Here is a 113718-nt window from a genome sequence, read left to right on the forward strand (position 1 = left end):
GCCATTACCACGCGTGGATTCAAGGAAGCTGAGGCAACTGAGCTTGCAGGCTGGATCTGTGATATTCTTGATGACATCACTGACGAGCAGACGATTGCTGATGTGAAAGAAAAAGCCTTGAAATTGGCGGCTCGCTTTCCAGTCTATCGCAGTTAATTGATAAGAACGCTATTGGCAACATAAGGAGCTGTTATGCATTGCCCGTTTTGCGCCCATCCGGATACAAAGGTTATTGACTCGCGTTTAGTCGCTGACGGCAGTCAGGTTCGCCGTCGCCGAGAATGTCTTGCCTGTGGCGAGCGGTACACCACCTTCGAAAGCGCTGAGCTAGTGATGCCCAAGATTATTAAAACGGACGGAACGCGTGAGCCCTTTAACGAAGCCAAACTTAGAACAGGCTTAGCTAAAGCGGTGGAAAAGCGCCCGGTTAGCGTTGAAGATCTGGAAGCAGCTATCAATAAAATTCTTTCGCAAATTCGCGCTCTGGGTGAGCGCGAAGTTCCATCTACTGTAGTCGGCGAGCTGATCATTGAGGCGTTGCGCGGTTTGGATGAAGTTGCGTATGTTCGCTTTGCATCTGTCTATCGTCGATTCAAGGATGTTAATGCATTCCGCGAAGAAATTGATAAATTGCAAAGTGATAGTAAAGAGTGACACTAACTGATTGCCGTCGTTAAACTTCCAATTCTAAGGGTAATTCATACCTGATATGTCTTTTACAGCACAAGATTCCAGCTATATGGCACGAGCTATTCAATTAGCGCGTAGAGGCTGGTTTACGACCCGAACCAATCCGCGGGTGGGTTGTGTGCTGGTAAAAGATGAGCAAATCCTTAGTGAAGGATGGCATGAAAAGCGAGGCTTTGCTCATGCTGAAATCAATGCGCTGAACCTTGCTACTGAATCTGTAAAAGGTGCTACCGCTTATGTGACGCTAGAGCCTTGTGCCCATCACGGCAAAACGGGCCCTTGCGCCGAAGCATTAGTTAAAGCCGGAGTCGTGCGCGTAGTAGCGGCCATGTTGGATCCGAATCCATTGGTGGCGGGTAAAGGAATGCAGATCCTGGCTGATGCTGGAATCAAGGTTGAGCATGGCCTGATGCAAAGCGAAGCCGAGAAACTTAATCTTGGCTTTATTAAACGCATGAGCAAAGACCTGCCCAGAGTGGTCGCTAAAATTGCCATGAGTCTTGATGGTAGAACGGCAATGGCCAGTGGTGAAAGCCAATGGATTACCGGTTCTGCAGCTCGTCGTGATGTGCAGCGTTTGCGAGCTGAGTCCGGAGCCATTATTACCGGCTCAGGTACCGTGGTGATCGATAACCCTTCCATGAATGTTCGAGACCAGGCCTATACTTCAAATCCTCATTTTACCCAACCGTTAAGAGTCATTGTGGATTCTCAGCATTTGATTGAGCCTGATGCCAGTATTTTTAGCCGTGAAGGCGCCTGCTGGTTGGTCAGTGATCACTTATCCGCAAAAGACTACCCAGCCAATGTTGAGCAAAAGCTGGTTCCACTGTTGCAAGCTGGTGAGGATGTTAGCCATCATAAAATTGATTTAACGGCTCTGTTGCAAGAGTTGGCGAAGGCTGGCGTCAATGATGTGCTGGTTGAAGCGGGTAGCGGTCTTGTCGGTGCTTTTGTTGAGCAAGGCTTGATTGATGAACTGGTGGTGTTTGTGGCGCCAAAGCTGATGGGGAGTTCGGCAAGACCATTGATGACGCTGCCAATAGATACCATGCAACGTAACATTGAGCTCAAACTGGTAGATTCGCGCAGCGTCGGCGACGACCTGAAATTGACCTATCAAGTGATTAAATAACCTTTGGCAGCAGTTTTCAAAGACTGCTTATGAAAGGTGCTCGTATAGTAAAAGGGTTTAAAAATGTTTACTGGAATTATCGAAGCAACGGGTTACATCGCAGCCATAGAGCCAAAGGGCGAGGATGCACGTTACCGTTTTCAGACCGGCAAGCTGGATTTGTCTGATGTTGAGTTGGGCGACAGTATTGCCTGTAATGGTGTTTGCTTGACTGTGATTGAACAATATGACGATGGTTTTGCCGCTGATGTGTCAGTGGAAACCATTAAGGTTACCTGCTTTAAGCATTATCAGGAGCAGCAGCCAGTCAATTTTGAAAAAGCGATGCTTCCGACCACTCGATTTGGTGGTCATATGGTCAGCGGACATGTGGATGGCATTGGTGAAGTGATGGCTATCGAAGACGCCGGCCGATCAATTCAGTACACCATTCGAGCACCGCAGGACGTGTTACACTATATCGCCATTAAAGGCTCGATTACGGTTGATGGAACCAGCTTAACCGTCAACCAACTCAATGGGGATTGTTTTTTCCTCAATCTGGTCCCACATACACTGCAAGAAACTATCGCAGACAGTTATCAAGTGGGAACCAGGGTCAATTTGGAAATTGACCTCATTGCTCGTTATTTAGAGCGCTTGATGCAGACTGGAGCTGTAAAACCTCAATAAATGTGTGAGAACTATGCAATTAAATAGCATCGAAGAAATTATTGAAGATATCCGTCAGGGCAAAATGGTCATTCTGATGGATGATGAAGATCGCGAGAATGAAGGCGATCTAGTGATGGCCGCCAGTCAGGTGCGCCCAGAAGATATTAATTTTATGGCGCGTTATGGTCGCGGACTAATCTGTTTGCCAATGACGCGTGAGCGTTGTGAGCAGTTGAACCTGCCACTCATGTCGCAACAAAATGGCGCGCGTTTCAGCACCAATTTCACAGTGTCTATTGAGGCATCGGAAGGGGTGTCGACCGGCATTTCAGCAGCAGATCGGGCGCGTACCGTACAAATGGCGGTTGCGCCAAATGCAAAACCTTCGGACATCGTACAGCCTGGTCATATTTTCCCGATTATGGCGAAGCCGGGTGGTGTCTTGAATCGCGCAGGTCACACCGAGGCGAGTTGTGATTTAGCGCGTTTGGCTGGCTTTGAGCCAGCAGCGGTGATCGTTGAGATTTTAAATGAAGATGGGACTATGGCGCGTCGTCCTGATCTGGAAAAGTTTGCTCAGGAGCATGGTCTTAAAATGGGCACCATTGCCGATTTGATTGAGTATCGTTCCACTAAAGAGAAAACCGTAGAGAAAGTCAGTGAGTGTCATTGGCCGACTGAGCATGGTGAATTCCGTTTGCATACCTACCGTGACACCATTGATGGGCAAGTGCATTTCGCTTTAGTCAAAGGTAATCCAAAGAATGATACTTCGACGTTAGTACGTGTTCACTTAACCGATAGCTTAGGCGATTTGCTGGAAGCGCAGCGTGGCAGAAAGCCAGGCTGGGGCCTGAGTAAAGCGATTGAGCGCATCGGCAAAGAAGGTGAGGGCGTTGTGGTGGTGCTGGCCAATAAAGAATCCAGCGAAGAAGTTCTTAATCGGATCCGTCGCTTTGAGCAGGAAGATAAAGGCGAACCTTTGACTCAGGAACAAAAGCGTCAGAAAAAGCGTACTGTCGGTATTGGCTCGCAGATTCTGGCGGAATTAGGCGTGCATAAGATGCGCTTACTGAGTTCAGGTAGCCAATATACCGGCTTGGCGGGTTACGGTCTCGAAATTGTTGAGAATATAGCACCTGAACAATAGAGCATGACGAGAAACTTTTGTTGGCAGCTTCCTTTGCGGGAGCTCTGCATAAGATAGCCTTAACCAATAGTTTCGTATTACAATAGCAGCACTAAACGAAACGTGGCTTCTGCCACGTTTTGCATAAAGATTTAAGCCAAACTTCAGGTAATCCATACCAATGAGCGACTTCAAGTTAGACTTTTCTACAACAGAATATCAAGGTGGCCGCATTGCCATTGTCCATGCACGTTTCAATTTGCCGATAATCAATCAAATGATCACTGGCGCTCAGGAGCGTTTGCAGGAGCTTAAAGTTCCCGCCGAGAATATTGAGCTGTTTGATGTGGCAGGGGCATATGAATTACCCTACGCAGTACAGCAAGTTGCTAAAACCAAGTTGTTTGATGCAGTGATTGCGATTGGCGTGGTCATTCGAGGTGACACTCCGCATTTTGATTATGTGTGCGCTGAATCCAGCACTGGCTTGATGCGAACTTCTTTAGACAACGATATCCCTGTCATTTTTGGCATATTAACAGTGAACACCGAAGCGCAAGCTGAAGAGCGCGCCAACCCTGCCAAAATGAATAAAGGTGGCGAAGCCGCTGCAACTGCTGTTGAAATGATTAATTTAACTCGCGCACTACAAGAGAAACGCTCATGAGTACTACTTTTAAGCCCGCTACCCGTCGTCGTGCAAGAGAATATGCGATGCAGGCAATTTATCAGTGGCAAATGTCTGACAATCCGCTGAACGAAATCGAAGCTCAATATTTGACGACTATGAATCCTAAGAAAGTGGACGTTGTTTATTTTCAGGAGTTGTTCTCGGGTGTGTTAACCAGCCTGGATGAAATTGACGCTGCGTTGACCCCTGCTTTGGAAAGAGAGATTGAAGGTATCGATCCGATTGAGCGAGCCATTATTCGCTTATCTGCGTTTGAGTTACAAAAACGTATTGATGTGCCTAAGAAAGTGGTCATCAACGAAGGTATTGAGTTAGCGAAAACATTTGGTGCAACTGATGGCCATAAATTCGTTAATGGTGTGCTCGATAAAATCAGCAAAACTTTGCGCCCAAACGAATAACCCATTAGTTAGTTAATGATCTCATGAAAGAGTTTGAACTGATCAAGGAGTACTTCAGTTTTAGCCGATTGAAATCAGACACAGTGATCGAAGGGATAGGTGATGATTGTGCCGTGCTTTCGGTGCCTGCTAAACGCCAATTAGTTACTTCGGTTGATACACTGGTTGATGGCGTTCATTTTTTTTCAGACATTGATCCAGCCGATATTGCTTATAAATCATTAGCGGTTAACATTAGTGATCTGGCTGCTATGGGTGCCAAACCTTTAGGTTTCACGCTGGCACTGGCTTTGCCCAACGTTAGTGCAGACTGGCTCAAAGCCTTTAGCGCAGGTCTGCAACAAGCGAGCGAAGAATTTGATATTCCGCTGATTGGTGGTGACACTACACAGGGGCCATTAACTATTACGATCAATGTATTGGGTACGGTTAAATCTGATAAAGTTTTATTACGAAAGTCGGCACAACTTGATGATGATATCTGGGTCACCGGATATCTGGGCGATGCGGCAGCGGCTTTAGATTTGCATGATAAAGCACAGGCTCAACAGCTTAACGAAGCAGAAGACTATTTATGGCAACGCTTACTGCGACCAAGTCCTCCCATAACTTTTGCTAAAAAGTTAGCCAAGTTGGCGCATGCTGCCATTGATATTTCTGATGGTTTATTAGCAGACCTGGGGCATATCCTTGAGCAAAGTCATTGCTCAGCGAAAGTTAAAGTGTCGTCATTGCCGCTGTCTGAACAATTGATTCAATGCGTTGGCATCGAAGCAGCTCGTGATTTTGCATTGAATGGCGGTGATGACTATGAATTATGCTTTACCGCTAAGCCCAGTATGCGCAACAAGATCCTCAATCTGGCAGAAGACTTTAAGGTGAATGTTCATCGAATTGGCACAATAGTGGATGAGGCGAAGGGTGAGCTTCAGCTAGTATTGAATGGCAAACCTTATCAATCAAAGCGCCAAGGTTGGCAACACTTTTCAGAATAAACCAATATAAGAATCTATCAACTATGTCTTTGAGCCAAACCGTGTTTAAAAACCCTATCCACTTTCTCGCCTTTGGTTTTGGCTCAGGGCTACTGCCGAAAGCCCCGGGAACCTGGGGAACTCTGGTCGCCATTCCACTTTGGTATGGCTTATCTTTGCTAAGCCTTCCCTGGTATATCGCAACGACAGTGTTGCTAAGCATTGTCGGCATTGGCATATGTCATTACAGCGCTAAAAAACTTGGTGTCCACGATCATCCAGGCATTGTGTGGGACGAGTTCTGCGGCTATTTCGTCACCATGATTGCAGCTCCAGCGGGCTGGATTTGGCCGGTTGTAGGTTTCATCCTGTTCCGCATTTTCGACATCATTAAACCCTGGCCGATCAAATGGCTCGACAAAAAAGTCCACGGTGGCTTCGGTATTATGATCGATGATCTGCTGGCCGGTGTTTTTGCTTTATTGATCATGCAAACATCTTTGTATTGGCTGTAACCTGAAAGGATTATTTGTGAATAAGTTATTACTTTGTTTATTGGTTTTTACATTTCCTTGTTGGGGGAAAGAGGTTGATGATTCATCAAAGATAGCTGATAAACTTGATCAAATTAAGTCTTATGAATCTCTTGCAGGGGAGTGGCAGGGAGAGTTTACTATTAAGGCCTTTCCAGAAGACTTAAAACACTACTTTGACGAAACTGATATAGTCGGAACAGTTATAGAGATCAAGGTCATTGTATCTGAAAGTGAACCACCCAGGTTTTTTAAGAAGACTTCACCTGAAAACCAGTGGCATGAAACTGATGGTGAAGTTTCTATTAATCCTGATGTCCTTGGCTTCCATATTTTAGTTAAAAGACAAGGCGGAGTTTGGATTGAAAGAGAGCTTATGTCGTTTTCAAGACTATCCGAAAAGCAAGCTACATTGACCTACACTCGGACTGTTCATAACTGGTTTTATGAACCCAATGCTGAAGCACCTGAGTATTATTATATTTTTGGTTCAGGGAAAGTGGATAAACAATAATGACTCTTACTATTAGAGATGTAGGGTGCGTCACGACGCAGCTCCTGCCCTAAGGGTACCCTACAAGGGCTGCATATATAGTTGGGATTCACTTTGTTCATCACCAACCTACAAGAGCAGTATGTTTCTTATAGTTAACCTTGCTTCAAACTCTTAATAATATCGTTTGTAGTTAAACCAATTCTTTTCAATAATTCTTTGGTGTCGCCATGTTCAACTAGGTGATCAGGAATCCCTAAGTTCTTGACTTTGGTTTGAGTATGGCTATTCATCTCATAGAGTTAAACCAAAAGCACTGATTTATTGGTCATCAAAAAAGTTATTGTAGTTAGGTCTGTAAGTTCGATTGAAAATGCTCTGTAATCCCATCTTTAGTTTGTAAAATCAAAAGGTTAGGTCGTTCTTCTCCGACCTGTGTCAACTTTTTTTTCAGATTGAAAAATATATTTGCATATATTGCCATTTTGCCCTTTATTCCATACCTATTTTACTACCCATGCTATGTAATTTATGGTATTTCTATGGATGCTTTATTTGAGAAGCAGTTAACAAAAAAGGGGAATATTATGGATAGAGGAAAAATAATCAGCATTACCATTTTGGGTATATTAGCGTTATTTGTTGCTCAGAATGCGAATGCAAAGCAGCAGCTGCAAATTAGTGCCGACCAGCTGCATATCAAAGACTTGAGTTATAACCAGGAAGGACAACTCAAAGTTTCGGGTCCAAATGGTATCAGCCAAACTTATAAAGTAAGTAAAGGGCAGTCTTTAATACCAGTTTATGAGCTCCGTCTAAAAGAAGATGGACTTTATGAGTATGAGTTGACACTCGTTACTCAAGAAGGAGAAGAAGCTGTTACTGATCCAAGGAATGGCAGAGTTAACGCCAAACGAACCTTGGGTAGTGCAGAAAAATTATATGGTGCTTTTACAGTAGTCAATGGACGAATTGTAGAAGGTCAGTTAGAAAGCGATCAGAATAATGACGTTCAAAGATAGGAGAAGGGATATGTTTAAGAACAAAAGTGTAATGGGGTTAGCAGTTTTTGCAGCTGCAGTAGGTATGGATGCGAAAGCAGATATCGTCCATGCAGATGACGTTATTGTTCAAGGAAGTCACTGCGTAGGTATAGACTGTGTGGATGGTGAGGCTTTTAGTTTTGATACTGTCAGATTAAAAGAGAACAACTTGAGAATTCACTTTGAGGATACGAGTTCTTCTGGTTCTTTTCCTACTAATGATTGGCGAATCATTATTAATGATACAGGTAGCGGCGAAACAAGCCACTTCTCTGTTGAGGACTCTACAGGTGTGACAGTTCCATTTAGGATTGAAGCCACGGCACCTTCAAACTCATTAGTAGTTGATGCAACAGGTCGGATCGGTTTGGGAACTAACTCCCCAGTAACAGAAATTCACACAGTTGATAGTGATACGCCGACGTTAAGATTAGAGCAGGATAATTCGGGTGGTTGGACACCGCAAACTTGGGATATGGCGGGTAATGAAGCGAACTTTTTTATTCGTGATGTGACCAATGGTAGTACATTACCTTTTAGAATTAAGCCAGGCGCTCCAACAAGCTCAATACATATTGTTGATGGTGGTAATGTTGGAATGGGTACATCTTCGGCGGACTCGTCGTTACATGTTTTACGCTCGGACGGAACTGCTGCACTAAAAGTTGAAGAAACTAACGGCACAACTGCAAATCGAGTTATGTTGGAGCTGGAAAATAACGGCGCACCACAGTTGGCTCTTAAAAATAGCAGTAATGGCGCTGAATGGCGTTTTTCTATGAGTGCCAGCAATACATTCCAGTTCGACAACATCAATACACCCGGAGCTGAATGGTCAATGACTGAAGCTGGACAAGTAAAAATGGGTCCAGGGGGAAGCGGAGTGTTTGACTTAAGACCGAACGGTAATTTAATTCTTGCAGGAAGCTTGACTCAAATGTCGGATGTGAACAGCAAAACCAATATCAAGTCAGTAGACAGACAAGATGTTCTTAACAAAGTTGCTCAAATTCCAATTAACAAATGGACTTATAAAGATGATCTTGATAAAGAGCATTTAGGACCTATGGCTCAAGATTTCCATGCGGCATTTGGCCTTAATGGAGATGATAACCGCCATATTTCAACTCTTGATATGGCTGGCGTTTCGTTCGCAGCAATTCAAGCTTTGAATGATAAAGTTGAAAAGCAAGAGCAAGAAATTGCTGAGCTTAAGAGCTTACTAAAACAGGCTCTGGCAACAGAATAATCAAGTTGCTATGCTAATAAAAAAGCCTCTTAGGAGGCTTTTTTATTTTGTCAAAGAATTACACAATTACATGAGTAGAATTTGTTGTAGAGCAAGACTTAACCAGCTTGATAAAGCTATCAATTATGCCATCAGGTGAAAGACGTTTTTGTTTTTACTTAAGTGGTAAAGCAATGTGCTTCTTATATGTATAAATTTGTCTAGCAGATATAAAGCCGCCTAACTCTTCTTCGATTAAGTCCAAATCCAATGACAGTTATAAACTCTCAACAATATCTTCGGCAGTTAAGTCAATTCTTTTAAACAATTCTTTGGTATCGCCATGTTCAACAAAGCGATCGGGAATGCCTAAGTTTTTGACTTTGATTTGAATGTCGTTATTCAATAGGAATTCGTTGATGGCTGAACCTGCGCCGCCCATGATGGCGTTTTCTTCGATGGTCATAAATTGCTCGTGGGTTTCGGCTAATTGTCTGATTAACTCTTCATCCAATGGTTTAACGAAGCGCATGTCGGCGACGGTGGCATGGATTTTCTCGGCGGCTTCCATGGCGGTTTGTACCATTGAACCAAAGGCTAGAATGGCCACCTTTTCACCGCGACGTTTGATGCTGCCTTTACCGATTGGGAATGGAGTAAAGGTTTGTTCCGGCTCAATGCCGCTACCAACGCCACGCGGATAACGAACTGCTACTGGGCCTTCGTATAAATAGCCGGTGTACAGGCATTGGCGACATTCGTTTTCATCACTGGGAGTCATGATGACCATATTGGGAATGCAGCGCAGGTAGCTAAGATCAAAGACACCATTATGGGTGGCACCATCGCCACCAACCAAACCGCCACGATCTATGGCAAATAACACATCAAGATTCTGTAGTGCCACATCATGAATCAGTTGATCGTAACCACGTTGCAAAAAGGTCGAATAAATAGCGCAAACAGGTTTTAACCCTTCGCAAGCTAAACCAGCAGACACTGTGACTGCGTGTTGCTCGGCAATGCCGACATCATAATAACGTTCAGGAAATTCGCGCGAGAAACGAATCAAATCAGAGCCCTCACGCATGGCTGGCGTTATACCAATCACGCGTTCATCTTTGGCGGCAATATCACACAGAAAATCACCAAAGATATTGGAATAGGTTTTAGGCTTTTTACCTTTCGGCAGACTGCTGTCTTTTGGATCAAAAATCGGTACGCCGTGATAGGCAATCGGATCATTTTCCGCTGGCTCATAGCCTTTACCCTTGCGAGTAACTATGTGTAAAAACTGCGGGCCTTGCAGCTCTTTAATATTGTTCAGAGTATTTAATAGAGTAGGCAGATCATGGCCATCAATCGGACCATTATAATTAAAGCCCAATTCTTCAAACAAAGTGCCCGGTAGAACCATGCCTTTCATGTGTTCTTCGGCACGGCTGACAAAGTCGGACAGTGGCTTGATATTGTGTAATGCTTTTTTGCCGGTTTCGCGAACGCGCTGGTAAAAACGACCAGCCAGTAATTTGGCCAGATATTTATTCATACCGCCGACATTTTCTGAAATCGACATTTCATTATCGTTCAGAATAACCAATACGTTAGCATCAGTATCGGCTGCGTGATTCATGGCTTCGAAAGCCATGCCGCCGGTTAGAGCACCATCACCAATGACGGCCACACAATGGCGGTCTTCGCCTTGTTGTTTGGCTGCCAGCGCCATGCCCAGGGCCGCGCTGATGGAAGTGCTGGAGTGGCCGACTGCAAAGGTATCGTATTCAGACTCGGTACGCACCGGGAATGGGTGCAGGCCGTCAGTTTGACGAATGGTTTGTAACTGGTCGCGCCGACCTGTAAGGACTTTGTGTGGATAGGCTTGATGGCCCACGTCCCACACAATGCGATCCTCTGGGGTATTAAACATATAGTGCAAGGCTACAGTGAGCTCTACCGTGCCGAGACCAGCTGCAAAGTGCCCACCACATTGGCTGATAGTGTCTATGAGGTACTGACGTAGCTCATCCGCCACTTCAGTCAGCTGAGACTTCTCTAGCTGCCTGAGGTCATTGGGCGAGTCAATGTGCATTAATAAAGGGTATTTTTCAGAGCTCATAGGGTTTTGCGGCAATTAAGCGTTACGATTGACTATATAATTCGCCAACTCGGCGAGGGAGTCGGTATTGTACGGCAACTTAGACAGCGCTTGTAGGGATAAATCCAATAAATCGGCTAATTTTTGCTTAGAACCATCGAGGCCAAGTAAGGCCGGATAAGTGTTCTTATCCTTGGCCAAATCAGAGCCTTGCGGCTTGCCAAGGGTGCTGGTATCGGACTCAATATCGAGAATATCGTCTTTGACCTGAAAGGCCAGCCCAATCGCATCGGCATATTGCTCAAGCGAGTGTTGCTCCTGCTCATCCAGCTTGCCGGCGCACAAGGCGCCCAGAAGAACGCTGGCTTTGATTAATGCTCCGGTTTTCATGCGATGCATTTGTTCCAGCGTGGCTAAATCTATGACCTTAGAGGTTGATTCCAGATCAATGGCCTGACCGCCACCCATCCCCAATGAACCACTGGCGTGAGCCAGTAATTGGATCATTTGTAACTGTTGCGGTTGGGCCGTATCCGAAAAGGAATGGCTGGCCAGCTCTTCAAAGGCCTGTGTATGCAAAGCATCACCGGCCAATATCGCGGTGGCCTCACCGAACTGAATATGACAGGTCGGTTTACCACGACGTAAGTCATCATCATCCATTGCCGGTAAATCGTCATGCACCAGCGAATAGCAGTGAATTAGCTCAACCGCCAGAGCAGGACAATCTAAATCAGAAAGCTCAGCACCTAGGGCTTGTCCAGTCATATACACCAGCGTAGGGCGAATACGTTTGCCACCGTTAAGGGCACCGTAGCGCATGGCCTGATGCAAACTTTTTGGATTGCTGTCATCCCCGGGTAGGCGCGTCGTTAATAACTGGCAAATCCGGTCTTGCCAGTGTTCAAGTTGTTGGTGAGTAGTCATTGAGAGTTAGGCTTATTCGTCGTCGACTTCGAAAGCCTGTTCCTGATTGTCCATCAGTATGGTTACTTTCTGTTCCGCTTCTGAGAGCAGCTGTTGGCATTGGCGGGATAACTTGACGCCTTTCTCGAATACTTTGAGAGCTTCATCGAGAGGCAATTCTCCCCCTTCAAGCTGCTCAACAATAGTCTCCAGTTCCTGTAACTGGCTTTCAAAATTAACGCTGGTCGTTTTTTTTGCGGGGGCATTCTTTGCAGGCATAAGTATTGATCAAGGTTTGGATGTGATAATTGTCCTTATTGTCCTATATTGATAGTAAAAAGAAAAGGAGCGCGCGAACAAGTTGCCCTGCAGCTGCTTTTCATTGAAAAAGTTGCGTCTGGTACGGTTCAAGTGTCGCATTAGCTTGTAAATATCGCTAAAATCCCCACCTATCCTAGACATTTACTTAATTTGCGCATTATTGCGCCTAATGGCAGATTCATGAGTTCAGCGACTGACAAGACTACAGATAATGTTACGGCTAATGCCACGAGCGGTGCGGAAAAAGTCACTCCGACCAACTTTATTCGTAACAAGATTAACGAAGATATTGCCAATAATAAGAATGAAGGGCGAGTACACACTCGTTTCCCGCCAGAACCGAATGGCTATCTGCATGTAGGGCATGCTAAATCAATTTGCCTGAATTTCGGTATCGCGCGTGACTATGACGCGCCCTGTAATTTGCGTTTTGACGATACCAACCCTGAAAAAGAAAGTGAAGAATTTGCCAAAGCGATTCAGGAAGATGTGCACTGGCTTGGCTTTGAATGGAAAGGTGAAGTACATCATGCTTCAGATTACTTTGATCAGCTGTATGTCTTCGCTGAAGAACTCATTCAAAAGGGTAAGGCCTATGTGGACGAACAGCCTGCTGACAAAATTGCAGAAAACCGTGGTAATTTCCAGACACCTGGCACTGAAAGTCCATACCGTGACCGTCCATTTGAAGAGAGTTTAGCTCAGTTTCGTCGTATGAAAGCTGGTGATTTTGCCGATGGGCAAATGGTGTTACGTGCCAAGATTGATATGTCGCATCCGAACATGTTGATGCGCGATCCTGTTTTGTATCGAATTAAGCGTTTCCATCATATTCGTACCGGTGACAAGTGGTGCATTTATCCAATGTATGACTTCACTCACTGTATTTCCGATGCGTTGGAAGGTATCACGCATTCTTTATGTACACTTGAGTTTGAAGTTAACCGTCCGCTGTATGACTGGGTGCTGGATAACATCACGATTGACTGCCATCCGCAGCAAATCGAGTTTTCGCGTTTGAACCTTGCTTACACCATTACTTCCAAGCGTAAGCTAACTCAGCTGGTGGAAGAAAAGCGTGTGGACGGCTGGGATGATCCGCGTATGCCAACCATTTCAGGTATGCGTCGTCGCGGCTATACTCCGGCATCGATTCGTAACTTCTGCGATGCCGTTGGTATTAGCAAGGTCAATAGTGTCACCGACATGATTTTGCTGGAAGATAATGTGCGTGATGATCTGGATAAGTCTACTCAGCGTCGCATGGCGGTGCTAGATCCGATCAAGGTCATTATTACCAATTACCCGGAAGACAAAGAAGAAATTCTTACGGGTAACAACCACCCCAAGTTTGAAGAAATGGGCACGCGTGATCTACCTTTTAGTCGCGAAGTTTATATTGACCGTGCGGATTATCGTGAAAGTGCTAATAAAAAATACAAGCGTCTGGTCAAGGATGGCGAAGTGCGTTTGCGTAATGCTTATGTGATTAAAGCCAACGAAGCGATTCTGGACGAAAATGGTGAGATTAAGGAACTTCATTGTACTTATGACCCAGATACTTTAGGTAAGAACCCGGAGGGGCGTAAGGTGCGTGGTGTTATTCACTGGGTTTCTGCTAAACACGGAAAAACTGCCACGATTCGCTTATATGACCGTTTGTTCAATGTGCCTAATCCTGGTGCAATGGATAACTTTCTGGAGGCATTAAATCCAGATTCTTTTGCAGTGATTACCGCCATGGTTGAGCCGAGTTTGGTGCAGGCAAATCCTGAAGATCGCTTCCAGTTTGAACGTGAGGGATATTTTACTGCGGATCGCTATGAGTTCTCGGCGGATAATCTGGTCTTTAATCGTACTGTCACATTGCGTGATTCCTGGTCGGATAAAGACGCTAATTCTTAACGCTTACTGTGTCGATTAAAGCTTGAAAATAAAAAGGCCAATCTTTCGATTGGCCTTAACTCTTTTAGGGGGACTAGGTCTGAGGGTTCTGAGTTCTAAGATCTAGGTCTAAAAGCTTGTCTAAAAAGTAACTTTCCATGAACTAACAATGACAACTTATCTGTTAAGTTTGTCACTCATTCTTATAAAAAGTTCAAAGTTTTTGCCAAAAGATGCATGGAACTATCAAAAATTACTGTTAATCTAATGGTAACCGATTGATTTTTACAGGATTTAAAAATGAAAACTTTACTAAAATGGAGCCTCAGGCTAGTGATAGCAGTGGTTGCCCTGTTTATCGTGGCTGCCGTTGCTTTAATGATTTTCTTTAACAGTGATCAGGTTAAATCTACTCTTATTACTCAGGTTAAAGAAAGAACCGGCGCTGAGCTAGTGATTGAACAAGATTTAAGCCTATCATTTTTCCCATGGTTAGCGATTGAAACCGGTGGTGTCAGTTTATCGCAGCCCCCTGCATTTCCACAAAGAGACCCAGCTCTGACCATTGGCGCTGTGTCCGCCAGTATCAAGTTGATGCCTTTATTCAGTGGTGATATTGAAGTTGGCGCCGTGACAGTGAGCGATGCAACCTTAAATATGACCAGTGGCCCGCAAGGTAAGTCAAACCTACAAGCTTTTACTGAGGCGTTACAAAAAGCAGAGACTAAAGATACCGTTAAAGAAACCCCTGAGGCGGACGCTTTAGCTTTGAGTCTGCAGAAGCTAGAACTTAATAATTTTACCGTCAATCAGTTTGATGCCAATAACAAGCTGAGCCAAAGCTTTACTTTAGAGCAGCTAATGATTGAAGACTTCCGTCCAGGAGAGTTCAGGCCGGTTTCTGCAAACGGTAAAATTGCTGGTGAAGTTAATAAGCCGGTCATGTTATGGGCTTTGGCTGGTGATTTGAAAATCAGTCAGGACTTTAAGCAAATTAATGTACAAAAGATGGATGCCAGTGTCGATAATGTTTCAAGTACCATCCAGACTGTTGGCTTGGCTGGGACCTTATCGGTCATTATGGACAGTAAACGTACATTGATTGAGCATCAGGGTGCGGTGACACTTGATGACCAGTCGGTGACACTTAAAGCCTCGGCAGGTCTGGGGGATATTAATGATATTAAAGTTAGTATGAATGCGGACAGCTTAACTCTTGATCGGTTGATGGCAACAAGCGGCAAGAAAGAGTCCACAGCAAAAGCTGAAGCCGACTTTTCGCCAGTTGCCGACTTCCTTAAAAAATCCCGTATTCAAGGTGACCTGGCAGTTGGTAGCTTAAATTTAAAAAACACCAAGTTTACGCAGGTTACGGCCAAGGTATTTAATAAGGGAGCTACATTGCACCTCGATCCCTTTAAGGCTCAGGCTTTCCAGGGCGAGTTAGCAACTACTGCTAGCGTTAATTTTGCGAGCCAGCCATTGGCGCTTGCAGTACAACCAGATTTAAACAATATTCAGGTGGGTGATTTGCTCGCGGCTTTCTTTGGCTTTGAGCGCCTGTCAGGGCTGGGTGCTCTCGATCTTGATATGAAGACCAAAGGTGTAGACGTTAAGCAGATGCTGCAAAACCTAAATGGTACCGGCCATATCAATTTATCAGACGGTGCCTTGATGGGGATTGATATCGAAAAACTGATTGCATCTGGTTTAAGCCTACAGAGTCTGAATAAAGAAAGTTACAGCGGCAAAACGGTATTTGCCGGGTTAAAAGGTGACTTGAAAGCCGATAATGGTGTTATTAACTTGTCAAACTTTGCGATTAATTCTCCTCTGTTTGATTTGCTCGGCAGGGCAACTACCGATGCCAATAAGGAATCTATTGGCGGCAACTTTCAGCTGGTTCTAAAAGGTGCTTTAAAAGAGCAGGTGGAAGCTAAATATCCTAAGCTGGCTGGGAAGAAGCTTCCTTTTGAACTAAAAGGTACCTGGGCTGAGCCAAAAGCCAATATTGATTATGAAGCAATCCTCAAAGCCGAATACCAGGGAAAAATTGATGAGAAAAAACAGGAGTTAGAGGATGAAGCGAAAGAGAAAGTCGAAGATAAACTAAAAGACTTACTGCGACGCAAGAAAGAAGATGACCAGTAGTCCTTGTCGCAACAAAAAGTAATTGTTAGTTGGTCTACGCCCTCATTTGAGGGCGTTTTTTATATAAATAATTGATGCTCAACTAAACCCTTTGCCAAGAACGGGCATCCAATAGATGTATTAACAAAATGAGGGTTAACGATGAAAACATTAATTTACACAAGTGCCATAGTGGCTTTATCAGTTTTTGGTACAGCTAGTCAGGCGGAAGAAAGCAAAAGCTTTTCACAAACTTATGATTTCAGCGCTACTGGCTCTGTTTCCGTTGAAAATATTAACGGTAGTATTGAAGTTAGTGGCTGGGATAAAGATGAAATTGCTTTGGAATATGTGATTACTGCCGACAATCAGAAAGATCTAGAACGTATCGAAGTGATTATTGACCACACTGACAAGGACTTTGACGTTGAAGTGGATTTCAAAAGTTCTGGTATGTTTAGCTGGGGCGGTGGCTCTGGCGAAGTGGACTTTGTGTTGAAGGTACCTAATAAAGCCAAGCTTAATTCGATTGATTCGGTCAATGGAGCTATCACTATTGTGGGTATGCGTAGTGATGTCCAGGCTGATGCTGTTAATGGCAAGATTACCATTGAAGGCTCTTCTGGCGATGTGTCTGCCGATACTGTGAATGGCAAAATCGTTATTCGTATGGACCGTTTAGGCTCCTCACAAAGAGTTAAGGCGGATAGCGTTAATGGTGATATAGCAGTTTATGCCCCAGCCGATGCTTCGTTTAGATTGTCCTCAGAAACTTTAAATGGCGATCTCAGTAATGATTTTGGTATTGAAGTAGATGAAGGTGAGTATGTTGGCGCCGAGATGAATGGTTCCTATAACGGTGGTGGCGCCAGCTTGTCATTTGATACGGTTAATGGCGATATTGAAATTTTAAAGAACTGAGATTCTTTAAATTAAAGAGTTCAACACCCCTGAAGTATCCTCTGGGACTCTTTTCGCAACCTATTGGGCGGATTCTTAACGGACTCCGCCTTTTTTATGTTTTAAGAAGTAGTACAGTATCAGCCCCAATGAGCTTTAATTGTAAACCCCAGTGATCGGCTATCCACTGAAGGGTGTTATCCGAATAGAAGCAGACGTGAGTTTGGTCATTTTTGTAATGCCAGCGGGCAAAAGCATCCTGACTGATCCAGCGTTTAGTCATGATGCCGAGCACTCCTTGGGGTTTTAGCATCTTCACTAGTTGCGGAATTACTTCGGCAGGTTGATGTAAATGTTCAAAGACTTCGGTGCTGGTAATAAAGTCATATTGCCGCGACAGTAACTCGGGTCGGTTGGCATAAAAAGGATCATAGTTCTCCATGCTAAAGCCACGCTCTGCCATCATCACCGAAATGGTAGGGCCTGGGCCACAACCAAAATCGAGCCCTTGTGCGTTATCAGGCAGGCTTTCCGACAAGGGTATCAGCAAACGGTCAAGAAACTGGCGATAGCCTTGATCACCCGGTGAGTTCTGATGGAGGTCGTATAGCGACTTCTCGGCGGCGGCTGATAGCAGTTGATGTTTGGGCACAAAAACCAGATCGCAGACCTGACATTGCAGATAATCGCGCTGTTTGTCGGTGTGAAAGTGCAAAGTTTGGTGCTTCAAGCAAAGAGGGCAAGTCATCGGCAATCTTTTACGTTAAAATAGCGAAAACACGAAAAGTATCATTTTAATGGCATTAGTATCGTTACAACAAGTTGAAGTCAGTTATGGTGGCCCAGCTTTATTGAATAAAGTTGATTTCACCATGGAGCCTGGCGAGCGGGTTTGTCTTATTGGCCGTAACGGCGTTGGAAAATCGACCCTTCTGAAAGTTATCAATCGCGAAATTATCCCTGATGATGGTGATATTCGCTTTGTGCAGGGCATCAAAGTCGCCAAACTCACGCAAGAAGTGCCATCTGGCACCAGTGGCAGCGTTTTTGACGTTGTCGCTGAAGGTCTGGGCGAAGCTGGAGCCTTGATTCGAGAGTTTCATCACTTAATCCAATCCACTGACGACGCATCGATGCAGAAGTTGGCGCGAGTGCAGGAAAAGATCGAAGAGATTAACGGTTGGGCGATGGATCAGAAAGTCGAGACCGTGATTAATCGGTTGAGTCTCGATGCAGAAAAATCGTTCGATGAATTGTCCGGTGGTATGAAACGACGGGTTCTTTTAGCTAAAGCTTTGGTGGAACAACCGGATATTTTATTGCTGGATGAGCCAACTAACCACCTGGATGTCGAGTCTATCGAATGGTTGGAATATTTCCTTAAGGCCTACGAAGGCAGCTTATTGTTTATTACCCACGATCGTCGATTCCTGAAAAATCTGGCGACTCGAATAGTCGAAGTAGACCGGGGTAAATTAACCTCATGGCCGGGCGACTATGAAAACTTTCTGCGTCGAAAGGCAGAGCAGTTGGCAGCTGAAGAAAAACAAAACCAGGATTTCGATAAAAAGCTTGCTCAAGAAGAAGTCTGGATCCGTCAGGGTATTAAAGCACGCCGTACTCGTAATGAGGGGCGTGTCCGAAGATTAGAAGCTGCGCGACAAGAGCGTGCCGAGCGCCGTAATCTGATTGGCAATGTAAAGTTGCAAGCTCAAGATGTGGAAGCCTCTGGCAAGAAGGTTATCGAAGCAAAAAATATCCATCATGGATATGAAGGGCGAACCTTGGTCGATGATTTTTCGACCCTGATTATGCGTGGTGATAGGATCGGTATTATTGGTCCAAATGGTGTCGGTAAAACGACCCTGATAAACATTCTGCTTGGTGAATTAAAGCCAGACCAAGGTGAAGTGAAATTAGGTACCAAATTAGAGATAGCCTATTTCGACCAACATCGAGCCCAGTTGGATGAGAAGCAATCGGCGATGGATAATGTGTCTGGTGGCAAAGATTTGATGACCATTAATGGTCAGCCACGTCATGTCATCAGTTACCTGCAGGATTTTTTGTTTACTCCAGAACGTGCGCGTGCACCGATTACCGCTTTGTCGGGTGGCGAACGAAACCGTTTATTATTGGCCAAAATTATGGCTAAGCCATCTAATTTATTGATTCTGGATGAGCCAACCAACGATTTGGATATTGAAACCTTAGAGTTATTGGAAGAAATGCTGGATAACTATCCAGGCACTTTAATGTTGGTCTCACATGATCGGGATTTTCTGAATAATGTGGTGACTAGCACAATCGCGTTTGAGGGACATGGTATTGTTAAAGAGTACGTAGGTGGTTATGACGACTGGCTAAGACAAAAACCAGCTGATGCAGGGAGCACTTCGAGTACCAAGTTGGCTCAGGAAAAGCAAAAAGATTCTGAACCGAAAACTAAAGTGTCAAATAAGGGTCAAAAGAAGCTCAAAAAGTTGAGTTATAAAGATCAGCTTGAGCTTGATAAGTTACCTGAGTTGCTGGCAGAACTAGAAAACAAAATCGACGCGTTGCATAAGCAAATGAGCGATCCCGATTTCTACCAGCAGGATGGCGATAAAATTGCGGATACAAAGCAGGCGTTAGAACAGCTCGAAGCAGAGTTAGAACAAAAGTTCGAGCGCTGGGAAGCTTTGGAAGCAATGAGAAACAGTCTGTAAATACGATGTTAATTGAGGTGGTGTATGTCACAAGATGATTTTGATTTATTCAAAAAAGAGTTGTCCGATGTCCAACGCCTTAAAAATGATCGGGTGAATTTACATAAAGCGAATGAAGGGCCAAGCATTGCACAGCAAGCAAGACGCGAAGCAGCTTTAGGCCGTAAGCCTAATGTGGACCCCAATTATCTGACTACAGATTTTGTTGAGCCGGTATTACCGAATGATTGGCTTGAATATAAAAAAGACGGTGTGCAAGAGGGTGTCTATAAAAAATTACGTCTTGGAAAATATACCATTGATGCACATATAGATTTGCATCGACGTAGCGTTAATGAGGCGCGTGAAGATGTGTTTTATTTTCTTAGTGGTAGTTTTAAGCGTGGTAAACGTGTTGTATTAATTACGCATGGTAAAGGCGAGCGCAGTCATCCTCAGGCAGTTTTAAAAAGTCATGTCAATCATTGGCTGAAACAACATAGTGCTGTGCTAGCGTTTCATTCGACACAGAAACAACACGGCGGTTTAGGGTCGGTTTACGTTTTGCTTAAGAAAAATGATGAGGAAAAGCAAATCAACCGTGAATTATTTAACAAAGGTTTTGGAAAGAGACTGTAATAAAGTAAGGAAACCAAATTACAGCAAGGCGAGGATAATAAGATGGATAAAAATACTGATAATAAAGATTTGATTGAACTTGATGCTGAGCATGAAGAGCAGCAATCGAGTGAAAATAAAGATACCTGGGACAGAACCAGAGAGTTAATTCTTTTGCAAGTCAAATTAGGCATAGACGCTATTCGCGATTTCGTCTTAATGCCGGTAGCACTTTTTTGCTATATTTTAGACTTTGGAGAGCGTGATAAAGAGCGTCCAACCTATTGGGACCGACTAATGGCCTGGGGACGGCGCAGCGATCATCATATAAATTTGTTTAAACACCGTCGTTCTTATAAAAAAGGTTATATGACAATTGATGATGCTATGAACATTGTCGAAGAAACAATTCGCAAGGAAGTTAAAAATGGGGACTATTCTGAGCAAGTGGTTAATAAGGTTAAAGATAAGTTCAAAAACCGAGGTAAGCACTAAAGTTTGTTATCCCAACAGAAGGATTTAGTATGTCAGCTAACACAATGCAGACGGCAGTTGCTACTCTTGCGTTATGTTTTAGCCCGTTTTCTATAGCCGCCGATGAGATTCCTTTCGCAGAGCAGGAGTTGGTAGACCCTGATACCTTTGTAACCATTACCGTTGAGAATGATCTCTTCGCTGGCCACGATGGTGGCTATACCAATGGCATTGGCGTCAGTTGGGGCAGTGGCCCTTATAAGACATTGGATGCATTAAATAGCCCGGAGTGGTTACAATCAATGGCCAAAACTTTTGTTGTTCACGATGATGGCGAGCATTTCTATGGCGCCAGCTATAGTGTCTTCCAGGGCATACAGACTCCAGCCGATATCACCAATCCCAACTTTCAACCGGATGATTTACCTTATGCAGGTATTCTGGGCTGGCGTGGGAACGTGCATTCCTGGACGGAAAGGCGGGCTGAACAATTTAGCCTGATACTGGGCATAGTTGGCCCCGCATCGCTTGCAGAGCAATCTCAGAAGAGGGTGCATAAAATAACAGGTTCGGATAAACCTATGGGTTGGGATCACCAGCTGCATAATGAAGCTGTTATTGCTTTACAGGCGCGTCGCAGTTGGCGCCATGAAGTCAAAAACGGCGATGGGCATGGCGTTGACTTCATCGGTATCCTTGAAGCAAGTGGTGGTAACTTTTCCTCGTATGTTGCCGGAACTTACATGATACGTTGGGGCTTGAATCTCGAGCGCAGCCACGCCGCTATTAGTGTGTTGCCCGGACGTGGAATCAATCCGCTGGCAGGTACCAACTCTGAAGAATATTATGTTTTTCTAGGGGTACAGCCCAGATATGTTTTTAATGATATTTTTGTTAACGGTAACACTTTTCGTAATAGCCCATCGGTCACCTTAAAAAATGAGCAACTGATTTATTCCACCGGCTTTGTCTGGAACTGGAAAAATTGGGGATTGTTGTTTTCGTTGGCAGAAACTACCAGTACCTTTGAAGAGCGTAAAGGCAATACCCGTTTCGGCTCTTTAAGCATTAGTTATCGGTTGTAGCCTTGTGGGAAGAGTAATCAAACGGTTCTTTTGAGCTCTTTGCTGTTTTAATCTTCATGTGGAGAGGGGTAGTCAATATTGATTATCCAGAACAGCTTTTCACCGTCTGGTAGTTTTAACTTAACTTCATCATCAATCTGCTTTTTTAGCAGTGCTCGTGCCATTGGAGAGTCGATGCTGATGTAATGGGGTTTATGATCAAATTCATCGGAACCTACTAAACGATATACCAGATTTTTGCCATGCTCATCTTCTAGCGAAACTTGTGCGCCAAAAAAGACTTTGTCCCTCTCCTGTGGAATGTACTCAATGACACGCAACTCGGCTGTGCGTTTCTGCAGGTAACGGACGCGGCGATCAATTTCACGCAGTTGTTTTTTCCTATAAATGTACTCAGCATTTTCACTACGGTCACCTTCTGCTGCTGCGGCATTGATGGCTCGAGTGACTTCAGGCCGTAGTGTCTTCCACAAGTAGGCAAGTTCATTACGTAAGCGCACCGCACCTGCGGCGGTGATTAGATTGGATCGTTGCATCGTTAAATTACACAGTTAATTAGGTTGATCTTCTTCTTTGTTTTCAGTTGCTTCTTTTAACTGTTGATCGAGGTTATCAACACGGTTCTGCATTTCCTGCTCAACTTGTTTGGCTTTGTCGAGTTGTTGCTTTTTATAGTCTGATAATAGTTTATCGGACTCTTTTTCTTCGCTCGAGCAGGCTGTTAGCGTTATAGTGATCAGGATCAGTGAAAGCCATTTGTACATCGTAATACTCTTATAAGTAATTAAGTCTTCATGATAGCGCAGATACTGGTGACAAGTCCCGAGTCTAAGACCAATTATGCCCAATTAGGGTAATTCGGACTTTTACATTATAATTCGCTAATATAAATATTCAAAGACGTGCTTGATGATGTTGCATTTTAACCAACAGATTATGACGCCACTAAGTTGGGGGCGAGGCATTGCGCTTTTGCTCCAGGTATTTTACTTGTTTTGGCTGCAGCAGCTGCCTTCGCCTTTTGTCTGGGTCATTCTATCTGTGCAAACAGCCATATTGTTGCATACCGTCGTAATTAGCCGCGCAACCGTTAGCGAGCTGGGTATTTTTGTTGCTCTGTTACTTGATGCGCTGTTACTGATGGCATATGTCTATCTCACGGGCGGTATTGCCAACCCTCTGATTTCACTTTTGTTGTTACCGGTCGCTACCGCTTCATTGATGCTCAGACCCCACTATGCATTAAGCTTGTTATTGATTGCTATTGCTGGCTATAGCCTGCTGTTAAGTCTGGTATCGGAGTACCAGGCCCATCATGGTTTCACGTCTCACCTGATTGGCATGTGGCTGGTATTTATTGCCAGTGCGCTGTTGCTGTATTACCTGGTCAGTCGACTGGTGCGGGCAACCCGCATTCAGCAGCTTGAACTGGAGCAACAGAAGCAACGACAGCTTAGAGATGATTATTTGCTCGCGCTTGGTGTTTCCGCAGCTGATGCGGCTCATCAATTGAATACTCCCTTATCCAGCATGGCCGTGATAATTGATGATATGCCTGAGTCGGATGAAAAAAGCTTAATGGAGCAACAAATCAGTCGCTACCAGAAGATTACCCACAATATTCAGCTACAGTTTGAACAGTTAAAACAGCGTCAATATCAAACTATCTCGGTACATGATTTGTTAAGTCAGATTACTGTCAGTTTTAGATTGCTACATCCGGGGGTCAGTTTGGAGCTGGATGCTGGATCTGACTGCAACAGCAACCAGTATCAGCTGAACAGTCACCTTGGCTTTATCAGTGCCTTACTTAATATCATGGATAATGCGGCCAAGGCTTCGCAACTTAATCAACAGTCACGTATCAGGTTGTCTTGTGAGATTGACAGGAACGAGAGGCAGCAGCCATACCTTGATCTACGAATTTTTGATTTTGGTGAAGGTCTGGCTGAGCATCAGCTAGAGAATTATGGCTTCGTACCTAGCCTTAATTCACAGCAGGGTATGGGCACTGGTAGCCTGATATCCAGCGCCAGTATTGAATTGATGGATGGCACCATTGAGATTGCTAATCACTCCAAAGGCGCTGTGGTAACAGTAAGCATCCCCATTCTGTGGCAAGCATCAGCGGAGAACGGGCATTAGATTATGACTACTCATCTGCTATTGATTGAGGATGATGCTGCTTTTGCTCAGGTATTGCAGCACTCGTTACACAAGCGAGGAATAAGTTGCACCCATGTCAGTACGATTAAACAGGCCTCAGATCCTGAGCTGCAAAATAATTTCGACTCCATAGTGCTGGATTTATTTTTGGATGGTGAGTCAGGGTTAAGTATTTTATCGCAATTACGCCAGCGATATCCCAAAGCCAGCATTCTGATCCTGACCGGTTATGCCAGCATAGCGACTACGGTTCAGGCGATTAAACTGGGGGCCGATAATTACCTGCCCAAACCTGCCAATGCCACGCAGATACTGAATACCCTTTCTCAAGAGCCTGTTGAGCTACTCGAATCGGCTCAGCAGCGTTATGCAATCCAGGAGGGAGGTGGTAACGACACCCAAGCTCAAGATGTGCTGTCCGTTGAGCGCTTACAATGGGAGCATATTCAAGTAGTGTTAGCCCAAAACCAGGGTAATATTTCTGCTACTGCAAGGGCGTTAGGGATGCACAGGAGGACTTTACAACGTAAATTGTCAAAAAAACCTAAAAACAAATAAGAATGGTGTTGATAACTATTCTCATTTAGATCTATAATGCGCGCGTTGTTCACTTACAAACAAAATACAGGGTATGACAATGCAACCTCGTTTCTCTTTCAGCGCATTAACTGTTGCTATGACAGTGGCGCTTACAGCATCTCAAACAACGCTAGCTGACGACCTTAAAAAAGGCGATAAAGTCGAAACCATTCAAATCATTGGCGATAGCCAGGCCGCGCAAAAAGTGCCGGGTTCTGCGCACGTGGTTTCAGAGACTGAGCTAGAAGAATTCAAATATACTGACGTTAATCGTGCCTTACAGCAGGTACCTGGCGTTTATATCCAACTGGAAGATGGCTTGGGTTTACGTCCTAACATTGGTATTCGTGGAACGGGAACCGGTCGTTCGGGTCGCGTTACGTTAATGGAAGATGGTGTTTTAATCGCACCAGCGCCTTATTCAGCCTCATCAGCTTATTATTTCCCAACATTTGACCGTATTACTGGCATCGAAGTATTGAAAGGCTCAGCAGCCATTAAGCACGGCCCTTTCACCGTTGGTGGTGCAGTAAACCTGATTTCACGCCAAATTCCAGTTGATTCAGAGGGTCAATTGAAACTTGAGGTCGGCGAGAATAATGAGCGTCGCGCTTATGTCTATTACGGTGACAGCAGCGATAACTTTGGTTACTTGCTTGAAGCCAATCAGCACGTTACCGATGGCTTCAAAACGATTGACCGTCATGGCGATGAAACCGGTTTCGACAAAGATGACTATGTAGCTAAATTCCGTTTCAATTCAGATTATTCTGCGGATGTTTACCAGCAATTAGATATCAAAATTCAGCATTCCACTGAAGACTCTGATCAGTCTTACTTAGGTTTGACCGATGCTGATTTTGCCGCTAACCCTTATCGCATGTATGGCGTTTCAGCGCTGGATAATTTTGACGGCGAACATGACCAATATGTATTGAGCTACTATGCGGACTTAACGGATAGTTTTGACTTGCGGGTCACGGCGTATCGCAATGAAACTGCTCGTAACTGGTACAAAACCGGTGCATTCATTATGGATGACCCATTAAACCCAGGCTCTACAACTCGTTATAGCTGGTCGAGCGTCATCAATGAAATTAATTCTGGTGGTAGCAACGCGGCTTACTTCCAGTCTATTCTAGATGGTGCTGATGCGCCTAATGACCGTATTCAAATTACCGATAACAATCGTAACTATATAAGCGAAGGTATTCAGGCCAGCTTTGAGTGGGATTTCACGGTCGGTGAAGCACAACATGATTTGCAATTAGGTTTGCGAGTACATGAAGACGAAGAAGATCGCTTCCAGCGTCACAGCTACTTCATCCAGGAAAATGGTACATTAGTATTGGATCAAGCAGATGCTTGGGGCACAGCAGGTAACCGTATATCTTCTGCAGAAGCTAACTCTTACTACCTGATCGATACCATTACTTATGGTGACTGGATCTTCACGCCAGGTGTTCGCTACGAAGATGTTGATTTAAAGCGCGAAGACTGGGCTAATGCCACTGACCGCAGTGCGGCGCCAAGCGTTCGCACGAACAGTGCTTCAGAAGTACTGCCTGGCTTTGGTGCCTTGTGGTTATTAAGCGACAACACCAGTTTATTATTTGGTGTGAATAAAGGCTTTGCACCTCCTGGAAACAGCCCTACGGACAAACCAGAAGAAAGCTGGAACTATGAAATGGGTGTTCGTTTTGCCGGTGAAAGCTATAACAGTGAGTTAATTGCTTTCTACAGTGATTATGACAACTTGTTGGGCGAATGTACTATGGCCAACAGTGGCTGTAGCATTACCGAAATAGGCGATCGTTTTAACGGTGGTGAAGCAGAAGTGAAAGGTCTTGAGTTGCGTGTTGTGGGCAAGTTTGCTGAAAACTGGTTAGGCAGCTTCAGCTACACCTACACTGACACTGAATTTGCATCGACTTTTGACAGTAATGTCTGGGGCCCAGTAGAAAATGGTCAGCCAATTCCATACATTCCTGAGAACCAGATGCAACTGTCTGTTGGTTATGACAACTCAGAGTGGAATCTTTTTACTAACTTGAACTATGTTGACGGCACCTGTACCAAACCAGCATGTGGCGCCTTCCAGCAAACCGACGATCGCTTTATCGTTGATTTAGCATCTGAGTTTGATATCAACGACAGTACCAGCATCTACGCAACGATTGATAACTTGTTCGATGATGACTCGATTGTTGCACGTGAGCCTTATGGTGCACGTCCAGATAAACCAAGAACGGCACGTGTTGGTGTCAAGTTTAACTTCTAAGCGCTCACTGCTTTAGCTATAGGAAGTTATAATAACAATAACGATGTTAGTCTCTCCCTGGGCTCGTTGACTTGAGAGTAGTCAAATTGAGCCAATATGATACAAGCCCGCTTCGGCGGGCTTTTTTTATGTCCAGCTTTTTAAGTAAGAAGCAAACTGGGTTATGATAGTCGGGTGATGATAACTTTGAATGGCATAACAAATGGCACTATCAAAACCGCAACAGCGTAAACCAATTCATTACCGACATATTCAATGCAACGGCTATCTCAGAGAGGATGACTTGTGGGATATTGAGGCACATCTGACTGATGATAAAGGTTATCCTTTTCCGACCTTACAACGCGGTGTGCTGCAACCTGGTGAATTAGTCCATGAACTGTGGTTAAGATTAACTCTGGATAATGAGTTGGTGATTCAGGATGTTGAAGCGGCTATGGTGATAACGCCTTTTTCTATCTGCTCGCAGATTGAGGATAATTATAAGCGCTTGATTGGCTTGCAAATTGGACGTGGCTGGACGCAGAAAGCAAAAGAATTGGTGGGTGGTGTAGAAGGGTGCTCGCACCTGTTAGAACTATTAAGACCGATGGCGACCACTGCCATACAGACCATTTACCCCTATATTAACTTTTCTGATGATGGCCGCTTTCCCATCAGCGATAATGTGCTGAATTCATGCCATAGTTTTTCAGATAAGAATGGGATCATAAAAGAGTTCTGGCCGAGCAAATATCAAGGTGAGCAACTTGAGGTTGGAGAGGTTAACGATGAGTAGTATTGACTGGATTACAAAGTATATAGAAATATTTGATCGTATCGAAGAACATATGGTTGAGCTGGAGCTGTGGTCGGAGTCGCACCCTGGCCATCATAAATTGCAGAGCAGCATGCCGTTTTGTGTGGATACGTTGCAGTTAGAAGAGTGGTTGCAGTTTGTGTTTCTGCCCAAAATGCGTGAGTATGTAGAAGAAGAGCAGCTGCCACCAGGGCCTGCACAAATCACACCCATCGCAGAAGAGACTTATAAAGACCAACCAGAGTTGAGGTCTTTAATAGAACTGCTCAGAAAGTTTGATGAGATATCACATTTAAGCCATCTGCATTAACCAGAAGGTAAATCATGATCAGCGATAAAAAGATTCTTCATTTTAAAAGTGAACTGTTACAAATCGAAAAAGAGCTGATAGGAGCTTTAGGCCTGGCTGAAGAAGTCGGCGAAAAAGTCGAGCTCGATCAGGCGCGCTTTGGGCGTGTCTCGCGGGGTAGTGCGCTGATGGATCAGGCCATGTCAGAAGCAGGTGTGGAACGTGACAAGAAAAGGCTGATAGCTGTTAGAAAAGCACTTAAGCGAATTGAAGATAAGCAGTATGGGTTTTGTCTTGAATGTGATGAGCCGATCAGTGAAAAGCGCTTAGACGTTGCTCCTGAAACTGAGCTGTGTCTCGATTGTCAATCGTTTAAAGAAGAACACTTGCGTAATGTGGAGTGAGTGTCAGACTATTTAAAAAATTCTTCCGCAGAAATACTGCCATCTTGTATGGGGTGAGGAGACCAGAAACTATCTGCTGTGACCTTACCTTTAACAAATTGAATCCCTTCATTCTTCAGTAGTTTTTCTTGTTTGGAGTAGTAAGTACTATCAGGGTCAAAAGCAATGCGGCCATCCGAACCAATCACACGAAACCAGGGAAGTTTCAAATCGTTATGCGCCTGGCCAAGCGCCTTGCTGACATGCCTTGCATGGCGTGGAAAGCCCGCTAATTTAGCAATGCGGCCATAGCTACTGACTTTGCCATAAGGAATTTGCTTAACCCAATAATACACCTGTTGTCGGAAGTGCTGCATACGATCCGCACTTGATGGTGCCGGCTTTGACTTGTCTTGTGGTTTAGAATCATTCTTCATATCAATACTTTGATTTCAATCATAACCTGATTGCTAAGTAATAAAAGTGGTTTGATTATATCGATTTTCAAGAATATAGTGGAATGATTAACTCAAAGTTTAATCTTTTAGTTGGAAAAGGAGAGAGCGATGGCAACACTTATGGAACTGGTTCTGGGCAGTGAAGCAATGCCAATGGATGAAAGGCCATTGCAGGAAATTGGTGTTCACTTAAGTTTGCATAAAGAGCAACTGGAGCGTGTGGTCGAGCTGTATCTAGAGGCCTTGCGCAAAGGATTGCAGGAGAATGTGAGTTACGGTGGTCTGGATGCATTGATGGATGCGCTGGGTCGCAATAAAAGTGAAGAGTTTTTGAAGTATCCCCACCAGATCATTGAGTCAAAGGCTGTCGATAATGGAAATTATATTCTTGGTCATATCTTAAAAGAAAAAGATGTTAGCAGAGACTTGGCCATTAATGTTTCTCGGCGAACAGGAATCGAGCAAGACACCCTAGAAATTTTACTGCCGATAATTGCTACGTTAATGATGGGACGTTTAGGTCTGTATCTTGATGAAGTTACGCCGGGAGAAAAGCGTGATTCATTACTGGATATTTTACAAATTGAAGAAGGAACTCGTCTCAGAGAAATGGCTCTACAGAAAAGCAAACAGCTGTATGGTGAATGAGTAATAAAAAGGCTTCTATACGATAGAAGCCTTTTTATATAAAGATACTGCAACCTCTTGATGCAGTAGTATAAAATCAAATCAAATCATCCTTTTCAAAACATCAGTGTCAGAACTTTTATCAAACCAGCGATGTTTGATTGTTCCTGCCAAGTGTAAAATAATTAGTAATAATAGTGAGTATGCCAGTATCTCGTGAACCTCATGCATCAGATGTGCAGCATCTTCATTGTCAGCTACTAAGCCCGGAATCGGAATTCCAAACCACTCAACATCAAAGCCTTGATAATCGGAGGACAGATAACCCACTGTTGGTATGGCTAGCATTAGTGCATAGAACAAAAAGTGGGTAATTTTAGTCAGCCATTTTTCCCAGGTTGCAAGCCCAGCGGGCAGCGGTGGGTTCTTTGAAAAAAGTCTAATAATAATTCTAATAATAACTAAGCCAAGTATGGTGATGCCAACGGATTTATGTACCGGATAGATTTCGTACTTAAATTCACTCTCCATGGGCAGTCCTGCCATATACCAGCCAACACCGATCATAATCAGTATCAGCAAAGCAATCAGCCAATGTAATATTCGCAAGGTCAGTGAGTATTTTTCTTGCATAAGATTGTCCCCATTTTGTTATGAAGCAACAATATAAGATGCTTATTAGGGCAATAGCAAGGGGTGACAGATTTTATGGTATAGGTCAGAGCGTGATTCTATTATGGATTTGTAGGTTGGGTCTGCCCCTTGGGTGCATCACCAACCTACCTACTATAATATTATGGGTATATTATTTCTTGTAAGCTATCGGCTGACCCATAATGGTTCTGGCATAAGGCTTCATACCTTTTTCCCATTCAACGGTATCCTTTGGGAATAGCAACACAATTGTTGAGCCTAATTTAAAGCGACCCATCTCTTCGCCTTTCTTTAAGGTGACTTCACCTTTTTCATAATCCCAGCTTTTGACTTCCTTGCGGGTGGGTGGTGTTATGGTTCCATGCCATACGGTTTCAACGCTACCAACAATAGTGGCTCCGACCAATACCATGGCCATTGGGCCAAGCTCGGTGTTGAACATGGCCACCACGCGTTCATTGCGGGCAAAAAGATTGGGTACGTTACGTGCGGTTAGCGGGTTAACGCTGAATAAATTGCCCGGTACATGAATCATTTTGGTTAGTTCGCCATCAATTGGCATATGCAGACGATGATAATCTTTTGGGGCAAGATAGACGGTTGCAAACTCACCATCTTGAAAAGGTTTTGCTAATTCTGCATCACCGCCGAGCAGTGTTTTTGCTGAGTAGGTATGGCCTTTGGCCTGGAAAATGTAGCCTTTATCTATTGCACCTAATTGGCTAACCGCGCCATCGGCAGGGTGGACAATAGATTGTTCTTCGCTATCAATAGGCCGGGCATCAGATTTGAGTGAGCGGGTGAAAAAGTCATTAAAGGTTTTATAATCTTCGGGATTTTCGCGCTCAGCGAGGCTCATATCGACACCGTATTTCTTGATAAACCATTTGATGAAAGTATTTTTAATTGTCGCATTCTCGCTATCGGCAATTTTCCCCATCAGCAAAGAAATCCCATGCTGCGGGATCAGATATTGGCCTAAGACTTTTAATGTATCGAACATGAGTTTAATGATTCCGTTGAAATTGGCGATATTGTAGCCTAAATATAATCACTAGACTATTAGCGGCTTGGACACTCGTTTCATACGAACACTGAATACAAGCCTATATATAGGGCTGATCAAAGTGCTGGATCAGATGCTGATAATTCTTTAAACGGCTCGCGGCAATGGTGCCGTCTTTAGCAGCAGCAAGCACTGCACAGCCGGGCTCATTCAGGTGCTTACAGTCGCGGAATTTACATTGTTCACCAATGGTTGAGATTTCGATAAAGCCCTGCTTGATATCGTGATCTTCAAGATGCCATAAGCCAAACTCTCGAACGCCGGGTGAATCAACCAGATAGGTTTCTTCGTCGAGACGATAAAGTCTTGAGGCGGTGGTGGTGTGGGTGCCAAGACCAGATGTGCCTGAGACCTCACCGGTGGCAATTTCCATGTTGGGAAATAGGTAACCAATCAAGGTTGATTTACCGACGCCAGACTGGCCCGCTAGCAATAACTGTTTGCCGGTTAAGTCGTCGACTAATTGTTCAACGCCTTCGCCGGTATTGGCACTGATGTAATAAATGGGGTAGTCCAAATTTTGGTAAAGCTGCAGGCGGCTTTTGATGGAGTTTTTTTCTTCATCATCCACCGTGTCCCATTTATTCATAATAATCCACACTGGCAGCTCGCTGGACTGTGCAGCAACCAGATAACGGTCGAGCAAGACTTCTGAAAAAGCTGGTTCCGGTGCTAATAGCAATGCAATCAAATCAATGTTAGCTGCCACCGGTTTAACACCGTGATGAGGAGTGGGGCGCTTCAGTAGCGAGCGTCGTGGCTCAAGTTCAACCAGAACACCAGTGGGTAGTTCTTTCTGACGTCGAAACCAGGCGCGATCACCCACAACCGGTACTTCATTGGACTTACGCAAGAAGCAACGGATGGTCTCGAAATTCTCATCTGCAATATCAACCTGTTGACCGAAGCGACTGATGACAATGCCTTGCTCGGGATCGAGCAGGCTTTCTTCATCAATATTTCGGTCAACTGTTTGCTTTATATAGGTAGCTTGCTTGTCTGGCTTTTTACGCCAGCGTTTTGCGGATTTTTTTTCTGGTTTTGACAAGACAAGTTACCTTTTTTAAGTCATCTAACTATAAGTTTAAAGTGATAGTCCGCGTCGACTAGTCGTCTAAAAAGTTCGGACCGAAAGTGCCGTTGTTTTCCAGGGCATCAATGTGGGCTGCGCAAATAAGGTCATTCATGCAGACGCTGTTACCTGCATCATGAGTAGTGTAACGCACCAGACAATGTCCATAGCTTACTTCAAGATCAGGGTGGTGTGCTTGCTTATTCGCAATCCAGGCAACCGCATTTACAAATGCCATGGTGTGGTAATAGTTTTTGAACTTAAATTTGCGATAAATAGCACCCGTTTTATCGTCAAATTGCCAGCTGCTTAATTGATCATTCATGAGCTGTTGGCGTTTATCATTATCAATCGGGCTTTTTGCTTCATCATTGTGAACACATTGCTGTTGTGCAAGTTGCATAGTATCTCCTGTTAAATGGTTCAAACTGTGGTGTAAACAAGGCTTATTTATATAGAGAAATAAACAATAGCTCTTGCTTACGCGCTTCCATACGAGCGCAAAAACTGCGACTATAATAACTGAAAAACTCAGTAGTATGGAGTTAAGCTGAGTATAATGACTATTATTGTAACGATTCGGCGTAACGATTAGGAGCTGGTTTTGACAAAAAATGACGATAATTTGATTTGGGTTGACCTGGAAATGACTGGCCTCGACCCGGAAACGGATGTGGTGATCGAAATTGCCACCATTGTCACCGACAAGGATTTGAATATTCTCGCGGAAGGCCCTGTCATAGCCATTCATCAGCCAGATGAGGTGCTCGACAATATGAATGAGTGGTGTGTGGTGCAGCATGGCAAATCAGGTCTCACCGAGCGAGTCCGTAAAAGTACCATTAATGAGAATGAAGCCAGCGAACGAACCGTGCAATTTTTAAAGCAGTGGGTTGATGAAGGCAAGTCGCCGATGTGTGGCAACAGCATCTGTCAGGATCGTCGCTTTATGGTTAAACATATGCCAACACTGGAAGCCTATTTCCATTATCGTCATATTGATGTCAGCACCTTAAAAGAATTAGCTCGTCGCTGGAAACCAGCAATTCTCAGTGGATTAACCAAAGGTAGCGCACATTTGGCATTGGACGATATTCGCGAGTCGATCGAAGAGTGTCGTTACTATCGCGAGCATTTTATTGACCTGAATTAGATTTAATCGGCTAAGGATAGTTTATGCATCCCGTATTTAAAGCAGACAGTATTAAAGTGATTGAGCAGGCGGCTGCTAAAGCGCAAGGCTTTGCTCTGTTTGAGCTGATGCAAAGAGCGGGGCGTGCGGCTTTTGACTGTCTGGAAAGAGAGTGGCCGCTGGCTCACCGCATTGTGGTAGTGACTGGTTCTGGGAATAACGCGGGTGACGGATTAATCGTTGCTGGCCTGGCGCACAATGCTGGAATGCAGGTCACTTTGGTACCGATGAAGCCGCTTGACCAATTAAGCGGGGATGCAGCAAAAGCCTGGGAAGAGTTGGAAGCGAAAAAACTGCCCATCAGGGAACCCAGTCATGCTTTATTTGAGCAGGCAGATGTCATTGTTGATGCACTGCTCGGAACTGGTTTTAAAGGACAACTACGTGATCATTATGGGCAGGTGATAAATCTGATTAATCACTCGGGAATGCCAGTGCTGTCATTGGATGTGCCCAGTGGAACTTATGCGGACACTGGCTTGTGTGCGGAGTTTTGCATCAAGGCTGACCATACGGTGAGCTTTATATTCTACAAAGTATGCCAGGTCCTTAATGAAGGACTGGCTGCGCAGGGTGAACTGCATTTGGCCACTTTAGGGGTTAGTCAGTCACAGTTTCATCAGCAACATCCCGTGGCCTGGAAGCAGTCCTATTCTGATGTAGTTGACGAAATTCCCGAACGCAGTGCCACAACCTTTAAACACGCTTGTGGTCATTTACTTTGCGTGGGTGGTGATTTCACTATGGGCGGTGCCATGATGTTAGCGACCGAAACGGCGTTACGCAGTGGCGCAGGATTGGCCACTACTTTTTTACATTCAGATAACCGAAGTGCCGCACTGGGATTTTGCCCAGAGGCTATGTGGCATGGTGTGGCGTTTGAGGAACTGAGCTTTAATAGTTTGATTGACGCTAATCCTCAGCAGTTTAACGCTGTGGTATTAGGGCCAGGATTAGGGCGCAGCGAGTGGGGTCGAGAGGTTTTTGCACAGTCTTTTGCATTTGCCATACAGCAAAAACTGCCATGCTTGATTGATGGTGATGGTTTGTATTGGCTCCAGCAGGTTATAGAACAAGGCAATGACTTGCCTGAGTTGCTCATTGTGACGCCTCATGTTGGTGAGGCTGCTCGGCTGTTAAGCTGGGATACAGCCAAAGTCGGCGAGGATAGAATTAGTGCGGCTCAAGCTATTGCTGAGCGTTATCAATGCATTTGTTTGTTAAAAGGTGCTGGAACAATTTTAGCCGATGGTCAGCAGGTGCTAATTGCAGGTGGCGCTCACCCGGCAATGGCAACTGCGGGTTTAGGTGACGTGTTAAGCGGGTTGATTGGCTCATTATTAGTGCAGGGCATGTCGGCCTGGGATGCTACGCGAGTCGCGACATCCATTCATTTTGCGGCGGGAGTTGAAGCAGCCGGGGATAGGGTGCGAGGTATGCTGGCTTCAGAGTTAATTGAAAGTATTCATTACTTTGTTAATCGTTAAGTTACAGAGCTGGGGCTCAGGTTTTAATTGATGCAGAACATTACAGTAGATTTAGCAGATGAATCTAAAACGGTGCTGATGGGGCAGAAGTTGGCTGCTTGTATTAAGACACCGATGACAATTTATTTTAAAGGTGAGCTGGGTGCGGGCAAAACGACCCTCATACGCGGCATTTTGCGTGGTTTTGGTTATCAGGGTGCAACCAAGAGTCCAACCTATACTTTAGTTGAGCCTTACGAATTATTAGATATGACAATTTATCACTTTGATTTGTATCGGTTATCGGACCCTGAAGAACTGGAGTTTATCGGCATTCGCGAGTACCAACAGCCCGATTCGGTCATGCTGATTGAGTGGCCAGATAAGGGCAAGGGCATGATTCCAAAGCCAGATTTAGTGATTGAACTGGATTATAATGACGAAGGACGAAAAGCGAGCTTATCGTCCGAACATACAGAGTTGATGCAAAAACTGGCAAAAAGCTGTGATTTTATGCCAAAATTGGGCTAGCAAGGCTATAAACACTGATTATAGAGAAGTGACATAAAAGATAAGATGATGATGAGAAAGTGGCTGACAGCTTTAGCAAGTGTGTTTATGCTCGCGCTGAGTATATCGGTTGCTGAAGCATCGATTATAAAAAGTATGCGTTTCTGGCAGTCGCCGGAATCGACTCGTGTTGTGCTTGATTTATCGGCTCCCGTTACTCACCAGGTTAGTATCCTAGAGAATCCTCACCGTATTGTTATCGATATTCCCGAAGCTCATGTCAGTGTTGATCTGAACCAGTTAGATATTCAAAGTGACTTAGTCAAGCGAGTAAGAAAAAGCTCGCCGCCACGTGAAGGGGTTTTACGTTTGGTTTTAGATTTGAATAAATCTGCCCAACCAAAAAGCTTCGCTCTGAAGCCCTATCAAGAATATGGTGATCGTCTGGTGATTGATTTGTTTGATGAAAGTCGTAAGGAAATAACTCCACCAGCGGTTAACCGTTCAGGGGATCGCGATATTGTCATTGCTGTTGACGCTGGCCATGGCGGTGAAGATCCGGGCGCAATGGGATCGCGAGGCACAAAAGAAAAAGATATTGTATTGGCCCTATCTAAAGAATTAGTCAAAGAGCTTAATAAAACCGAAGGTATGAAGGCCTTTCTGACACGCACCGGGGATTATTACCTGCCCCATCGCAAGCGAACTGACTTAGCAAGAATGCAACGTGCCGACTTGTTTGTATCAGTACATGCTGATGGTTTTAAAAGCCCAAGAGCAAAAGGCGCGTCAGTTTGGGTCTTGAATTTGCATGGAGCTAAATCAGAAGTGGCACGCTGGATGCAGATGCAAGAAGAAAAGTCAGAACTGTTGGGTGGTGTGGATAGCTCGGTGGTTTTATCCAATTATGATAACTCAGTTAAATCGGTACTGCTGGACTTGCAGATGGAAAACTCGATCACAGAAAGTACCAAAGTGGCTAACATCGTACACGGCGCTATGAGTAAGGTGGTGCCGAAAATGCATAAAAAGCATGTTGAAGAAAACTCGTTGATTGTTCTTAAAAACCCAGACATCCCTTCAATCCTGGTTGAGCTAGGATTCATTACCAATCCTGAAGAAGAAGCGCTGATGAAAGCAGACTCCTATCGCAAAAAGTTAGCAAGGGGCGTTGGTGACGGCATCGTTAATTACTTTAAAAAACATGCGCCCGATGGCACTTTGTTTGCTGCCCGCTATCGTGAGAACATTTATCACGTGCAGCGAGGTGATAGCCTGATCAAAGTTGCCAGGAGATTTAATGTGTCTGTGCGTGACCTTAAAGATGCAAATAAACTTTCGACGAACGTTGTTAAAATTGGCCAGAAACTTGTTATCCCAACCGCTGAATAATTTGTTTATCGGCAAATTTATTTATCTATTCTAAATCGAACTGAAAACTCAATGCCTATTCATAAGCTCTCACCTTTAGTTGCTAACCAGATTGCTGCTGGCGAAGTCGTTGAGCGTCCCGCATCGGTTGTCAAAGAATTATTAGAAAATGCCATTGATGCCAAAGCTGATCGGATTCAAATTGATATTGAGCGGGGTGGTGCACGGTTAATTCGAGTAACCGACAATGGTGAAGGTATTAGTCGTGATGAGTTGGAGCTGGCTCTGGCGCGTCACGCGACCAGCAAAATTGAGCATTCCGATGATTTAAAAGCCATTTATACGTTGGGGTTTCGTGGTGAAGCACTGGCCAGTATCAGCTCAGTGGCAAAGCTTAAATTGAGTTCACGACCACAAGCGCAAGACATGGGCTGGTCAGCGATTGCTGAAGGGCTCGACATGCAGGTTAAATTACAGCCGCAATCGTTACCCGCCGGCACCATTGTTGAAGTGCGCGATCTGTTTTTTAATACTCCCGCTCGTCAAAAATTCTTGCGTGCCGAACGTACCGAGTTCGTGCATATAGAAGAAACGGTTAAACGAATTGCTTTAGGCTCCCCTCATGTCGCGATTACTTTAAGACATAACAGTAAGGTGGTGAAGCGAGTTCCCGCAGCTCATAATGCTGAGCAACATCAACAGCGCATTGGCTCGATTCTTGGTGCCTCTTTTTTGCGCGAAGCCATCAAGTTAGACAGCGCTATTGACGCCACTCGTCTATATGGTTGGTTGTCGCCCGTGGACTGGCATCAAAGTTCAAGTTTAGGACAGTATGTATTTGTGAATGGCCGCGCCGTGCGGGATCGTACTTTAAACCATGCGATTCGCCAGGCTTACCATGACCGCTTGCCAACAGGACGAATGCCAGCTTACGTTTTGTATCTCGAGCTAGAAGCGTCGCAAGTGGATGTGAATGTACATCCAACCAAGCATGAAGTACGCTTTTCCAATGGCCGTCAGGTGCATGACTTTATGAGCCGCGCGGTTGAAGAGGCATTGCTTGAGCAAAGTGAATTACTTGAGCAACATCATCGTGTGGTGCAAAGTAATGAGGCGCTGGTTTATATGAAGCCGTCGCTTTCAATTGTCCAACCCACCACTAAAGCTGATCCTTATTTTACACCGCGCCACCAGGCAGGAGTCTTCTCTCAACAGAGTGCCGATCAGGTTGCCGATAACAGCGCTGCTCCATACCGTCCGCAGGAAAGTCGACCACGGGAAAAACGTCACTGGCCACAGAAGCCGAAAGTGAGTTCTAAATTAGCATCAGGAGATTGCTGGGTATTGCATGATCGTCTACTGTTGCAACAAACAGACGAGGGTATTAAAGCTCTCGATTTAAAAGCGTATTTTTGTCAGCACATTAGTGAGTGCCTACAAAGTGAGTGGCAACAAGGTGAAGTAAAACAACGTCTTATGCTGTTTCCAATCCGGCTAGGCATTCCAGATGACAATGTTAATGATGATTTTATCAGTAGCTGGCAGAAAGCTGGTTTTGAAATGACATTAACAGGCCCCAAAACTTTGGTGGTTAGGAAAGTCCCAAGCTGTATTTCGCATATTGATTTGCAACAATGGTTGCAAGAAGCAGTCTATCAATCGGTTAGTAAAAAATTATCAGTAGCGAGCTGGCAAAAACAATTAATTGACAGTGTGTATCAATACTGGGCACCAGATACGCAGACTCATTGGCTTGAAGAGTTAGCTCATTTGCCTTGGGCGGAATCACGCTTTTGCAAACACTATACCGCTGGGCAGTTATTAGAGCTGTTAGTGAGTCCCGATTAACTATCCTCAATAATTATCCTCATTAACCAGGTAACTTAATGCAATCTTCTGGCGAATCAACACATAAACCTTTGGCCATTTTATTAATGGGACCGACTGCGTCAGGCAAAACTGATTTAGCAATTAAGTTGGTTGAGCAGCTTAATGCTGAAATCATCAGTGTTGATTCAGCCATGGTCTATAAAGGCATGAACATAGGTTCTGCTAAACCTTCTGAGCAAGAGTTGGTACGCGCCCCGCATCGTTTGATCGATATTTGTGATCCTGCTGAGCCTTATTCAGCGGCACGCTTTCGAGATGATGCCTTGCGTGAGATGGCTGATATTTCAGCCCACGGAAAAATTCCACTGCTGGTTGGCGGGACTATGCTGTATTACAAAACCTTGTTGGAAGGGATGCACAATTTACCGGACTCCGATTCGACAGTACGCGCTCGCTTACAGGAGAGGCTGGACAATGAAGGCTTGGCCAGGCTTCATCAGGAGTTAGCAGAGGTTGATCCGATTTCAGCCAATCGCATTCATGAGAACGATCCGCAGCGAACCCTGCGCGCGCTGGAGGTTTTCGCGATTACCGGTAAACCGCTCAGCCAACTCCACGCCGAGCAAGAAAGCAATGATTTTCCTTATCGAACCCTGCAAATCGCCATAGCACCACAGGATCGTGCCTACTTGCATCAACGAATCGAAAAGCGTTTTCATCAAATGATGGAGCAAGGCTTTTTGCAGGAAGTTCAGTCGCTGTACCAACGCGGAGACTTAAATTCTGACTTACCGTCGATTAAATCAGTAGGCTACCGTCAGATATGGCAACACCTTGAAGGCGAGCTGTCATTAGACGAAGCGGTTGAGCGAGGGATTATCGCGACACGTCAATTGGCCAAGCGTCAATTTACCTGGCTGAGAAGCTGGAAAGAGCTGCGTTGGATTGAGTCTAGACAGCCAATAGACACGCTATATAAAGAAACTGTCCAATTGTTAAATTCTATGTAATGTGAAGCTATCCTATTGATATATCTCGATCTGGCTGATTAATTCATGTACACTTTTAGCGAGCTTGAACTTTTTTAAAAGCTTGATTCATCCGATTTGATTTGTAGATATATAAATGAGTTATTGAACAAGGCCTGAGTTAGAAGTGGCCACAATAATGAAAACACATAAAACATACAGGAGAGAGCTATGTCAAAAGGGCAATCACTACAAGACCCTTTCTTGAACGCATTACGTCGTGAGAAAGTGCCTGTCTCAATTTACCTGGTTAATGGCATTAAACTTCAAGGTCAAATTGAATCATTCGATCAATTTGTTATCTTGCTGAAAAATACTGTTAGCCAAATGGTTTATAAGCACGCAGTTTCAACCGTTGTTCCGATTCGCAATGTTCGCGGCCATTATGGTCAGAACGGTGATAACGGCAATGGTGGTCCAGATAACGATCACAACATGGGTCCTCAGGGTGGCGGTATGGGCCCGGGTCCTATGACAGGTGGTTACGGTAGCGGACCAATGGGCGGGATGTAAGTTTTAATCTCACCACAGCCAAGACCAACAATCTTAGCGCAAAAGCCATCTTCCGATAGTTATCGGTAGGTGGCTTTGTTGTCTTAATTTCTTTATTATTTATAGAGTCCGTTACCTTTGTAATTTAACTTTTCTATCAATGCCACAGCGAACAGGTTCGCAGGTTGAGGTGATTTCTTGTTTGATCGACACAGTGGTGGTGAATCTGCCATCTTGGTACATATCGATTTTCAGCAGTCTGCTAGTCAAGACAAACATCAGGAAGATCTACAGGAGTTTGTAGAGTTAGTCCGCTCCGCTGGACTGGATGTGATGGATATCATCACCGCCAAGCGCTCCAGCCCTGACCCCAAGTTTTTTATTGGTAGCGGTAAGATTGATGAAATCAAAAGCGTGAAACAGGCAACTAACGCTAATGTCATTATTTTTAATCATAATTTGTCACCAGCTCAGGAACGTAATATTGAGCGGGCTGTTGAAGCACGAGTGATTGATCGTATCGGCTTAATTCTGGATATTTTTGCTCAACGAGCTTCGACCTTTGAGGGTAAGCTGCAGGTTGAGCTGGCCCAGCTACGCCATCTATCCACGCGCTTGATTCGAGGGTGGACCCACCTGGAGCGACAAAAAGGTGGTATTGGTTTGCGTGGTCCGGGTGAAACTCAGTTGGAAACTGACCGTCGTTTGCTGCGTGAGCGTTTAAAATATATTGATAAGCGGCTGGAAAAAGTTTCCAAGCAACGTGAGCAAGGCAGACGCTCAAGAAGACGGGCCAATATTAAAACGACCTCCATCGTTGGTTATACCAATGCTGGAAAATCAACATTATTCAACTACTTAACCACGGCCGGAGTGTTAGCCGAGGATAAGCTGTTCGCGACTCTTGATCCAACGCTGCGTCGCATCAGTTTGCCACAAGGCACGGATGTAATTATTGCTGATACGGTGGGTTTTATTCGTCATTTGCCCCACGAGTTGGTAGCGGCTTTTAGAGCTACCCTCGAAGAGTCCGTCGAAGCAGATGTGCTGTTGCATGTTATTGATGCTGCCAGCGACCGTCGTGATGAAAATATGGAGCAGGTGGAGGAAGTGCTGACTGAAATTGGTGCTGAGACTATTCCTCGACTTGAGATTTATAATAAAATTGATCTTATCGATGGTGCAGAACCGCATATTGATCGTGATGACAAAGGTCGTCCAATCAGGGTCTGGATTTCGGTGATTAAAGAACAAGGCATTGAGCTGTTACGGGAAGCGATTGAAGAGTTGGCACAGGAAGAGCAGTTTAATGCTGAGCTTCGAATTCCGCCACAGCAGGGACGGTTACGAGGCTTACTCTATGAATTACAGGCAGTTGAAGCTGAGAATGCTGGAGATAATGGCGATATTTTACTGACAGTCAGTCTGCCAAAATCAGACTGGATTCGCCTGGGGCGTCAGCTTGAGAAAGACCTTACGCCTTATGTGGTGAACTAGGCTGGACGAGGGGTTTCGCCCTTTACCCCCTTTATTTTGAATAAAAATAGAACCGCGAAGGTCAAGCGTCCTTTAAGATTTGTAACATAATGCCCGATTTGCCTTGAAAGGGTGCCAACAGCTCCCTACAATTCGGGATAGATTTTTTAATTGTGAAATGGAGATGACTATGGCCTGGAATGAACCGGGTAATAACAACGATCAAGACCCGTGGGGCAAAAAGCGCCCTAACAATCAAAACGACCTTGATAAGTTGCTGAAACAAGCCGGAGAAAAATTCGGTGGTATATTTGGTGGCGGTAAAGGCAGTGGCAAAGGTGGCTCTGGTAAAAACAGTAATGTCTCTTTTATCATTGGCTTTATGGTGCTGGTAGCGATCTATTTGTTCAAATCAGCCTATACCGTCGATGAAAAGCAAAATGCGATCGTTCTAACGTTAGGTAAGCACACTAGAACTGATACAGCAGGTTTACACTTTGCGTTCCCTCCCATCCAGCAAGTTTACTTGATTGATGTCGAGAGTATTAAAGATGTTGAAGTCGAAGGCATCATGTTGACCAAAGATGATAATGTTGCAACCGTTAAGGTAAAAGTTCAGTATCGAGTGAAGGATCCATTGAATTATAAATTTAACGTAGTGGATCCGGTTGAAACTCTCAAGCATGCGACTGAAGCAGCCCTACGTCAGGTTATCGGTCATACTCGTTTACAAGATGCACGTACTGACAAGAAAGAAGAGGTTCGTAAGAATGTTGAAACTGAGTTGAAATCAATTCTTAAGCCTTATAATGCCGGTATCGAAATTTTCCGCTTGAATTTGATAGGTAACGTGGATGTGCCTCCTTCTGTAAAGCCAGCTTTTGATGACGCCATTAAAGCAGAAGAAGATCAGCGTGCTTATATTGAGCAGGGTGAAGCCTATCGTAGTAAGCAAATTCCGCTTGCGGAAGGTCAGGCGCAGCAGCTCATTCAGCAAGCAAATTCTTACCGCGCTCGTATTATCGAAAAAGCGGCTGGTGAAGTAGCACGATTCGAGAAGCTATTGCCTGAATATATGGCAGCTCCTAGAGTGACGCGTCAGCGTTTGTATATTGAAACGATTGAAAGTGTGTTGAGTAAATCCAGCAAAATCATGTTGGATGTTGAGGGTAGCAATAATATGACTTATATACCGCTCGACAGTATCTTGAAGCGCAACAAGGCTTCAAGCTCTGATAACGATAGCCAGAAGCAGCAATAGGAGACGAACATGAATAAGCTAATTTCGTTAATTGTAGTACTTATCATTGCTGCTATCGTGATCATGACCTGCACTTTTAAGGTTAAAGAGTGGGAAACTTCGATTGTATTGCAGTTCGGTGATATCAAGAAGAATGAAGATGGCACTGCAAAACTGTATGAGCGAGGCTTCCACTTTAAATGGCCGGTGGCTGACAAAGTCATCACCATGGATAATCGTATTCAGACTTTTGATGGGGAATCAGATCGTATCGCAACTACTGAGCAAAAAGATTTGATTGTTGACAGCTACATCAAATGGCGCATTAAAGACTTTGATCACTTCTATCGCCGTACCGGTGCCAACTATCGGGTTGCTGAGCGATTGCTGGATAACACTGTTGAGAATGCTTTGCGTGAAGAGTTTGGTAAGCGTACTCGTACTCAGGTTGTTTCAGGTGAGCGTGAAGAAGTGATGGGATTAATGCTCACGGAAACGCAAAAAATCGCACCAGATTTAGGTATTGAAGTGGTCGATATTCGTGTGAAAACGATTAATTTACCATCAGAAGTCAGTGAATCGATTTACAACCGTATGCGTAATGAGCGTGTTAAAATCGCCAATGCACACCGTTCTGAAGGTGAGAAAGATCGTCAGATTATAATTGCCGAAACTGATGTTCAGATTCAGCGTATTCTAGCCGGGGCGGATCGTGAAGCTCGTGAAATTCGCGGTCAAGCTGATGCAGAGGCTGCTGAAGTTTACGCAAAAACTTATGGTAAAAATCCTGAGTTTTATTCCTTCTTGCGAAGCCTGGATGCTTATAAAGAGTCTTTCAAAAATGCAGATGATGTGATTGTCATCAAACCTGATAGCGAATTCTTTAAGTATTTCAAAAGTGCAGACGGCAAATAGCAGTAAGTATCAGTTTAAGGGCCAGCTTAGCTGGCCTTTTTTAATGGCTTGAGATTGAGTTCTGATCTTTGTTTAATGATCAGTGTTTAATGGTCTTTGTTTGATAGCCAGTTACCAACGAATAGAGCAGGTCAGCATATGACACAGGAAATTATGATAGCGCTGGGGCTGTTGCTGGTATTTGAAGGTTTTTTGCCCGCAGTGATGCCTAAAGCATGGAAACGAATGATGTGGGAAGTAATGAAACGACCTGATACCAGTGTTCGTATTGGTGGATTTCTAACCATGCTTGCCGGGCTACTCTGGATCTTGTGGGTTTTATAACCTGGCCAGTGATATTTATAAGCTAGAAATTATCGGACTTTTGAATCTAACCTATTGATATTCAAAGTCTCGAGAGCAGATCTAACCTGTGAGCTGGATTTTTTCAAAAAAAGGGGGATTTTCGCGTTTTTTGACGGTAAAATGCGCGGTTTCCTGTCCTTTTTCGTGGCAATAAACCGATCAATCTACTAAGTAGAGAAAGAGTTAAAAATGGCACAAAGCGTTGTGGTACTAGGCACCCAATGGGGTGACGAAGGTAAAGGTAAAATCGTTGACTTGTTGACTGAACAGGCGAGCGCAGTGGTGCGCTACCAGGGCGGTCATAATGCAGGTCATACATTGGTCATCAAAGGTGAGAAAACCGTGCTTCATTTGATTCCATCAGGAATCTTGAATGACGGTGTGATGTGTTACATCGGAAACGGTGTGGTGCTTGCTCCAGATGCCTTACGCAAGGAAATGGATATGTTGCTCGAGCGAAATGTGCCAGTTATGGAACGTTTGCGTGTCAGCCCAGCCTGTCCTTTAATTCTTCCTTACCACGTAGCCTTGGATAATGCGCGTGAAGCATCGCGCGATGCGCAAAAGAAAATCGGTACTACCGGTCGTGGTATCGGTCCAGCCTATGAAGATAAGGTGTCGCGTCGAGGCTTGCGAGTTGAAGATTTGTTTGACCTTCCTCGCCTGGAAGAAAAATTACGCGACATTATGAAGTTACATAACTTCGTTTTAACCGAATACTACAAAGCCGATGCTATCGACTTTGATGAAACATTAGCCTTGTGCAAAGAATACGCTGAATGGTTGAAGCCGATGGTTTCAGACGTACCAGCAATTCTTGCGGATATGCGTCGCGCAGGTAAAAAGTTAATGTTTGAAGGTGCGCAAGGTACTTTGCTGGATATTGACCACGGTACTTATCCTTTCGTAACTTCATCCAACACTACTGCTGGTGGTGTTGCTACCGGTGCTGGTGTTGGTCCTCGTCATATTGATTATGTGTTGGGTATCACCAAAGCCTACACCACGCGTGTTGGTGGCGGCCCATTTCCAACCGAATTGTTCGATGATACTGGCAAGCATTTAGCTAAAGTCGGTAATGAATTTGGTGCAACCACTGGACGTCCACGTCGCTGCGGTTGGTTAGATGCGGTAGCACTAAAGCGTGCGGTTGATATTAACAGTGTGTCCGGTCTTTGCATGACTAAGCTGGATGTACTGGATGGTCTTGAGACGGTTAAAATCGCAGTGGAATATAACTGCCCAGTTAATGGCATTATGTACAATACACCAAGCTGCGCTGAAGACTATGAGCGTTTAAAGCCGGTCTATATTGAGTTGCCAGGTTGGTCAGAAACAACCTTTGGCGCTAAGTCATTAGATGACTTACCGAAAAATGCCATCGACTTCATTGCTAAAGTAGAAGAATTAGTTGGCGTTCCTGTCGATATAATTTCAACCGGCCCAGACCGCGTTGAAACGATAATTAAGCGTCATCCTTTCGAAGCTTAATAAGAAAAAAACCTAAAGCGACCTGCGGGTCGCTTTTTTTATGAGCTAATAATTAATAAAAAGAAGGAATCATTATGTTTCTTACTAGCAATGGCAGAATTGCGAGTCTCGACTTAATGCGGGGTGTGGTTATTCTGATGATACTGGTCATCAACATTAACTATTTTTCTACCCCAAGTTTGTTGCGCTATAACCCATTGGCATTTGCAGAGTTTTCTAGTGTCGACAAATGGGTCTGGCTTTTTGAGTATGCATTCGTAAAGCAACGTTTTATGACTATGCTGGCGATTTTGTACGGTGCTGGTATTGTTCTGTTTACTAATAAATATATTAAACAGGGTGTCTCGCCGACTAAGCCATTTATTTTACGCTCACTGTTACTGGTCATATTTGGCTTGATTCATGCTTACCTTATCTGGGATGGCGATATCCTGGTGGCTTATGCTCTCAGTGGATTAATCGTATATTGGCTCCGTAACCTCAAGCCGGTGTTATTGATTAGTATGGGTTTTATTTTAGCCTTTGGCGCTACCGCTCCTGACATGTATGCGGCGGTGATGGCGATTGTTAACCCACCAGAAACAAGCCCTTATTGGTTTGCAGATGCCGAAACTCAAGAACAAATGCTCGCGGCTTATCAAGGCTCCTGGTGGCAGTTAACGCCTGAACGTGTTGAAAGGGCGATCAGCCGTCAGAGCTGGGACTTTCTATACTTTACGCTTTGGCGTTGTTCGGGCTTAATGATGATCGGTATGGGGCTGATTAAAACAGGATTTTTTAGCGGAGAGCGCAATCATAAGATGATTATGTGGTGGTGTTTGCTGATAGGTGTTCCTGTTTCGGCGATAACCGCATGGCTCTATATTGACTCAGGTTTTTCCTATCAATTCTTTATGAGTTACTTATCCGTAAGCTTTTATATCGGCGGGCTGGTGCTGGCCATGGCTTATCTGTGCTTATTTGTTGTTTGGTCGCAATCAAGTTTCGCTCAGGGCCTACAAAAATTGATGACACAAGTGGGGCGCATGGCTTTCACTCTGTACATTATGCAAAGCATTATTTGCAGTTTTATTTTTTATGGCTATGGGCTGGATATGTATGGCAAAGTATCGCGTAGCGAACTGGTTTTAGTGACATTAGCAATCTGGGCTGTGCAGATATTGTTTGTAAAGTTATGGTTTAACTATTTTAAGCAAGGCCCGCTGGAAACGCTATGGCGAAAGGGCTACAGCTGGGGGCAAAGTTAATGAGTAAAGATTTACTGAAAGGTACTTATAAGCATTACAAAGGCAAACTCTACGAAGTGTTGGATGTGGCGCGGCATTCAGAAACTCTGGAATACTTCGTAGTCTATAAAACCCTGTATGGTGATTTCGATACCTGGGTTCGCCCTTTGGAAATGTTTACTGAGACTGTCGAAGTTGATGGTGTTGAGGTTAAGCGTTTTAAGTTAGTTGAAGAAAGATAGGCAATTAAAACTGTCTTACTTAATCTGTAGGTAGGGCAATGGTAGGTTGGCGATGTACCCCTAGGGGTACATCGCCAACCTACGAGTTTACTTATGCGCTCCTCAAAGAATTATTTCTTATTCATCCCCTAAAGGGATTCCCTTTGGTCACACATTTTGATTGCTATATTTTATACGTGACTTAGCTCAATATAAGGGGGGATTGGTGCTATCTGTGACAATTGTTAAGACTGTTAATGTCAATAGTTTAAATTAGCTTTGAGCAGCTCTATATCATTGAAACCTAGCCCCAAACAAAACAACTGGCCAGTTTACCCATCACATCAAAGCTTAATCTCCTGTCAGCTGCTTTTTGGGCTAATCCATAACACACATGCAAAGGTATCAGGTGTTCTTCGCGAGGGTGGCAATAGAGGGCGCCGGGTGCATTTTGCCATTCCATCAATCGTTCAGCGCGTTCAAATTCATGCAATGAAGCACCCATACAAGTTTCGGTTAACCACGCATCGAAAGACTCATTCAATAGTCGAGATTGTTGATCGGAAGCACCAAAAAAGGCCTTTAAGTTGTGGAACGAGAAGCCGGAGCCAACGATTAATATATTCTCGGACAAAAGAGATCTGAGTGCGCGACCTAATTTTATGTGTTCCTCAGCATCCAGGCCATTGAGCAATGACACTTGCACGGTTGGAATATCGGCTTCGGGATACATGATCTTAAGGGGAACAAAAACCCCATGATCGAAGCCACGATTATCTTCCATGTGGCAGGCTATTTTCTTGGGAGCCAGCAGCGATTGAATTTTGGCAGCTAGTTCTGGGTTGCCAGCTACAGGATATTGAATCTGACAGGATTCTTCGGGAAACCCATAATAATCGTAGTAAAGCGAAGGTTTTGCACTGGAAATTATGCTGACTTCAGACTCTTCCCAGTGAGCACTGAAAACAATAATAGCTTCAGGTTTGGGTAACTCTTTGGCTAATGATTGCAGGCTCGCCACCATTTGCTGGTGTGCTGAGTCACCGAGCAGCGGTAAAGGGCCTCCGCCATGCGAAAGAAATACAATCGTTGCTTTCTGCTCAGCCATATTAAATCCGTTAATCAACTTACAATGTATGTTAAGTCCATGGTAGCTGATAAAAGAGAGGAGGGACTATAACCCAACGCACATAGTCACTGTGCGCTAATATTATAACTGAAGATATTTATGAATGAGTTGTGACATAGTTTCAGGTTGTGTTTGGAGAAGCATGTGGGTTGCCTCGACTACCTCAACCTGTAAATTTCTGCAGAGTTCTTCAAACGCTTTGACGTTATAAGCACTAACCAGATTATCCATCGTCCCCTGAATATAGACACAAGGTATATCAATAGGCTGAGTCGGTTTTGGATGAGTAGCAATAGTTTTAAGACGTTGTTTCAGGTTTGGAAAATTCACTGACTCAACCGCTTTGCGAAAAAGAGCAATTAACTCAGGCGATGACCAGCGGTTAAATAGAATGTGTGAAAGTAGCTTGTCCGGAATAATATTCAAGAGGCGAACCGGAAGAAAACGCCCAATCTTGCCAATCAAACTAGGCGGCTGCAGGAAGCAACCAAAGAAAAAGATTTGCTTAATGCTGACTTTATTGCGTCTCGCCAGTTCATAGGCCAGCAACCCCGAATAAGACTCAACAATTAAAACAACCTCTTCATCTCCCACCGCATCCTCAATAATCGAAACCTGATTCAAAATACTCTGATCAGAATCCTTGGTCAGCGGTATTACCTCGACCGGCACATCGGCTATGAAGATCTCAACAAAAGGCTCGAATAAAATGCCAGTGCCATCAACACCAGGAAGTAGAATGATTTTCATAACGCTTTCTCATTGGAAGAATCGCCGGTCATGTAGTGAAGAATTAAGATTAGCATAATTATGGGAAGATTTTTGCTTACTGGGCCAAAAGGGTGCAGCCAGTAGGAGGGCTCTATGATAGTCAGCAGGATGGTATAACTTGTTATAACCACAATTTGCATGACATAACATAGCTTCATTTGTTTATTACTCAGTAGCCAGAGCCCTAAGCCAATATCTAAAACGGCACCACTGTAAATTAAAGTGCGAGTGATAGAGTCACTAAAGCCAAAATTAATGAGAAGCTCATAACCCGTTTTATAATCAAAATAGATAGAAGTTAACCCTGTGAATATCCAGAGAAGGGCTAGCGAGTAACGCGCTAAAGTGAGTAATGTATGGTCCTTCATGTGCTTAATCATATGATTGGGAATGGCTTAAAGACCATAATATAAAGTAACGCTAAAATAGCAAGGAATGCTGGGATGCCAAGGCTGATCCACCAGTTCATATATTGATTGAACTTGGCGGTAAGCTTGCCTTGGGACATTGAGGTTTTTGCTTGCGCAAACAGTAAATATTGAATCCGGATGACAGGAACCCAACAAGCCCCGATAAAAGCAAACAGACCAATGACCCAATAGAACCAGGTCGATGTGTAAGAGTAATTGAGTTTTTCCATCAATAATAAACCGGTCACAAACTGAGTAATCACCGCCGGAAAGGTAAATAGCCAGTCTCCCAAGATAACATTCCTGGCTGTCACTGTTATCGCGCTAATATTTTTGGAGCGATAGGCCATGAACATAAAGAATGCAATTCCTGCGCCAATGCCCATGACCACTATTGCAGATAGTATGTGCAGTAATCTTAGTAGAAAGTAGCTATCCAATAGTCTGCTCCCTGATTTGAAGTTCTAGTAGATTTGCGTAGGGGTGAAATTCATCAAGAGTATAAAGCCCCAGGCAAGGCATGGCACCTCGAATATCCAGCTGATCGTTTACCAATTTTTTTGCAATGATAATAGCAGACAGAGTGGGTATATAAGGGCCAACACCTTTATCAGCAGTGAGAGTCCATTTAATTGTTCTCGGCTTGAGTCGTAGATCTTTCCCTTCAATGAGGACTCGCATATAACCTCGGTCGGTACCAAATGATTTTAATAAGTTGCTGGTTTTCATGATTGGCTTGGTCAGAGGCGCCCAGTTCTTGATGATCTTCTTTTTTACGAGCCATGCCATAAATACCATAGTTTGGTGTAGCAGCTTAAGCTCAAGGCCAGCCTGAAATTTTACTGTCTCGGTTACTGAATATCTTTTGGGGAAAAGTTCTAAATCGGGCACATCCACATTGGCCAGTGGGCGTATCTCATCGCCATCATTAAAGTTGATTTTGCGTGAGTCCATCCAGCCATAGGCATTTACCCATTGGCTATTTTTAAACACAGGGAAAGGGTGTCCGGTGTAGGAAAGAATGCCGCGAATAGTAGCTTCGCCTCTTTCGGCTTTGTTGCCAGGTGCAATGGATATATCAATAGTATCGATTTGCGAAAACTCGGAGCGATAATGGTCAAGAATAACCGATGACAAACCCGGTACAGAGCTGGCACCGCTAACAGCTAATACATGGTTATTATTTGCTTTGATATTGAGCTGTGTAATATCACACACGAATCGTCGGTCATCAGCCAGGTCAATGTAGTGCGCACCTATATCAATACAGACTTCTGGTACATGGTAATCTTGTCCTTGAAACGGCCCGCTGGTATGAATGACTAAGAATGGGGCTAATGCTTGTAGCTGTTTCTGGAAGTTGGTGCTGCTTATATCAATGGCTAAAGGCAATAACTCTGCATTTGACTGGCTCGAAAGCTGGTTTATAAGATGTCGGGCTTTTTGTATATTTCTTCCAGCAACGTAGATAACAATATCGGTTAGTTGAGAAAGCTCCTCAACGATACGCTTACCAAAATTACCATAGCCACCAAGAACAACAATTTTCTTCATTAGAAATCATGAGTATCAAATGTGTAGAGTCATCCTACACTAGTTAAAGCTGGAATAAAAAAGCGCGGAATTAATCCGCGCGGCTCATGAATTTCTTTTCTTCGACGTTGATTTTAACTTTCTCGCCATTGGCGATGTATTCTGGAACCTGAATGGTTAAACCGGTGGCGAAAGTGGCTGGTTTGGTGCGAGCAGTGGCTGAGGCACCTTTGATTGAAGGGTCGGTTTGCTCGATGACCATTTCAACTGACTGCGGAAGTTCTAGGCCAATCACTTTGTCGTTGACCTGTACGACACGCAAGTCTTCGATGTCTTCTGTGATGAAGAGTAACTCGTCTTCGATGTCTTCTTTGTTGAAGGTGTACTGACTGTAGTCTTCGCTATCCATAAAAATAACACTGTCGCCTTCGCTGTAGGAGAAAGTGGCAGCGCGTTTGGTTAGATCAACGGTAGTGATCTGGTCGTCACCTTTGAAACGTTCTTCGACCTTTAAGCCAGTTTGAACGTCGGTGAAACGCATTTTGTACAAGGTTGCAGCGCCGCGTGCGCTAGGGCTACTGACTTCAATATTTTTTACAACCAACAATTTACCATTGTATTCAACTGCCATGTTGCGTTTGATATCACTTGCTTTTGCCATGATGAACTCTCGATATATAGAGGTTAAAAATTGGGCATATTGTATGAGGATGAAGGTAAATTGGGAATAGGGTATAAGGAAATAAATGAGGATGGTAGGTTAAGACAGAGTTAGGGGCGACCCAAAGTGGTCGCCCAAGATCCTGAATAACTCGTGCGCTGGCCCATAGGCACTATTCCTACCAAGATAGGTTCGAAACAACACCGTTACACCGGGCGTTATAGGATGGGTTAGCTCTTTGTGCGTAGCCCATCGTTTGCTTGATTGATGGGTTACGGCTACCGCCTAACCCATCCTATAAATTCTAAACAGATAGGTAGGGGCTACCCAGTGTGGTCGCCCAAGATCCTGAATCTAGTTCAGGATGACAAATAGTTAGGTGGAGTGGTATAGGATGGGTTAGCTCTTTGAGCGTAACCCATCGCTTGCTTTGATTGATGGGTTACGGCTACCGCTACCGCCCATCCTATGAATCGGAAACGAATAGGCCAGGGTTTGGTAGGGGCAACCCAGTGGTATAGGATGGGTTAGCTCTTTGAGCGCAACCCATCGTTTGCTTGATTGATGGGTTACGGCTACCGCCTAACCCATCCTATAAATTCTAAACAGATAGGTAGGGGCGACCCAGTGTGGTTACCCAAGATCCTGAGCCACTCGCGCGCTGGCACATAGGCACTACCCCTACCAAGATAGGTTCGAAACAACACCATTACATCGGGCGTTATAGGATGGGTTAGCTCTTTGAGCGTAACCCATCGTTTGCTTGATTGATGGGTTACGGCTGATTCTGGGTCTGCCCCATTGGGTAAACCCATCCTATGAGCTATGGAGATTTCCGCTAACCAAATTTCAGGATGACAGCTTGTTAGGTAGGGGCGGACCTGTGTGTCCGCCCGATTGTTACCCTTAAAGGATAAGCGGCTTACAGCGACTTTTTAAAGAACTCGGTCAAATCTTTCTTTAACTTGATCAAATCATGCTCACGGATATACATCATATGGCCTGATTCGTAGTAGTACATGTGCACATTGTCTTTGAGCTGTTTGGGTAAGCCCATGTGCGAGAAGGTGTACTCGGTGGCGAAGAAAGGTGTCGCAAAATCATAGTAACCATTACCCACATAAACCTGCATGTCCGGGTTTCGAAGCATGGCTGCGGTCAGCTTGTCGCTTATGTCGCGATTCTGGCGATAAAAATCTTCGTAGTTCCAACTTTTCACACCGCCACCCAAAATATAATAAGGAAGGTCTGACTTATAATTCAGTTCAGTGGAAAGATAAGTCATCAGGTTTTCGGTATAGGTGCCGTGAATCGCCATGTAGCTTGGGTCGCGGTAACCGGCTTTGTTCAAGGCATCCAGTTCAGGGGTTGTGAAACGGCTGTCCAGACGACCAATAGTCTCGCCTTCTGCGCGTTTAATATTGTGCACAAAGTCATTCAGAGAAATGCGTAAATCTTTCTCCATCACCAGATCAACTGACAGACCGGTCAACTCAGCCACTCGCTCAGCAATGGCGCGCTTTTTGCGCGGCTCAAGATTATCGCCCTGCAATAAAGCCAATGCATATTCGTTTAGAGCAAACTCTTTGGCCTGCTCAATAGCATTTTGCAAATTGGCATCCAGAGGCGCTTTCAATTTTTTGTGATACCAGGCGGCTGCGGTGTAGCTCGGTAACATGGTTACCGGCGGTAACAAATCCATCTGATCATTAAAATCATCCAGCTGGAAATTGAGCACGCTGGAAACCAGCATGATGCCATTAAAATAAACACCGTGGTTCTGACCCATGTGGTAGGCGATACCGGCAGAACGAGTGGTGCCGTAACTTTCACCAATCAAAAACTTTGGCGAGCTCCAACGCTCGTTGCGCGTCATATACAGACGAATAAACTCAGAGACTGTCGAAATGTCTTCCCAGACGCCATGAAAATCTTTATCAGTGCCTTTGTCGTGCGCGCGGCTGTAGCCAGTGCCAACTGGGTCGATAAAGACGATATCGGTTAAATCTAGCAATGAATATTCATTGTCCACCATCTCAAACGGCGGTTTTAAGGGGAAACCCTCTTTATCCATCACCACACGTTTAGGACCAAGCGTTCCCATATGCAACCAGACTGATGCTGAGCCAGGGCCGCCGTTGTAGGCAAAGGTAATTGGACGGTTTTTTGCTTTGGCACCTTTTTGAGTGTAGGCAGTGAAGAAAATCGAGCCGATCACTTCATTTTTATCGTTGTACACAAACGAATTACCGGTCTCGGCCTTGTAGTTGATGGTTTTACCGCCAACCCTGGTCGAATGTTCGGTAACTACCGTTTTCTCTTCCGGATAAGGATTCGGCGCCTCAGACTTTTCCTCAGCGGCTAATGCGCTGAAAGATAAGGTCACGCTGAGTAAAAGGACTGCTAACTTCATAGAAATTCCCCAAGTAACAACAATGAAAAAAACTTAACTCCACAGCCTAGCAATATTAGGCGATTGAGCAAGCAGGGATTTGTAAGAAATGTTATCGGACTTGGGTTATGGAAAGAGTTGAGGAGCCCGTAACCTTTCAATTTATTGATTGAAGCAATATACTCAGAAAAATTTTAATAACTTAAAACTCAACAATATAAAAGGGATAAAACATGAAACCAATTCATTATCTGGGGTTAGTGGTTCGACTTTTTGCAATTTGGCTGTTTATTTCTGGACTAGTAAGGGCCATTGATTTTTTTACCGTTAATTTGAGTGGAATGGCTTCTTCGATGCCAAGCTTCGTTTCAATGATAATTATGCTAATACCTATTATCGTTTCAGTGTATCTCTGGTTTTTTCCTTTAACAGTTGCTCATAATTTATTGGGCAAGGAAGATAAGGAGTTTGAGCCGGTTAATCCCAAAAGCTTGTTAACAATCTTTGTTGCATCAATTGGGTTGTTCTTTTTGTACAAAGCACTAATGGGGTTCATATTCTGGCTTGGGTTCTACGTGGTGCCTTCAAATGAGTCATCTTCACTTGTGATGATGTTTGCTGATGACAAAGTGGGAGTATTATCAACTCTTGTTGAGCTGGCTGTTGCACTATTACTGGTCGTTAAATGTCGCTCTATTGCTCAGTTGATGGCGCGTATTGCCCGTTAATCGATTTCTTACTCTCTGAGTCAATCCCGCTATTTTCTATAAAATCTCCTCAACAAAATAGCGGGATGATAATCATTTCTATTAGCTCCGATAATTTCCTAAATATAATCAATTACATTTAACTCCTTCCATTCTTCTCCTGTGGATAGTGGCTTTGTAAAAATGCCAATAGAATACTTTTTATACTAAAATCTTAATGTTATGCTGATTTTTGATGGTGATAACGCTTAGGGATGTATCTTATGTTTGAGTGACTTTTTAGGTTCATATGTGAATCAGGTGGGGAGAAAATGTCGCTTTATAGTTATTGCCTATCACTTCATATATGAATTAAAAGGGACCATTCTGGGTTCGCTTGATCCAGATCAAGTATTCAATATCGGTCCTTCCTTATGATCACTTTGCTAAAACACCCTGAGTTTATGTAAGTCCTTGGTTTATAAGGAAGGTTATGATGAGTGAGCTTAAAAAAGATAATTATAACTATAAGGTCATAAGGCAATTTGCCATTATGTCTGTAGTTTGGGGAATTGTCGGCATGGCGGTTGGGGTTTTAATCGCTGCCCAGTTGATGTTCCCAGCATTGAATTTTGATACCTCCTGGCTGTCTTTTGGCCGTCTCCGTCCTCTGCACACTAACGCCGTTGTTTTTGCGTTCGGTGGTTGCGTGTTGATGGCAACGTCACTGCATTGTGTTCAGCGAACCAGTTACGCGCGTCTGATCAGCGATAAGCTGGCGGCGTTCGTATTCTGGGGCTGGCAGCTGGTGATTGTGTTGGCGGCGATTACGTTGCCAATGGGGTTAACCTCTACTAAAGAATATGCTGAACTTGAGTGGCCAATCGATATCTTAATCGCTATCGTCTGGATTGCTTATGCAGTGCTCTTCTTCGGTACTATCATGAAGCGTAAGGTATCGCACATTTATGTGGCGAACTGGTTCTTTGGCGCATTCATCATTACTATTGCGGTGTTACACATTGTGAACAGCGCCGCACTGCCGATTGACTGGACTTCATGGAAGTCTTACTCAGTTTACTCAGGTGCGATTGATGCCATGGTTCAGTGGTGGTATGGCCATAACGCGGTGGGCTTCTATCTGACAGCAGGTTTCCTGGGCATCATGTACTACTATGTACCGAAGCAGGCAGGGCGTCCGATTTACTCCTACCGTCTGTCGATTGTTCACTTCTGGGCATTGATTGCGATTTATATGTGGGCCGGTCCTCACCACTTGCATTACAGCTCATTGCCTGACTGGGCTCAGTCATTAGGTATGGTCTTCTCCTTGATTCTGCTTGCTCCATCATGGGGTGGCATGATCAACGGTATCATGACTTTATCCGGTGCATGGCATAAGCTTCGCACTGACCCAATCATCAAATTCCTGATCGTTTCTCTTTCCTTCTACGGTATGTCGACTTTTGAAGGTCCTATGATGTCTATCAAGACAGTGAACGCTTTATCGCATAACACTGACTGGACAGTGGGCCACGTTCACGCTGGCGCATTAGGTTGGGTGGCGATGGTTTCGATTGGTGCACTCTACGCGATGATTCCTTCGATCTTCGGTAAAGAGAAGATGCACAGCATCAGCTTAATCAATATGCACTTCTGGTTGTCGACGATCGGGGTGGTGCTCTACATCGCAGCGATGTGGATTGCCGGTGTGACTCAAGGCCTGATGTGGCGCGCAACTAACTCTGACGGTACTTTGACTTATACCTTCGTACAGAGTTTAGAAGCCACTTATCCTTACTATGGTATTCGTTTACTCGGCGGCATCATCTTCCTGGCCGGTATGTTCGTAATGGCATACAACGTGATGAAGACAATTTCTGGCGCAAAAAATGCGGATACTCGTATCCCACAACCGGCGCACTAGGAGGGCACACAGATGAATCACGATAAAATCGAAAAGAATATTGGCTTAATGGGTATTCTCATTGTAGTGGCGATCAGCTTTGGTGGCCTCGCTGAAATCGTACCCTTGTTTTTCCTTAAAGACACTACGCAACCTATTTCAACTTTACGTCCTTATACGGCGCTTGAGTTGGAAGGCCGTGATATTTATATCCGAGAAGGTTGTCACGTATGTCATACCCAGATGGTGCGTCCATTCCGCGCAGAAACCGAGCGCTATGGTCACTACTCAGTAGCGGGCGAAGATGTTTATGAGTTTCCATTTTTATGGGGCTCAAAGCGTACCGGCCCAGACCTGGCGCGAGTCGGCGGACGTTATTCGGATGAATGGCACTATGTTCATTTGATGAACCCTCGTGACCCGGTTCCGGAATCGAACATGCCTTCTTTCCCATGGCTGGATGAGAACATTCTTGATGGCGAGAAAACTGCCGCCAAGATGGAAACCATGCGCACGTTAGGTGTTCCTTATACGGACGAAGAAATTGCTAACGCCAAAGATCAGGTTGCAGGCGAAAAAGAAATGACTGCCTTGATTGCCTATTTGCAGTCGCTTGGCCATGAGCATGGCACAGTAAAAGATTCAGGAGGTGAGTAATGGATATTAATATTTTCCGTGGTGTTATGACCCTGATTATTATGCTGCTGTTTATCGGCCTTTGTATTTGGGTTTATTCGAAAAAACGTAAGCCAATGTATGAAGATGCAGCGCGTATGGCTTTGGATGAGGATGATAGAGATTCTGGTTCAGCCAGCAATCGTAAAGAGGCGGTGACTCATGAGTGATGCACTAAGTTTTTATATTATTCTGATCGTTGCTATCAATATTCTTGGTTGCGCAGCCTTATTATTCTTCACCCGCAAAAAGAAGCAAAGTGGCGAGCACGGCAAAACGACTGGCCATGTTTATGATGGTATTGAAGAGTACGACAATCCGCTACCACGCTGGTGGTTGTGGATGTTCTACATCACTATCGTGTTTGCGATTGTTTATCTGATTCTGTATCCGGGCTTAGGTAAGTTCCAGGGCGTATTAGGCTGGTCGCAAATTGGTCAATACGAAGAAGAAGTGGCTGAAGCAGACGCCAAATATATGCCGCTCTTTGAAAAGTATGCGGCCATGTCTGTAAAAGATTTGCAGAATGAACCTGAAGCTTTGCAAATGGGACAATCCATTTTTGCGAATACCTGTTTCGGTTGTCATGGTGCGGATGGTCGTGGCGGTATCGGCTTCCCTAATCTGACCGATGATGATTGGCTATATGGCGGTACGCCTGACGACATCATGTACTCAATTATGGAAGGTCGTAAAGGCGCCATGCCTGCCTGGGGCGGTGCGTTAGGTGAAGACGGTGTTTCACAGGTAGTTCATTATATTTTAAGCGAGAACGAAGTGGAGCGTACTTTCAAGCCAAACTTAGTGGATGAAGGTAAAACGAAATATGAAGCTATGTGTGCTGCATGCCACGGTAAAGATTTGAGTGGTAACACAGCTATGGGTGCTCCGAACCTGAAAGATACAACTTGGTTGCATGGCGGTTCCATTAGCATGATCAAAGATGTTATTGAAAATGGTATTCAGGCCAATATGCCAGCCCACGATAAAATTTTGGGTAAAGAAAAAGCGCACCTTGTTACTGCGTATGTGTACAGCTTGTCTCACGCAGATGATGAGAAGAAACAACAAAAGTAACAACAAAAGTAACAACCAATATTGGTCCAAACATTAATACAGGTTTGAGCAATGAGTGAACAACAAGATACGTATGTCGTTGGCGACGAACAAAGTCTTTACGAAAAGCGCAAGAAAGTCTTTTCGAAGAAAGTGTCCGGACGATTTAATAATCTCCGTGTCTTGTCCGTTTGGTTATTGCTTGGCCTGTATTACGGACTGCCCTGGTTAAGTTGGAACGGTCAACAGGCCGTTCTATTTGATCTGCCTGCGCGAAAATTTCATTTGTTCGGGCTGACGTTTTTTCCACAAGATTTTATTTTCCTGACACTGTTATTAATCATCGCCGCCATGGCATTGTTCTTTTTTACTACAGTGGCGGGTCGCTTATGGTGTGGTTATGCCTGCCCACAAACCGTCTGGACCGAAGTGTTTATCTGGATGGAGCGGTTAGCGGAAGGTGATAGAAACAAGCAGCTTAAACTTGATAAACAGCGGTGGAATTTCGAAAAGATTCGTAAGCGACTATTCAAGCATAGTTTATGGATAATCTTTGCTCTTTTTACAGGTTACACCTTCGTTGGCTATTTCACGCCAATCACAGAACTCACCGATAAAATCCTGACTTTGAGTACGGGACCCTGGGAAACTTTCTGGGTATTGTTTTACAGCTTTGCAACCTGGGGCAACGCTGGCATGCTGCGTGAGCAGGTCTGTATTTATATGTGCCCTTATGCGCGCTTCCAAAGTTCAATGTTCGACAAGGATACGTTGATCATTGCCTATGATGAAGATCGTGGTGAAGATCGTGGTCCGCGTAAAAAAGACATGCCAAAAGAAGAATACCAGGCAAAAGGACTGGGCGATTGTATTGACTGCTTACAGTGCGTGCATGTTTGCCCCACCGGTATCGATATTCGTGATGGCTTGCAGTATGAATGTATTGCCTGCGCAGCCTGTATTGATGCCTGCGATGAAGTGATGGACAAGATGGGCTATGAGCCGGGACTGATCCGTTACACCACAGAAAATCGTGACAATGGCAAAGAGGTTAAGCTCATACGCGGTAAGACTATTGGTTATGGAGCCGTACTCATTTTAATGAGCCTGGTATTTGTTTTGTCGGTATGGCTGCGGACGCCTCTGGAACTGGACATTATCAAAGATCGTAACCGCTTATACTTAACCACTGCAGAAGGTTTTATCGAAAATATTTATAACTTGCGAATCGTCAATAAAGATCAGGCGGCTCATACTTATACCATTGATATAACAGGTCATTCTGAGCTTGTGTATCAGGGGCCTAAGACAGTAACTGTTGCGGCTGGTGGTGTTATGACGGTGCCTGTTCGTGTCTCAATTGACCCTTATAATTTAAGTGGCACGACTGAGAAGCTGACGGTTCGTATGCAAAGCGTGGATGATGAATCCATAGCAATTAATCAATCGACCAATTTTATTGGCCCTGTTAAAAGACGCTAATCGCGCGGAAGCTACATGAATCAAGTGCAAGATACAGATACTAAACCCTGGTATAAGCAATTTTGGCCCTGGTTTGTTATTGCCATTCCAGCCAGCTCGGTGGTGACTGGGATTTTGTTGGTCACGATTGCCGTTAACAATCCAGCAAGCATGGTTAAGGATGATTATTACAAGCAAGGCCTGGCCATCAATCAGATTCTTGAAAAGCGTCAGTTGGCGAAAGATATGGGTATTCGAGCAGATGTTGATTTAACCGGGACTCGTTTAGAGATTCTTCTGGAATCAAAACAACCTCTCAATGACAGTCTGTTTTTAGATTTCCGCCATGCCACCCTGGAAGAGCGCGACTTTTCGCTTGCCTTAAAACAAAACGCTAACGGTGTTTACTTTGCAGAGCTGACCGCAGACGGTTCCGTAAAAGATACCCAGGGCAAATGGCATGTTACTTTGCGCCCGCATGGGGACGACTGGGAACTGGAGCAAATATGGAACTTGCCCACCAAGCGTGAATTAACTCTGGGTTATTGATATGGACGCAAAAGTCCGTGGCGAGTGTTTTCACTGTGGCTTACCTATTCCAGCCAATTATCAGCAGACGCTTGAAGTGCTCAGCAAAGAACGGGAGTTTTGCTGTGTCGGTTGCTATTCAGTTGCTGAAACTATCGTTAACAATGGCTTAGTGGATTACTATCGATTTCGCACCGAACAGGCTGTTCGCCCCGACCAGGAGTTGCCGCCTGAATTAATGGCGTTTGATGAAGTCGATATTCAATCGGAGTATCTGCTGGAAGAGGGCGAGCAAATCTCGGAGAATGCTAACACTTCCTCCATCATTTTATTATCCGAATCGATTCGCTGCAGCGCTTGTGCCTGGTTGATTGAAAGAACATTAAGAAAAATCAATGGCGTCGCTGGCGTACAGGTCAATGTGGCCGCGCAAACCATTAACCTGCAATGGCAATCCGAAGTTATTGAGCTCAGCAAGGTCTTGAAGCGTTTGCATCAGCTTGGTTATGCGGCGCTTCCCTATAAACCTGAACAGGCTCTGGCCATCAACATCAAGCAGCAGAAAAGCTGGTTGCGTCGTTTGGGGCTGGCTGGTCTGGGCATGATGCAAGTGATGATGTATGCGGTAGGTTTATATCTTGGCGCATGGGATGACGTTAATCAGCAGCATGGTCACTTCTTACGTTGGGTAAGCTTTTTCATTGCAACGCCTGTGTTGTTCTATGCTGGATTCCCTTTTTATTTTAGCGCTATCCAATCATTGAGACAGTTCCGTCTGAACATGGATGTGCCGATTACCTTAGCACTGTTTTTAGCTTATGGCGCCAGTATCTGGGCAGTGATTACACAAAGCGGTGAAGTCTATTTTGATTCGGTAACCATGTTTGTCTTCTTCCTGCTGATTGGACGCTACCTGGAGTTTAGAGCACGTCAGCAGGTCAGCGAAAAAGTCTATAAAGGTCAAAACAGTTTGCCGGTCTATGCCGAAAAAATTGAGGGAAGTGTGGCTGAGGGCAAGATGGTTTCGCTGAAGAAGTTAGTGCAGGGTGATGAGATTCTGATTCGTCCCGGTGCCACCATTCCTATTGATGGTGAGTTAATTAGTGAACAGGCGGAAGTCAACGAAGCCATGCTCAACGGTGAATTTTTGCCACGCCATAAACACCAGGGACAGATGGTAATGGCTGGTAGCGTCAATACGCATCAGGCTATTCGTATTAAAGTTTCTGGCAACGCCAGCAACAGCTATTGGGCAAAACTACTGAGTATGCAGGAAGCGGCGCTGCTGGAGAAACCAAAAATTGGCTTGCTGGCCGATACGGTTGCACGTTATTTCGTGTTGTTTATTTTGCTGCTGGCAACTGTTGTCGCCTGGTATTGGTTGCGTCATGAACCGCAGGAAGCGCTGTGGATTACGCTTTCAGTGCTGGTGGTGAGTTGTCCTTGTGCTCTTGGCTTGGCTACGCCGATTGCCATGACCTGTGGTGCTCTGGCTCATAACCAGCGGAATGTACTGATTAAAGGACAGCACTTTTTACAAAATACTAGCCATATTACCGATGTTATTTTTGATAAAACAGGAACCCTGACCGAAGGGACCTTTACCGTTGACAAAATAGAGTTGTTAGCTGACCGTTCGAAGGATCAGGCATTAGCAATCATTGCAGCACTGGAAGCGCAATCTGAACATCCTATCGCGTTAGCTTTTTATCAATACCAGTCTAAAGATATTGTTGCCAATGATATCGAGCATCATTCCTTTGCCGGAGTGTCAGGAAAAATTAATGGGCAATCTTATTGGTTTGGCAACCGGCAGTTTATCGAGTCTTGTGGTTGTATTATTGAGACGTCTTCTGCTAGTGGATTGTGGCTCTATGATGGAAACAAGCTAATCGCACATATTGTGTTAACCGATAAAATTCGGGAGCAGGCCAAGTCTATGGTCGAGCAATTGAAAGACAAGGGGTATCGACTGCATATTTTAAGTGGCGATCCCAGCGAGCAAACTGAAAAGGTCGCCAAGCAGTTGGGCATTGAGCTTTGGAGTCATGCGATGCTTCCCGAGCAAAAATTATCCTATGTGAAATCATTGCAGGTTAATGGTGCGCGAGTATTGATGGTCGGCGATGGACTGAATGATGCGCCAGTGATGTCCGCTGCCGATTCGTCGATTGCTATGGCCAAGGCTTCAGATTTAACTCGTACCACAGCCGATGCTTATCTGTTGTCGGAGCACTTATTGGATATCCCTTTTGTCTTGGAGAAAAGCCGTCAAACCCAAGTGGTGATCAAGCAGAACATTAGTTGGGCGCTACTCTACAACGCGGTCATGATCCCTTTCGCTGCAATGGGTTATATTCCACCGTATCTTGCCGCCATTGGCATGTCGCTGAGCTCGATTGTGGTGGTGGTCAATTCACTGAAACTGAAACGTGAAAGCAAACAGGCTACGAATTAATTATGGATGCGATTTATTTACTGATTCCACTGACGTTAATATTTTTGGCAATTGCCGTTGGAATTTTTTTCTGGGCGGTAAATTCGGATCAGTATTCGGATCTGGATAAAGAGGCGAGTCGCATTCTCTTTGAAGAAAAAGGTTTTGAAGAAAAAGGCTCTGAAGAAAGCGGTGATGAGAATTCCAGTTCTGATCAATCAACGGAGAAAGACGATAAGCACATAGAGGACAAGTCATGATCAGCGAACAGGTTTTAACCGCTCTGGTTTCAGCCTTTGCTATGGGCTTTTTAGGCTCTACTCACTGCATTGGTATGTGCGGCGGTCTAACGGTTGCGCTCAATACTGGAACAGATAAAGAAAAGTCACTTCGCCTGTCATTCACCTATCAAATTTTTCGGGTATTGAGTTACGGTATTTTAGGTGCGCTTGCAGGAGGTTTCGGTTACCTGTTTAGCAAGTGGACCAATTTTCCGGTATTAATCGTTCTAGGCGGCATCATGTTGATCATGATGGGCTTTTATCTCCTAAGCTGGCAGAACTTGCTGATTATGTTTGAACGAATTGGCCGTAAACTGTGGAAGAAAGTATCACCGGTGCAAAGCCGTTTTGTACCCATCAAGAAATTTCACCAAGCCGCGGTAGTAGGCTTGTTATGGGGGCTGCTACCTTGCGGACTGGTCTACAGTGCGCTGGCAATGGCCAGCACCTCAGGCACAGCTGTGGGTGGCTTCGCCAGCATGGTGGCCTTTGGTTTAGGGACTTTGCCAGCGATGTTTGCGGTAGGCGTGTTCAGTAACAAGCTGGTTAATTTTTTCCGTAATCCAAAAGTTCGAGCGGTGTTTGGTCTGCTCTTTATTCTGTGGGGTAGCTTCTATATTTATCAAGCAGTTACTAAAATGTCTAACGGGCAGAATGGTCATCAGCATCATCAGATGCAGCAAGAAGTACAGACTAAAATGCACCATGCTCACTAGGCTTATGACAAAAGAATATTAGAAAAAGGTTTACACCGCGAAACTATCGTTGTAGATTTGCCTGCAATGAACAACACATTAAGTCATTTGAACCAATGAAACATACTTTAGTTTTAACAGCGCAAGTTTTAACAGAACAAGTACGACGTCGCAGCTTTCGTATTCGGAAGGCTGGGGTCTATAGCGCGTAAAAAAAGTATGTAACTAGATTTTGAAACCCAGCCAACGGCTGGGTTTTTTTATGCCTGCATAAAAACCTGCCGCTGGCTCTGAGCGTAAGGTAATTAACATGCAGCACTTTCTAACAACAGAGAATTGGTCAAAACCGGATCTGCAACAGATTCTGGACTTTGCCAAAGATCTGAAACAATCTCCAATCCAACCTTTGTTGAAAAACAAAAGCATAGCGCTGTTGTTTTTTAATCCTTCATTGCGTACCCGTACCAGTTTTGAAATTGGTATCGAACAACTTGGTGGTCACGCGGTGGTGTTACAACCCGGAAAAGATGCCTGGCCGATTGAGTTTGAACTGGGCTCAGTCATGGATGGCGAAGCTGAAGAGCATGTCAAAGAGGTGGCACAAGTTCTTTCTTCTTATTGTGATCTGATTGCAATTAGAGCCTTTCCAAAATTCATTGATTGGCAGCAAGACAAGCTGGATACACTGCTTAAAAGTTTTGCCCAGTATGCCACCGTACCTGTGATCAATATGGAAACCATTACCCACCCCTGTCAGGAGTTGGCCCATATTATGACCTTGCAGGAAAAGCTCGGCGACTTGCAGGGGAAAAAATATGTGCTGACCTGGACCTATCATCCGAAACCACTCAATACAGCAGTAGCCAATTCAGCACTCATGATCGCCAGTAAGTTTGGTATGGATGTCACCCTGCTGTGCCCGACCAAAGAGTATGTTTTAGATGAACACTATATGCAGTCCGCACAAAACAACTGTCAGCAGAACCATCAAACCTTAACCGTAACCCACAATATCGAAGAAGCCTACACCGGTGCAGAGATTGTCTATGCCAAAAGCTGGGGAGCATTGCCTTACTTTGGTCAATGGGAAAAAGAAAAGTTAATCCGCGATCAATACAAACACTTCATTGTCGATGAGCAGAAAATGGCAATAACCGACCAGGGACTATTTAGTCATTGCCTGCCGCTCAGACGTAATGTCAAAGCAACCGATGCAGTCATGGACTCTGGTTACTGCGTTGCCATTCAGGAAGCAGAAAACCGTCTGCATGTACAAAAGTCTTTAATGAATTATTTAGTTAACCATCATTCCTCGTGAATGAAGAACCATAGGTGATAGTCATGAGTCAAAAGAAAGTCGTTCTAGCATTTTCAGGTGGTTTGGATACCAGTTTTTGTGTGCCTTATTTAATGAATAAAGATTATGAGGTGCACACCCTGTTTGTTAATACTGGTGGGGTAAGCGATCAAAAGTGTCAGCAAATTGAAAAGCGCGCTTTGCAGTTGGGCGCCAAGCAGCATTGGCAAGTCGATGCGCAACAAATGTTATGGCAAGAAATTATCACACCACTGGTGTGGGGCAACTCAAAGTATCAGGGGCAGTACCCACTGTTGTGTGCTGATCGTTATTTGATTGCCAAAGAATCTATCAAGCTGTGCCAGCAGTTGGGTACCAACACAGTCGCGCATGGTTGCACTGGCATGGGCAACGATCAGGTGCGTTTTGATATTTCAATTAAGGCCTTAGGTGATTACACCATTCTGTCGCCGATTCGCGACATCCAGCAACAAGTTAAGGATGTTCGGAATTATGAGATTGAATATTTACAGGAAAAAGGATTTGAAACTTCGATTGAGCATAAGAAATACAGCATCAATGAAAACCTACTGGGCGTGACTATTTCTGGCAGTGAAATTGATCAATGGCAGGAGCCACAAGATGACACCTATGTGTTGACCAGTCACTATCATGACTTTCCAAAAGAGTCGCAAAGATTAAGCCTGGATTTTGTTAAAGGTGAAGTGGTTGCCATCAATGGGCAAAAGATGACGGGCGTTGAGATCATGCAACTGCTCAACAAGACTCTGGGACAGTATGGAGTCGGACGAAGTATCTATACCGGGGATACGGTAATTGGGCTAAAAGGTCGCATTGTGTTTGAAGCGCCCGCACTGTTTGGTCTGATAAAAGCACATCAGGCTATTGAAGAGGTGGTGCTGACTCAATGGCAAAATCAATTCAAACCTCAAGTTGCTGAAAAGTGGACCGAGTTGGTTTACAAAGGTTTTTACTTTGATCCGCTGTGCAACGATTTGCATCAGTTTCTTGCTTCAACTCAGGCGCATGTAAATGGCACGGTAGAACTTCTTCTCTATTCCGGACAGCTTCAAGTGGTTGCCGTAAACAGTTCATCCATTCTGAGCACCAAAGATGCCAGTTATGCACAAAGTGCCAGCTGGGGAATTGAAGAGGCAGTAGGCTTTATTCAGTTGTATGGCAACAGCACTGCAATCTGGGCCAAAGTGAAGCAGGAGCAGCAAGAACTGCAAGAGCAGCAAGAAAAGGAAGGTGCTGTATGAAGACGTTGCTTCTTGAAAATACCATCAAGCATCTTAAAGCTTTAGTGGCCTTTGACACCAGCAATCCACCACGCAAGATCCATGAGTCTGGAATCATTGACTATTTAACTGAGCAGTTAAGTGACGCTCAAGTTGAGATCATGGATTATGGTGATGGTTCGATTAATGTCTATGCAGTTAAAGGTCAGCCTCAGTACTTATTCAATTTTCATATCGACACAGTGCCGGTAGCGCAAGGCTGGGAAAGCAACCCTTTTGCATTAACCGTAACCGATGATAAAGCATACGGCCTGGGCAGTTGTGACATTAAAGGTGCAGCAGCCTGTTTTATTGCTTGTGTTGAACAGGGCTTGAGCGATTATGCCGTTCTTTTTTCATCGGATGAAGAGTATGGCAACAGTCTCTGTGTTAAATCCTTTTTGCAGCAAAAATATGATTATGAGGGAGTCATTGTTGCAGAGCCAACTCAGTGCAAAGCGGTGCTGGCACATCGTGGTGTCGCCACTGCTGAAGTGTCCTTTACGGCAAAAAGCGGGCACAGCTCTGAGTCTCGAGCACTATCCGAAAATGCTATCCATCAGGCAACGGCATGGATGACACAGGCTATTGAATGGGCTAAGCAGCAGCTTGAGTCAAGCTATTATAATCTGCAAGGAGTCTGTCTGAATCTGGGCAAGATAGAAGGTGGCATTAAACCTAATATCATTGCGCCGAGTGTGACTTTGGAGATGGGTATCAGGCCATTGCCTGGAGATGATCCAGAACAAAAGCTACAAGAAATGGTTAACTCAATTAAGACCAGTCATCCTGTTTCAGTTACTGCAAAATTTATCGCACCTTCATTTCCTTCGATGCTTGCCGATAAACGCTCAGGTCAAAAAGAATCCGACAATATGCTGCTGGCAAGCAAGCTCAATTTAGAGTGCAGCGAGCCTGTAAATTTCTGGACGGAAGCCGCTTTGTTTTCTGCAGCGGGCTATCCAGCAATTGTTTATGGCCCTGGTAATATTGATAAAGCTCATACTGCAAACGAATGGGTTGCGCTCAGTGACCTGGAAACAGTGGTTACGAATTACTGGAGGATACTGGGTAATGACTAATCATAAAGTCAAAGAGACCATTATTCGGTTGCTCAATAATATGGGTAGCGAAAGTGAAATCCGTAAATACTTAAAACGCTTCTCCAGTAACGAAGGTATGAAATTTGCCATCATCAAAGTGGGTGGCGGAATTCTTAAAGAAGATATTGATAATCTGGTGTCGTCACTGTCCTTCCTGCAACAGGTTGGTTTGACGCCTATCGTGGTGCACGGTGCTGGGCCACAACTGAATGAGCAATTGCAGCAGGAAAATATCACAGCACAGTTCATTGATGGCAAGCGTGTCACCAGTTCGGAAGTGCTCAAGGTCGCACGCAAGGTGTTCATTTCTGAGAATCACAATCTGGTTAATACGCTGAAGAATTCAGGTGTTGATGCTGCTTCATTTTATTCTGGTATTTTTGAATGTGAATTGGAGAACGAAAGCTTGGGGCTGGTCGGCACTATTAAATCTGTGCATGACCATGATTTGATTGAAAGTGTTAGAAACGGTGCCATTCCAGTAGTCAGTCCGTTAGGTGAGACGGAGCAGGGGCAGATCGTCAATATCAATGCAGACACAGCAACTCTGGCTTTAGCAAAAACCATTGAGCCTTATAAGGTGGTATTTTTAACCAGTACCGGTGGCATAATCGATGCTAATGAAAAGTTGATGCCGGCCATCAGTTTACAGAATGATTATGATTATCTGATGCAACAGGATTGGCTACATTCGGGTATGAAGTTAAAGCTGCAGCAGATTTATGAATTATTAAATCATGTGTCCAGTGCCACTTCAGTTTCAATTACCAAACCTAGCCTGGTGGCTAAAGAATTATTTACTGACAGAGGTTCAGGCACTCTGGTCAATAAAGGTGAGAAAATTCTTGAATTTTGTGACTGGCAACAGATTGCAAAAAACAAATTAACGGACTTGATTGAATCGTCATTTGGTCACCGCTTACAGCAAAACTATTTCGAAAAAACACAGTTACACAAAGCTTATGTCACTGAGTGCTATCGGGCAGCGACCATTGTCATTCATGATTACGCCATTCCTTATCTCGATAAATTTGTAGTGGAGGATTCTGCTAAAGGCGAGGGGTTGGGTACTGCTGTTTGGAATAAGATGCTGCTTGATAATTCTCAGTTGTTCTGGCGTGCTTCGTCGCACAATCCAATCAATAAATTTTATTTTTCAATGGCCGATGGTTTTATTCGTGGCAAAGAGTGGAATGTCTTCTGGCGTGGCATTGACGATTTCGCGTTAATTCAGTCGTGCGTACAACAGGCGATCAGTAGAGCGCGGACCCTTATCAATTCAGGAGAGATACCAGGAGAACTGTCATGAGCAATATTAAGCACAAAAAAATCAGTGTTGCCCTGGTTGGAGCCAGAGGCTATGTCGGCGATGAGTTGATTCGATTACTGAGCCAGCATCCTGTCTTTGATCTGCAGTTAGCGGTTTCACGCAGTAAACAGGGGCAATTGGTCGAAGGCTACAGCAAAAAGTCATTAGTCTATCAGGACTGCTCTCCTGTTGAAGTGGCAGAAGGACTGTATGATTTGATTTTCCTCGCGTTACCGAATGGACTGGCGCCAGGCTATGTAGAGCAAATTGATCGTTTATCCAGTGAATCGGTGATTATTGATTTGAGTGCGGATTATCGCTTCGATGATAACTGGCATTACAGCTTGCCAGAACTTAACCAACAAATAGCTAGTACACGGATCAGCAATCCTGGATGTTATGCCACTGCCATGCAGCTGTCTTTGGCACCGCTTGTCTCTTCACTTGAAGGGGCAGCGCATTGCTTTGGTGTATCAGGTTATAGCGGTGCGGGAACCAGTCGAAGCGACAAAAACAATCGTCAGCTATTACAGGATAATTTGATTCCCTATCAACTGTCAGAGCATCTGCACGAAAAAGAAGTGAGTCGACATCTTGCGACGGATGTGAAATTCACTCCGCATGTTGCCGGTTTTTTTCGCGGCATTTCCATGACCACTCATATCAGTTTGCAGCAAACCATGACGGAAGAAGCTGTGATTGAACTGTACCAAAAGTTTTATCAGCAGCATCCCTTGATTGAAGTTCGTAAGACGATTCCCTTGGTCAAAGATATTCAAGGAAAAGCTGGCGCGATTGTCGGTGGTTTTAAACTGGATCACAGTGGCAAGCATTTAGTGGTCTGCTGCGTTCTCGACAATTTATTAAAAGGCGCAGCTATACAGGCACTACAAAATGCTAACCAAGCATTCAATCGTAATTCTTTAGAGGCCATTGATTATGACTAAGCTACAACAACTGTGGGCAACGAAAGGTGCGGAACAGAATGAATTGCAACAGAGGGTCGATCAGTTCATGTCTGGTCAGGATGTAATACTTGATCAGCATTTGTTTCAATTTGATATACAAGCCAGCAAAGTTCATGCGCAAGGTTTGCAACGTATTGGTATCTTAACTCAAGCTGAGCTTGATCAAATCATAGCAAGTCTGGATGACTTACTGTCTCAGTTTGAGAAAGGTCAATTTGAAAAGGGTCAGTTTGTTCTCGATCAGACATTCGAAGATGGTCATTCTGCAATCGAATACTTTTTAACAGAGCAGCTAGGTGATCTTGGCAAAAAAATTCATACCGGCAGAAGTCGTAATGATCAGGTGGCGGTTGCCACTCGGTTGTATTGCAAGCGGGCTTTGCTCGACCTGAAGCAAGTCTGCGTGAGTATTTCACAGGTGTGTTTAACTCAGGCAGAACAATATTCCGAAAGCGTGATGCCGGGTTATACCCACATTCAAAGGGCAGTAGTTTCCAGTTGGGGATTGTGGTTTGGGAGCTTTGCTGAGGCCTTTTGTGATAATGCGCAACTGGCGCAGCAGACGCTAGACTGGATTGATGCAAACCCACTGGGCACAGCTGCAGGTTATGGGGTTAATCTGGCGCTTGACCGTGACTATACCACCGAGGCTTTAGGTTTTTCTCGGATGCAGATCAATCCAATGTATGTGCAAAACAGTCGTGGCAAGTTTGAACTGCAGGTTCTGACTGCTTTTAAGCAGGCGATGCTGGATGTGCGGCGTCTGGCGTGGGATCTGAGCCTGTTTACCAGCGCTGAATTTAATCTGGTGAGACTGCCGGATCTATTCAGCACCGGCTCATCGATTATGCCGAATAAGCGTAATCCTGATACGGTAGAGCTGATGCGTGCTCAGTATGCCAAGCTGGTAGGTGCTTATAACGAGATTGAGTCATTACTGTCGTTACCCAGCGGTTATCAGCGTGATTTGCAGAATACCAAGGCACCTTTAATCAATGGCGTTACTGATGCGCAGCTTTGTTTGGAATTAGTACCCGAATTACTGTTGGGGCTTGATATTTGTCATAAGCAATGTGAAAAAGCGATTGAACCGGCCATGTTTGCAACCGATAAGGCAATTGAGCTGGCGCGTGAAGGAGTGCCGTTCAGGCAGGCTTATCAGCAATTAAAAGACAATTATCAAGAGTTAGCACAAAGGTCAGCGAAACAGGCATTGCATGATAGAGTTTCCCCCGGGGCCTGCGCTAACTTAAAGTTATCCGAACTGGCTCATCGATTAGAAAATGTGTAAAAAATACATCTTTTTAACTGATTGAGTTTCTTCAAGTAAATCTGACTGAAGGCGGGTTGATCTAGATCAATCCGCGTACCGTATAAATTACTTATCCTGTACCCATCGTAAATAAAAGCTGGTGCAGGCTATGCCTAAATCGTCCATCTGGAACCGCGAACTTGTCGAAAAATACAACATCGCTGGACCTCGTTACACTTCCTATCCAACCGCGTTGCAATTCAGCGATGACTTTGGTGTTGAGGATTTTAAAAAGACCTTAAAAACGTCGAATCCTGGCAAGCCGTTGTCACTCTATTTACACATCCCATTCTGCGAAAACATCTGCTATTACTGTGCCTGTAATAAAGTCATCACCAAAGACCGATCAAAAGCGGATCGCTATTTAAAAGCGTTAGTCAAAGAAGCTGAAATGATCGCGCCTTATGTTAAAGGCCGTAAAGTGACTCAGATTCATTGGGGCGGCGGTACGCCCACCTTCTTATCCAATGAGCAGATTGAAGGTTTGGTTAGCCAGTTCAGAGAACTTTTTGACCTTGATGATGAGAATGGTGAATTCTCTATCGAGATCGATCCGCGCAGTGTTGATAACAAAACTATGTTCAGTCTTGCCAGAGCGGGATTCAATCGCCTGAGCATGGGCGTTCAGGATTTTAATCCTGAAGTACAAAAAGCCGTAAACCGTATTCAACCAGAAGAAGATACCCGCCACTTGTTATTGCAAGCGCGACGTCATGGGTTCGACTCTATCAATATCGATCTGATTTATGGTTTGCCACACCAGACGGTCGATAGTTTTAATGAAACGATTGATAAAATAATTACAATGGCACCCGATCGTTTATCAGTGTTTAATTATGCGCACTTACCGCATCGCTTTAAGCCGCAGCGTCGAATTAACTCTTATGACTTACCATCGGCTTCTGAAAAGCTTCGCATTCTCGAGTCAGCGATTAGAAAGCTGACCGAAGCGGGTTACGTTTATATTGGTATGGACCACTTCGCCTTGCCGCACGATGAGTTGACTCAGGCTCAGGAGCATGGTGACTTGCATCGTAACTTCCAGGGATATACCACCCACGCAGAATGTGATCTGGTAGGATTGGGAGTATCGTCCATCAGCCAGGTTGGTAATAGTTACAGCCAAAGCATGCGCGGACTTGATGACTATTACGAGAAAGTCGAAGCGGGCGAATTGGCTGTATGGCGCGGTTGCTATCTGGAAGACGATGATTTGTTGCGTCGCGAAGTCATCATGCAACTGATTTGCCACTTTAAACTGGATTTTAGTCAGATAGAAAAAGCCTTTAATATCAACTTCAAAGAGTACTTTGCTGAAGAGTTGGAATCGCTAGGGCGCTTTGAACAAGATGGACTGCTCAATGTGAGTGATTCAGGCATTCAGGTCAATGATGCAGGGCGATTACTCATTCGCAACATTTGCATGGTTTTTGACGCCTATTTCAAAGAAATTAACCTCATTCAGAGCTTTTCAAAGGCGATTTAGTTACACCTAAATTGATTTAAATAATGGGCAGAATGTAATACACTGGGACAAATATTTAAGGTGTGTGAATCTTATGGCGTTGCCATCAATTAAGTGTCAAAGTTGTAGTATCAACCAGTTATGTTTACCGGTGATGCTGGCTGAATCCGAAGTAGAGCATTTGGACAGCATTGTTCAACGTAAAAAGCCTCTCAATAAGAATGAGATGCTTTTTCATGCCGGTGAAGAATTCCATGCTATTTATGCCGTCCGTTCGGGCTGCATCAAGTCTTATACCATCTCTGAAAGTGGCGAAGAACAGATCACAGGCTTTCACCTTGCTGGTGAAATTATTGGTCTGGATGCCATCAGTTCCGGCAAGCATCCAAGCATGGCAAAAGCATTGGAAACCTCAATGGTTTGTACCATTCCTTATCCCAAGCTTGAAATGCTCTCCGGAGAAATTCCTGGTTTGAGACAACAGCTGGTTCGTGTCATGAGTCGAGAGATTCATGATGATCAGGAATTGATGCTTTTATTGAACAAGAAAAGTGCTGATGAGCGCTTAGCAGCCTTCCTGCTTAACCTTTCCAGCCGCTTCGGCAAACGTGGATTATCGCGCACCTGTTTCAATTTGGTCATGACGCGTGGTGACATCGCCAATTATTTAGGTTTAGCCGTTGAAACTGTTAGCCGTCTCTTCACAAAATTGCAACAGAATGAATTGATTGCCATAAAAGATAAAGAAGTGACCATAACCGATTTAAGCAAATTAAGTGTCCTCGCCGGAGGTAAGTGCCATCACTGATAAGTCTATAGACTTAGATTAAACCGGTAAGGACAATTAAGGGGGCAGGGCAATGAAAAATCGTTTTAATGTGTTATACAATCCACCGAAAGCTTGGCAACAACTAAAAGAAGAAAAATTTACCGTAAGACAGATTTACTTGCGAATGTTGATCTGGATGGCGTTATTGCCACCAGTATTTGCCTTTATCGGTGCAGTTTATAGTGGTTGGAGAATTGGCCATGAAGAACCGGTTAAATTAACCTGGGAAAGCGGGCTGCTGATTTCAGTCGCTGCCTATTTCGCCATATTAATCGGCCTTTACATCTTCGCCCGACTGGTCCACTGGATGGCAAAGACTTATGATTCGAAAGCGACCATTCACGACAGTTTCGCATTAATTGCGTATTCATGTATGCCATTGTTTTTAATCAGTATTGTCAGCGCCTATCCGTTGTTGTGGCTGGACACCTTACTGACTCTTTTAGCGGTCGCACTGGCGTTGCGAATTCTATTCGCCGGAACGCCAATCATGATGAATATCGATAAAGACCGCGCCATGTTGTTCACCAACTCCATATTAACCGTAGCCTTGGTATTAGTGGTAGCCACCCTGGTTATCAGTGTATTGTTCTGGGCCAATGGTTTGGGGCCAGTCTTTACCCGCTAGCGTATATTAGAGGGCCAAACCGGCCCTCATCAGACTTCCTATGATTTTTTAAATGTTTGTCATTCCGTGCCCCGATACGGAATCTGCTTTTGGTTTTTAGTCATTGTGCCAAACTCTTTGTACGGACAACTCATGAGTACCCAGTGGGGCAGACCCTTGTCCCTACGACAAAACGCAGTAGGGTGGGCCTTGGCCCACCGTCTTTTTTTCGGGTGCGCGCACTGGCATTCAATGGGCAGACACTGCGCCCCTACCAATCCCCACCATCTTGTCATTCCGCACTGGTGACCAACGGAAATACCTTTAGGCAATGCGGAATCTGTTCTGAATAATCTCTAGCTCTTATAGGATGGGTTAGCATTTATGCGTAACCCATCAATTGTGTAGGTACAACTCATGAGTACCCAGTGGGGCAGACCCTTGTCCCTACCATTGAGCGACATGACTTACTCTTATAAACACCCCACAGCAATACTTTTTGAAATTGATCAGATTCCGCGCTATTCTAGGCCTTGTCGACTCTGCAACCGAATCAACCAGAAGCGACAAATCCAGAGGAATAGGAGTGGGACACACGATGGATACTGTATATAAAGGATTTAACTTCTCTTCAAATGCTGAAAACTATCGGCGCTACCGACCAGACTATCCCGATCAGCTATACCATTATCTGGCCATGTTAAGCGATAACCATGAAAATGCATGGGACGTTGCAACGGGCAATGGGCAGGCCGCCATCGGTTTGGCGCAACACTTCTCCAAGGTTTATGCGTCCGATATCAGCTCACGCCAGTTGGAAAATGCTCATCAGCGTAGCAACATCAAATATTTCATTGGCAGTGCCGAGCAGTGCAAATTCCCAGATGAAAGCATGGATATCATAACCGTCGCTCAGGCACTACATTGGTTTGATATCGACAAGTTTTTTTCCGAGGCTAAAAGAATATTGCGTCCAGGAGGGATACTAGCAGTCTGGAACTATCAACTACTGGAAATTAACCTCGAAGTCGATGCCGTTATACGCCATTTGTATGATCGGGTACTAAGCGATTATTGGCCGATGCAACGGAAAGTGCTGGAAAATCATTTTGCCGATTATCAGTTCCCATTCGAAACTGTCCCCACCCCCGATTTTAAAGTCGAAAAAACCTGGTCATTCGATCAAGTGATTGGGTACCTCAACAGCTGGTCAGCAACCCAGAACTATATTCAACAGGAAAATAAAAATCCTATTAGCCCTTTATCACAAAAACTAATCTTCGCCTGGTGCGATACTAACCACATGAAAAAAGTACAGTGGCCCATCAAACTAACCGTGTGTCGAAAACCTAAAAATTAAATGTTTGTAGGGACAAGGGGCTGCCCCACTGGGTACTCATGAGTTGTCCCTACGACAAAACGCAGAAATCTGTAGGCTGGTGATGTACCCCTAGGGCAGGATCAGCAAAGCGAGTCCCAGCAAATGTGCCAACCATTGACTTCCGTAGGGTGGGCCTTGGCCCACTGTCTTTTCTATTTCGGGCACACACAGGCACCCAAAGGGGCAGACCCTGCGCCCCTACCAATCCCCACCATCTTGTCATCCTGAACTGTGACCAAAGGAAATACCTTTAGGTAATTCAGGATCTGCTCTTAAGCTTTTCTGCACACAGTAAGCCGCGATGTACCTAAAGGGGCATACCCTAACAACCCCATACACCTCGTCATTGTCGGGCTTGCCCCGACAATCCAGTGCCTTTAAAAAGGCTCACACTGACGAATAAGTGATCCACAGCCCAATCACCCAAACCAACGAAGCCATTGCAATACCCGAAACTTAATTATTGTAAGGTGTTATCTCCCGCATAAAAAGAATAAATGGAACAGATATCTAACAAGAGTTAAGCTACAAACCATTGATTTAAACACTGTGTCGGAACAAAGTCGGGTAAATGCCGTTACAAAATATCGGTTTTGCGTTCATTATTTGATGTGAACAGCAAACGGAGCTTTTATGTTAATTCGTAAACTTAGAGTAAAAAATGGCTGGACCCAGGAACAACTAGCTAATTTCAGTGGGCTTAATATCCGTACCATTCAGCGTATTGAGCGCTCCCAAGGAAATGTTAGTCTTGAATCATTAAAATCTCTAGCTGCTGTCTTTGAAATATCAGTTAATGAAATTCAACAGGAGCTGGAAATGACAAATTCGAATACAGAAATAAAGCAAGATACTGCAGAAGAAAAAAAGGCATTAGAAGAAGTGCGCGACATAAAGGGCTTTTACCAACATCTGATTATCTTTGCAGTTATTGGTGGTATTCCCGTGGTAGCAGGCTTGATAATCAACCCAGAAAGCTACTGGATTATATTGCCGCTTATCGGATGGGCTATAGGCGTATTGATTCATGGCTTGAATGTATTTGAATCCGTCAATATGTTTGGCCCTAAATGGGAAAAGCGAAAAGTTGAAAAAAGGCTGGGTCGAAAACTTTGAAATGGCTTCAAAAGAGACGGTCAACAATGATTGTTTCTTGAAAGACACTTGTAATTAGTGCAAAAGTTAGCTTTATGAAATATAAAAGGGAGGTGAGAGTGATGAAAGATTCAAAGGATTTTTGGGACAAATCAGCAGAAAAATACATCAAAAGTCCCATCAAGGATGAAGCGACCTATCAGAAGAAGCTGGCAATTACTCGAGAGTACTTGAAGTCAGATTGGCAAATACTCGAGTTTGGTTGCGGCAGTGCCGCAACTGCAATTCTTCATGCTCCTTATGTAAAACGTATTGTTGCGACGGATATATCTGGCAAAATGATAGAAGCAGCAAAAAGAAAAATGGTAGAGGATAATGTTGATAACATTACTTTTCAGCAAGGTGCGTTAAACGATTTAGAATTGGAGGATGAAAGTTTCGATGCTGTTTTAGGATTAAATGTCTTGCACCTTTTGGAAGATGTTGATAGTGCGATTATGAAGGTTCGCCAACTATTAAAAAATGATGGTGTTTTTATTTCTAGCACGTCGCTGATAGCAGAAATCAATTTGGTATTTCGATGGTTGATATCTGGTATGCAGCTCCTTGGACTGGCACCCTATGTCAGCAGGTTCACCAAAAAGCAACTTATGACCAAATTACAGAAAGCAGGTTTCACGATAGAGCGAGAATGGCAGACTAGCCGCGAATCGGTTTTCATTGTCGCCAGAAAAATATAGTCAGCTAGCGTAGCCTCGAAGGAACTATTGTGACTATGAGGTTCTGTTAAAGATACCTCGATTACGACCAACGGGAGTGCCCTTGGTGCGCCTACGCTAATCTAGGCTACACAAACTTAAGTCACAGGTTATAACTATCCCCACCTCCTTGTCATTCCGCACTTGTGACCAACGGAAATACCTTTAGGTAATGCGGAATCTGCTCTTAAGCTTTTCTGCACACAGTAAGCCGCGATGTACCTAAAGGGGCATACCCTAACAACCCCATACACCTCGTCATTGTCGGGCTTGACCCGACAATCCAGTGCCTTTAAAAAGGCCCGAACTGACGAACAAGCTATCCATACCTCATCCACCCAAACCAACGAAGCCATTGCAATATCTAAAAACCTAACTATTATAAGGTGTTATCTTTTATAGTAATGTCCGCTTTTCTTGGTATTAACCGTAAAAATGGATGTTGGGAATGAATAACTTAAACCGTAAGGTTAACTGAGCTACCCGGTAATGCAGTATTAGTTTTTAGCGAGGGAAAGTGTTCTGAAAAAATATACATATGATCCTGTAATCACAGGTGTTTTGGTGGGTTTTGGTGCACTGATACTATGGTATTTCTCTTCCTTGGCGGTAGAAGAGAGGGTATTACCTGAATATTTTGAACATATATCTAGATTTTTTACTGTACTAATAGCAGCATTGGTTGGTGCATTTGCTGCGTTTCGTTTCAATTCAAAACTTGATAGTAAAAAACGTGAACGTGAAACATCACAGTTCTATTTAGATATTTGCTCTGATAATTATGAGACCTTTTATAAAACATTAGATGGTTTAAACAACGTCAGAGTAGACTGGATATATGCAGCCAGACTGTTACTCGAAACAAAGGAATTGGAGAAGGAAATTACCTACGAAGAGCACAATAGAGTAATTGAAGTTAAAAAAATGAAAGTGCGGCATGATCTTCTAAACCAGTTCCAAATTATAGATCATGATAAAAATACAGAAAGCCCACTTCCAGTAGCATTTTTCTATGGTGTAAAAAACTGGAGGGATTACATTGACTCACCAGATGATGCTGCATATGAAGCCTTTAGAAGAGACCGTCCTGCAACATTTAGCGAGCATGAGGTATCTCGAATAGAGCGATTACCCATGCTTTCCGAACATAGTGTTTATATTATTTTCGAGTTTCTTGCTTGGCCTGAGGACTACGACGATCCATTAAGGAAGCACAAATATACGTCTGACTGGCCAGATGATGTTAAGAACTTTCAGGGTGAAGGAGCTTTTAAGTATATTAGGCATAGACAGAATTATGTCCATCCAGAATTTGGTATTTCTAGAGAGGGCCAGGCTAAAATTAGAGAAATGATAAAAAATGGCGAAGTGAGGGTAGCTGAGGTCATCCCAGAAGAGGGTGAACAAAAAAATAAAAGGGAATATTAAGAGAAAGTATTCGGCACGAATAAACCTCCGATATTGGTGAGGGTTGAGCATGATTAAATCGTGGATAAAGTTTGTGGATTCCAACAATTTGAAACTTCGTTCCCTGTTTGGATTACTAATAATGAGGAAAAATTAAGTGGAATTTGTTCCAGAGAATGAACTTGAGTTATCGCTTGTCAAAGCTGCTACTGATGCTGCACATCGCCCTCAGTTCTACAAAGACTTATGTAATGCAGATTTGTTCATAATTCAGCATGGCGAGAAACCACCCGAATCACATGAAAGAGTTACTTTGACAGAAGGGAAAGCAATACAAATTCAGAATATAGAGCATAATGGAAAGCCCTATATTCCTGTTTTTTCTTCAGTGAATAGATTGCAGCAAGTGATTGAAACGGAAGTCGCTTATCTCGGTGTAAATGCTTTAGAGTTAATGAAACTTACGCAAGGCGCTGAGTTATTGTTAAACCCAGGTTCTGATTATGGTAAAGAATTTACCAAAAGCGAGATTGAATCAATAATTGATGGCTCTATCTGGGGACCTCCTGAAACACACACTCAAAAAACAAGCGCAGAAGTAATGCTTGGGCAACCTAAGGTTTACCCACAAGAACTAACTTCTGCACTATCCCGTTTTTTTAAGACAAAGAAGCAAGTCAATAAGGCATGGGTGGCTCACTTCCATAATCCTGATGATGGACTGCCTCCTCATACATTAATTGCAGTTGATGCAGGTGAGTTTTATAAAGAAATAATCGGAGAGATAGGGATGATAATTAATAGTATAACTATCCCTAACCCACCTGTAGACATAATCCCAATCACTAACGGAAGTGGCCTTGAGCAATACTTTTTGAATGGGCAAAAGCCTTTTTATAAAAGAAAGGTTTTTGGATTGTTCTAATTTGTGGAGAAGGTCTAGCCTCTAAGTCGTGATAGTTATTTCGGGGTTTTACCTACCCTCGCGCCTTTTCTATTATCTTCGTAGTAGAAACTCCATCCACAAAATCGAGAATAATAACTTGTCCGCCACTTTTCATGACGGCGTCTCCGCCGGCGATTTGTTCGGGTTTGTAGTCGCCGCCTTTTACTAGAATATCAGGTAGGCATTCGCCGATTAATCGTGCTGGCGTGTCTTCTGTAAATTCTACTACCCAGTCGACGCTGGCGAGTCCTGCGAGCACTGCCATTCTTTGATCTACGGGATTGACGGGTCTGCCTTCGCCTTTCAGTCTGCGCACTGAGTCGTCGCCATTGACTGCGATAATTAATCGGTCGCCAAGGGCTGCTGCTTGTTTAAGGTAGCTGACATGGCCTGCGTGGAGGATGTCGAAGCAGCCGTTGGTCATGACGATGGTTTCGCCGGTAGCTTTGGATTTTTGAATCAGCTCTAGCAATTCGTCTTCGCTGACGACACCTTGCGATAGTGGCTGGTGTTGTAACATGACGTTGAGAAGTTCCTGGCGAGTGGCGGTTGCTGTGCCGAGTTTGGCAACGACAATGCCTGCGGCCAGGTTGGCGATTTGGGTCGCGGATTTATGATCAAGACCACTGGCTAAACAGGTTGCCAGGGCTGCGACTACGGTATCGCCAGCGCCTGTCACATCGAATACTTCACGTGCCTGTGTCGGTTGCAGGAAGGGTTCGTGGTCATGTTCAAAAAGAGCCATGCCTTTTTCGCTGCGGGTGACTAACAGCGCGTCAAGATTTAAAGCTGCACGTTGCTGCTGACCCTTGTTAAGGAATTCTTCTTCATTGGCACTATGTCCCGCTATCAGATCAAACTCAGACTGATTAGGCGTGATGAGCGTGGCGTTTTGATATTTGCTGAAATCAGAGCCTTTTGGATCAACGATAATCGGTTTACCGGCTTTTCTTGCGGCTTGAATAATGGATTGTGGATCTTGTAGTGTGCCTTTGCCGTAATCCGACAAAACAATCAAATCATGCTCAGTTATAAGCTGTGCCACTAAATCTAAATCAACGCCGGATTGCAGTGAAAAATCTTTTTCAAAATCGAGGCGGATCAGTTGTTGATGACGGCTGATGATGCGCAGTTTTGTGATGGTGTTCTGGTGTGCTCTTTGATCAAAGGCAGATCGAATATTATGGCTATTGAGCAGTTTGGATAGGCTGTCCGCTGCCTCGTCCTGACCTGTGATGCCGCATAAAGTAACCTGGCTACCTAAAGCTGAAATATTCAGCGCAACATTGCCCGCACCGCCAGCTCTGTCTTCTGTTTCGAGAACATTGACCACGGGTACCGGCGCTTCCGGCGAAATACGCGAAGTGCCACCATGCCAATAGCGATCCAGCATGATATCGCCAACTACTAAAATCTTTGCGTTAGAAAAGTCAGGTAGAGTTACTTTCAAGGGACGAACCACAGTCGTTTCTTAATGTAGCGGTAATAATACCCATTTGTGGACAGGCATGTAAGAGCTAATCAGCAAATTGTGAAGAAAGTAGTAGCAGTATCCTGCATTCGGCCTATAGTGAAGGTGAGCCCATATAACTGGAGAATAACGATGAAAAATGCTTTAAAAATTACCATTCTATCGTTTGTGTGCGTATTAATGGCAGCATGTGCTGGAGCGCCTAAAAGCGAAAGTGCTGAAACTTGCCGCATGGCTCTGGATATTGCTTATGAAGAGTTGAATTTTGCTGAAAGTGAAGGTTTTGCAGGAAGTGTGAATTACACTAAGGCAGCCAGCTTACTAACGGCCGCAAAGACCAATCAAACTTTTGAGTCGTATGACGCATGTGTTAAAAACGCTACCAAAGCGAGATATTACATTGCTGAGTCGAAAAAAGAGTAAATTAAAGATAAATGAACCAGGGCGGCTTTTAGCCGCCTTTTTACTATCTAGAGATATTGGTCTGGACGCATTGGCCTTGCTTCGGATAACCGTTACAATGGCCTAGAGCTGTTATTTGATGGCTCTGTAACTAGGAATACTATATGTCAAAAAGAAAGAACCAGGATCCACAAGCTGAGTTAGAATCTCAGCGCTACAACAACCCAATCGCAAGTCGGCAGTTTATCCTGCGCCAGTTGGAGGAAGCAGGCGAGCCTGTTTCGCTGGATCAGTTAGCCAAGCGATTGGAGATGAAGGAACCTGAACAGATTGAAGCACTACAGAAACGCCTTAACGCCATGGAGCGAGATGGGCAGTTACTCTGTAACCGTAAGGGGCGCTTTTGTCTCGTAGATGCCACCGATTTGGTACGCGGTAAAGTGTTAGCGCACAGAGACGGCTACGGCTACTTAGCGCTGGAAAAGGGTGGTGACGATTGGTACTTATCGCCTCGTGAAATGCATTCTGTGTTTCATGGCGACAAGGTTCTGGCGCGAGTTAGAAATGTCGACCGTCGCGGACGCACTGAAGGTGCCATTGTTGAAATTCTCGACGGCTCAACCAGCCATATTGTAGGGCGCTTGCACGAAGAAAATGGTCTACGGTTTGTAACTTCTGAAGACCCCAGAATTTTACATGATTTAATGATCTCACCAGACGACTGCATGAATGCGGAAGTCGGCCAAGTGGTCGTTGCGCAAATTGTTCAGCGCCCAAAACGCAATCAACACGCACGCGGAATCATCACTGAAGTATTAGGTGATTATTTGTCGGCGGGTATGGAAATTGAAATAGCCATTCGCAATCATCAGATCCCGCATGAATGGCCGGATGATGTTCTGTCTGAAGTGGGCGAGTTGCCGGTCGATGTGACTGAGAAAGACTGGCAGGGCCGCGTCGATTTACGTCAGTTACCGCTAGTGACTATTGATGGCGAAGATGCGCGTGATTTTGATGATGCTGTCTATTGTCGTCGTAAAGCCAAAGGTGGCTGGACCCTATGGGTTGCCATTGCTGATGTCAGTCATTATGTGCGTCCAGGCACTGCGTTAGATGACGAAGCTGTTGAGCGCGGAAACTCAGTGTATTTCCCGGAGTTTGTAGTGCCAATGTTGCCAGAGCTTTTATCGAATGGCCTTTGCTCATTAAAACCCAAAGTTGACCGCTTGTGTATGGTGGCTGAAATGTCATTAACGGCAACCGGTCAGGTCACTACCTCTAAATTTTATCCTGCAGTGATGCACTCTCACGCACGTTTTACCTATGAGAAAGTGTGGGGAATATTAAGTGGTGATGAAGCATTACAAAAAGAGTATGCACCATTAGTTGGTGACCTTAAAGAGTTACACGAATTATTTAAAGCTCGCCTGAAATTGAAAGAAGGGCGTGGTGCCATCGAATTCGAAACCACCGAAACGCAAATCATATTTGATGAAAATAAAAAGATCGAAAAAATCGTTGGTCGAGTGCGTAACGACGCCCACAAAATCATTGAAGAGTGCATGATCTGTGCCAACGTAGCGGCGGCTGAGTTTATTGAAAAATATGAAAAGCCTGGCGTCTACCGCGTCCACGAAGGCCCTTCAGAAGAGCGTCTGGAAAAATTCAGAGCCTTCCTTGGTGAGCTAGGCATTTTCCTGTTTGGTGGCTCGAATCCAGAACCGAAACATTATCGTGAATTGCATGATGCGATTTCGGAACGTCCGGATCAGGAGCTGATTCAGACCATGATGCTGCGTTCGATGATGCAGGCGGTTTACAGCCCAGACAACCAGGGCCACTTTGGTTTAGCTTTCGATTCTTATACTCACTTTACGTCGCCAATTCGTCGCTATCCGGATTTACTGGTACACAGAATCATTAAAGCAATTCTTGCACGTCAATTTGATTTTGCTGGCACAGACGGTGGTGTGGAGTACGAAGAGAAAGAGTTGGTTGCCTATTCCGAACACAGTTCAATGACCGAGCGTCGTGCTGATCTAGCCACACGTGATGTTGTAGATTGGTTGAAGTGCGAATACATGTTGACCCGTGTCGGCGAGGAATATTGGGGCACCATTTCAAGCGTGACCAGTTTTGGTATCTTTGTCGCGTTAGATGAACTGTTTGTCGAAGGTCTAATCCATATCAGTGAGCTGGGTGATGATTACTATCACTTTGATGCCTTGAAAATGCGACTAATTGGCGAGCACAAACGACAGTCTTATCGTGTTGGCGACCGCGTGAAAATTAAAGTTGCTAATGTTGATATGGAGCAGCGCAACATTGATTTTGCACTACTCGATCGTGAGCATGTTAAGCGTGAAGAACCCAAAGGAGCTGAACGGAAAAAACTGTATGCCAAAGCTAAAAAATCGGGCTCTCTCAGTGGCGATGGTAAAAAAGGCAAAGATGGCAAGAAGCGTCGTGATTACCGCAAAGGAACTGACAAAGGCAGTAAACCAGCTTCAGGAAGCGCCAAGAAGGGTGCTAAAAACGCCAAGCCAAAACGCGGTAAGAATGGCAAGAAAAAAGCTAAGTAGCAATTTAAACCTAATTAAAAAGAGTTACCCATGTCAGAATTAGTCTATGGACTTCACGCGGTTGAAGTCCTGTTAAAACGTAGTAGTGATAGAGTTGAAAGATTGTATATTCAAAGCAATCGTCACGATCAGCGCTCGCATAAAGTCGTTAAGTTAGCGCAGGATAAAAATATTACGATCATCCAGAAGGAGCGCCAAGAGCTTGATGAGATGACCGATCAACGTCATCAGGGTGTGATTGCCGTTTGCCGTCCAGAAAAAAAGAAAAGCTTCCACGAGAAACATATCCCTGACTTACTGAATCAGATAGAAGGAGCGCCATTGATATTGATACTGGATGGCGTGACCGACCCGCATAATTTGGGAGCTTGTTTGCGTAGTGCCGATGCGGCTGGTGTACACATGGTTATTGCGCCGAAAGACAATGCCGCCAGTATCACTGATGTGGTGCGTAAAGTTGCTTGTGGTGCAGCTGAAACGGTGCCCTTTATTCCAGTAACCAACCTTGTTCGTGCCATGAAGCAGCTACAGGAAGCCGGTGTCTGGATTGCCGGGACAGCTGGCGAAGCTGAACAGGATATTTATCATGCAAAACTTATGGGACCGCTAGCGATTGTCATGGGTGCCGAAGGCGAAGGTATGCGTCGCCTGACACGTGAAAACTGTGATTTCCTGATTAAAATTCCAATGGCCGGAGAAGTCTCTAGCTTGAACGTATCGGTGGCAACGGGTGTAACACTATTTGAGGCGGTACGACAAAGAATACAGTAATTGTTTTAGCTGAAAGAAAGGAAAAAATAATGAATAAAGTTGTTTATGTTTTATTGGTTGTGTCTATTATTCTAAATATTTACTTAGGTTTAGGTGAACAAAGAAAAGAAGTTGTTGCTGTGAGCTCTGAAAAAGTAGTTAAAGAGCATGATAATGACAATTATCATTCATACATAGAAACAATAAATGACCTAGAAGAACAAAATAAGCTACTGAAACAAGAATTAGCCAGCCTTAAAAAGCTCTCATTAGTTGCAGAAGGAGCTATTAATGAAAGTGCAGAAGAAGAAGTTATAGAGCATTCTGAAACAGCTACAGTTGAAAGGTTAACACCTGAGCAAGAAAAGTCCTTTTATGAAGAATATAAAGAGAAAAAAGCATCAACACTTCAACAGTACAAAAATGAGGGAGTCGATCCTATTTGGTCAGCTGAGTCTGAATCTCATATAGCAAAGCTTATCTCAGACTCTAACTTTGCGTCGGAGTTTAGTTTGAACGGAGTTAGCTGTAAGACCACTATGTGTAGAATAAGCGTCACACCTTATATTGAAAATGATGGTGCAAAAGTTGCTGCAATGATGAATATATCTCAAGCACTTTATACATCAGAAAGATTTAAGGGTTATGTCTCAACCTCAAAACATTTAGATGACAGTAATGCAGTGGAAATCATATTCTATCCACAAACCGATTGAGCTTATTTAAGAGCATTTCTAACGATTGGGATTTATCTTCTAACAAACCTATTGCTTGATTAATGCTCATAGGCTGAAAGCTAATTGAGTCATTAGCTTTAAGTTGTCCCAATACTGGTAAGTCTGCGGTTATGACTTGTCCTATCCTGTGATATCCGCCCGTCGTTTGTCCATCAGCTAAAGTGATAATCGGTTGCCCATCTGGTGGTATCTGAATGGTGCCGGATGTGATGGGAGCGGTGGTCATAGACAAAGATTGTTCTGTTTTTAGAGCGCTGCCTTTTAGACGCATCCCCATTCGGTTACTTTGGCTGGTGACATGATAGGCGGAGTGAAGAAACTCTTGTTGCATAACACCGCTAAAGCATGACCATTCTCTGCCTTTAATAAAACGTATTTGATAGTTATCACCAAACTGAAGTTGCAACTCTTTGGGTGTTGTTTTTGCTTCTGGCTTGAAGTGATTCTTCAAAACTAGCATGTCATCATTTCTGAAAGGTTTTCCCTCAACACCTCCAAAATTAGCCATCAAGTTTGTTGAGTAACTACCCATGATTTCAGGACAATCCGGCTCGGCTGAGAAAGAGAGGTAGGCTCTAGCACCATTAAATAATTTTCCGAACCGTAACTGGTCGCCTTTTTTAGCAAGCAAGGTTTGATGCATAGGAACTGATTTGTCATTTAGCAGCAGTTCAAAGTGAGCGCCTGTGACAGCAATCGCCATGTCTTGAGTGAGTTCGATAACTGGGCCGGCCTGGGTTATTTCAAGACAAGCAGAGTTAAGAGGCTTGCTGACTAGCCAGTTGGCTATTTGCAGGCTAACCGGATCAAGGGCACCATTATTGGGAATGCCGTAACGGCGGAAACCTGGTCGGCCTAAATCTTGCAGGCTGGTTTGTAGACCACCTTTGAGGAAACGAATGCTCATGCCTCCTCCTTATTCAGCTTTTCAAACTCATCAAAACTAATTGGCACAAAGCGTACCTTGTCCAGTGGATTGGCAATAGCAGGCGGCGATTGATCAACATTCAGCATGGTAATGGGCGTACGACCAATAATCTGCCAGCCGCCCGGGCTTGCAATAGGATAGACCCCCGTCTGGCTGCCGCCGATACCGACTGAGCCAGCTTCAATGCGTGTACGAGGATTATCTCTGCGTGGGCAATGCAGGCGTTTATCTAAATCGCCTAGGTATAAAAAGCCCGGTAAGAAACCAAGCATATAAACGGTATATTCTTGTTGGGAGTGAGACCGAATCAATTCATCAACTGTCATTTTGCAGTAGTCAGCGACATACTCTAAATCGTCCGCTACTCGTGGGTCATAACACACGGGGATTTCTATAAGAGAGTCTTGCTGACTGGATACTGGCTTTGCTTTTTTGATGGCGCTATTCAAAGTCTGCTGTGCTTGCTCTGGATTAAAGTGCAGCGGGTTAAAGATGACCAATAGACTGTTGTAGGCGGGCACCTGCTCAATAAAACCTTCAATCTGTTTTTTGGTAGCAAGCTCTGTAATGGTTTCAGCAACGCCTAAAATAAAACGAGTTAAGTCTTCACTTACAGTGCCTTCAAACTCAATTAGAATGGAGTGGTCGCTGTTGATAAAAGTTGTGAATCCGAATGACATCTTATTGGTGATCCTTAAAACTCTATCAAGCGATGCTGATATTGTTTTCTTGTAGGAGCTGATAAAGCTGTTTGGCAATATCCTGCGCAGAGGGATTGTCGCCGTGTAAACAAATAGTATCGACTCTTAGCTCAAGAGGTGTTCCTTCTATTGAGGCAATGGGCAATCCTTTGGCTAGCGTCAGTGCCTGATGAAGGCTTTGTTCAAATGTTTTATGCAATGCCAGCGTATGACCTCTTGGAACCAAATGAGTGTTGGCATGGTAATTCCTGTCCATAAAGCCTTCATGCAGAAAAGGAAGGCCAAGTTCTTCAGCAGCTTGATACATGTTGGATTGAGCCAGGCCTATCAGTTTTAAGTTAGAATCAAAGCGTTTGACTTCATCGGCAATGATATAAGCCAGCTCTTTATTGGCTGCTGCATTATTGTATAAAGCACCATGCGGTTTCACATGATGCAGCTTGGCATTTTGGCGCTGGCATTCTTCCGCCATGGATTGAATCTGATCTTGCAGCGTTTGCCTAAGTGACTGTTCAGAAAGCTTCATTGATATTCGGCCAAAGTTATCTTTGTCCGGGTAGGAGGGATGCGCACCAATTTTAAGCTGATGTTGGATAGCATTGGCTATTGTGACCCTGATACTTTCTTGATTGCCGGCATGGCCACCGCAAGCGACATTACAGGAGGAAATATAAGGCATCAATGCCGCATCCAGCTGCCACTGACTGGGATTAGTGCTTTCACCAAGATCGCAGTTGATGTCGATAGTTTTAGAGTTTGTCATAGCTTATTAATTTAACATATTTGCCCGGCTCACAAGAGAAGCACTTAATAAAATCTACAAGAGGTCGAATGCTGATAATAAACTACGGGCGCTGAGCATTAGCGTCACCAGTACCACCAGACCACCCAGCAAGTTCTGTAGTAAGGTGTTTTTGTGTTTCCCAAGAAATGCCTGATTCATGGTCCATAACAGAAAGATGGCAATGATCGGTAACAACAGGCCGTTGGCAATTTGCGCGAACCAAATAATAGAAATGGGTTTGAAGCCGATTGAGGCAAGCGTCACTCCAGTAATTAAAATGCTGATCCAGACCGCGCGGAATTTATAGGAGCGCATGTCATTGCCGAGTTGCATCAAGCCAGCCAGCGCATAAGCAGATGCCAAAGGCGCCGTGATAGCTGAGGTGATGCCTGCTGAGAATAACCCAATCGCCATCAGGTATTTGGCGCCAGCACCAAACAAGGGCTCTAAACTGAGTGCCATATCGGCAGCTGAATTGATTTCAATTTGTTTGGCGAAGAAAGCACTGGCCGCAGTAGAGATAATGGCCATGGTGATAAGGCCGCCTAGGGGAATGGAAATCCAGAGATCGCGACGCGCTTCCGGTAAATCCTGTTCGTCATGCCATTTCTTTTTTGCGCTACTGGCGTGTAGAAACAAATTGTAGGGAACTACTGTGGTGCCGATTAAGGCGATGACCGTTAGCGTTGCGCCATCTGGCAGGGTAGGAATCAATAATCCCTTAAACAGTTCGCTTAAGTCTGGTTTGGTAATGATAAAGGTTAGTAAGAATGACACGCTCATCAATAGCACAATGGCAATTAAAAAGCGTTCGATGAGCTTATAGCTTCCGGTCCATAGCAGGCTGAAAGCGATGATGCCGATCAGTAATGCCCAACCGTTCAGCGTGCCAGCCAGAAACCATTCGCCAAAGATTGCATCAATGCCTAAAGTCGCTCCAGCGATATTGCCGCCTTCATAAGCCGCGTTGCCAACGATAATGGCGCTAATTACCAACAATACAGCAACTGCTTTAGCGATGGGGTTTGTGAATTGCTCGCGAATAGATTCGCCTAAACCTTTGCGACCGACCACGCCCAGGCGGGCTGTCATCTCCTGCAGAATCATGGTGGCGATGACCGAAAATACCAGCGCCCACAGTAAAACGAATCCGAAGTTAGCACCGGCTTTGGTGGCGACGGTGACTGTGCCCGGTCCGATAAAAGCGGCCGTGACTAAGGTCGCAGGCCCAAAAGAAAACTTACGTTTTTTCACTAGGGGGTGTGGTGTTGGTAAGAATCTTTTGAGCCTACTGATTTATCAGGATTTAAGCAAGTCAGAGTCAATTTTGGTAAATGTAACGATCCAATATTGTCTTGGGCAGGCACACAGGCACTGCCCCTACCGTGAAATGTAAAAGTTAAAGTAGGGACAACTCATGAGTTGTCCGTACAGTTGGTCATTAAGTAGGTTGGATAAGACTCGGCACGAGTCGCCATCCAACAATTTAAATGCTTTGCGGTTTAGCACTGTTGGATGGCTCTTCGCTGATCCAACCCACAGCGGGCAGGCACATAGGCACTGCCCCTACCAAGACACGCTCACAGCAAATCAAGTGCCATTTCATCCGGCCATACACTGAATTGAACCTGTCCAATATGGGATTTCATCAATAGCAACATGGCCAGGCGTGACTGGCCAATGCCGCCGCCAATGGTTAATGGCAATTGATCTTGTACCAGTTTTTGGTGCCAGGGCATATGCAGGCGGTACTGGCACTGGCGCAATTCGAGCTGTCGTAAGAGCGCATCTTTACAGACCCGTATTCCCATGGAGGAAAGTTCGAAAGCATCTTGCAGAATCGGGTTCCACACCAGAATATCACCGTTTAACCCATGATAGCCTTCGCTGGTCAGCGAGCTCCAGTCATCATAATCTGGCGCGCGACCATCATGTGTTGTTCCATCTGCCAACTCGCCGCCAATGCCGATCAGGAAGACAGCACCGTATTGCTTGCATATTTCATGCTCACGTCGTTTGGCGGTTAAGTCTGGATAGAGCTGACGCAAGTCTTCGCTATGAATAAAAGTGATGTGTTCGGGCAGCAGTGGTTCGCGCCCCATCTGCTGTGCGATAGCGACATCCATAGAGCGCATGGCGGAATAGATTTGCTCAACGGTTAGTTTTAAATAATCCAGGGTGCGCTCGGCAGGACTAATCACTTTTTCCCAATCCCATTGATCAACATATAAGGAATGACGTTCGCTCAGGTGTTCTTCGTCAGGACGCAACGCACGCATTTGAGCAACGATGCCATGGCCGGGTTCAAAACCACCTCGCGCCAACAACAACCGCTTCCACTTTGCCAGCGATTGCACAACCTCAAGTTCTTTATTCAAGGTACGACTTAAAACTGCTACCGGACGTTCGATACCGTTTAAGTCATCCTGCACGCCATCACCCTTGATGGTTAGAATCGGTGCTTGAACCTCAATCAATGATAGAGCGTCACATAAAGTCTCAGTGAAGCGGCTTTTAATCGCTTGGATTAGCTTTTGATCTTGAACAAAAGCCTGATGTGGTAACTGTTGCATGATGAACCCCTTTTCTTATGAATCGTTATTATATCGATAACTAATTTGCTAAATGAGCTATATTTATCTAATTTAACGAGCTAATATGCAATATCTGTCTAATAAAAGTGTCACTTTGAAATATTAAATCTAATTAAAGTGGTTTTTATTGAGTGATATTGAAATAAGGGGTGATAAAGTGCAAAAAGATTATCAAATCGACAATCTGGATAAATCGATACTGTCAGAGTTATTACTAGAAGCGCGTACTCCTTATGCCAAAATTGCTGAGCAACTGGATGTGAGCGCTGGAACGATCCATGTTCGTATCGAAAAGATGCGTCAGGCGGGGATCATTAAAGGCACCAAAGTTCGCATCGAACCAAAGGCGCTGGGTTTTGATGTGTGCTGTTTTGTCGGGATTTTCCTGAAAAGTGCCAAAGACTATCAGCCTGTAGCAGCATTGTTGGAGCAAATTCCGGAAGTCATCGAAGCTTATTACACGACCGGACAATACAGTATTTTGACCAAGGTGGTGACGCCGAATATCGAAACCTTTCAGGATGTGTTGATTAATAAATTGCAGGCCATTGAGCAGGTACGTTCGACGGAAACAATGATATCCCTACAGAATCCGATCCATAGGGATATTGATGGGCTTTTAACTTAAGGCCTGGATTTTAGAGTTGTAGCTAAAAGCTTATCGGCAACTTGCTGGTAGATACTTGGCGTCAATATTCGTTTTATTCTCGCCAGCTGCGCTCATACCTTCTGGCGGCTGGTCGCCACCACAAACCCATGAGATAGGGCTGGTTGGACTGGCGGTGACATAAATTGGTCTGATGCTGAGTATTTTGCCGTCCAGTGGCGCATTGACTTTGTTGCCCAGCGTCACATGAATTGCCCCATCTTCCACTTGAATTCCGCTGACATAATTACCCAGTAGATGTTCAGGTTTTGGTGCGCCCGCTTCGAGGTTATCTTTAGGGAATTTGGTGTGATATTTGTAATATTCCTTAATCGTGCTTTGCACTTCGCTGGATAGAGTGATGCTCTCGGCTATTTTGGCGCGGACGATATAGTCCTGATATGCAGGCAGGGAGATAGCGGCCAGAACACCAATAATGGCAACCACCACCATCAACTCAATTAAGGTAAATGCTTTGATTGGATGTTTCATAATTTAGAATCCTGTTCCAAGTTGGAAAATAGGTAGATAAATCGAAATCACGATTTGGAAAACGATAAAAATTAAGAATAGATGCAGCAGGGTAGCGATGACCCCAGTCTTCTGGTGAACCGACTCAACCGCCTGAGTTTCTACTGAGCTTAATAAGTTAGGACTTTCCTGCTCGAAGGTTTGCAATGAAAACAAAGCAAGCAGTTGTTCTCTTTCCTGTTGATTAAACAATTTGTCGAAAGTAAACCGCTCCGAGTTACTAAAGAAGGGTGAGTTTAAGGCACTCAAGCGCTCTGCTTTATTTTGGGGTAAACCTTGATGGAACGCCTTTAGGTTATGGACAAAGTGAATACGGCTCAGTTGGAACATAATTCCTTTCATAATCGGCAGCCTGGTTAAGAACTTGCCTTGAGTGAAGGATTCCGCTGACTTGAAACTGGCCAGCGCAAACAGTCCAATAATGATGACGGGTGGTAAATAGAGCAGTAGCGACCACCAGGACTTCATTCGCAATATGTCCATACGACCCACAAAGTCGCTAGAGTGAAGCTGCCCATCAAGCAACACCGAACTATAGACTGGTAACAAATAGAGGTTGAATGTGGTTAAAACGATTAAAGCAATCACGCTTAATAACGCACAATAACTCAGAATCCGGAGCAAGCGGCTTTTGATGATCTGTGCAATTTGCAACTCACTGTTATTGGCATTGACGTAGTTTTGCAGCACCTCTACTTCAGGCAGCCCCAGCTCTTTGCCTCGCCTAAGTTGCTCAGTGATGGACGAAGCACTTTTAATATTTAACTTTTCAAAGGCTCTTTCCAGACTCTGGGTGGCCTCGTAAATGGTATGCGCTTGTTGCCAGCTTTCCAGTTGGCTTTTGGGAACCTCGTTGACCAGAATATTAAAGGCTGTACGCGGCTCTTCGCCCTTTGCTAATAAATGCACAAACTGGCGTAAGTAGAAAAGTTGATTATCATTTTTCATAATAGTTTATCTTGCACATATAAGGCATGAGATGGAAAGTTTCATTCTGCTCTATCTGGCAGATAGGGCGGATGACTGAATTATTGGTATCGTCCAGTGTAATGGTTAATCTGCTTTCAGGGTATTGATAGTATGGTTCCATGACCATCACCGTTTTACCATGAGTGCTGATCAGTTCTTTAAATTTTGGAAGTTGCTCTGCGTTAACAAGAGGCTTATTGGTAGTTTGAGTATCCTCAAAGTGGCCATGCCAGGCGTAATATTCCTGCTGCCGCTCCCGAGGCTCTAATAAGTGATTAGTGAGCCCTTCAACAAAGGCTACTTTATAAAAGTAATCAGGCAAAGTTTTGAGCGACACAATGATCAAAATGCCAATAATAGCCAGCGCAGAAACAATATCCAAGGACAGCCAGGAATGGGTCCTGAAAAAGCTCTTGCCGAGCAGGAAAGGGTATGTGTTGCGTAAAGAATCCAAAGTTTTTGTTCTAATCTCCATATTTGGGATGATACTAATACAGTCGTTGGGTAAGGTCAATTTAGGCTACACCTTTGCATTCACTTTATAAACAGTAAGCCGAATATATCGGCTCTGTTTGCAAACTCTCCATGAAAATGCTCTATGAAAACTCTCCATTAAAACGAAGACATCAAGTAGTCTTTCAAGTTCTTGAAGTTACTGTCCTTGGTGGTGGATAAATTAGGTTTACTCAACGGATTACGAATCGTATCGGGTAAATCAACAGCTGAGCCTGTAATGGACTCCACGGATTGGGCAAACTTGGCCGGGTGAGCGGTTGAAAGTGCGACAGACTGTCCAGCGGAATTGGTTGTTTGTATGGCTCGTAGGGCTACCGACGTGTGTGGATCAATGGTGTATCCCGCCTGATGGGTTGTGAGCATGGTTTGCTCTACCTCGGCCTCGCTAATGGCGATAGCGCTAATATCACGATGCATCGTTTCAGGATGATCTTTAAAAAGGTGCAACAATCGTGGGAAGTTGTTTGGACTGGCAACGTCCATAGCATTGGATGACGTTCTAATGGTTGGACGTGGTTGCCATTGGCCCTCTTCGAAGAAACGAGGTACCGTATCGTTGGCATTAGTCGCTGCAATAAAGTGCTTAATGGGCACGCCCATTTTTTGAGCGATAAGGCCTGCCGTGATATTGCCAAAATTGCCGCAAGGCACTGACACAGTATCAATTGGTTGCCCAAGCAATTGAGGAAGCGCCGCATAGTAGCAAACCTGGGCTAATAAGCGTGCAATATTGATAGAGTTAGCTGAATTCAGGCGATGCTTCTGGTTAATCTCCTGATCATCAAAAGCCTGCTTAACCAGAGCCTGACAAGTATCAAAGTCGGCCTCTACTGCTATGGTGTGAATATTGTTGCCCAGCGTGCAAAACAGCTGTTCTTGTTCAATGGATATTTTCCCTTTGGGATAAAGAATCACGACATTGATATGTTCCTTCTTATGAAAAGCATGAGCTACAGCCGCGCCGGTATCGCCAGAGGTGGCGGTGAGGATAGTAATCGGTTCATGAGTAAACTGGCTTAGGCATTCAGCAAGAAAGCGCGCACCGAAATCTTTAAAAGCCAGCGTCGGCCCATGAAATAATTCCAGAATATGCTGCGAATCTGAAAGTGAGTGCAGTTTTAACGGGAAATTAAAAGCTCGTTGCACAATACCTTCTAACTCTGCTTCATTGAGTGAGTCGCTGGTGAAAGATCGCAACACTTCAAAGGCGACTTGTTGAAAGTTGTCATTGCTGAAAGCAGAGCGGGAGAAGCAGCCTGGTGACAACTGGTCTTGCGATAGCGCCGGTATCTGTTCAGGCAGGTACAACCCCTGGTGGTTACCCAGCGGCTTTAAAACAGCCTGCTCAAAGCTGACTCTATCTGCAGAATCTTTAATGTTAATGAATGGCATGGTTATTCCTCGGCAATAATTCTAGCACCAGATGACGACAGCTGGCAGATATAACAAAAGGCCTGATCATTAGAGCGATAGTTGGAAGCTAAATAACGCTCTAACGCTTCGGCACTGGCCAGAGTATTAGCAACCGTAAATAGGGTAGGTCCTGAGCCAGATATCCCGACCACTTTGGCCCCAAGTTTTAGTAACTCGGTTTTATGGGTGACATAGTCGGGCAGTAAATCCTGCCGATAGGGTTCAGCAATCAGGTCATTAAAATGAGCATACAGTTGCTGCTCATCCTGCTCGTAAAGGCTCTGTATAAAGTTTGCAAGATTGGCTGCATGTGCAATGGTCGTTTGCATGGGTAATTGTTTCGGCAGAACTTCCCTGGCCTGTTTCGTCATGAGACGAGTGCCCGGATTAGCCACCACAAAGTAACCTGAGAAATTCCAGGGCAGCTGTCGACTGAGAACACCATCATTACCCATTAATTGCAGACCGCCTAAATAGCAGGGGGCAATGTTATCGTAATGTAAGCTACCGCTGATTTGCGCTTCCATCTTACCCATCATCTGTAATAGTTCATGCTCAGTAAAGGGCTGCTTGTACCAATGGTTCAGTGCAACCATCATCGCAACGATTGAACTGCTGCTGGAGCCGAGTCCGCTTCCAACGGGTAATCTTTTATCCAAAGTTACTGACAGGTTTTCAATGGGGGGTTCTCGGCCAGTCGCTGCGTTCTTTGATTCAAGTTGTTGATTAAAAAACTGCAGACAATGATAGATAATATTATCCTCAGGATTTGCTGGCAGCTGTTCATGAAAAGGGCCTTTAACGTTCCATTTACCGTAGCAGTGACGAGACACTTCAATGATGTCACCCAACAAATAATCATTAACGGGTTGTAAAGCTGCGCCCAGTAGATCGTAGCCTACCGAGAAGTTGCCAATCGAGGCCGGGGCGAATACTTTAATTTTCATGACATGATCTCCTGCTCTCGATGTGGAATGTTCTGTAAAATATCGGCAAATAAGCCTGCTGCGGTAACCTTTGCGCCAGCACCATACCCTTTTAGTACCAGAGGAATGGGTGAGTAATAGTGGCTGTAGATGGCAATGGCATTCTCACCATTTTTAACCGAGTATAAAGGATTATCCTGACCAACCGATTGTAATGAAACCTGTAGCTTGCCGTCATTAAAAGATGCGATGTATTTCAGTGTCTCATGGTTACTCTTGGCTTGGGCAAATAGTTCAGAAAAGTAGTGGTTGGCCTGCGGCAATCTTGCGATAAACTCTTCGGAGCTGCCATCGAGATTAAAGTTCGCCGGTAACAGACCTTCAATGGCGATATCAGAGAGCTCATATTGTGCGCCAACCTCCCGTGCCAGAATAAGCAGTTTACGGGCAACATCCATACCGCCTAAATCGTCGCGTGGATCCGGCTCAGTAAAACCTAAAGACTTGGCTTCCAGTACGGCTTCTGAAAACGACTTGCCTTCTTCCATTTGTCCCAAAATGAATGACAATGAGCCGGACAGAATGCCTTCAACATGATGAATTGCATCACCTGAACACATTAACGAATACATGGTTTTTAACACTGGCAGGCCAGCCCCAACATTGGTTTCATATAGATACTTGCGAAATTTATGGTGAGCAAGCTTTTTCAATTGCTGATAGTAAGAGTATGGGCCTGAGTTGGCTTTTTTATTAGCGGTCACCAAATTAAACCCCATCTCAATATAATCAGCATACTGCTCACTCACAACCTCGGAGCAGGTGCAGTCGACCAGTGTTGGATTAATATAATCACCTGAAGCCAATAACTGACTTAAAATTTCTTTTGATAAAGTACCAGGACTTTTCTGCAAATTCGTCTGCCACTCAGACTCAAGCAAGCCATTCTTACAGTTAACGTAATGTCTAGAGTTAGCGACCAGGCAAATTCGTAACGCGATATTTTTTTCCTGTAAAAAGTTCTGTTGAGCATAAATCTGTCGAATCAGTTCCTGACCAACATTGCCGCAGCCTAAAATAAAAAGATCGAGCCGCTGTCTACGATTGAAAAATTCGGCATAGACTAATTGGCATGCCTGCTTGGCCTGTTCACCCTTGATGACTACAGAAATAGAACTTTCAGAAGAGCCTTGGGCAATCGCTTCGATATTAATATTGCCATGGGAAATTGCCTGTAAAAATTTCGAGGCAATACCTCTTCTGTTTTTTAGTCCCTGACCTACCAGCGAGACGATGGCTCGGGTCTTATCAACCTGAATCGGGTTGAGTTGCCCTTGCCTGATTTCGCTGTCGAATTCAGAGTTCAAAATTTGCAGGGCACGTTTACACTCACTGTTGCGAATTGCGAAGCAGATACTGTATTCGGAAGATGACTGGCTGATCAGAATAATCGAAATATGCTTGGCGGCCAACATTTCAAAAATTCGCGCAGCAGAACCATAAGAGTTTCTCAAATAAGCACCACTGACGTTAAGCAGGCAAATATCGGGCTGGAATGAAACTCCTTTAATGGTGTCCTGACCAAGGTGTGATGGCTGAATTAAAGTTCCACTGTCTGCGGGTGCGAAGGTATTTTTGATGCGCAAAGGAATACCTTTGAGCTGTAGTGGAAAGATGGTTTTAGGGTGAAGCACTTTAGCGCCATGGTGGGCAAGCTCCATTGCTTCCTGATAAGTCATGGACGGCATTAATTTCGCATTCTCAACAATCCGTGGATCTGCTGCGTGGATTCCAGAGACATCAGTCCAAATCTCACACGATTGGGCGTCAGCCAGGTAAGAAAAAAGAGCTGCCGAGTAATCCGAACCATTGCGACCCAGCAGGCAGGCATCGCCCGGTTGAGTGGCAGCGATAAAACCCGGTGCGAGACTAATCTGGGAAAGAGAAGGGGATGCTTCTTGCCATTTCCTCATAGAGCGGGCTAAATCGGCTCGCGAGTCCAGAATGACACCTTCCGCAACGATATAGTCCTGACTATCAATCAAGGCAACGGACATAGCCTGTTGTTGCAATAAAGCCTGCAAAAGATAACAGCTGAGGTATTCACCTGTGGACATGATTACAGCGATATTTGAGTTATTCAGTGATTCTGTTTTTGTTAAATCGGCAAGTTGCTGAAAAACAAAATCCATTTTTTGCAAAAGGGATGAGTCCTCAGACAGCCCCAGTTCCTCAGCGATCTGTTTATGGTGGCGGGCAATGGATTGTAGAATAGACTCTGTAGTCGTTGATTTTTGGCTATTGCAGAGAAGCTGTAATGCATTAGTTGTGTCAGCGACAGCTGATAATACAACCAGGGTCTGACTTCTTTCCTGACCAATAATATCAGCAACTTGCAGCATGCTTTGCGCATCTGCCAGCGATGATCCACCAAACTTGAGTACTTTCATAGTATCTATTCCCGTGTGTTTCAAAAAAGCAAAAAAAAGCCCGAGGTTTTGAGGCCTCGGGCTTGGTAATGGGTACTTCTATTACACAATAACTAGCCGGCGACCTCCGAAGGGAAGATCGTTGTGGTGGTAGTTGTTGTATAGAATTTATGCATGAGCGCAGATTAAGGGTAAATGACAGGACTGTCAACGTCATGGAGAGACTGCGATATAACCATTTGTTCTGGTTGATTTTTAGACTCTTTGCGACTAAAATACGCGCCCTTAGTGGCTATCCACTAATTTTTTGACAATCTGGTTTACTCCTTGTTGCCATTAACTTTTAAATAAATCAAAGAGTTACTGGTGGCTGGAAACCGAAAGGAGACTTTAATGAGACACTACGAAATCGTATTCCTAGTGCACCCTGACCAATCTGATCAGGTGCCTGGCATGATCGAACGTTACACAAAGATGATCACAGACGGTGCTGGCACAGTTCACCGCCTAGAAGACTGGGGTCGTCGTCAACTAGCCTACCCAATCAACAAACTTCATAAAGCACACTACGTTTTGATGAATGTTGAAACTACTGGCGAAATTATCGAAGAGCTTGAAGATGCATTCCGCTTCAATGACGCAATCTTGCGTAACATGGTAATGCGTCGTAAAGAAGCTGTTACCGAAGCCTCTCCTATGGCTGCTGCTAAGAAAGACGAGAGAGATGAAAAACCTCGCCGTGAAGCAGAAGTTAAAGAAGAGAAATCTGAATCAACTGAAGAAGCTTCGGCTGAGTAATAAGGAGACATATCATGGCACGTTTTAATCGTCGTCGTAAGTTCTGCCGTTTCTCGGCTGAAGGTGTTGTTGAGATCGATTACAAAGATACCGCAACATTGAAAAACTACATCACTGAAACAGGCAAAATTGTACCTAGCCGTATCACAGGCACAAGCGCAAAATATCAACGTCAATTGGCGTCTGCTGTTAAACGCGCTCGTTTCTTGGCTTTGTTGCCTTACACTGACAGCCACGAATAAGCGGCATTTTTAAGAGGAAATAACGATGAACGTCATTCTACTTGAAAAAATCCGCAATCTTGGTGACTTAGGTGATAGCGTAACTGTAGCAGCTGGCTATGGTCGTAACTTCCTGATTCCACAAGGTAAAGCGGTTCCTGCAACTAAGGATAACCTCAAACATTTCGAAGAGCGTCGTGCTGAATTACAAGCTGCCGCTGACGAGAAATTTGCTAAAGCACAAGCTCGTGCAGAGCAACTAGCTGGCTTATCTGTGACTATCACAGCAAACGCTGGTGACGAAGGCAAATTGTTCGGTTCTGTTGGCACAGCTGACATCGCTGACGCAGTTACAGCTCAAGGCGTTGAACTTCAGAAGAAAGAAGTTCGTATGCCAGAAGGCGCAATTCGTCAAACTGGCGAATTCACTTTTGAAGTGCACTTGCACCCAGAAGTTGAAGCTAGCATCAAAGTTATCGTTGTTGGCGAAGAACAAGCTTAAGTTTAAGTTTGTAAGTAATATAAGAAAGGCACCTTCGGGTGCCTTTTTTTATGGATGGTGTTTCTCGAGCCTTTATTTCGGGGATACCTAACCAACATCAGAGCAGAAACTTGTAGGTTGGGATGAGTAAAACGAGTCCCAACTCTTTTTAGATTTATAAAATGGGTAGCCGATAGCCGTACCCAATCAATCTAAATCTTCATAACACTCTGCTTTCTCAAATCATTATTCCTCTGCTTTGCTTTGTTAAAACGCAAAGGATTGTTAAAACATTACTTCTTATCTTTTACTTCTTCGATATCACCATCAACAACTCGCCACAAGCCCAGTGAGGTAGCTATATAAAGTGGGTAGTCATAACTCAGACTGGTAAAGACATGAACCGGAGAAGGGATTTCATCAACAATATGAGTCATCATAAGCGCGTGTACATCTTCCCCCTGTGGTTGTAAATGCATACAGCTTTTCGAGTAAGACTCTTGCTCTAAAACTGTCATGCCATCTCGTGATACTAAAATTCTTTGCGCTCCACCAATCGGAATAACGCCGGGCTCTGTCGGCGGTGTCAAAAAGAAAACATTCCAGCCAGCATCATCTTCTACTACTACGCTGTTAAGGTTTTCTGAGCAAGCTTCGGTAATACTGTTTCCAGCGCTAGAGAGTGCTTTAAGCATGGTCTTTTCTTCTTCTGTAACCGTTCGCTTGGGATTGGTTTCAAAGTCAGAAATTTCATAGCTGTCATTATAGAATACATCGGCGAATGACAGGATTTGTCCGTCTATAGTGGAGCGATAAAAACTGACTCGATGGTTTCCTTCAGGATCAAGATGTACAAGCCAGCCTTGTGGGTTTTCAATCTTACTTAGATCGATTTCTTCACGCACCTTATCTGTTGCCGTCCAAGCAAGAGAGTCTTTTATCCAGATGAAATAACCGGCTTGCTCACTGAACTGGAGTTTTTGAATTTGTTCAGGTGTGTAGAACAGGGGCTTTTGCGACTCCTCAGACGTAGTGACATTATTCATATTGTCACTACTTTGCTTCGAGTTTGTTTGGCAGCCACAAGTCACAAGTACGAGCACAGTAATTAATAGTTTTTTCATTGTAAGATCCTTATTAAGTTTTATTGTTTGGGAAGGCCGGGAAATCGTTTGGAATTTCCCAACAAATCCTCCCAGCTAGACCTATGTTCACAAAAGATATGTGCAGTAGGATTGATGTTTGGTGATGAGTTCAAACTTCCCGCAGGAACAATGACAATTTTTTCACGGATTTCTGTAGGTACTGGTGAGCCGCACTCTGAGCAAAAGCTTTTGGTAAAGAGAGTGCTTGGCAAATTATATCTTTTTACCAGTTGCTTGCCTTGGAGCCAGTTTAAAGTAGCTTTAGTATTAAATAAGTTTGCCCCGTGAACAGTTCCAGTTGCTTTTCTGCATCTGGAGCAATGGCAAAGATAAAAGCTTTCAAAATTATCACTGATATCAAACTGAACTTCGCCGCAAAGACATGAACCTGTAATTTGCATAGTAACCTCTTAGACTAAGTGCCTGACTTCCTGCCTTACAAAGTACTCTAGGTCATTTGACTTTTGAAAGGATTCTTAGTCAATGGCCGTAGGCTGGGATGAACTGCGTGAATCCCAGCTGTTTTAATTCGTTGCACCAAAGTGTATTAATTGCTGGGATTCATTTCATTGGGTCTGCCCCTAGGGTGCATCACCAGCCTACAAGGTGCTATATGTTATTAAAATGCTTTCTTGTGAGAATCAACGGCACTAAAAACAAAACCAATACTATCCCATTAAGATAAAAATGTGCAAAAACATTATGAGCGATGGAGAAGGTGGTATCCAAGACACTCCATATTAAAACCGCGCTAACTAACAGCCACCAGTCTTTCATTGTCCTACCTTCAAATGCTTTTCCAATCGCGTAGAAAAATAACAAGCCCCAGCTGGTGACGGTTGGGCCAAAGACGCCAATCAAAAATCGTAGAGATTCAGGGTTGCTGTCAGGGAACGCGATTTTTAGGTGCTGGAAGTAGGGCGCTGCCAGTGGTGTATAAACCATGATGGGTAACAGTAAACCGCCGATGATATGAATAATGGCTAAGACTTGTAACCAACGTTTGGCTGTTTGTAGAGTCACCATAAAAACCGATCCATAATCTCTTTGCTGGGTATCATGCAGTAATTGTGTTTACCAAAAAGCTTGTAACGGTTTAAAGCTATCCGGTCATAGCACCAGTCGCGAAACCTTAAAGGAAAAATTTGGAAAGCCCTAAGCCACGGCCATGGCTTTTTAAGGTGTTTGATAATTTCGAAAAAAGCTTCTGATCGGAAGTAAGCCTCACCATCCACAATCAAAACCATAGTCTCAAAATTATCAGTATCAAGCCCATGCATTGATAACAGATCTTGTCCTTTGGGTGACTGAACTGAACAGAACTTAAAAACCGCATCAGGATCACGCTTAATCACAAAAGGCACCCAGGCAGAGCAGAGCTTACATTCACCGTCAAAGAGTATGATTGGGTTAGTGGGCATTGGTTATTTTTTTAGTTTGTTATAAATGGCTTTGTTTTGAGCCTCTTTGTAGCGACGAATGTTTTCGTTAACGTTATTCGTTTTCTCAAACTCTAAAAACGTTGGAGGCACTAGACTTATTTCGTTCTTCTTTACTGGTTTTATGGGAAAGTACTGCTTTATGAAGTAAATGATATAGAAAGAAATGATAAGTGCTACTGGCGCAATATGATAAATAGAAAGATTGAAGTGGTAATGAAGATATACCGGCATCGGGGCGATTAATAAACAGACTAATAAGAAACTAAACCCCATTAATTTAGTGTGAGTGAAAACTGAGTTGCACGAAAGGCAAAGCATATATGGGTGAGAGAAGAAAGGTTTATAATAAAGCTCTTTCTTTTCACAACTAGGGCATATTCGTTTCATTCAAAAAAATCCATGAGATTAGGTAATTAACGTCATCACTAATAGCGGTTATCTATTCATCTGTTAAGTTTAAATGGGCTAATTTCAATTTCCCTTCCAACTCAAGAACAATAAATTCGGACTTTAACACTGTCTCTCCAAATGTACATTTTGCCTTATAAAACATGGCACCTTCTATGAGTTCTTTAGACATGTCAGCTAATTGGTAAAAGTCACACTTTTTAAAACTGCCAATACCAACATACTTTTTAGAGATTGCGGTATAGCGTTCTTCATGTTCAGAAAACATCCAGTCAAAAGCAAAATGTGCTTTTAGTACGTCACTTTCCCAATTAACACTATAGCTCTTTAACACTTCGCTAATCATAACAGCATGTTTTGAAGCAATTAGGGTTTCTTTTATTGTTGCGTTGTCTTCTCCATTTGCTTTTAATGAGATAAGAGCGCAGAGATATATAAATATTGATAGTTTGTTTATATTCATTCTATTTCTCTATATTGGGTTAACATTTGATTATATCAATTTGTTGGTAGGACTTTATTATCATGGGGGTTATTATACAAGTGGTGATTTTTGTAGTTGCTTGTGAGGATAATGGTCGTCAGTTGTGTGTGTGGCTAGCTTATTTCTTAACCCATTAACTTTTTTAAAGCGCCCACACTTCTTTAACCTTTCTCTATACTTGAAGCCCATAGTATGTAGTAGCTTGAACACATTGTACTCAAATTACGACCTTCTATTTTGAAGGTTATTACCTCAGGTGGCATGTTATAATTTTTCAGAGCTTTACCCACCACTTTGACCTTGCCTTTAATTTCCTTGAACTCTTCAAGCTGCTCCTCATTAAGGGCTAGAGATACGCAGTGCTCCCCTACATCTAATATTGCTGTAGTTGCTGGTGGTGTGAAATAAATTGTTATGTCACCCACTAAAGTACACTTCTTACCAATAGAGCACTCTGAGTTAGCTGATGTAGTGTTAGTCATCAATGCTAAAAAAGGTATTAATAAGTAGGGTAGCATGGATCTTTCTCTCCAAATGACCATGAGGGTGATACTGAGTTTAGCCAGTAGCCTCGATTAGGGTTAGCACACCAAAGGCACTATCGATGCTCGTAATCGAGCGATGTTCAATTAAAACCTCGAAGTTACTCTGTTCTTTCGAGGCTACGATTGCTTGTTTTGATCACTTTCAGACTCAACGCCTTTTTCTTTGGGCTTTTTAAAGAAATAGTAGATGCCCACTAGAAACATAAGGCCACCAAATACGAGACCAGTAGTTTGGCCTGCTTGGTATGCTTCAGAGCCTTGTGAGAGTTGCCCCCAAAGCCCATAAAGCAAAATAGCTCCGCCCCACAATGCGCCGATGGCTCCAAATATTCTGTTTCTCATGCTTTCTCCTTGTGAACCTAACATTTTATTAAACGAATTCGGTTGGTAAGACTTTATTATTATTGGTCTTTTGAAACAAGTAACGATTTTATTGTTTGTCTAAAAGGGGGGCTGGAGTTTATAAGAGCTGGGATTCATTTCATTCATCGCCAGCCTACATTCTTTATCAGTATTGTCAGTTGAGCATAAGGCAAAAAGGATTGGAGGTAGGGTGGGCCTTGCCCACCGTAATAGACGTATAGAGCGAGTGGTGCGCCAAGGTGCACCCTACAGAACTGCAAGCTACCAACCAGCGTCACTCCTGCCAAGGCGGGAGTCTATTTCTTTAAGCTTTTTGTGGATTCACCACAGGCACTTCCTTCGGTCGCCCACTTTTACCTAAAGGTATTCCCTGCGGTCACGCGGGTGGAATGACAAGATTAAGAAATGCTCTTAGACACAATACTTATCCACAACTTATCCTCAAGTCATCCATAGGTTTATTGTATTGCTGTTGACTGCATAAGAGTTAAAATGGCTTACGTGGTAAACTCTTGTGGTTTATAAATGGGTTTGTGTTCAGTATTTTGAATACGGCCATAACTTATTGTTAACGCTAGTGACAAAAAATGCTTACAGCCAATCAATCAGATAATAAAATCAGAGACTTAAAGATTCCTCCGCATTCTATCGAGGCCGAGCAGTCGGTGTTGGGCGGTGTGATGCTGGATAATGAAGTGTGGGAGATGGTGTCTGAGATGCTGTTGTCCACGGACTTCTATGTGAAAAACCATCGTGAGATTTTCAAGGCGATGGAGGAGTTGGCCAATACGGCGAAGCCGATGGATGTGATTACGCTGTCGGAGCATCTGGAGCATAAAGGCGATACTGATATTAGCATGGCATTTCTGGGTGATTTAGCTCAAAACACGCCAAGTATCGCTAATATTCGCGCTTATGCTGAGATCGTTCGTGAAAAAGCGATTATGCGCCAATTGATTTCGGCGTCGAATGAGATTGCTGATGCCAGCTTTAATCCGAAAGGGCGCGGCTTGGCTGAACTGATGGATATGGCTGAGCGTAAGGTATTCGCCATTTCCCAGGCTCGCGAAGCCAGCGGCGAAGGCCCGAGCAAGGTCGAAGATATTCTTAAGAGTACCATTCAACGGATTGAGACCATTCAAAAGACCAAAGGCGGTATTACGGGTTTGGCGACCGGATTTACCGATCTGGATAAAATGACCTCTGGTTTGCAGGCGGGGGATCTGGTGATTGTGGCGGCGCGTCCGTCGATGGGTAAAACTACTTTTGCCATGAACATCGTTGAAAATGTTGCCCTGAATCAGGAAAAGCCAGTTTTAGTATTCAGTCTTGAGATGCCGAGCGAGTCGATCATTATGCGTTCGATTTCGTCATTGGGTCGTCTTGAGCAAAACAAGATTCGTTCCGGTCAGATTCAATCCAGCGAAGACTGGGATAAGTTTAACAGCGGTGTTCTACAGCTGAAAAACCACACCAAATTACTCATTGATGATGCGGGTGGTTTATCGCCTGCTGAGATGCGTTCGCGTTCGCGCCGCGTTGCTCGCGAATACGGCAGTGTTGGGTTAATCATGGTTGATTACTTGCAGCTAATGACGGTTCCGGGCATGAGCGATAACCGTACCCTTGAGGTCAGTGAGATTTCACGATCTTTGAAAGCTCTAGCCAAAGAGCTGGAAGTTCCAGTGATTGCCTTATCGCAGCTTAACCGTTCTTTGGAGCAACGAAGCGATCGCCGTCCGGTGATGTCGGATTTGCGTGAGTCGGGTGCGATTGAGCAGGATGCGGATTTGATTCTGTTTATCTACCGTGACGAGGTATACCATCCGGAAACAGAACGCAAAGGCATTGCTGAAATCAAAATTGGTAAACAGCGTAACGGTCCTATCGGTAGTGTTGAATTGAGCTTCCAGGGGCAGTTCTGTCGATTTGATAATCTGGCGCATCAAGACTATGAAGCGCAAGGTTACTAGTAGCGAGTCATACTTATGCGCTCAACTAAAGCAATTATCAATCTGGCGGCCCTGCGCCATAACCTGAAGACGATTAAAAAGATTGCCAGCGGTAGTCGTGTAATGGCTGTTGTTAAGGCCGATGCTTATGGGCATGGTCTGGTGCAAATTACCAAGGCGCTGACTGAGGGCGCTGACATGTTTGCGGTAGCAACGGTTCAGGAAGCTCTGTCACTGCGTAAAGCAGACATTAAAACGCCGATCCTGTTGCTGGAAGGTATATTCAATGCCAAGGATCTGGAGTTGGTGGTTGAGCATGACTTACAGGTAGTGTTGCATCATTGGCCACAAATCGAAGCGCTGCAAAATTTCAAAACCGATAAGCAGATTAAAGTCTGGATCAAGCTGGACTCAGGTATGAATCGTCTGGGTTTTGCCTTGCAGGATTTGGCACTGCTTGAGACCACATTATCGAAAATCCCTTCAGTGGCAAATCCGATTCGATTGATGTCGCATTTCGCTTCGGCAGACGATCCAGAAGATGACTTTTCGACCATTCAGCTGGAAGCCTTTGACCAAGCCACCAAGCATATTACTACTGAAAAATCGATGGCCAACTCTGCCGGAATCTTAACGCAGAAAGGTGCTCATTATGATTGGGTGCGCCCCGGCCTGTTGCTTTACGGTTGTTCGCCTTTAGTAGGCACCGAAGCATCCGAATATGATTTAAAGCCAGTGATGTCATTGGAGTCACAAATTCTAGCGGTTAAACCGATTAAGAAAGGCGAGTCCACGGGCTATGGCCGGCATTGGTTTGCTGATCGAGACACCAATTTAGGACTTGTAGCAATTGGTTATGGCGATGGTTATCCGCGTCATGCCAAAAATGGAACACCGATTTGGGTCAATGGTCGTATCGTACCGTTGGTTGGGCGGGTATCGATGGATATGCTGGCGGTAGATTTAGGGCCTGATTGTCAGGATGTGATGGGTGATCGCGTGGTGCTGTGGGGAGAAGAGCTTCCTGCCGAGCGAGTCGCACCTTACGCCGATACGATTCCTTATACTTTGTTCTGCGGTGTAACACGTCGCGTTCGTTTTTATTATAAAGACAAGTCGTATGAGTTCTGAGATGAGTTTTTCTGAAACACTGCATATCAAGACTCAAGGCCAGGCTTTGCATGAGTTTACTCATCAGCTGGAACAGCTGGTTCGCCAAGCCGATAAACAGATTGGCATCTGCCATGTATTCGTGCGCCATACTTCATGCAGTTTAATTATTCAGGAAAATGCGGACCCGAGCGCCAAACGCGATTTGGAACATTGGCTTAATCGGCTGGTACCTGAGAATGATCCTCTCTATACTCACATCTACGAAGGCGCGGACGACATGCCTGCGCATATCAAAGCAGTGTTAACTGCGACGACTTTAAGTATTCCTATTGTTGATGGAAAACTTGCACTTGGTACCTGGCAGGGTACTTATCTTTGGGAACATAGACACGGTAGTCATAATCGACAGCTGATCGTTCATATCAGCAATTAAATTTCTTCTTTAAAAGTGATTCATTATGAAACCGATTGTTTTCTTCCGTAAATTCCATAAATGGCTTGGTTTGATTATTGGCATCCAGGTTTTGTTCTGGGCCGCTGGCGGCTTTGTCATGACTTTTTTCGATATCGAAGAAGTGCGTGGCGAACATACCATGGCCGAACAGGAACCTTTTACTATCAATCAGCCTGTTGCTGTGACGGCTCAACAAGCCATTAGTCAGATCGATTTTGAACCAGAAACTATAACTCTGAAAGGACTTTTAGGAGAGCCGGTTTGGATTGCGACTCATCAGGAACAACAAGCCATTATTGATGCACAGACAGGCCAGTTACTTTCGCCTTTGGACGAGCTCCGGGCAGGGCAAATAGCTCTGGCTGATTTTAGCGGTGAGGGTGAGTTGGTTGAGCTGCAGTTGCTTTCCGAAGAGTTGGGCGAGGTGCGTGGTAAAGGCTTACCCATCTGGCAGGCTCAATTCAATGATAGTGACAATACGCGCCTTTATATCTCGCCACAAAACGGAGAAGTGGTTGCCCGCCGTAATGACACCTGGCGAGTGTTTGATTTCTTCTGGATGCTGCACATCATGGATTATAAGAACCGCACTGACTTCAACCATCCGTTAGTCGTATTCGCAGCTTTGCTAGCCTTATTTATGACCTTAAGTGGCTTGTATCTGGTTATTAAGATGGTATTTTTAAAACCTAAGCGAGCTAAGGTAACGAAAGCCTAATCTCCATTTATGGCAAAATTAAAGACTAACACTAAGCTCATACTGCTCATTCTGGTGATTGGGCTGGGCTTATATTGGCTGATTAAGTTATTGATATTTAATTATTTGTTATAGGCTTATACTTGGTTACAAATTTTAATGCTTTGCTGACCCTTAATTGACTTGTCTATCGGCGTATAATCCCAATATATTAGTCAGTAGTTCTAGCTCGCATTGAGCACCTTATTTATCTTACGGAGAAACAAATGTTAAGACTCGGTTTGTTCATATTAACCAACTTTGCCGTTTTGATTTTGGCCGGTGTGGTTTTAAACCTCATTGGCTTTAATAGCCTGATGGCTGAAAATGGTGTTGACCTGAACCTGACAGCACTATTGATTTTCTGCGCTATTTTCGGTTTCGGCGGTTCTTTTGTTTCCTTGCTGATGTCGAAATGGATGGCTAAGCGTTTCATGCATGTCAAAGTGATTGATAAGCCCACTAACGAAACGGAGCAGTGGTTAATCAATACTGTGTCGGATCTGGCGCGTGATGCTAAAGTTGGTATGCCTGAGGTGGGTATCTTCCCATCACCGCAGTCGAATGCTTTTGCTACCGGCTCGAACAAAAATAAAGCCTTGGTTGCAGTCAGCCAGGGTTTGATGCAGCGCATGAACCGCGATGAAGTACGCGCTGTGTTGGCGCACGAAATTGGCCACGTTGCCAATGGCGACATGATTACATTGACCCTGATTCAGGGTGTGGTGAATACCTTTGTATTATTCTTCTCACGAGTCATTGGTCATTTTGTTGACCGTGTGATTCTTAAGAACGAACGTGGCTTTGGTATTGGCTACTTTGTGTCGGTGATGGTTGCGCAAATTGTTTTGACTATTTTGGCCAGCACCATAGTGATGTGGTTCTCGCGCCGTCGTGAGTTCCGAGCGGATGAAGCGGGTGCTCAATTGGCCGGCACCGGCGCCATGATTTCAGCACTAGAAAAGCTCAAAGTTGAATATGATATGCCGTCGGATATGGGCGAAACCTTTACCGCTTTTGGTTTGAAGAATGGTCGTACAGGTTCGTTCCAGGAAAAGTTTGGTAGTCTGTTCTTATCGCACCCACCATTGGATAAGCGAATCGAAGCATTGCGTAATCGTTTTTAAGTTTTCTTTTGTCATACCGCGGTACCAAAGGCACTTCCTTCGGTCGCTCACCGCGGTATCTAGCGACTTTGCTCTTTAACTAATTTATAAAGACTTATTGCTTAACTCGTTCTGGGTGAAGCAAACCAATTCTAGAAAGACACTGGATACCGCGGTCAAGCCGCGGTATGACGTGCTTTGGTTTGGTCTTGGAGTGTCTATTAATCCAATGGTAGATATTAAAGATCCTGGAAACATTGTGTGCCTAACTTGTATTGCCTTCTTACCGATACACATCCAACAGGTAATTGACTCGGCTGATCTGGTTATTGGTATCCTTTATTTCTTCATCAATATCATCCAGTGCTATAGGTTGGGTTAGAAGCTTGCTTCGTAACCCAACAAGCTTATTCGATTGATGGGTTACGTACTTGGTCGGGTCTGCCCCGTTGGGTATAACCCATTCTATATGTCTAATAAAAAAGCCCCTTGCTACTTGATAGCAAGGGGCTTTTTTATTCTGCCACACCGCGGTATGACATGCGTTCTTATTCAGTCGTTACGAATATTGTCTCAGCAGTGCTTCAACTTTATCCAGATCAACTTCAGCTTCATCAATTTGATGGCTTAACTCTTCAAGTTCTGCTTCAATGCGATCACGCTCTTCTTGATTCTTGATGCGGCTAATAGCGATGGTTAATGCATCATATTCACGCTGCAATTCAGACAGTTTTCTTGCGATACGGGAGTATCGAGTATCCAGGCCTCGTTTGTAGTTGTCGTAATACTCCGTAAAATGTGTGCCACAGTTCGGATTTGGGTGTCTGCCGCCATTACCGAATTGGTATCCATTATGCGAGTTACAATACAACTCAATGCCTTTCTGACGGCCACTTTCATAGTCATCGCGATTAATAGAAACAGAATACTCTATACAGGCTTCTTCGTGCTTTAGTATATAGTCGGCATCGCGACCATATTTACCATCTTGATAACCTAGTTGATACCAGTTACCTGACAGGCACTCAGACTCGGATAGGGTTGCACAACCCTGTAAAGCGAAAAGGGATAAGATTAATACTAAAGTGATATGACGTGACACTACTTCCTCCTGATTAGTTTTTTTTATAGAACAGCTAATTATAGTTAAAAATCTAATTTAAGCCATTTAGGTTGTAAAGCGACAAATATGGGCAGAAGTGGTCAATATATAAGCAAAATAAGGAGGTTCTGCGAAATGATACGAGATGCACTATCCTGCTTGATGTCGTTCACTTTCCAGTTGGATGAAAATAAGGGGATGTTGTTTTGTCGCCCTGCTATTTCCTTTATAATCGCTTTTCGTGGTACTTCCGGTGCCTTAATAACCAACAGCTAAGCCCCAAACCTGATGAATTCAAGAAAAATTTGTATTGCTCCCATGTTGGATTGGACTGATCGTCATCAGCGACGATTCATGCGTCTGATCACCAAACATGCGGTGCTTTACACTGAAATGATTACCACTGGTGCCATTATTCATGGTGGGGCTGAACGCCACCTGAAATTTAATCAGGAAGAGCATCCAGTTGCGGTGCAGCTCGGTGGCAGCGATCCAAAGGACTTGGCTCATTGCGCTAAAGTCTGCGAAGACTTTGGATACGATGAAATTAATTTGAATGTCGGCTGTCCCAGCGACCGCGTGCAAAATGGCCGCTTCGGTGCTTGCTTGATGGCTGAGCCTGAGCTGGTGGCGGAATGTATGTCTACCATGGCTAGCGCGGTGGATGTGCCGGTTACAGTTAAAAGCCGTATTGGTATTGATGATTTGGACTCTTATGAACACCTGCATCATTTTATCAACACCGTACAGTCAGCTGGCGTAAAAACCTTTATTATCCATGCGCGCAAAGCCTGGCTTAGTGGCTTAAGTCCCAAAGAAAATCGCGAAATTCCTCCATTAAGGTATGACATTGCTTATCAGGTGAAAAAAGATTTCCCTGATTTAGAGATTATTGTGAATGGTGGTGTCACCACACTTGATCAAGCAGATGAACATTTGCAACATACTGATGGCGTCATGATCGGTCGCGAGGCTTACCACAATCCTTATTTCCTGGCTGAAGCTGATAATCGGTATTACGGAACACATTACGACATCCCAACCCGCTTTGAAATCGCTCGTGAATACATGGACTATGTGCAAAGCCAGCTCGATCAGGATGTTTATCTAGGCCACATGACGCGCCACATTCTAGGCCTGTTTTTTGCCCAACCCAAAGGCAAATTATGGCGCCGATATTTAAGTGAAAACGCCTACAAAAAAGGCGCAGGATTAGAAGTGCTTGAAGGAGCTTTAGCAATTTATGAAGAAGATCTTAATACTGTTAGTTAGTCTGCTAGTCATTATTTCAATAGTATATTTTTGGCAACAATCAGATCCAACACCACAAAAGAAGAAAGAAGCACTTCAGGAGCCTGCACAAGAAGTTACGCAAGAAGTTGCAAGTGCCAGTGATTTAACAGTCTCGGTAGAGAAGGGTGCTGCTAAAGAAGAAAAACCAGTTACAGAGAAGAAGCAGGTTACAAATATTTATCCAGCTTTCAGGGATTGCTCTGAGCAGGTCGATCAACAATACCCTGGGATGAATATTGAATTATATAAAGTCATGTCAAAGGTATATTCCGATGGTGAAATGGCTGCCGGTATTAGTCCCTATCAAACCATGCCAACGGAGAGTTTAAAGTCTCTGGCGGAAGCTAATGACGTTGATGCCTTGTTTGTTCTTGGTACCGAAACAATGTGGTTAGCTTCAACTGGTTTACCGATCAATAATCATAGCGATGTTCCAAGACTAAGTAGTGAAGAAAGAGGTGAAATAACAAAAAATCACAAGCTTGATTTCGAACTTTTAGAGCAAGGCGAAGAGTATTTGTTTCGCGCCGCCACTCTTGGAAGATTAGGAGGTTTAGCTGAGTATGCGTCTATGGCGAGTGTTGGAATGAGTCGATTAAGTGAAGACGCTGATGAAAAGAAGGTTCAGAAACTTATCGCAAAAATTTTGGCCTACTCTGAACTGGCTCGCGAAGTTCACCGTGAAGATGGAATCATGCAAGAAATCATGAAAAGTCAACTGGAGTCTGTGGAGCGCAGAGCTTTTGAGCCCTTTGTTGAAAATGATGACTTCAAATTGTTTAAGGCCAATGTTCAGGAAAGAGCTGATTACGAGTTTGAAGAGTTATTTAAGCGCTGGAAAGAGCATCGTAATTATCATGGTTTACCCGTTCACCCAAAATTCATCACGGGTGATTTGGTTGAATATAGCGAAGCAATGGAAGCCTGTCATAAGCTATTGAATTGATGGGCAGGGGATGTAGCGAAGGTTAGGACTGTTATGAAAAAGACGCTGGTGCTCTTGTTTGGTTTGTTTACAGCTTTCTTATTATTGTTCTGGATGAAGGGTGAGCCTGATATTCAAACAGTTGAATTCGATCAGACTTCTCAAGTAACTACTCCACAACCAACTGAGGTCACTAATACTCAAAGTGAACCAGTTATAGAAACGGTTACAGCTAATCATGAGGCCGTGAACTCTGAGGGAACTAAAGCAAAACCTCCGTCGAATGTTTGCAAAGAGCAACTTGCTGAGCAGTATCCAGAGCTTGATAAACAGTTTAATCAAACGATTCAGGATTTTTATCTTAGTGAAGACGAGCTTGCAGGTGAGGGTGTCTATCAAGGAATGCCTTTTGAAACTCTGAAAGTGTTGGCTGATTCAAATAACTCCAAGGCTATGATCATTTACGGTTCGGAGAAAATTTGGTATTCGGCTTTAGGGGTTAGACTCTCAGGACCAGATAGTCGCTATCGCAGTTCGGAGCAAACCAAAGATATTGTGAATAGTCATAAAGTCGATCTTGATGGCATTAATGAAGGAGAGAGTTATCTTTATAAAGCTGCGATCTTTGGCAAGGTCGGGGCTATTTTTGAGATGACTTTGCTGCTTGATATGGCAGCAAAGCGATTGGATGCAAATTCCGGTGACGAAGATGTTATTCGGGAGCTGATTGCAAAAAGTTTAGCCTATGAAAAATTGCAGGTTGATATTCATCAGAGCGATCCTGCTCTAAAGGGCATGTTTTTAGATTCCGTAGGTTGGAGAGATAGTATCCAACGACTCTTTGCCGATCGGGAAGACTATGCTGAGATTAGAAAACAAATTGAGTCTGACGCAGAGAATATCTATAAAGAGGTTAAGGTGCGATGGGAGCATGATCGCGAGTATTATGGATTCGAGCTCTATCCCGATTACCTTCACGGTGAGTTGGAAGAGTATGCAAATGCCTATCTGGAATGTCATTTATAATGGTATCAACCAGCGCACAGCTGTTCGCTAAAACGTGAACTACGTCACTAAATTTGCATATCTGCATTAATTTACGCTAAAGTAGTAACTCTCCCTGA

At 44.2% G+C, this 113718-nt stretch carries 117 protein-coding genes and 1 pseudogene (1 of these 118 running past the window's edge); 80 read left to right on the forward strand and 38 right to left on the reverse strand.

Translation table 11 applies throughout. The annotated features are described in order from the left end of the window. From glyA to ACYTXU_RS00940, 12 genes are all read left to right on the forward strand, one after another. Positions 1 to 156: the 3' end of a serine hydroxymethyltransferase gene (glyA, locus tag ACYTXU_RS00885; protein ID WP_462207649.1), read on the forward strand. The gene continues 1098 nt to the left of window position 1, outside the view; the window shows 156 of its 1254 coding nt (coding positions 1099-1254); its start codon lies beyond the left edge, outside the window; its stop codon occupies positions 154 to 156. A 36-nt stretch (positions 157 to 192) separates the two neighbouring features. After that, positions 193 to 654 carry a transcriptional regulator NrdR gene (nrdR, locus tag ACYTXU_RS00890; protein ID WP_012800404.1) on the forward strand — a complete coding sequence of 154 codons (462 nt, stop codon included), beginning with the start codon at positions 193 to 195 and terminating at the stop codon, positions 652 to 654. Between the two features lie 55 nt (positions 655 to 709). Next, positions 710 to 1825 (forward strand): bifunctional diaminohydroxyphosphoribosylaminopyrimidine deaminase/5-amino-6-(5-phosphoribosylamino)uracil reductase RibD, encoded by a 1116-nt coding sequence (gene ribD / locus ACYTXU_RS00895; protein ID WP_462207650.1) that lies wholly within the window; start codon positions 710 to 712, stop codon positions 1823 to 1825. 63 nt (positions 1826 to 1888) lie between these two features. Next, the gene (locus ACYTXU_RS00900; protein ID WP_462207652.1) at positions 1889 to 2497 is read left to right on the forward strand and encodes a riboflavin synthase; all 609 of its coding nucleotides are present in this window, start codon (positions 1889 to 1891) and stop codon (positions 2495 to 2497) included. 13 nt (positions 2498 to 2510) lie between these two features. After that, entirely contained in the window at positions 2511 to 3629 is a 1119-nt protein-coding gene (ribBA, locus tag ACYTXU_RS00905) for a bifunctional 3,4-dihydroxy-2-butanone-4-phosphate synthase/GTP cyclohydrolase II (RefSeq protein WP_462207653.1), read from the forward strand. 160 nt (positions 3630 to 3789) lie between these two features. Further along, on the forward strand, positions 3790 to 4275 hold the full coding sequence (gene ribH / locus ACYTXU_RS00910) for a 6,7-dimethyl-8-ribityllumazine synthase (protein WP_462207655.1): 486 nt from the start codon (positions 3790 to 3792) through the stop codon (positions 4273 to 4275). Further along, on the forward strand, positions 4272 to 4700 hold the full coding sequence (gene nusB, locus ACYTXU_RS00915) for a transcription antitermination factor NusB (RefSeq protein WP_462207657.1): 429 nt from the start codon (positions 4272 to 4274) through the stop codon (positions 4698 to 4700). The genes ribH and nusB overlap by 4 nt, the downstream gene beginning before the upstream one ends. Positions 4701 to 4723: 23 nt before the next feature. Continuing rightward, positions 4724 to 5695, forward strand: a complete 972-nt coding sequence (gene thiL / locus ACYTXU_RS00920; RefSeq protein ID WP_462207658.1) for a thiamine-phosphate kinase — start codon at positions 4724 to 4726, stop codon at positions 5693 to 5695. A 23-nt stretch (positions 5696 to 5718) separates the two neighbouring features. After that, on the forward strand, positions 5719 to 6189 hold the full coding sequence (locus ACYTXU_RS00925) for a phosphatidylglycerophosphatase A family protein (protein WP_462207659.1): 471 nt from the start codon (positions 5719 to 5721) through the stop codon (positions 6187 to 6189). Positions 6190 to 6205: 16 nt separating this feature from the next. Next, the gene (locus ACYTXU_RS00930; RefSeq protein ID WP_462207661.1) at positions 6206 to 6721 is read left to right on the forward strand and encodes a hypothetical protein; all 516 of its coding nucleotides are present in this window, start codon (positions 6206 to 6208) and stop codon (positions 6719 to 6721) included. A 521-nt stretch (positions 6722 to 7242) separates the two neighbouring features. Further along, positions 7243 to 7722 (forward strand): hypothetical protein, encoded by a 480-nt coding sequence (locus ACYTXU_RS00935; protein ID WP_462207663.1) that lies wholly within the window; start codon positions 7243 to 7245, stop codon positions 7720 to 7722. 10 nt (positions 7723 to 7732) lie between these two features. Beyond that, a complete protein-coding gene (locus ACYTXU_RS00940; RefSeq protein WP_462207665.1) occupies positions 7733 to 8992 on the forward strand; it encodes a tail fiber domain-containing protein in 1260 nt (419 codons plus the stop codon). Between the two features lie 256 nt (positions 8993 to 9248). On the opposite strand, the gene dxs is transcribed toward ACYTXU_RS00940, so the two are convergent. Genes dxs through ACYTXU_RS00955 form a run of 3 tightly spaced genes read right to left on the reverse strand, consistent with a single transcriptional unit; the run spans position 9249 to position 12251 of the window. Continuing rightward, entirely contained in the window at positions 9249 to 11087 is a 1839-nt protein-coding gene (dxs, locus tag ACYTXU_RS00945; protein WP_462207667.1) for a 1-deoxy-D-xylulose-5-phosphate synthase, read from the reverse strand. A 15-nt stretch (positions 11088 to 11102) separates the two neighbouring features. Beyond that, positions 11103 to 11993, reverse strand: coding sequence for a (2E,6E)-farnesyl diphosphate synthase (ispA, locus tag ACYTXU_RS00950; protein ID WP_462207669.1), 891 nt, complete (start codon positions 11991 to 11993; stop codon positions 11103 to 11105). A gap of 12 nt (positions 11994 to 12005) precedes the next feature. After that, the gene (locus ACYTXU_RS00955; RefSeq protein ID WP_462207670.1) at positions 12006 to 12251 is read right to left on the reverse strand and encodes an exodeoxyribonuclease VII small subunit; all 246 of its coding nucleotides are present in this window, start codon (positions 12249 to 12251) and stop codon (positions 12006 to 12008) included. Positions 12252 to 12473: 222 nt separating this feature from the next. On the opposite strand from ACYTXU_RS00955, the gene ACYTXU_RS00960 reads away from it, so the two are divergent. From ACYTXU_RS00960 to ACYTXU_RS00970, 3 genes are all read left to right on the forward strand, one after another. After that, on the forward strand, positions 12474 to 14198 hold the full coding sequence (locus ACYTXU_RS00960; RefSeq protein ID WP_462207672.1) for a glutamine--tRNA ligase/YqeY domain fusion protein: 1725 nt from the start codon (positions 12474 to 12476) through the stop codon (positions 14196 to 14198). 279 nt (positions 14199 to 14477) lie between these two features. After that, positions 14478 to 16328, forward strand: a complete 1851-nt coding sequence (locus tag ACYTXU_RS00965; RefSeq protein WP_462207673.1) for an AsmA family protein — start codon at positions 14478 to 14480, stop codon at positions 16326 to 16328. A 141-nt stretch (positions 16329 to 16469) separates the two neighbouring features. Beyond that, positions 16470 to 17228 (forward strand): DUF4097 family beta strand repeat-containing protein, encoded by a 759-nt coding sequence (locus ACYTXU_RS00970; protein ID WP_462207674.1) that lies wholly within the window; start codon positions 16470 to 16472, stop codon positions 17226 to 17228. A gap of 94 nt (positions 17229 to 17322) precedes the next feature. Here ACYTXU_RS00970 and ACYTXU_RS00975 read toward each other — a convergent pair whose 3' ends face one another. Further along, complete coding sequence (locus ACYTXU_RS00975) at positions 17323 to 17955, reverse strand: class I SAM-dependent methyltransferase (protein ID WP_462207676.1); 633 nt, start codon at positions 17953 to 17955, stop codon at positions 17323 to 17325. 49 nt (positions 17956 to 18004) lie between these two features. Between ACYTXU_RS00975 and uup the strand changes: the two genes are divergently transcribed. Genes uup through ACYTXU_RS00995 form a run of 4 tightly spaced genes read left to right on the forward strand, consistent with a single transcriptional unit; the run spans position 18005 to position 22071 of the window. Further along, positions 18005 to 19915: an ATP-binding cassette ATPase Uup gene (gene uup, locus ACYTXU_RS00980; RefSeq protein WP_462207677.1), complete on the forward strand. Its 1911-nt coding sequence runs from the start codon at positions 18005 to 18007 to the stop codon at positions 19913 to 19915. 24 nt (positions 19916 to 19939) lie between these two features. Next, complete coding sequence (gene smrA, locus ACYTXU_RS00985; protein WP_462207679.1) at positions 19940 to 20533, forward strand: DNA endonuclease SmrA; 594 nt, start codon at positions 19940 to 19942, stop codon at positions 20531 to 20533. A 42-nt stretch (positions 20534 to 20575) separates the two neighbouring features. Continuing rightward, on the forward strand, positions 20576 to 21007 hold the full coding sequence (locus ACYTXU_RS00990) for a hypothetical protein (protein ID WP_462207681.1): 432 nt from the start codon (positions 20576 to 20578) through the stop codon (positions 21005 to 21007). A gap of 29 nt (positions 21008 to 21036) precedes the next feature. Further along, complete coding sequence (locus tag ACYTXU_RS00995) at positions 21037 to 22071, forward strand: lipid A deacylase LpxR family protein (protein WP_462207682.1); 1035 nt, start codon at positions 21037 to 21039, stop codon at positions 22069 to 22071. 47 nt (positions 22072 to 22118) lie between these two features. On the opposite strand, the gene greB is transcribed toward ACYTXU_RS00995, so the two are convergent. Together greB and ACYTXU_RS01005 are read right to left on the reverse strand one after the other, a co-directional pair. Further along, positions 22119 to 22607: a transcription elongation factor GreB gene (greB, locus tag ACYTXU_RS01000; RefSeq protein WP_462207683.1), complete on the reverse strand. Its 489-nt coding sequence runs from the start codon at positions 22605 to 22607 to the stop codon at positions 22119 to 22121. Between the two features lie 15 nt (positions 22608 to 22622). After that, positions 22623 to 22835 (reverse strand): hypothetical protein, encoded by a 213-nt coding sequence (locus ACYTXU_RS01005; RefSeq protein WP_462207685.1) that lies wholly within the window; start codon positions 22833 to 22835, stop codon positions 22623 to 22625. 145 nt (positions 22836 to 22980) lie between these two features. Between ACYTXU_RS01005 and ACYTXU_RS01010 the strand changes: the two genes are divergently transcribed. From ACYTXU_RS01010 to ACYTXU_RS01035, 6 genes are all read left to right on the forward strand, one after another. Further along, a complete protein-coding gene (locus ACYTXU_RS01010; RefSeq protein ID WP_462207687.1) occupies positions 22981 to 24216 on the forward strand; it encodes a sensor histidine kinase in 1236 nt (411 codons plus the stop codon). A gap of 3 nt (positions 24217 to 24219) precedes the next feature. Next, a complete protein-coding gene (locus ACYTXU_RS01015) occupies positions 24220 to 24795 on the forward strand; it encodes a response regulator transcription factor (protein WP_462207689.1) in 576 nt (191 codons plus the stop codon). 79 nt (positions 24796 to 24874) lie between these two features. Further along, complete coding sequence (locus ACYTXU_RS01020) at positions 24875 to 27097, forward strand: TonB-dependent receptor family protein (RefSeq protein ID WP_462207691.1); 2223 nt, start codon at positions 24875 to 24877, stop codon at positions 27095 to 27097. A 202-nt stretch (positions 27098 to 27299) separates the two neighbouring features. Further along, positions 27300 to 27875 (forward strand): DUF2889 domain-containing protein, encoded by a 576-nt coding sequence (locus tag ACYTXU_RS01025; RefSeq protein ID WP_462207692.1) that lies wholly within the window; start codon positions 27300 to 27302, stop codon positions 27873 to 27875. Beyond that, a complete protein-coding gene (locus ACYTXU_RS01030; RefSeq protein ID WP_462207693.1) occupies positions 27868 to 28206 on the forward strand; it encodes a YqcC family protein in 339 nt (112 codons plus the stop codon). The genes ACYTXU_RS01025 and ACYTXU_RS01030 overlap by 8 nt, the downstream gene beginning before the upstream one ends. Positions 28207 to 28220: 14 nt before the next feature. After that, positions 28221 to 28589 carry a TraR/DksA family transcriptional regulator gene (locus tag ACYTXU_RS01035; protein ID WP_462207695.1) on the forward strand — a complete coding sequence of 123 codons (369 nt, stop codon included), beginning with the start codon at positions 28221 to 28223 and terminating at the stop codon, positions 28587 to 28589. 8 nt (positions 28590 to 28597) lie between these two features. Here ACYTXU_RS01035 and ACYTXU_RS01040 read toward each other — a convergent pair whose 3' ends face one another. Then, positions 28598 to 29005 (reverse strand): MGMT family protein, encoded by a 408-nt coding sequence (locus ACYTXU_RS01040; RefSeq protein ID WP_462207696.1) that lies wholly within the window; start codon positions 29003 to 29005, stop codon positions 28598 to 28600. Positions 29006 to 29134: 129 nt separating this feature from the next. On the opposite strand from ACYTXU_RS01040, the gene ACYTXU_RS01045 reads away from it, so the two are divergent. Continuing rightward, the gene (locus tag ACYTXU_RS01045) at positions 29135 to 29674 is read left to right on the forward strand and encodes a DUF937 domain-containing protein (protein WP_462207698.1); all 540 of its coding nucleotides are present in this window, start codon (positions 29135 to 29137) and stop codon (positions 29672 to 29674) included. A gap of 81 nt (positions 29675 to 29755) precedes the next feature. On the opposite strand, the gene ACYTXU_RS01050 is transcribed toward ACYTXU_RS01045, so the two are convergent. The 4 genes from ACYTXU_RS01050 to ACYTXU_RS01065 all read right to left on the reverse strand — a co-directional run bounded on the left by ACYTXU_RS01050 (position 29756) and on the right by ACYTXU_RS01065 (position 32848). Further along, a complete protein-coding gene (locus tag ACYTXU_RS01050; RefSeq protein WP_462207700.1) occupies positions 29756 to 30286 on the reverse strand; it encodes a cytochrome b in 531 nt (176 codons plus the stop codon). Between the two features lie 172 nt (positions 30287 to 30458). After that, positions 30459 to 31310: an archaetidylserine decarboxylase gene (gene asd, locus ACYTXU_RS01055; RefSeq protein WP_462207702.1), complete on the reverse strand. Its 852-nt coding sequence runs from the start codon at positions 31308 to 31310 to the stop codon at positions 30459 to 30461. A 103-nt stretch (positions 31311 to 31413) separates the two neighbouring features. Continuing rightward, complete coding sequence (gene rsgA, locus ACYTXU_RS01060) at positions 31414 to 32421, reverse strand: ribosome small subunit-dependent GTPase A (RefSeq protein WP_462207703.1); 1008 nt, start codon at positions 32419 to 32421, stop codon at positions 31414 to 31416. Between the two features lie 58 nt (positions 32422 to 32479). Beyond that, a complete protein-coding gene (locus ACYTXU_RS01065) occupies positions 32480 to 32848 on the reverse strand; it encodes a 4a-hydroxytetrahydrobiopterin dehydratase (RefSeq protein WP_462207704.1) in 369 nt (122 codons plus the stop codon). A 201-nt stretch (positions 32849 to 33049) separates the two neighbouring features. Here ACYTXU_RS01065 and orn point away from each other — a divergent pair, with 201 nt between their 5' ends. The 14 genes and pseudogenes from orn (at position 33050) to ACYTXU_RS01135 (ending at position 47269) form a co-directional block, all read left to right on the forward strand. After that, positions 33050 to 33598 carry an oligoribonuclease gene (gene orn, locus ACYTXU_RS01070; RefSeq protein ID WP_462207705.1) on the forward strand — a complete coding sequence of 183 codons (549 nt, stop codon included), beginning with the start codon at positions 33050 to 33052 and terminating at the stop codon, positions 33596 to 33598. 23 nt (positions 33599 to 33621) lie between these two features. Then, positions 33622 to 35124: an NAD(P)H-hydrate dehydratase gene (locus ACYTXU_RS01075; RefSeq protein WP_462207706.1), complete on the forward strand. Its 1503-nt coding sequence runs from the start codon at positions 33622 to 33624 to the stop codon at positions 35122 to 35124. 30 nt (positions 35125 to 35154) lie between these two features. After that, positions 35155 to 35634 carry a tRNA (adenosine(37)-N6)-threonylcarbamoyltransferase complex ATPase subunit type 1 TsaE gene (gene tsaE / locus ACYTXU_RS01080; RefSeq protein WP_462207707.1) on the forward strand — a complete coding sequence of 160 codons (480 nt, stop codon included), beginning with the start codon at positions 35155 to 35157 and terminating at the stop codon, positions 35632 to 35634. An 87-nt stretch (positions 35635 to 35721) separates the two neighbouring features. Then, positions 35722 to 37005 carry an N-acetylmuramoyl-L-alanine amidase gene (locus ACYTXU_RS01085; protein ID WP_462207708.1) on the forward strand — a complete coding sequence of 428 codons (1284 nt, stop codon included), beginning with the start codon at positions 35722 to 35724 and terminating at the stop codon, positions 37003 to 37005. Positions 37006 to 37056: 51 nt separating this feature from the next. Beyond that, positions 37057 to 38832, forward strand: coding sequence for a DNA mismatch repair endonuclease MutL (gene mutL, locus ACYTXU_RS01090; RefSeq protein ID WP_462207709.1), 1776 nt, complete (start codon positions 37057 to 37059; stop codon positions 38830 to 38832). 38 nt (positions 38833 to 38870) lie between these two features. Beyond that, positions 38871 to 39824, forward strand: coding sequence for a tRNA (adenosine(37)-N6)-dimethylallyltransferase MiaA (miaA, locus tag ACYTXU_RS01095; RefSeq protein ID WP_462207711.1), 954 nt, complete (start codon positions 38871 to 38873; stop codon positions 39822 to 39824). Between the two features lie 189 nt (positions 39825 to 40013). Continuing rightward, a pseudogene (hfq, locus tag ACYTXU_RS01100) lies at positions 40014 to 40220 on the forward strand (RNA chaperone Hfq); the annotation flags it as partial. A gap of 312 nt (positions 40221 to 40532) precedes the next feature. Beyond that, complete coding sequence (hflX, locus tag ACYTXU_RS01105) at positions 40533 to 41831, forward strand: ribosome rescue GTPase HflX (protein WP_462207712.1); 1299 nt, start codon at positions 40533 to 40535, stop codon at positions 41829 to 41831. A gap of 169 nt (positions 41832 to 42000) precedes the next feature. Then, positions 42001 to 43071: an FtsH protease activity modulator HflK gene (gene hflK / locus ACYTXU_RS01110; RefSeq protein WP_462207713.1), complete on the forward strand. Its 1071-nt coding sequence runs from the start codon at positions 42001 to 42003 to the stop codon at positions 43069 to 43071. 9 nt (positions 43072 to 43080) lie between these two features. Then, positions 43081 to 43965: a protease modulator HflC gene (gene hflC / locus ACYTXU_RS01115; RefSeq protein WP_462207715.1), complete on the forward strand. Its 885-nt coding sequence runs from the start codon at positions 43081 to 43083 to the stop codon at positions 43963 to 43965. 138 nt (positions 43966 to 44103) lie between these two features. Next, on the forward strand, positions 44104 to 44289 hold the full coding sequence (locus ACYTXU_RS01120) for a DUF2065 domain-containing protein (RefSeq protein WP_462207716.1): 186 nt from the start codon (positions 44104 to 44106) through the stop codon (positions 44287 to 44289). Positions 44290 to 44499: 210 nt separating this feature from the next. Next, a complete protein-coding gene (locus ACYTXU_RS01125; protein ID WP_462207717.1) occupies positions 44500 to 45801 on the forward strand; it encodes an adenylosuccinate synthase in 1302 nt (433 codons plus the stop codon). Between the two features lie 74 nt (positions 45802 to 45875). Continuing rightward, positions 45876 to 47048 (forward strand): DUF418 domain-containing protein, encoded by a 1173-nt coding sequence (locus ACYTXU_RS01130; RefSeq protein WP_462207719.1) that lies wholly within the window; start codon positions 45876 to 45878, stop codon positions 47046 to 47048. After that, positions 47048 to 47269, forward strand: a complete 222-nt coding sequence (locus tag ACYTXU_RS01135; protein WP_462207720.1) for a DUF1653 domain-containing protein — start codon at positions 47048 to 47050, stop codon at positions 47267 to 47269. Before ACYTXU_RS01130 ends, ACYTXU_RS01135 begins: the two co-directional genes overlap by 1 nt. Positions 47270 to 47552: 283 nt before the next feature. Here ACYTXU_RS01135 and ACYTXU_RS01140 read toward each other — a convergent pair whose 3' ends face one another. The 7 genes from ACYTXU_RS01140 to ACYTXU_RS01170 all read right to left on the reverse strand — a co-directional run bounded on the left by ACYTXU_RS01140 (position 47553) and on the right by ACYTXU_RS01170 (position 54165). Beyond that, the gene (locus ACYTXU_RS01140; RefSeq protein WP_462207721.1) at positions 47553 to 48356 is read right to left on the reverse strand and encodes a DODA-type extradiol aromatic ring-opening family dioxygenase; all 804 of its coding nucleotides are present in this window, start codon (positions 48354 to 48356) and stop codon (positions 47553 to 47555) included. A 102-nt stretch (positions 48357 to 48458) separates the two neighbouring features. Continuing rightward, positions 48459 to 49127 carry an alpha/beta fold hydrolase gene (locus tag ACYTXU_RS01145; RefSeq protein ID WP_462207723.1) on the reverse strand — a complete coding sequence of 223 codons (669 nt, stop codon included), beginning with the start codon at positions 49125 to 49127 and terminating at the stop codon, positions 48459 to 48461. Then, positions 49124 to 49516: a DoxX-like family protein gene (locus tag ACYTXU_RS01150; RefSeq protein ID WP_462207724.1), complete on the reverse strand. Its 393-nt coding sequence runs from the start codon at positions 49514 to 49516 to the stop codon at positions 49124 to 49126. Before ACYTXU_RS01150 ends, ACYTXU_RS01145 begins: the two co-directional genes overlap by 4 nt. An 8-nt stretch (positions 49517 to 49524) precedes the next feature. After that, positions 49525 to 49998 carry a DUF2269 family protein gene (locus ACYTXU_RS01155; RefSeq protein WP_462207725.1) on the reverse strand — a complete coding sequence of 158 codons (474 nt, stop codon included), beginning with the start codon at positions 49996 to 49998 and terminating at the stop codon, positions 49525 to 49527. Next, complete coding sequence (locus ACYTXU_RS01160) at positions 49991 to 51112, reverse strand: saccharopine dehydrogenase family protein (RefSeq protein ID WP_462207727.1); 1122 nt, start codon at positions 51110 to 51112, stop codon at positions 49991 to 49993. Before ACYTXU_RS01160 ends, ACYTXU_RS01155 begins: the two co-directional genes overlap by 8 nt. A 70-nt stretch (positions 51113 to 51182) precedes the next feature. Then, positions 51183 to 51752, reverse strand: a complete 570-nt coding sequence (efpL, locus tag ACYTXU_RS01165; protein WP_462207729.1) for an elongation factor P-like protein EfpL — start codon at positions 51750 to 51752, stop codon at positions 51183 to 51185. Positions 51753 to 52674: 922 nt separating this feature from the next. Then, entirely contained in the window at positions 52675 to 54165 is a 1491-nt protein-coding gene (locus tag ACYTXU_RS01170) for a S10 family peptidase (RefSeq protein WP_462207730.1), read from the reverse strand. A 212-nt stretch (positions 54166 to 54377) separates the two neighbouring features. Between ACYTXU_RS01170 and ACYTXU_RS01175 the strand changes: the two genes are divergently transcribed. The 24 genes from ACYTXU_RS01175 to ACYTXU_RS01290 all read left to right on the forward strand — a co-directional run bounded on the left by ACYTXU_RS01175 (position 54378) and on the right by ACYTXU_RS01290 (position 79626). After that, complete coding sequence (locus ACYTXU_RS01175) at positions 54378 to 54872, forward strand: hypothetical protein (RefSeq protein WP_462207732.1); 495 nt, start codon at positions 54378 to 54380, stop codon at positions 54870 to 54872. Positions 54873 to 55326: 454 nt separating this feature from the next. Beyond that, positions 55327 to 56757 carry a cytochrome-c oxidase, cbb3-type subunit I gene (gene ccoN / locus ACYTXU_RS01180; RefSeq protein ID WP_462209338.1) on the forward strand — a complete coding sequence of 477 codons (1431 nt, stop codon included), beginning with the start codon at positions 55327 to 55329 and terminating at the stop codon, positions 56755 to 56757. A 12-nt stretch (positions 56758 to 56769) separates the two neighbouring features. Beyond that, positions 56770 to 57393, forward strand: a complete 624-nt coding sequence (ccoO, locus tag ACYTXU_RS01185; RefSeq protein WP_462207733.1) for a cytochrome-c oxidase, cbb3-type subunit II — start codon at positions 56770 to 56772, stop codon at positions 57391 to 57393. Further along, positions 57393 to 57581 carry a cbb3-type cytochrome oxidase subunit 3 gene (locus tag ACYTXU_RS01190; RefSeq protein ID WP_462207734.1) on the forward strand — a complete coding sequence of 63 codons (189 nt, stop codon included), beginning with the start codon at positions 57393 to 57395 and terminating at the stop codon, positions 57579 to 57581. Before ccoO ends, ACYTXU_RS01190 begins: the two co-directional genes overlap by 1 nt. Next, positions 57574 to 58488, forward strand: a complete 915-nt coding sequence (ccoP, locus tag ACYTXU_RS01195; protein ID WP_462207736.1) for a cytochrome-c oxidase, cbb3-type subunit III — start codon at positions 57574 to 57576, stop codon at positions 58486 to 58488. The genes ACYTXU_RS01190 and ccoP overlap by 8 nt, the downstream gene beginning before the upstream one ends. Positions 58489 to 58539: 51 nt before the next feature. Continuing rightward, positions 58540 to 59949, forward strand: a complete 1410-nt coding sequence (ccoG, locus tag ACYTXU_RS01200; protein ID WP_462207738.1) for a cytochrome c oxidase accessory protein CcoG — start codon at positions 58540 to 58542, stop codon at positions 59947 to 59949. A 15-nt stretch (positions 59950 to 59964) separates the two neighbouring features. Then, entirely contained in the window at positions 59965 to 60477 is a 513-nt protein-coding gene (locus ACYTXU_RS01205) for a FixH family protein (protein WP_462207739.1), read from the forward strand. Position 60478: 1 nt separating this feature from the next. Continuing rightward, positions 60479 to 62914, forward strand: coding sequence for a heavy metal translocating P-type ATPase (locus ACYTXU_RS01210; protein ID WP_462207741.1), 2436 nt, complete (start codon positions 60479 to 60481; stop codon positions 62912 to 62914). Positions 62915 to 62916: 2 nt separating this feature from the next. Beyond that, entirely contained in the window at positions 62917 to 63153 is a 237-nt protein-coding gene (ccoS, locus tag ACYTXU_RS01215) for a cbb3-type cytochrome oxidase assembly protein CcoS (RefSeq protein WP_462207742.1), read from the forward strand. Continuing rightward, a complete protein-coding gene (locus ACYTXU_RS01220; RefSeq protein WP_462207744.1) occupies positions 63150 to 63890 on the forward strand; it encodes a sulfite exporter TauE/SafE family protein in 741 nt (246 codons plus the stop codon). Before ccoS ends, ACYTXU_RS01220 begins: the two co-directional genes overlap by 4 nt. A gap of 289 nt (positions 63891 to 64179) precedes the next feature. Beyond that, positions 64180 to 65187, forward strand: a complete 1008-nt coding sequence (locus ACYTXU_RS01225) for an N-acetylornithine carbamoyltransferase (protein WP_462207745.1) — start codon at positions 64180 to 64182, stop codon at positions 65185 to 65187. Positions 65188 to 65210: 23 nt separating this feature from the next. Beyond that, on the forward strand, positions 65211 to 66449 hold the full coding sequence (locus ACYTXU_RS01230; protein WP_462207747.1) for an argininosuccinate synthase: 1239 nt from the start codon (positions 65211 to 65213) through the stop codon (positions 66447 to 66449). Next, positions 66446 to 67549 (forward strand): acetylornithine deacetylase, encoded by a 1104-nt coding sequence (locus ACYTXU_RS01235; RefSeq protein WP_462207748.1) that lies wholly within the window; start codon positions 66446 to 66448, stop codon positions 67547 to 67549. The genes ACYTXU_RS01230 and ACYTXU_RS01235 overlap by 4 nt, the downstream gene beginning before the upstream one ends. Beyond that, positions 67542 to 68879, forward strand: a complete 1338-nt coding sequence (locus ACYTXU_RS01240; protein WP_462207750.1) for an acetylglutamate kinase — start codon at positions 67542 to 67544, stop codon at positions 68877 to 68879. Before ACYTXU_RS01235 ends, ACYTXU_RS01240 begins: the two co-directional genes overlap by 8 nt. Then, the gene (gene argC, locus ACYTXU_RS01245) at positions 68876 to 69826 is read left to right on the forward strand and encodes an N-acetyl-gamma-glutamyl-phosphate reductase (protein ID WP_462207752.1); all 951 of its coding nucleotides are present in this window, start codon (positions 68876 to 68878) and stop codon (positions 69824 to 69826) included. The genes ACYTXU_RS01240 and argC overlap by 4 nt, the downstream gene beginning before the upstream one ends. Beyond that, complete coding sequence (gene argH, locus ACYTXU_RS01250) at positions 69819 to 71138, forward strand: argininosuccinate lyase (RefSeq protein WP_462207753.1); 1320 nt, start codon at positions 69819 to 69821, stop codon at positions 71136 to 71138. Before argC ends, argH begins: the two co-directional genes overlap by 8 nt. A gap of 130 nt (positions 71139 to 71268) precedes the next feature. Continuing rightward, entirely contained in the window at positions 71269 to 72645 is a 1377-nt protein-coding gene (gene hemN / locus ACYTXU_RS01255; RefSeq protein WP_462207755.1) for an oxygen-independent coproporphyrinogen III oxidase, read from the forward strand. A 73-nt stretch (positions 72646 to 72718) separates the two neighbouring features. Then, positions 72719 to 73432, forward strand: a complete 714-nt coding sequence (fnr, locus tag ACYTXU_RS01260; RefSeq protein WP_331892664.1) for a fumarate/nitrate reduction transcriptional regulator Fnr — start codon at positions 72719 to 72721, stop codon at positions 73430 to 73432. 52 nt (positions 73433 to 73484) lie between these two features. Further along, positions 73485 to 74081: a Yip1 family protein gene (locus tag ACYTXU_RS01265; RefSeq protein WP_462207757.1), complete on the forward strand. Its 597-nt coding sequence runs from the start codon at positions 73485 to 73487 to the stop codon at positions 74079 to 74081. A gap of 478 nt (positions 74082 to 74559) precedes the next feature. Beyond that, positions 74560 to 75420, forward strand: coding sequence for a class I SAM-dependent methyltransferase (locus ACYTXU_RS01270; protein ID WP_462207759.1), 861 nt, complete (start codon positions 74560 to 74562; stop codon positions 75418 to 75420). A gap of 654 nt (positions 75421 to 76074) precedes the next feature. Beyond that, a complete protein-coding gene (locus ACYTXU_RS01275; protein WP_462207761.1) occupies positions 76075 to 76557 on the forward strand; it encodes a 2TM domain-containing protein in 483 nt (160 codons plus the stop codon). Positions 76558 to 76658: 101 nt separating this feature from the next. Then, on the forward strand, positions 76659 to 77276 hold the full coding sequence (locus tag ACYTXU_RS01280; protein WP_462207763.1) for a class I SAM-dependent methyltransferase: 618 nt from the start codon (positions 76659 to 76661) through the stop codon (positions 77274 to 77276). 582 nt (positions 77277 to 77858) lie between these two features. Beyond that, positions 77859 to 78722, forward strand: a complete 864-nt coding sequence (locus ACYTXU_RS01285; RefSeq protein ID WP_462207765.1) for a hypothetical protein — start codon at positions 77859 to 77861, stop codon at positions 78720 to 78722. Positions 78723 to 78858: 136 nt separating this feature from the next. Then, positions 78859 to 79626: an enhanced serine sensitivity protein SseB C-terminal domain-containing protein gene (locus ACYTXU_RS01290; protein WP_462207767.1), complete on the forward strand. Its 768-nt coding sequence runs from the start codon at positions 78859 to 78861 to the stop codon at positions 79624 to 79626. 52 nt (positions 79627 to 79678) lie between these two features. Here ACYTXU_RS01290 and hldE read toward each other — a convergent pair whose 3' ends face one another. Beyond that, positions 79679 to 81097 (reverse strand): bifunctional D-glycero-beta-D-manno-heptose-7-phosphate kinase/D-glycero-beta-D-manno-heptose 1-phosphate adenylyltransferase HldE, encoded by a 1419-nt coding sequence (hldE, locus tag ACYTXU_RS01295; protein ID WP_462207769.1) that lies wholly within the window; start codon positions 81095 to 81097, stop codon positions 79679 to 79681. Between the two features lie 153 nt (positions 81098 to 81250). Here hldE and ACYTXU_RS01300 point away from each other — a divergent pair, with 153 nt between their 5' ends. The 4 genes from ACYTXU_RS01300 to ACYTXU_RS01315 all read left to right on the forward strand — a co-directional run bounded on the left by ACYTXU_RS01300 (position 81251) and on the right by ACYTXU_RS01315 (position 85568). Next, positions 81251 to 81541 (forward strand): hypothetical protein, encoded by a 291-nt coding sequence (locus ACYTXU_RS01300; protein ID WP_462207771.1) that lies wholly within the window; start codon positions 81251 to 81253, stop codon positions 81539 to 81541. Between the two features lie 143 nt (positions 81542 to 81684). Then, complete coding sequence (gene rnr / locus ACYTXU_RS01305; protein WP_462207772.1) at positions 81685 to 84102, forward strand: ribonuclease R; 2418 nt, start codon at positions 81685 to 81687, stop codon at positions 84100 to 84102. A 30-nt stretch (positions 84103 to 84132) separates the two neighbouring features. Continuing rightward, positions 84133 to 84873, forward strand: coding sequence for a 23S rRNA (guanosine(2251)-2'-O)-methyltransferase RlmB (gene rlmB, locus ACYTXU_RS01310; protein ID WP_462207774.1), 741 nt, complete (start codon positions 84133 to 84135; stop codon positions 84871 to 84873). A 29-nt stretch (positions 84874 to 84902) separates the two neighbouring features. After that, on the forward strand, positions 84903 to 85568 hold the full coding sequence (locus ACYTXU_RS01315) for a hypothetical protein (RefSeq protein ID WP_462207776.1): 666 nt from the start codon (positions 84903 to 84905) through the stop codon (positions 85566 to 85568). On the opposite strand, the gene ACYTXU_RS01320 is transcribed toward ACYTXU_RS01315, so the two are convergent. The 5 genes from ACYTXU_RS01320 to asnA all read right to left on the reverse strand — a co-directional run bounded on the left by ACYTXU_RS01320 (position 85543) and on the right by asnA (position 90575). Further along, complete coding sequence (locus tag ACYTXU_RS01320; RefSeq protein ID WP_462207778.1) at positions 85543 to 86496, reverse strand: 5-oxoprolinase subunit C family protein; 954 nt, start codon at positions 86494 to 86496, stop codon at positions 85543 to 85545. The two genes, ACYTXU_RS01315 and ACYTXU_RS01320, sit on opposite strands and share 26 nt — an antisense overlap. Beyond that, positions 86493 to 87197: a 5-oxoprolinase subunit PxpB gene (gene pxpB / locus ACYTXU_RS01325; protein WP_462207780.1), complete on the reverse strand. Its 705-nt coding sequence runs from the start codon at positions 87195 to 87197 to the stop codon at positions 86493 to 86495. Before pxpB ends, ACYTXU_RS01320 begins: the two co-directional genes overlap by 4 nt. Positions 87198 to 87222: 25 nt before the next feature. After that, positions 87223 to 87981 (reverse strand): 5-oxoprolinase subunit PxpA, encoded by a 759-nt coding sequence (pxpA, locus tag ACYTXU_RS01330; protein WP_462207782.1) that lies wholly within the window; start codon positions 87979 to 87981, stop codon positions 87223 to 87225. 54 nt (positions 87982 to 88035) lie between these two features. Continuing rightward, positions 88036 to 89256 carry an Nramp family divalent metal transporter gene (locus tag ACYTXU_RS01335; RefSeq protein ID WP_462207784.1) on the reverse strand — a complete coding sequence of 407 codons (1221 nt, stop codon included), beginning with the start codon at positions 89254 to 89256 and terminating at the stop codon, positions 88036 to 88038. 326 nt (positions 89257 to 89582) lie between these two features. Continuing rightward, a complete protein-coding gene (gene asnA / locus ACYTXU_RS01340; protein ID WP_462207786.1) occupies positions 89583 to 90575 on the reverse strand; it encodes an aspartate--ammonia ligase in 993 nt (330 codons plus the stop codon). 178 nt (positions 90576 to 90753) lie between these two features. Here asnA and asnC point away from each other — a divergent pair, with 178 nt between their 5' ends. Further along, a complete protein-coding gene (gene asnC / locus ACYTXU_RS01345; RefSeq protein ID WP_290621791.1) occupies positions 90754 to 91224 on the forward strand; it encodes a transcriptional regulator AsnC in 471 nt (156 codons plus the stop codon). A 30-nt stretch (positions 91225 to 91254) separates the two neighbouring features. Here the strand turns inward: asnC and ACYTXU_RS01350 are convergent, their stop codons facing one another. From ACYTXU_RS01350 to thrA, 6 genes are all read right to left on the reverse strand, one after another. Beyond that, positions 91255 to 91734 carry a pilin gene (locus ACYTXU_RS01350; protein WP_462207788.1) on the reverse strand — a complete coding sequence of 160 codons (480 nt, stop codon included), beginning with the start codon at positions 91732 to 91734 and terminating at the stop codon, positions 91255 to 91257. A 3-nt stretch (positions 91735 to 91737) separates the two neighbouring features. After that, positions 91738 to 92721, reverse strand: a complete 984-nt coding sequence (locus ACYTXU_RS01355) for a hypothetical protein (RefSeq protein WP_462207789.1) — start codon at positions 92719 to 92721, stop codon at positions 91738 to 91740. Further along, the gene (locus ACYTXU_RS01360) at positions 92711 to 93217 is read right to left on the reverse strand and encodes a hypothetical protein (protein ID WP_462207791.1); all 507 of its coding nucleotides are present in this window, start codon (positions 93215 to 93217) and stop codon (positions 92711 to 92713) included. Before ACYTXU_RS01360 ends, ACYTXU_RS01355 begins: the two co-directional genes overlap by 11 nt. A gap of 137 nt (positions 93218 to 93354) precedes the next feature. After that, a complete protein-coding gene (thrC, locus tag ACYTXU_RS01365; protein ID WP_462207793.1) occupies positions 93355 to 94650 on the reverse strand; it encodes a threonine synthase in 1296 nt (431 codons plus the stop codon). Between the two features lie 2 nt (positions 94651 to 94652). After that, positions 94653 to 95618 (reverse strand): homoserine kinase, encoded by a 966-nt coding sequence (gene thrB, locus ACYTXU_RS01370; protein WP_462207795.1) that lies wholly within the window; start codon positions 95616 to 95618, stop codon positions 94653 to 94655. Then, a complete protein-coding gene (gene thrA, locus ACYTXU_RS01375) occupies positions 95615 to 98047 on the reverse strand; it encodes a bifunctional aspartate kinase/homoserine dehydrogenase I (RefSeq protein WP_462207796.1) in 2433 nt (810 codons plus the stop codon). Before thrA ends, thrB begins: the two co-directional genes overlap by 4 nt. Positions 98048 to 98419: 372 nt before the next feature. On the opposite strand from thrA, the gene rpsF reads away from it, so the two are divergent. The 3 genes from rpsF to rplI are packed head-to-tail and all read left to right on the forward strand — an operon-like array spanning position 98420 to position 99547. Beyond that, positions 98420 to 98824 carry a 30S ribosomal protein S6 gene (gene rpsF, locus ACYTXU_RS01380; protein ID WP_012800503.1) on the forward strand — a complete coding sequence of 135 codons (405 nt, stop codon included), beginning with the start codon at positions 98420 to 98422 and terminating at the stop codon, positions 98822 to 98824. A 14-nt stretch (positions 98825 to 98838) separates the two neighbouring features. After that, positions 98839 to 99066: a 30S ribosomal protein S18 gene (gene rpsR, locus ACYTXU_RS01385; protein WP_012800504.1), complete on the forward strand. Its 228-nt coding sequence runs from the start codon at positions 98839 to 98841 to the stop codon at positions 99064 to 99066. Positions 99067 to 99091: 25 nt separating this feature from the next. Continuing rightward, positions 99092 to 99547 carry a 50S ribosomal protein L9 gene (rplI, locus tag ACYTXU_RS01390; RefSeq protein WP_462207797.1) on the forward strand — a complete coding sequence of 152 codons (456 nt, stop codon included), beginning with the start codon at positions 99092 to 99094 and terminating at the stop codon, positions 99545 to 99547. 272 nt (positions 99548 to 99819) lie between these two features. Here rplI and ACYTXU_RS01395 read toward each other — a convergent pair whose 3' ends face one another. The 7 genes from ACYTXU_RS01395 to ACYTXU_RS01425 all read right to left on the reverse strand — a co-directional run bounded on the left by ACYTXU_RS01395 (position 99820) and on the right by ACYTXU_RS01425 (position 103892). Next, positions 99820 to 100650 carry a hypothetical protein gene (locus ACYTXU_RS01395; protein ID WP_462207799.1) on the reverse strand — a complete coding sequence of 277 codons (831 nt, stop codon included), beginning with the start codon at positions 100648 to 100650 and terminating at the stop codon, positions 99820 to 99822. A gap of 20 nt (positions 100651 to 100670) precedes the next feature. Next, positions 100671 to 101072, reverse strand: a complete 402-nt coding sequence (locus ACYTXU_RS01400; protein WP_462207800.1) for a GFA family protein — start codon at positions 101070 to 101072, stop codon at positions 100671 to 100673. 208 nt (positions 101073 to 101280) lie between these two features. Then, a complete protein-coding gene (locus tag ACYTXU_RS01405; RefSeq protein ID WP_462207802.1) occupies positions 101281 to 101697 on the reverse strand; it encodes a hypothetical protein in 417 nt (138 codons plus the stop codon). Then, the gene (locus ACYTXU_RS01410) at positions 101691 to 102092 is read right to left on the reverse strand and encodes a thiol-disulfide oxidoreductase DCC family protein (RefSeq protein ID WP_462207803.1); all 402 of its coding nucleotides are present in this window, start codon (positions 102090 to 102092) and stop codon (positions 101691 to 101693) included. The genes ACYTXU_RS01405 and ACYTXU_RS01410 overlap by 7 nt, the downstream gene beginning before the upstream one ends. 460 nt (positions 102093 to 102552) lie before the next feature. After that, a complete protein-coding gene (locus ACYTXU_RS01415) occupies positions 102553 to 102984 on the reverse strand; it encodes a hypothetical protein (protein ID WP_462207805.1) in 432 nt (143 codons plus the stop codon). Positions 102985 to 103166: 182 nt separating this feature from the next. Then, positions 103167 to 103430: a hypothetical protein gene (locus ACYTXU_RS01420; protein WP_462207806.1), complete on the reverse strand. Its 264-nt coding sequence runs from the start codon at positions 103428 to 103430 to the stop codon at positions 103167 to 103169. A gap of 237 nt (positions 103431 to 103667) precedes the next feature. Then, a complete protein-coding gene (locus tag ACYTXU_RS01425) occupies positions 103668 to 103892 on the reverse strand; it encodes a hypothetical protein (protein ID WP_462207808.1) in 225 nt (74 codons plus the stop codon). A 608-nt stretch (positions 103893 to 104500) separates the two neighbouring features. On the opposite strand from ACYTXU_RS01425, the gene dnaB reads away from it, so the two are divergent. From dnaB to htpX, 5 genes are all read left to right on the forward strand, one after another. Further along, on the forward strand, positions 104501 to 105886 hold the full coding sequence (gene dnaB, locus ACYTXU_RS01430; RefSeq protein WP_462207810.1) for a replicative DNA helicase: 1386 nt from the start codon (positions 104501 to 104503) through the stop codon (positions 105884 to 105886). A gap of 15 nt (positions 105887 to 105901) precedes the next feature. Then, positions 105902 to 106996, forward strand: coding sequence for an alanine racemase (gene alr, locus ACYTXU_RS01435; RefSeq protein WP_462207812.1), 1095 nt, complete (start codon positions 105902 to 105904; stop codon positions 106994 to 106996). A 1-nt stretch (position 106997) separates the two neighbouring features. After that, the gene (locus tag ACYTXU_RS01440; RefSeq protein ID WP_462209339.1) at positions 106998 to 107411 is read left to right on the forward strand and encodes a secondary thiamine-phosphate synthase enzyme YjbQ; all 414 of its coding nucleotides are present in this window, start codon (positions 106998 to 107000) and stop codon (positions 107409 to 107411) included. Positions 107412 to 107436: 25 nt separating this feature from the next. Next, on the forward strand, positions 107437 to 108150 hold the full coding sequence (locus ACYTXU_RS01445) for a PepSY domain-containing protein (RefSeq protein ID WP_462207813.1): 714 nt from the start codon (positions 107437 to 107439) through the stop codon (positions 108148 to 108150). Positions 108151 to 108395: 245 nt separating this feature from the next. Next, complete coding sequence (htpX, locus tag ACYTXU_RS01450) at positions 108396 to 109295, forward strand: protease HtpX (protein ID WP_462207815.1); 900 nt, start codon at positions 108396 to 108398, stop codon at positions 109293 to 109295. Between the two features lie 538 nt (positions 109296 to 109833). Here htpX and ACYTXU_RS01455 read toward each other — a convergent pair. Further along, positions 109834 to 110376: a DUF2799 domain-containing protein gene (locus ACYTXU_RS01455; RefSeq protein ID WP_462207816.1), complete on the reverse strand. Its 543-nt coding sequence runs from the start codon at positions 110374 to 110376 to the stop codon at positions 109834 to 109836. 288 nt (positions 110377 to 110664) lie between these two features. Between ACYTXU_RS01455 and dusA the strand changes: the two genes are divergently transcribed. Genes dusA through ACYTXU_RS01470 form a run of 3 tightly spaced genes read left to right on the forward strand, consistent with a single transcriptional unit; the run spans position 110665 to position 113620 of the window. Continuing rightward, on the forward strand, positions 110665 to 111648 hold the full coding sequence (gene dusA, locus ACYTXU_RS01460; RefSeq protein ID WP_462207817.1) for a tRNA dihydrouridine(20/20a) synthase DusA: 984 nt from the start codon (positions 110665 to 110667) through the stop codon (positions 111646 to 111648). Beyond that, positions 111620 to 112615, forward strand: a complete 996-nt coding sequence (locus ACYTXU_RS01465) for a hypothetical protein (protein ID WP_462207818.1) — start codon at positions 111620 to 111622, stop codon at positions 112613 to 112615. The genes dusA and ACYTXU_RS01465 overlap by 29 nt, the downstream gene beginning before the upstream one ends. A 33-nt stretch (positions 112616 to 112648) precedes the next feature. Continuing rightward, positions 112649 to 113620, forward strand: a complete 972-nt coding sequence (locus ACYTXU_RS01470; protein WP_462207820.1) for a hypothetical protein — start codon at positions 112649 to 112651, stop codon at positions 113618 to 113620. The last annotated feature ends 98 nt before the right edge of the window (positions 113621 to 113718 follow it).

The sequence above is a fragment of the Kangiella sp. M94 genome (assembly GCF_054926195.1).

What these genes read in the sequence shown, in the direction of transcription:
- nrdR (WP_012800404.1), top strand. Translation starts at nt 193, where the DNA reads ATGCATTGCCCGTTTTGCGCCCATCCGGATACAAAGGTTATTGACTCG.
- ribD (WP_462207650.1), top strand. Translation starts at nt 710, where the DNA reads ATGTCTTTTACAGCACAAGATTCCAGCTATATGGCACGAGCTATTCAA.
- ACYTXU_RS00900 (WP_462207652.1), top strand. Translation starts at nt 1,889, where the DNA reads ATGTTTACTGGAATTATCGAAGCAACGGGTTACATCGCAGCCATAGAG.
- ribBA (WP_462207653.1), top strand. Translation starts at nt 2,511, where the DNA reads ATGCAATTAAATAGCATCGAAGAAATTATTGAAGATATCCGTCAGGGC.
- ribH (WP_462207655.1), top strand. Translation starts at nt 3,790, where the DNA reads ATGAGCGACTTCAAGTTAGACTTTTCTACAACAGAATATCAAGGTGGC.
- nusB (WP_462207657.1), top strand. Translation starts at nt 4,272, where the DNA reads ATGAGTACTACTTTTAAGCCCGCTACCCGTCGTCGTGCAAGAGAATAT.
- thiL (WP_462207658.1), top strand. Translation starts at nt 4,724, where the DNA reads ATGAAAGAGTTTGAACTGATCAAGGAGTACTTCAGTTTTAGCCGATTG.
- ACYTXU_RS00925 (WP_462207659.1), top strand. Translation starts at nt 5,719, where the DNA reads ATGTCTTTGAGCCAAACCGTGTTTAAAAACCCTATCCACTTTCTCGCC.
- ACYTXU_RS00935 (WP_462207663.1), top strand. Translation starts at nt 7,243, where the DNA reads ATGGATGCTTTATTTGAGAAGCAGTTAACAAAAAAGGGGAATATTATG.
- ACYTXU_RS00940 (WP_462207665.1), top strand. Translation starts at nt 7,733, where the DNA reads ATGTTTAAGAACAAAAGTGTAATGGGGTTAGCAGTTTTTGCAGCTGCA.
- dxs (WP_462207667.1), bottom strand. Translation starts at nt 11,087, where the DNA reads ATGAGCTCTGAAAAATACCCTTTATTAATGCACATTGACTCGCCCAAT.
- ispA (WP_462207669.1), bottom strand. Translation starts at nt 11,993, where the DNA reads ATGACTACTCACCAACAACTTGAACACTGGCAAGACCGGATTTGCCAG.
- ACYTXU_RS00955 (WP_462207670.1), bottom strand. Translation starts at nt 12,251, where the DNA reads ATGCCTGCAAAGAATGCCCCCGCAAAAAAAACGACCAGCGTTAATTTT.
- ACYTXU_RS00960 (WP_462207672.1), top strand. Translation starts at nt 12,474, where the DNA reads ATGAGTTCAGCGACTGACAAGACTACAGATAATGTTACGGCTAATGCC.
- ACYTXU_RS00965 (WP_462207673.1), top strand. Translation starts at nt 14,478, where the DNA reads ATGAAAACTTTACTAAAATGGAGCCTCAGGCTAGTGATAGCAGTGGTT.
- ACYTXU_RS00970 (WP_462207674.1), top strand. Translation starts at nt 16,470, where the DNA reads ATGAAAACATTAATTTACACAAGTGCCATAGTGGCTTTATCAGTTTTT.
- ACYTXU_RS00975 (WP_462207676.1), bottom strand. Translation starts at nt 17,955, where the DNA reads ATGACTTGCCCTCTTTGCTTGAAGCACCAAACTTTGCACTTTCACACC.
- uup (WP_462207677.1), top strand. Translation starts at nt 18,005, where the DNA reads ATGGCATTAGTATCGTTACAACAAGTTGAAGTCAGTTATGGTGGCCCA.
- smrA (WP_462207679.1), top strand. Translation starts at nt 19,940, where the DNA reads ATGTCACAAGATGATTTTGATTTATTCAAAAAAGAGTTGTCCGATGTC.
- ACYTXU_RS00990 (WP_462207681.1), top strand. Translation starts at nt 20,576, where the DNA reads ATGGATAAAAATACTGATAATAAAGATTTGATTGAACTTGATGCTGAG.
- ACYTXU_RS00995 (WP_462207682.1), top strand. Translation starts at nt 21,037, where the DNA reads ATGTCAGCTAACACAATGCAGACGGCAGTTGCTACTCTTGCGTTATGT.
- greB (WP_462207683.1), bottom strand. Translation starts at nt 22,607, where the DNA reads ATGCAACGATCCAATCTAATCACCGCCGCAGGTGCGGTGCGCTTACGT.
- ACYTXU_RS01005 (WP_462207685.1), bottom strand. Translation starts at nt 22,835, where the DNA reads ATGTACAAATGGCTTTCACTGATCCTGATCACTATAACGCTAACAGCC.
- ACYTXU_RS01010 (WP_462207687.1), top strand. Translation starts at nt 22,981, where the DNA reads ATGATGTTGCATTTTAACCAACAGATTATGACGCCACTAAGTTGGGGG.
- ACYTXU_RS01015 (WP_462207689.1), top strand. Translation starts at nt 24,220, where the DNA reads ATGACTACTCATCTGCTATTGATTGAGGATGATGCTGCTTTTGCTCAG.
- ACYTXU_RS01020 (WP_462207691.1), top strand. Translation starts at nt 24,875, where the DNA reads ATGCAACCTCGTTTCTCTTTCAGCGCATTAACTGTTGCTATGACAGTG.
- ACYTXU_RS01025 (WP_462207692.1), top strand. Translation starts at nt 27,300, where the DNA reads ATGGCACTATCAAAACCGCAACAGCGTAAACCAATTCATTACCGACAT.
- ACYTXU_RS01030 (WP_462207693.1), top strand. Translation starts at nt 27,868, where the DNA reads ATGAGTAGTATTGACTGGATTACAAAGTATATAGAAATATTTGATCGT.
- ACYTXU_RS01035 (WP_462207695.1), top strand. Translation starts at nt 28,221, where the DNA reads ATGATCAGCGATAAAAAGATTCTTCATTTTAAAAGTGAACTGTTACAA.
- ACYTXU_RS01040 (WP_462207696.1), bottom strand. Translation starts at nt 29,005, where the DNA reads ATGAAGAATGATTCTAAACCACAAGACAAGTCAAAGCCGGCACCATCA.
- ACYTXU_RS01045 (WP_462207698.1), top strand. Translation starts at nt 29,135, where the DNA reads ATGGCAACACTTATGGAACTGGTTCTGGGCAGTGAAGCAATGCCAATG.
- ACYTXU_RS01050 (WP_462207700.1), bottom strand. Translation starts at nt 30,286, where the DNA reads ATGCAAGAAAAATACTCACTGACCTTGCGAATATTACATTGGCTGATT.
- asd (WP_462207702.1), bottom strand. Translation starts at nt 31,310, where the DNA reads ATGTTCGATACATTAAAAGTCTTAGGCCAATATCTGATCCCGCAGCAT.
- ACYTXU_RS01065 (WP_462207704.1), bottom strand. Translation starts at nt 32,848, where the DNA reads ATGCAACTTGCACAACAGCAATGTGTTCACAATGATGAAGCAAAAAGC.
- ACYTXU_RS01075 (WP_462207706.1), top strand. Translation starts at nt 33,622, where the DNA reads ATGCATCCCGTATTTAAAGCAGACAGTATTAAAGTGATTGAGCAGGCG.
- tsaE (WP_462207707.1), top strand. Translation starts at nt 35,155, where the DNA reads ATGCAGAACATTACAGTAGATTTAGCAGATGAATCTAAAACGGTGCTG.
- ACYTXU_RS01085 (WP_462207708.1), top strand. Translation starts at nt 35,722, where the DNA reads ATGCTCGCGCTGAGTATATCGGTTGCTGAAGCATCGATTATAAAAAGT.
- mutL (WP_462207709.1), top strand. Translation starts at nt 37,057, where the DNA reads ATGCCTATTCATAAGCTCTCACCTTTAGTTGCTAACCAGATTGCTGCT.
- miaA (WP_462207711.1), top strand. Translation starts at nt 38,871, where the DNA reads ATGCAATCTTCTGGCGAATCAACACATAAACCTTTGGCCATTTTATTA.
- hflK (WP_462207713.1), top strand. Translation starts at nt 42,001, where the DNA reads ATGGCCTGGAATGAACCGGGTAATAACAACGATCAAGACCCGTGGGGC.
- hflC (WP_462207715.1), top strand. Translation starts at nt 43,081, where the DNA reads ATGAATAAGCTAATTTCGTTAATTGTAGTACTTATCATTGCTGCTATC.
- ACYTXU_RS01120 (WP_462207716.1), top strand. Translation starts at nt 44,104, where the DNA reads ATGACACAGGAAATTATGATAGCGCTGGGGCTGTTGCTGGTATTTGAA.
- ACYTXU_RS01125 (WP_462207717.1), top strand. Translation starts at nt 44,500, where the DNA reads ATGGCACAAAGCGTTGTGGTACTAGGCACCCAATGGGGTGACGAAGGT.
- ACYTXU_RS01130 (WP_462207719.1), top strand. Translation starts at nt 45,876, where the DNA reads ATGTTTCTTACTAGCAATGGCAGAATTGCGAGTCTCGACTTAATGCGG.
- ACYTXU_RS01135 (WP_462207720.1), top strand. Translation starts at nt 47,048, where the DNA reads ATGAGTAAAGATTTACTGAAAGGTACTTATAAGCATTACAAAGGCAAA.
- ACYTXU_RS01140 (WP_462207721.1), bottom strand. Translation starts at nt 48,356, where the DNA reads ATGGCTGAGCAGAAAGCAACGATTGTATTTCTTTCGCATGGCGGAGGC.
- ACYTXU_RS01145 (WP_462207723.1), bottom strand. Translation starts at nt 49,127, where the DNA reads ATGAAAATCATTCTACTTCCTGGTGTTGATGGCACTGGCATTTTATTC.
- ACYTXU_RS01150 (WP_462207724.1), bottom strand. Translation starts at nt 49,516, where the DNA reads ATGAAGGACCATACATTACTCACTTTAGCGCGTTACTCGCTAGCCCTT.
- ACYTXU_RS01160 (WP_462207727.1), bottom strand. Translation starts at nt 51,112, where the DNA reads ATGAAGAAAATTGTTGTTCTTGGTGGCTATGGTAATTTTGGTAAGCGT.
- efpL (WP_462207729.1), bottom strand. Translation starts at nt 51,752, where the DNA reads ATGGCAAAAGCAAGTGATATCAAACGCAACATGGCAGTTGAATACAAT.
- ACYTXU_RS01170 (WP_462207730.1), bottom strand. Translation starts at nt 54,165, where the DNA reads ATGAAGTTAGCAGTCCTTTTACTCAGCGTGACCTTATCTTTCAGCGCA.
- ACYTXU_RS01175 (WP_462207732.1), top strand. Translation starts at nt 54,378, where the DNA reads ATGAAACCAATTCATTATCTGGGGTTAGTGGTTCGACTTTTTGCAATT.
- ccoN (WP_462209338.1), top strand. Translation starts at nt 55,327, where the DNA reads ATGAGTGAGCTTAAAAAAGATAATTATAACTATAAGGTCATAAGGCAA.
- ccoO (WP_462207733.1), top strand. Translation starts at nt 56,770, where the DNA reads ATGAATCACGATAAAATCGAAAAGAATATTGGCTTAATGGGTATTCTC.
- ACYTXU_RS01190 (WP_462207734.1), top strand. Translation starts at nt 57,393, where the DNA reads ATGGATATTAATATTTTCCGTGGTGTTATGACCCTGATTATTATGCTG.
- ccoP (WP_462207736.1), top strand. Translation starts at nt 57,574, where the DNA reads ATGAGTGATGCACTAAGTTTTTATATTATTCTGATCGTTGCTATCAAT.
- ccoG (WP_462207738.1), top strand. Translation starts at nt 58,540, where the DNA reads ATGAGTGAACAACAAGATACGTATGTCGTTGGCGACGAACAAAGTCTT.
- ACYTXU_RS01205 (WP_462207739.1), top strand. Translation starts at nt 59,965, where the DNA reads ATGAATCAAGTGCAAGATACAGATACTAAACCCTGGTATAAGCAATTT.
- ACYTXU_RS01210 (WP_462207741.1), top strand. Translation starts at nt 60,479, where the DNA reads ATGGACGCAAAAGTCCGTGGCGAGTGTTTTCACTGTGGCTTACCTATT.
- ccoS (WP_462207742.1), top strand. Translation starts at nt 62,917, where the DNA reads ATGGATGCGATTTATTTACTGATTCCACTGACGTTAATATTTTTGGCA.
- ACYTXU_RS01220 (WP_462207744.1), top strand. Translation starts at nt 63,150, where the DNA reads ATGATCAGCGAACAGGTTTTAACCGCTCTGGTTTCAGCCTTTGCTATG.
- ACYTXU_RS01225 (WP_462207745.1), top strand. Translation starts at nt 64,180, where the DNA reads ATGCAGCACTTTCTAACAACAGAGAATTGGTCAAAACCGGATCTGCAA.
- ACYTXU_RS01230 (WP_462207747.1), top strand. Translation starts at nt 65,211, where the DNA reads ATGAGTCAAAAGAAAGTCGTTCTAGCATTTTCAGGTGGTTTGGATACC.
- ACYTXU_RS01235 (WP_462207748.1), top strand. Translation starts at nt 66,446, where the DNA reads ATGAAGACGTTGCTTCTTGAAAATACCATCAAGCATCTTAAAGCTTTA.
- ACYTXU_RS01240 (WP_462207750.1), top strand. Translation starts at nt 67,542, where the DNA reads ATGACTAATCATAAAGTCAAAGAGACCATTATTCGGTTGCTCAATAAT.
- argC (WP_462207752.1), top strand. Translation starts at nt 68,876, where the DNA reads ATGAGCAATATTAAGCACAAAAAAATCAGTGTTGCCCTGGTTGGAGCC.
- argH (WP_462207753.1), top strand. Translation starts at nt 69,819, where the DNA reads ATGACTAAGCTACAACAACTGTGGGCAACGAAAGGTGCGGAACAGAAT.
- hemN (WP_462207755.1), top strand. Translation starts at nt 71,269, where the DNA reads ATGCCTAAATCGTCCATCTGGAACCGCGAACTTGTCGAAAAATACAAC.
- fnr (WP_331892664.1), top strand. Translation starts at nt 72,719, where the DNA reads ATGGCGTTGCCATCAATTAAGTGTCAAAGTTGTAGTATCAACCAGTTA.
- ACYTXU_RS01265 (WP_462207757.1), top strand. Translation starts at nt 73,485, where the DNA reads ATGAAAAATCGTTTTAATGTGTTATACAATCCACCGAAAGCTTGGCAA.
- ACYTXU_RS01275 (WP_462207761.1), top strand. Translation starts at nt 76,075, where the DNA reads ATGTTAATTCGTAAACTTAGAGTAAAAAATGGCTGGACCCAGGAACAA.
- ACYTXU_RS01280 (WP_462207763.1), top strand. Translation starts at nt 76,659, where the DNA reads ATGAAAGATTCAAAGGATTTTTGGGACAAATCAGCAGAAAAATACATC.
- ACYTXU_RS01300 (WP_462207771.1), top strand. Translation starts at nt 81,251, where the DNA reads ATGAAAAATGCTTTAAAAATTACCATTCTATCGTTTGTGTGCGTATTA.
- rnr (WP_462207772.1), top strand. Translation starts at nt 81,685, where the DNA reads ATGTCAAAAAGAAAGAACCAGGATCCACAAGCTGAGTTAGAATCTCAG.
- rlmB (WP_462207774.1), top strand. Translation starts at nt 84,133, where the DNA reads ATGTCAGAATTAGTCTATGGACTTCACGCGGTTGAAGTCCTGTTAAAA.
- ACYTXU_RS01315 (WP_462207776.1), top strand. Translation starts at nt 84,903, where the DNA reads ATGAATAAAGTTGTTTATGTTTTATTGGTTGTGTCTATTATTCTAAAT.
- ACYTXU_RS01320 (WP_462207778.1), bottom strand. Translation starts at nt 86,496, where the DNA reads ATGAGCATTCGTTTCCTCAAAGGTGGTCTACAAACCAGCCTGCAAGAT.
- pxpB (WP_462207780.1), bottom strand. Translation starts at nt 87,197, where the DNA reads ATGTCATTCGGATTCACAACTTTTATCAACAGCGACCACTCCATTCTA.
- pxpA (WP_462207782.1), bottom strand. Translation starts at nt 87,981, where the DNA reads ATGACAAACTCTAAAACTATCGACATCAACTGCGATCTTGGTGAAAGC.
- asnA (WP_462207786.1), bottom strand. Translation starts at nt 90,575, where the DNA reads ATGCAACAGTTACCACATCAGGCTTTTGTTCAAGATCAAAAGCTAATC.
- ACYTXU_RS01350 (WP_462207788.1), bottom strand. Translation starts at nt 91,734, where the DNA reads ATGAAACATCCAATCAAAGCATTTACCTTAATTGAGTTGATGGTGGTG.
- ACYTXU_RS01355 (WP_462207789.1), bottom strand. Translation starts at nt 92,721, where the DNA reads ATGAAAAATGATAATCAACTTTTCTACTTACGCCAGTTTGTGCATTTA.
- ACYTXU_RS01360 (WP_462207791.1), bottom strand. Translation starts at nt 93,217, where the DNA reads ATGGAGATTAGAACAAAAACTTTGGATTCTTTACGCAACACATACCCT.
- thrC (WP_462207793.1), bottom strand. Translation starts at nt 94,650, where the DNA reads ATGCCATTCATTAACATTAAAGATTCTGCAGATAGAGTCAGCTTTGAG.
- thrB (WP_462207795.1), bottom strand. Translation starts at nt 95,618, where the DNA reads ATGAAAATTAAAGTATTCGCCCCGGCCTCGATTGGCAACTTCTCGGTA.
- thrA (WP_462207796.1), bottom strand. Translation starts at nt 98,047, where the DNA reads ATGAAAGTACTCAAGTTTGGTGGATCATCGCTGGCAGATGCGCAAAGC.
- rpsF (WP_012800503.1), top strand. Translation starts at nt 98,420, where the DNA reads ATGAGACACTACGAAATCGTATTCCTAGTGCACCCTGACCAATCTGAT.
- rpsR (WP_012800504.1), top strand. Translation starts at nt 98,839, where the DNA reads ATGGCACGTTTTAATCGTCGTCGTAAGTTCTGCCGTTTCTCGGCTGAA.
- rplI (WP_462207797.1), top strand. Translation starts at nt 99,092, where the DNA reads ATGAACGTCATTCTACTTGAAAAAATCCGCAATCTTGGTGACTTAGGT.
- ACYTXU_RS01395 (WP_462207799.1), bottom strand. Translation starts at nt 100,650, where the DNA reads ATGAAAAAACTATTAATTACTGTGCTCGTACTTGTGACTTGTGGCTGC.
- ACYTXU_RS01400 (WP_462207800.1), bottom strand. Translation starts at nt 101,072, where the DNA reads ATGCAAATTACAGGTTCATGTCTTTGCGGCGAAGTTCAGTTTGATATC.
- ACYTXU_RS01405 (WP_462207802.1), bottom strand. Translation starts at nt 101,697, where the DNA reads ATGGTGACTCTACAAACAGCCAAACGTTGGTTACAAGTCTTAGCCATT.
- ACYTXU_RS01410 (WP_462207803.1), bottom strand. Translation starts at nt 102,092, where the DNA reads ATGCCCACTAACCCAATCATACTCTTTGACGGTGAATGTAAGCTCTGC.
- ACYTXU_RS01415 (WP_462207805.1), bottom strand. Translation starts at nt 102,984, where the DNA reads ATGAATATAAACAAACTATCAATATTTATATATCTCTGCGCTCTTATC.
- ACYTXU_RS01425 (WP_462207808.1), bottom strand. Translation starts at nt 103,892, where the DNA reads ATGAGAAACAGAATATTTGGAGCCATCGGCGCATTGTGGGGCGGAGCT.
- dnaB (WP_462207810.1), top strand. Translation starts at nt 104,501, where the DNA reads ATGCTTACAGCCAATCAATCAGATAATAAAATCAGAGACTTAAAGATT.
- alr (WP_462207812.1), top strand. Translation starts at nt 105,902, where the DNA reads ATGCGCTCAACTAAAGCAATTATCAATCTGGCGGCCCTGCGCCATAAC.
- ACYTXU_RS01440 (WP_462209339.1), top strand. Translation starts at nt 106,998, where the DNA reads ATGAGTTTTTCTGAAACACTGCATATCAAGACTCAAGGCCAGGCTTTG.
- ACYTXU_RS01445 (WP_462207813.1), top strand. Translation starts at nt 107,437, where the DNA reads ATGAAACCGATTGTTTTCTTCCGTAAATTCCATAAATGGCTTGGTTTG.
- htpX (WP_462207815.1), top strand. Translation starts at nt 108,396, where the DNA reads ATGTTAAGACTCGGTTTGTTCATATTAACCAACTTTGCCGTTTTGATT.
- dusA (WP_462207817.1), top strand. Translation starts at nt 110,665, where the DNA reads ATGAATTCAAGAAAAATTTGTATTGCTCCCATGTTGGATTGGACTGAT.
- ACYTXU_RS01465 (WP_462207818.1), top strand. Translation starts at nt 111,620, where the DNA reads ATGAAGAAGATCTTAATACTGTTAGTTAGTCTGCTAGTCATTATTTCA.
- ACYTXU_RS01470 (WP_462207820.1), top strand. Translation starts at nt 112,649, where the DNA reads ATGAAAAAGACGCTGGTGCTCTTGTTTGGTTTGTTTACAGCTTTCTTA.